Here is a 114390-nt window from a genome sequence, read left to right as displayed (position 1 = left end):
AGTACCAGTGGGAGCTGTTCCAGGGCGAGGACATGAGCCGTAGCGTCGTGATCCCGCATACACCCCGGGTGGTCACCGATGACCTGTTTGCCCTGCGGCATTTCGTGGTGGCTGGGGTCGGCATCGCGCACCTGCCACGGGTGGCGGTGCGCGAGGATCTGGCTGCAGGCCGATTGGTGGAGTTGCTGCCGCAGTGGCAGCCACGCTGTGGCATCGTGCATGCGATTTTCCCGTCGCGGCGCGGGTTGCTGCCGTCGGTGAGAGCGTTGATCGATCACCTGGCGCAGGAGTTCGCTATCAGCGACATGGCTTGAGCCCGTGGGTGCCATGGATAAACACCAAGAGGCTCAGAACGCAAAGCACGAGCAACCCAACGCACCCCACACGCCCCGGCACTGTCGAACTCGGCCGCTGCGTACACCACGTTGCCATCGACAACGGTGAGCACCGACTCGATGGGGGCATGGTCTTCTCCGTCTGGTCTGGGCCGTGTCGGGCACCGGCTACCGGTGCCCGAGGCCGCTCGGCTTACTGACCAGCGTGGAAAGCGTTGTAGCTGGTCATCAGATTACGGTAGTCCGGGATCCGATTGGCGAACAGCGCGCCCAGCCCTTCGATATCGTTGCGCCAGTCGCGGTGCAGCTCGCAGGCCACCCCGAACCAGGTCATCAGCTGCGCGCCGGCCTGGCTCATGCGATTGTGTGCCGCGTCGCGTGTCAGGGCGTTGAACGTACCGGAGGCGTCGGTCACCACGAACACGTCGAACGCTTCTTCCAGCGCGGCCAGGGCCGGGAAGGCTACGCACACTTCAGTGACTACACCGGCGATGATCAGCTGCTTCTTGCCCGTCGCCTTCACGGCCTTGACGAAGTCCTCGTTGTCCCAGGCGTTGATCTGGCCTGGGCGAGCGATGTACGGCGCTTCGGGGAACAGGGCCTTGAGCTCTGGCACCAGGGGACCGTTGGGGCCTTGCTCGAAGCTGGTGGTGAGGATGGTCGGCAGGTTGAAGAACTTGGCCAGGTCGGCCAGGGCAAGCACGTTGTTCTTGAAGGTATCCGGCTCGATATCGCGTACCAGCGACAGCAGACCCGCCTGGTGGTCAACCAGCAGTACGGCAGCGTCATCTTTGTTCAGGCGGTTGTATTTGAAGTGGGCCATGGTGGTAGCTCCTAAGGGCTTTGAGTTTCAGTGGGTGGGGTGTTCGCGTTGATGGGAAAAGATTAAAACCGTCACCTTTGGAGCGGTAGATAGCGGTTTTTGGCTTTAGCGTTCTGTTTTATGAACGATGGATTGGCAGTGGATTTGCTTGGCTTCATTGCCTGCCTCTCCAACCTGCTCTATTACTTCCCACAGCCCTCCCCTCACCCCGAGACCATCATGCTGGCGTTCATCCAGTCGTCCCCGTTGTTGCTCGGTACCGCCCTGATCCTGCTTGACCTGGTGTTCTGGCAACTGATCCCCCTCCAGCGCCGCGCCTGGCGCATCGGCGCACGGGTGTTGATCTTCCTGCTGTTCAGTTGGGTGCTGCTGGCTGCGGGGATGAGCCCATTGCAACCGCCACCCTGGCCCGACGATGTGTCCCGCAACCTGATGGCCACGGTGCTGGCGATCGGCTGGTGGCTGTTCGGCGCGCGCACGGTAACGGTGGTGTTCGGCCTGCTGCTGGGGGCACGGGGCAGCCATGGCGGGCGCTTGCTGCAGGATGTACTGGGAGCGTTGATCTTTCTGGCGGCCGTGGTTGCCGCCGCCGGCTATGTGATGCAGCTGCCGGTCAAGGGCCTGCTGGCCACCTCCGGGGTGATGGCCATCGTCATCGGCCTGGCGCTACAAAGCACCTTGGCCGACGTGTTCAGCGGCATCGTGCTGAACACCACGCGGCCCTACCAGATCGGCGATGCGATCTCCATCGACGGCACCGAAGGCAAGGTACTGGACATCGACTGGCGTGCCACTCGCCTGCTGACCGGCACCGGCAGCCTGGCGGTGATCCCCAATTCGCTGGCGGCCAAGGCCAGGCTGCTCAACCACAGCCGCCCGGCCGATGTGCATGGGGTGTCGATCAGTGTGGTGGTGCCGGCCAGGGTGCGGCCAAAGCGCGTGTTCGATGCGCTGGAAAAGGCCCTGCAGGGCACCCGCGCCATCCTCCCCTCACCCAAGCCAAAGGTCACGGTGAAGGCCTCGACGCTGGAGTCGGTGGAATATGAAGCCAGCGGTTTCATCGCCGACATGGGCGGCAAGACCGACGCACGCAACCAGCTGTTCGACTTGGCGCATCGTCACCTTGAGGCCAGTGGGGTGATGTGGAATGTCGACCTGGCGATGCCACCGCGCAGCCGCCAGCGCGAGGTGTTGGACGAAGTGCGGGTGTTCCGTTCATTGTCTGCGCAGGAGCGCGATGCGCTCAGCCAACGCATGACCACGGTGGAGTATCTGGCCGATCAGGTGATCCTGGGTGTCGGCGAGCAGGCCGATCACCTGCTGGTGATTGGCAGTGGCGTGGTCTCGGCATCCGTGCGCGATGGTGACACGTTGCTGGAGGCTGGCCGCATGGGGCCAGGTGAGGTGCTGGGGGTCGAAGGCATCATCGATGAAGACGGTTCGTTCGCCGAATTCCGCACCCTGACCAGCTGCGTGCTTTATCGCATCGACAAGGAGCAGGTGAGGAGCTGCCTGGCGCAGCGTGGCGAGGTGCAGACCGCGCTGGCCAAGCTGCAACGCTTCCGCCAGCAGAGCCGTGAGTCCTTGCTATTGCAGAAGCCGGCCCTGATCAAGAAAGGCGGCTTCCTGAGCTGGTTGCACAAGTGACAGGGCCACAGCGAGCGGCTACAGCACCACCCGCAGACATTGCCCCGCGTGGTACAGCGAGAACCCGGACTCATAGAACGCCGTGCGCAAAGAAGGCGCACTCACACCGGTCATCGGCGAGAACGGAATGGGCAGGCTGTCGGCCTCCCCCTTGAGCAGGAACTCGGCAAACGCACGACCGATAACGGTACCGGTGGTGTTGCCGCGCCCGTTGTACCCCGTCACCGCCACCAGCCCTGGCGCCGGCTCGAACAGCCGCATCAGGTGGTCAGGGGTGAAGTCGATGCAGCCGGTCCAGTGCATCTCCCACTCGACCTTGCCCAGCTCCGGGTAGTAATGGCTCTGGATACGGTCAGCCCAGCTGCGCACGAACCATGCGGGCTTGTTATCGACCCGCCCGAGGCTGCCGAGCAGCAGGCGACCTTGGTCATCGCGGCGGATGCTGCTGAGCACGGTGCGGGTGTCCCACGACCCCTGGCCATGGGGCAGGACCTTGTCGGCAGCAGTGCCGTGCAGCGGCTTGGAAGCTACCTGGTAGTAATAGCCGCGGAAGAACTGCTTCTGCAGGTTGCTCCAGTCGCCCTCGGTATAGGCGCCTGTGGAAATCACCACTTTGTCGGCGCGCACGGAACCGCGTGCAGTCTTTACCCGCCAGGCGTCACCGTCGCGCTCCAGGCCTTCGACCGAGGATTGCTGGAACACTTTGCCGCCCAGGCGCGCAACGGCAGCGGCCAGGCCCTGGGTATAGCCCATGGGGTTGATGGTGCCGGCGCGGCGGTCGAGCAACGCGGCAGAAATCTTGTCGGTACCGCAGTATTCCTGGCACTGGGTGCCGGTCAGCAGTTCGACGTCAGCACCGCGGCGGCGCCACTGTTCATGGCGTGCTTGGAGGTCGGCAATGCCGGTGGCGTTGTGCGCCATGTGCAGGGTGCCTTTGTGCTGCGCCTGGCAGTCGATACCCAAGCGTTCGATCATGGCGAACACTTCGCCGGGGGCGTCGCCCAGCACCTTGTTCAGGCGGCTGCCCTGCTTCTGGCCCAGGGTCGCCTCGACATCGTCGGGGCGGATCCAGGTGCCGGCATTGACCAGGCCGACGTTGCGCCCTGAGCCACCGTGGCCGATCTTCCAGGCCTCCAGCAGGATCACCGACTTGCCCTGCTCGAGCAGGTGGATGGCAGCCGACAGACCGGTAATGCCGCCACCGATGACGCAGACATCGGCCTGATGCTCACCGGCCAGGGCCTGGGCGGCGACGCTCGGTTGGCTGACGTATTCCCACAAGCATTGTTGACGCAATTCGGACATGGCCGGCTCCAGCAATATTGTTCTTATAGCGTTGGTGCGGCGCTGCCGCCCATTCGCGGGACAAGCCCGCTCCCACAGGGCCCACGCCGACATGGACAGCGGGGAACCTGTGGGAGCGGGCTTGCCCCGCGAACCGGGGGCAACGCCCCCGGCCATACAGCATCAGTCGAACACGATACCCTGCGCCAGCGGCAGCTCGCGCGAGTAGTTCACGGTGTTGGTCTGGCGGCGCATGTAGCCTTTCCAGGCATCCGAACCCGACTCACGACCACCGCCGGTTTCCTTCTCGCCACCAAAGGCACCGCCGATCTCGGCGCCGCTGGTGCCGATGTTGACGTTGGCAATGCCGCAGTCGCTGCCCGAGGCACTCTGGAAGCGCTCGGCCTCACGCAGGTCAGTGGTGAAGATGCACGACGACAGGCCTTGTGGCACTTCGTTGTTCAGGCGCAGGGCCTCTTCGAAATCGTCATAGGCCAACACGTACAGGATCGGCGCGAAGGTTTCGTGACGCACTACATCGCTCTGGGCCGGCATTTCGGCGATGGCCGGAGAAACGTAGTAGGCGTTCGGGTACTGGTCAGCCAGCTGACGCTCGCCACCGAACACCTGGCCACCCTCGTCGCGAGCCTTGGCCAGCGCGCCCTGCATGGCATCGAACGACAGCTTGTCGATCAGCGGGCCAACCAGGTTGTCCTTACGCGGGTCACCGATGCGCACCTTGGCGTAGGCGGCTTTAACACGAGCGACCACTTCGTCCTTGATCGAGCGGTGCACGATCAGGCGACGCAGCGTGGTGCAGCGCTGGCCGGCGGTGCCAACTGCCGAGAACAGGATGCCGCGCACGGCCAGGTCGAGGTCCGCGCTGGGGGCCAGAATCATCGCGTTGTTGCCGCCCAGTTCGAGGATGCTGCGGCCAAAACGGGCAGCAACGCGCGGGCCGACTTCACGCCCCATGCGGGTACTGCCGGTGGCGCTGACCAATGGAACACGTGGGTCGTCGACCAGCGCTTCACCGGCTTCACGGCCGCCGATCACCAACTGCGCCAGGCCAGCCGGGGCATCGCCGAAGGCCTTCAGGGCTTTGTCGAACAGCGCCTGGCAAGCCAGGGCCGTCAGTGGGGTCTTCTCGGAAGGTTTCCACACCACCGAGTTACCGGCCACCAGGGCCAGGGCGGTGTTCCAGGCCCACACGGCCACAGGGAAGTTGAAGGCACTGATCACGCCGACCACGCCCAGCGGGTGCCAGGTTTCACGCATGTGGTGGCCAGGGCGCTCGGAGGCGATGGTCAGGCCGTACAGTTGACGCGACAGGCCGACGGCGAAATCGCAGATGTCGATCATTTCCTGAACTTCGCCCAGGCCTTCCTGGGTAATCTTGCCGGCTTCGATCGAAACCAGCTCGCCAAGGTCGGCCTTGTGCTCACGCAGCACCTCGCCAAACAGGCGCACCAGCTCGCCACGGCGCGGGGCCGGCACGCTGCGCCAAGCTTCGAAGGCGCTGTGGGCCTGATCGATGCGGGCAGTGGTCTCGGCCTTGCCAAGCAGTTTCACCGAGGCGATCTGGCTGCCGTCGATCGGCGTGTGTACAGGGTAGTCGCCCTGGGTGTAAGCCTCAGCGGCAACGCCAAGGCGCTCGAGCAATCCAGCAACCATTTGTGCTTCTCCTACATCGGGTGATGGGGTGGAAAAATGATGTGGATCAGTATTAATCCGATCACACCGGTGCAACAAACGACCTTTATTCCGCATATCATTCCGTCAGGTAATGATTTGAGCCACAGAGACCGCTATGTCCAAACGCCTGGTGCCCTCCATGACCGCCCTGCAGTGCTTTGAAGCTGCAGCCCGTCACCTGAGCTTTACCCGCGCCGCTGAAGAACTGCACCTGACCCAGAGCGCAGTCAGCAAGCAAGTGGCGCAACTCGAAGAGATGCTGCGCCACCACCTGTTCCTGCGCATCCGCCGGCGCCTGCAACTGACACCTGCCGGCAGCCTGTACCTGGCCGAGGTCAACAAGATCCTTACCCAGGTGGACATGTCCAGCCGCTACGTCCTGACCTATGGCGAACAGACCGAGATATTGAAGGTAGCCACTCAACCGAGTTTTGGCGTGCGTTGGTTGATCCCGCACCTCAAGGGCTTCGGCAAGCGCCACAGCAACATCCACCTGGACATCCGCAACGAGATGGAGCCTTTCGCCTTGCTGCAAGGCTCAGCGGACGTGGTGTTCTTTTATGGCCAGGGCACCTGGCCGGGGGCGACCTGCATCGAGCTGTTCCGCGAAGAGGTCGTGCCTGTGTGCGCCCCCGAGCTGCTGGCCGGGCGTGAGCTGGCCGATGCGAGTGAGCTGGCGGACCTGGTGCTACTGCAAAGTACCTCGCGGCCAGAGGCGTGGCACGAATGGTTCCTGGAGCTGGGGCTGCACAGTGTCAGTGCCTACCACGGGCCACGCTTCGATACGTTCTATATGGCCCTGAGCGCGGCGCAGGCGGGTTGCGGGGTGGCGTTGGTGCCACGCTATCTGGTGGCCAGGGAGTTGAATGAAGGGAGCCTCGTTATTGCGTGGAATCATGCAATGACCAGTGCCGGGGCGCATTATCTGGCCTATGCCGAACATGCTGCAGAAGTGCCCAAGGTGCGGGCGTTGGTGGGATGGATTCGCGAGCAGTTGCAGGCGTGAGCGCAGACTGCCTATGGGCGCCGGCTCACCCGCGATTGAGACCTGAAGGTCGATCAAAAAAGGAATGACACACTCACTTTTTTTCGCTTGTGGGCAATGTGCATTCCCAGCTTTCATGTAAGCGTCCGAACCCAACCAGGAAGCTAGCGATGCCCGCCCACGATTTCGTCAGCCCAGACAGCATCCGCGCGCAGTTCTCTGCCGCCATGTCGCTCATGTACAAACAGGAAGTGCCGCTATACGGCACGCTGCTGGAGCTGGTGAGCGAAATCAACCAGCAGGTCATGGCCGAGCAGCCGCAAGTGGCCGAGGCCCTGCGCTGGACCGGCGAAATCGAACGCCTCGACCAGGAGCGCCATGGCGCCATCCGCGTGGGCACGGCCGAAGAACTGGCGACCATCGCCCGGCTATTCGCCGTCATGGGCATGGCGCCGGTCGGCTACTACGACCTGAGCTCTGCCGGCGTGCCGGTGCACTCCACTGCGTTCCGCGCAGTGCACGAGCAATCGCTGCACGTCAGCCCGTTCCGCGTCTTCACTTCGCTGCTGCGCCTGGAACTGATCGACAACCCACAACTGCGTGAAATGGCCCAGGCCATCCTGGCCAAGCGCCAGATCTTCACCGCCCGCGCCCTCGAGCTGATTGCCCAGTGCGAGCGTGACGGCGGCCTGAACGCCGCCGATGCCGAAGCGTTCGTGCAGCAAGCCTTGCACACCTTCCGCTGGCACCAGGACGCTACCGTCACCGCTGAGCAGTACCAGCAGTTGCACGACCAGCATCGCCTGATCGCTGACGTGGTGGCCTTCAAGGGCCCGCACATCAACCACCTGACCCCGCGCACACTGGACATTGATGCGATTCAGCTCGGCATGCCTGCCAAGGACATCCCGCCCAAGGCCGTGGTCGAAGGGCCGCCCACCCGGCGTCACCCGATTCTGCTGCGTCAGACCAGCTTCAAGGCCCTGCAGGAGCGGGTGGCCTTCCGCGACCAGCAAGGCAGCGAAGGCAGCCACACCGCGCGCTTTGGCGAGATCGAGCAACGGGGCGCCGCGCTTACGCCCAAAGGCCGGCAACTGTACGACAAGCTGCTCGATGCCACCCGCGCAGCCTTGGGTGGCGCGCCGGCCGAAGCCAATGCCGAGCGCTACAGGGCACTGCTGAAAGAGAACTTTGCCGCGTTTCCAGATGACCTTGCGCAGATGCGTGAGCAGGGCCTGGCGTACTTCCGCTACTTCGCTACCGAGAAGGGGCTGGCCGCACGGGAGCAGAAAGATCGCCCGACCACCCTGGAAGGTCTGATCGACGCTGGCCACGTGCATTTCGAGGCCTTGGTGTACGAAGACTTCCTGCCCGTGAGCGCGGCGGGGATCTTCCAGTCCAACCTGGGTGACGATGCCCAGACCGAATATGGCAGCAATGCCAATCGGGATGCTTTCGAAGCTGCGCTGGGGTTGCAGGTGCAGGACGAGCTGGCGTTGTACGCACAGAGCGAGCGCCGCTCGTTGCAGGCGTGCGCCCAGGCGTTGAACCTGGGGTCGATGTAAGGCCCAGGCGGGCCGGGGGCGCGTGGCGCTCCCGGCCACACACGGCCCCCGATTGCATGGCGCAGTCAGGCCGGCAGAATCTGCACAGCCGGTAAATCCATGGCCGCCGCCTCTTCCTGCAAGAACACGCTCAAGCGCCGCAAGCGCTCACCACCCGGCCGGGTCCGCGGCCACACCAGGTAGTAATCCATCCCGCTAGGCACCGCCGTGGGCCAAGGCAGGCTCAAACGCCCGTGGGCCACATCCTCGGCAACCATCAGCAGGTCGCCCATGGATATGCCATAACCCCGGGCCGCAGCGATCATGCCCAGCTCAAGGGTATCGAACACCTGGCCGCCTTTGAGCGACACCTTGTCGGCCAGGCCCATGCGTTCAAGCCATTCTCGCCAGTCACGCTTGTCGGGGGTGGGGTGCAGCAGCTCGATGCCGGCCAGCCGACGCTCATCCCAAGGGCCTTGCTTGAGCAGGTCCGGCGCGCCCACCGGGATCAACAGTTCGGCAAACAACCGGCGCACCTCCCAGTCCGGCGGAAACACCCCGTCGCTGAGCAAGACGGCGCAATCGAAAGGCTCCTGGTTGAAGTCCACGTGATCGACGTCCATCCAGGCGCTGGTCAATTGCACTTCATTGCCCGGCTGCAAGTGCCTGAACTGGCTCAAGCGCGCCAACAGCCAGCGCATGGTCAGTGTCGAGGGTGCTTTCATGCGCAAGATGTCATCTTCGCCGCGCAATGTGTCGCACGCGCGCTCCAACGCGGCGAAGCCTTCACGCACGCCCGGCAGCAGAACCCGCGCGGCCTCCGTCAATTGCAGGCTGCGGCCGCTGCGCACGAACAGGCGGCAGGCAAAATGCTCCTCGAGCGTGCGGATGTGCCGGCTGACCGCGCTCTGGGTGATCGACAAGGCTTCACCGGCGCGGGTGAAAGAGCCCAGTCGCGCAGCGGCTTCGAATGCGCGCAACGCATACAATGGGGGTAGCTGGCGGGACATGACGCACCTGTGATTCGGGGGCAGGAGAGTGTGTCCAGAATCATACTGGCATGAGTTCGACTCATGCCAACCATCGCATTTATCCTTTTGTACAAAATTGACCAAAGCCTCAGAATCCTCCCTCGCTCACAGAGTCAGGCACAAGGATCACCTCCATGCACGTCGCGCCCACTACCGAACTCAAGGCTTTGCTGCGCCTGGCCGGGCCGCTGATCGCCTCGCAGTTGGCGCACATGCTGATGGTGCTTACCGACACCTTGATGATGGCCCGCATCAGCCCGCAGGCTTTGGCCGGCGGTGGCCTGGGCGCGGCCAGCTATTCGTTCGTGTCGATCTTCTGCCTGGGCGTGATTGCGGCAGTCGGCACCCTGGTGGCCATCCGCAAGGGCGCCAATGACATCGAAGGCGCCACCCGCCTGGCACAGAACGGCCTGTGGCTGGCCTGGGGCTTGGCCCTGGTCGCAGCCCTGGTGCTGTGGAACCTCAAACCCGTACTGCTGTTGTTCGGCCAGCAGCCAGAGAACGTCGCCTCGGCGGCGGAGTTCCTTACCCTGCTGCCGCTGGCCCTGCCGGGCTACCTGACCTTCATGGCCTTGCGCGGTTTCACCAGCGCGCTGGGCCGTTCGACGCCGGTCATGGTCATCAGCCTGGTGGGCACGGTGCTCAATTACCTGTTCAACGTCGCCCTGCTTGAAGGCATGTTCGGCCTGCCCAAGCTTGGCCTGATGGGTATCGGCCTGGTCACCGCCGTGGTGTCGATGGGCATGGCCGTTGCCCTGGCGCTGTACATCCGCTGGCACCCGGCGTACGACGCCTACCCGCTGCGCAAGGGCCTGTCGCGCCCTTCCCTGCCGGCGTTGCGCGAGCTGTGGCGCCTGGGCTTGCCGATTGGCGGCACCTACATGGTGGAGGTGGGCCTGTTCGCCTTTGCCGCGCTGTGCATGGGCGTGCTGGGCAGCACCGAGCTTGCCGCCCACCAGATTGCCCTGCAGATCGTTTCCACTGCGTTCATGGTGCCGACCGGGTTGTCGTATGCCGTGACCATGCGCGTGGGGCTTTACTACGGCGCCGGCAATTTGCTGGCCGCTCGCAGCGCCGGCCGGGTGGGGATCAGCTTCGGGGCGATGATCATGTTCGCCTTTGCCGCGCTGTTCTGGCTACGCCCGGAAATGCTCGTGGGCCTGTTCATCGATGGCAACGACCCGGCCTTTGCCGCCATTTACCACCTGGCGGTGAGCTTGCTGATGGTTGCGGCCTGGTTCGAACTGTTCGATGGCGTGCAGACCATCGCCATGGGCTCGATCCGGGGGCTGAAGGATGCCAAGACCACCTTCCTGATTGGCCTGTGCTGCTACTGGCTGGTCGGGGCGCCGAGTGCCTGGCTGCTCACCTTCAACCTGGGTGGCGGCGCGGTCGGGGTGTGGTGGGGGCTGGCGCTGGGGCTGGCCTGTGCTTCGGTGGCGCTGACCATCGCCTTTGAGTGGCGGATGAAGCGGATGCTGGGGAAGGCGGGCATGACGGGGAAAGCCGCCGTGTCTGCATGACGGTCGCGACAGGAGGGCTAAGCCCTCCCACGCGGTGTTACACGCTCACCAGGAACGGTTTGGTGCTTTGCTGCAGATACACCATCAACTCCGCCACCGGCAGCGGCTTGCTGACCAGGAACCCCTGCACCTGGTCACAGCCAAAGCCACGTAGCAGCGCCAGTTGCGCAGGGCTCTCCACGCCCTCGGCCACCACCTCCAGGTTGAGGTTGTGCGCCAGGTTGATCATCGCGTGTACCAGCTTGCGATTCTCCTCGCGCATTTCCATCCCGGCGACGAAGCTGCGGTCCACCTTGAGCAGCGTGATGGGCAGGCTGTTCAAGTGCACGAACGACGAGAACCCGGTGCCAAAGTCGTCGAGCGAAAACCGCACACCCAGGCGCCCGAGGGCGTCCATGGTCTGGCGCACCCGTTCGTTACGGCGCATGACCGCGGTCTCGGTCAGCTCGAACTCCAGCCAGCGCGCATCGACACCGTGCTCGATGATCAAGCGGCTCAAGGTCGCCAGCAGCTGGCTGTCCTGGAACTGGCGAAAGCTCAGGTTCACCGCCATGTGCAGCGGCGTCAGGCCGCTCTCGCGCAGCGCCTGCATGTCGCGCAAGGCGCGGGAAATCACCCAATAGCCCAGTGGCACGATCAAGCCACTCTGTTCCGCCAGCGGCACGAATTCGCTCGGCGGCAGCAGGCCGCGCTCGGCATGGCGCCAGCGCACCAGCGCCTCCAGGCCGACGATGCGCCCGTCCGCCAGGTCAAGCCGCGGTTGATAATGCAGCTCCAGTTCGTCGCGGCGCAGGGCCCGGCGCAGTTCGCCTTCCAGGTCGGCAAGGCTGCGCGCGTTGCGGTTGATCCGCTCGTTGAACACATGGAAGGTGCAGCCCTGGACGCTCTTGGCCTGGCGCATGGCAATGTGCGCATGCCACATCAGCGGGTCGGCCCCACCTTGAGCGCGCGCGTGCGCCAGGCCGAGGCTGCAACCGATCAGCAGGCTTTCACCGTCGATCCAGTAAGGCTCGGCCAAGGCTTCGACGATACCTTCGGCTATCGCCTCGGCACGGCCGGGATCGCGGCGGGTATCGATCAGCAGGGCGAACTCATCGCTGCCCAGGCGGGCCAGCTGGTCGCCAGCCTCCAGCTGCTGTTTCAGACGCGACACCACCTGCAGGATCAGGCGGTCACCGCCCTGATGCCCCAGGGCGTCGTTAACATGACGAAAGTTGTCCAGGTCCAGGTGCCCAAGCGCCAGGCCGCGTCCTTCGTTTTCTGCCAGGCGTGCGGTCAGCAGGGCCTGGAAACCCTGACGGTTGGCGATACCGGTCAGCGGGTCCTGTTCGGCCAGGCGCTGCAGGGTGGCAACCAGCACGCCCCGCTCACGCACATGGCGCAGCGAGCGACGCAGTGCATCGGTGTTGAGCTGCCCCCGCACCAACCAGTCGCTGACCCCGGTAGGTGGCGCTTCTGGCTCATGCTCAAGCAGCACAATGGTCGGCAAATCGCAGCGCCCTGGCGCCGGCTGCAGGGCCGGGGTCGCCAGTATCACAGCCTGGCGATCATGGCTGAACAGGCTGTCGACGGCTGACCAGTTTGGCGCGGTCAGCAGGACTGCCGTGCCCTCCAGCGGCAGCAGGCATTCGCGCAGCAAGGCGGCCCATTCCGGCTCATCGGCCAACAACAGCAACCGCAAAGGTTCGGCAGGCGTGGACAAGCGGGCTCCTTAAAGCTTGGACGGTGACGCGTGGGAAGCGAAGTATGCTACTGCATAAGTGAAAATGATTTTCACTTTTAGACATATCCTTGCCCACAGTGCGTCCCGACGCAATTTGACGTGCATCCTGCGCGAAAGTCGGTCAACCGGCAAATACGATTTTTTCCGGTAATAGCATTAGCCGGACTAATAATGGGCACAGACAAAACTCTGACTCAGACGTCAGACGGTCGCGCCACAACCGCCCCATGCCTGTTAGAATGCGCGGCTATTTTCTGGCGACCCCCGGTTTCTAGCATGTCCCGACTCAATCCCAGGCAACAGGAAGCCCGTGACTACGTCGGCGGCCCTCTTTTGGTGCTCGCCGGTGCAGGCTCCGGCAAGACCAGCGTGATCACACGCAAGATTGCCCACCTGATCCAGAACTGCGGCATCCGTGCCCAGTACATCGTCGCGATGACCTTCACCAACAAGGCCGCGCGCGAGATGAAGGAGCGGGTCGCCACCCTGCTGCGCCCGGGGGAAGGCCGTGGCCTGACGGTATGCACCTTTCACAACCTGGGCCTGAACATCATCCGCAAGGAGCATGACCGGCTGGGCTACAAGCCAGGCTTCTCGATCTTCGATGAGTCCGACATCAAGGCATTGCTGTCGGACATCATGCAGAAGGAATACTCCGGCGACGACGGCATCGACGAGATCAAGAACATGATCGGTGCCTGGAAGAACGACCTGATCCTTCCTGCCCAAGCCCTGGAAAAGGCGCGCAACCCGCGCGAGCAGACCGCCGCCATCGTCTACACCCACTACCAGCGCACGCTCAAGGCGTTCAACGCGTTGGACTTCGACGACCTGATCCTGCTGCCGGTCAAGCTGTTCCAGGAGCACCCCGATGTGCTCGAACGCTGGCAGAACCGCGTGCGCTACCTGCTGGTGGACGAATACCAGGACACCAACGCCAGCCAGTACCTGTTGGTGAAGATGCTGATCGGCATGCGCAACCAGTTCACCGTGGTCGGCGATGATGACCAGTCGATCTACGCCTGGCGTGGTGCCCGCCCAGAAAACCTGATGCTGCTCAAGGAGGACTATCCCTCCCTGAAAATCGTCATGCTCGAGCAGAACTACCGCTCCACCAGCCGCATCCTGCGCTGTGCCAACGTACTGATCGCCAACAACCCCCATGCGTTTGAAAAGCAGCTGTGGAGCGAAATGGGCGTGGGCGACGAAATCCGGGTGATTCGCTGCAAGAACGAGGAAGCCGAGGCCGAACGCGTGGCCATGGAAATCCTCACCCTGCACCTGCGCACCAACCGCCCGTACAGCGACTTTGCCATCCTCTACCGCGGCAACTACCAGGCCAAGCTGATCGAGCTGAAGCTGCAGCACCACCAGGTGCCGTATCGCCTGTCCGGCGGCAACAGCTTCTTTGGTCGCCAAGAGGTCAAGGACCTCATGGCCTACCTGCGCCTGCTGGTGAACCCGGACGACGACAACGCCTACCTGCGGGTGATCAACGTGCCGCGCCGCGAGATCGGCTCGACCACCCTGGAAAAGCTCGGCAACTACGCCACCGAGCGCGGTATCTCGATGTACGCCGCCAGCGAGGAGCTGGGCCTGGGCGAGCACCTGGATGCCCGCTATACCGAGCGCCTGCAGCGCTTCAAGCACTGGCTGGACGGGGTACGCCACAAGGTTGCCCTGGAAGACCCGATCGCCGCGCTGCACGAAATGATCCGCGACATCGATTACGAGAACTGGATCCGCCAGCAGACTGCCAGCGACAAGGCTGCGGAGTTTCGCATCAGCAACGTCTGGTTCCTGGTCGAAGCGCTGAAGAACACCCTCGAGAAGGACGAAGAGGGTGACATGACGATCGAGGACGCCATCGGCAAGCTGGTGCTGCGCGACATGCTCGAGCGCCAGCAGGAAGAGGAAGAGAACGCCGAAGGTGTGCAGATGATGACCCTGCACGCCTCCAAGGGCCTGGAGTTTCCCTACGTGTTCATCATGGGCATGGAGGAGGAAATCCTCCCTCACCGCTCGAGCATCGAGGCCGACACCATCGAAGAGGAACGCCGCCTGGCCTACGTGGGCATCACCCGCGCGCGCCAGACCCTGGCGTTCACCTTCGCTGCCAAGCGCAAGCAATACGGCGAAATCATCGACTGCACGCCCAGCCGGTTCCTCGACGAACTGCCGCCGGACGACCTGGCTTGGGAAGGCCTGGACGATGCGCCTGTGGAAGTAAAAGCCGCGCGTGGCAACAACGCATTGGCCGATATCCGGGCAATGCTCAAACGCTGATCAACCATTACTCTTTAACTTTGCCGCTTCTCGCGGCCACCTTTGCTACATCGAGGAAACAACAGTGGAAGCACTGCAGCAGAAGATTCGCGAAGAAGGCATCGTGCTTTCCGATCAGGTTCTCAAAGTCGATGCGTTTCTCAACCACCAGATCGACCCTGCGCTGATGCAGCTGATCGGTGACGAGTTCGCCCGTCTGTTCGCCGACGCCGGCGTGACCAAAATCGTCACCATCGAAGCGTCGGGCATTGCACCGGCGGTGATGACTGGCCTGAAGCTGGGCGTGCCGGTGATCTTCGCGCGCAAGCACCAGTCGCTGACCCTGACCGAGAACCTGCTGACCGCCTCGGTGTACTCCTTCACCAAGCAGACCGAGAACACCGTGGCCATCTCGCCACGCCACCTCAACAGCAGCGACCGCGTGCTGGTGATCGACGACTTCCTGGCCAACGGCAAGGCGTCGCAGGCGCTGATCTCGATCATCAAGCAGGCCGGTGCCACCGTTGCCGGCCTCGGTATCGTCATCGAAAAATCGTTCCAGGGCGGCCGTGCCGAGCTGGACAGCCAGGGCTACCGCGTTGAATCGCTGGCCCGCGTGAAATCGCTGGAAGGCGGTGTGGTCAGCTTCATCGAGTAAGCCTGGCTGGCCTCAAGCCGGCTTTTACAGGTACTGCACAACGCCCAAGCGCTGTGCACGCCTGAGAAGCTGGCTTGCAGGCGATCGGCTGCACCGCAGCCTCAGCCAGTCGCAGCCAAACCCGCCAACAACAGCCGCTGATACACCTCTTCCTTAAGCCCTTGGGGATCATCCAGGCCCATGCGCGCCAACTGCGCCGCATATCCCTCAGGCCCCGGTGCATCCAACGCCGCCTTGCCCAGCTGCAGCACCTCGCTCAGCTTGAACTTGCTCTTCAGCCAGTTCAGCGCCCGCAGCAAGTCCCGCTCCTCGGCCGTGAAGTCAGTCCCCAGTGGATACTCCGGGAACAGCCGTGCATGCCGTGCGCGGATCGCCTCCAGCCGCTCAGGCGTGTTGTCGGTAAAACGCACATCCAGCTGGAAATCCTTGGCCAGCTTGCCCGCACCCTTGGCCTGCTCGATGAGCTCGCCCTGGAACCTTGAATCACTGATCGCCAGCAACCGCGCGATCACGTCAGCGTCAGTCTGGCCTCGCAGGTCGGCGATACCATACTCGGTCACCACGATATCGCGCAGGTGCCGTGGAATGGTGCAGTGGCCATAGGCCCAGAGCAGATTGGAGCTGACTTCACCCCCGGCTTCGCGCCAGCTGCGCAACAGCAGGATCGACCGCCCGCCCTCCAGCGCATGCCCCTGGGCGACGAAGTTGTACTGCCCGCCCACGCCGCTGAGCACACGGCCATCTTCCAACTGGTCGGCCACCCCTGCGCCAAGCAGGGTCATGGTGAACACTGTGTTGATGAAGCGTGCATCACGGCGCTGGCGGCGCTTGAGTTCTTCCTGGCCATACAGCTCGTTGATGAAGCTGATGCGCGTCATGGCGAAAAGCGCCCGCTGTTGCAGCGGCATTTCCCGCAAGCGCTGGTAGAACGCTCGCGGGCCCAGAAAGAACCCCCCATGCACAAGCACACCGTGCTCGTCCGCCGGGCGCCTTACCACCCCCGCTTCGGCCAGCGCCAGCAAGCCGTTGACGAACATTTCGCTGCAGCCGTAAAGGCCTTGGGCGAAGGTATCCAGGCCGCCTTCTCGTGCGATCAATGCCTGCCACGGGCCGACGTCCAGCTCATCCATCAATGCCCGGTAGCCAGCGTTGTCGCCCTGGCGCGCCAGCAGCGCAGCCGCAACGGCATCGCCCATTGCACCGATGCCAATCTGCAAGGTGCCGCCATCGCGCACCAGGGTACTGGCGTGCAAGCCGATGCAGTGGTCCTGGGTAGTGACCGGCATGTTCGGGGTGGAAAACAACCGGCGTTGCTCCGCCTGGTCGATCAGCAGGTCGAAGGCTTCGATGCCCAGCTCGGAATCGCCCGGCATGTAGGGCAACTCGGCATGCACCTGGCCGAGCATGAGGATGGTTTCGCCGGCCGCGCGACGCTTGGCAATCATCGGCAGCAGGTCGAGGGTGATATCGGGGTTGCAGGCCAGGCTCAAGTGCACGGGCCTTTCCGGCGTGGCAGCCACCAGCTGGGCGACCAGGTTCAGTCCCTTGGCGTTGATATCGCGGGCGGCATGGGTGTAGTTGCTGCTGACATAGTCCTGCTGCGCGGCCTCGCTGTGCAGCAGGCTGCCGGGCTGCATGAAGAACTGTTCGACACGAATGTTGGGCGGCAGCGTGTCATTGCGCAGGTCAGCGATGAACGTGAGGTCTTCGTAATCGGCAAATACACGCTCGACGAAGGGCTCCAGAAAACGCCGCTGCAGGCCGTCGCCCAAGGGTGGCCGGCCAAGGCACAGCGCGGTGTAGATCGTCAGGCGCCGCTCAGGCAGGTCGCGTACACGGGCATACAGGGCATTGACGAAAGCATTGGGTTTGCCAAGCCCCAAGGGCAAGCCCATATGAATGTGGGCTGGCAGACGCGCCAGCACCTGATCGACGGCCTGGTCGATGGAACAGAGGTGCATCGTGGCCTCCTGAGTCTTCCGTAGGTTCAGGGGTTGGACATGAACCTGGGTTGGTTTGTTGCCTGCACCGCGACAGGGCCGGTAAAGACGCCGCAAATACAAAGCCCGCCATGGAAGGCGGGCCCTGGGTAATTCAGCGACGGCTCAAAGGCCGGACATCTTCTGGATCGCTGCCTTGAGGTCATCATCCGAGCAATCCGCGCAGGTGCCTTTCGGCGGCATGGCGTTGATGCCGGTAATGGCCTTGGCCAGGATGCCGTCAAGGCCGCCCTGGTGATCGGCGCGTTCTTTCCAGGCCGCCGTGTCGCCGATCTTCGGCGCCCCCAGCAGGCCGGTGCCATGGCAGGCGTTGCAGTGCTTGGCAATCACTTCATCCGGCGTCTTGGCGCCACCACCGCCTGCTGCGGTGGCCACTTCCATGCCCTTGCATTCCTGGCCCTGCACGCACACCTGGCCGACGGGCTCCAGGCGCTTGGCAATATCATCATTGGTCGCAGCAGTTACGTTCATTGCCCAGAGGGCGAATATGGCTGCTGGTACGGCCAGCATCTTCTTGATTTGGTTCACGCGAACACCCTCATGGTGGCTAATCACGCCCGCGGCCACGGTAATGCGAGCGTTGAAAAGTATAGCGGGAACCTACAAGCCGTGAAACGACCCTACTCGGGAAAGGGGTATTGCCGAATCAATGCACTGCGCTGGATCAAAAGTTTGAAGGCGTGGCCGCGCTGATCAGCCGCGCAGGCTGGTCGAACGGGTTGCGAAAGCGGTGCGGGCGGGTGCTCTCGAAGTAGTAGCTGTCACCCTCTTCGAGGATGAAGGTTTCACTGCCCACCACCAGTTCAAGGCGGCCTTCGAGCAGAATGCCGGTCTCTTCCCCGTCGTGGGTGAGCATTTCTTCGCCGGTATCGGCACCCGGCGGGTACACCTCGTTCAGGAAGGCAATCGCCCGGTTGGGGTGCGACTTGCCCACCAGCTTCATGGTCACTGCGCCGTCCGAAATGTCGATCAGCTCGTGGGCCTTATAGACGATCTGCGCGGGGCTTTCGGCTTCAAACTCGACCGAAAAGAACTCGACCATGGACATGGGAATACCGCTCAACACCTTGCGCAGCGAGCTGATCGACGGGCTCACGCTGTTCTTCTCGATCATCGAGATGGTGCTGTTGGTCACACCCGCACGCTTGGCGAGTTCACGCTGGGACAGGCCCTTGAGCTTGCGGATGGCTTGCAGTCGTTCGCCGACGTCCAAAGCTGGAGCCTCCTGAAACGGTGAAGTGGCGGGTGAATGTGAACGATATCATGGCAATGCCGTTCAGTATTTACAACACACCGCCGCTCCAGCTGTCCGCTTCGGCGTCTTATTCGCCGTAATAGTCCAGCGGTACCCGCTTCAGGTTGCAGAAGATCTGGTAGGGAATGGTCCCGGCCTGCAGGGCCACTTCACTGGCCAGCACCTGCTTGCCCCACAACTCGACCGGGCTGCCGACGGTTGCCTCAGGAACGTCGGTAAGGTCGATGCACAGCATGTCCATGGAGACGCGGCCAATCAGCTGGCTGCGCTTGCCGGCGACCACCACCGGCGTGCCGGTAGGTGCCTGGCGTGGGTAGCCGTCGGCATAGCCCATGGCGACCACGCCCACACGGGTCGGCCGTGGGCTGACGAACTTGGCGCCGTAGCCTACCGGCGCCCCCGCGGGCAGCTCCCGCACGCTGATGACCCGCGACTGCAGGGTCATGACCGGTTGCAAGCGTGCAGCCTGAGCCTGCTCCACTTCGAAGGGCGTCGCGCCATACAGCATGATGCCTGGGCGCACCCAGTCGCTCGGCGCCTGCGGCCAGGCGAGCACGCCGGGCGAGTTGCGCAGGCTGCATTCGGCAGCCAGCCCTTGGCGGGCGGCGTCGAACTCGGCGACCTGATGGGCAGTGGCGTCGGCGTCCAGTTCGTCAGCACGGGCGAAGTGGCTCATCAGCACGATACGCACAACCTTGCCGCTGGCCAGCAGGCGCTGGTAGGCGTCGCGGTAATCCTTGGGGTGCAAGCCCACACGGTGCATGCCGCTGTCGAGCTTCAGCCAGACGGTGAGCGGCTTGTGCACCTGCGTTTTCTCGATCGCTTCGAGCTGCCACAGCGAATGCACCACGCACCACAGGTCGTGCTCGGCGATCAGTGCCAGTTCGCTGGCTTCGAAAAAGCCCTCCAGCAGCAGGACCGGTGCCTTGATGCCCGCAGCCCGCAGCTCCAGGGCCTCCTCGATGCAGGCCACGGCAAAGCCGTCGGCTTCCGGCTCCAGGGCCAAGGCGCAACGCACGGCACCATGGCCGTAGGCATCGGCCTTGATCACGGCGAGGGCCTTGGCGCCGGTCAGTTCACGGGCAAGGCGGTAGTTGTGGCGCAAGGCCTGGAGGTCGATCAGGGCGCGGGCGGGACGCATGGCGGCAGCCTTATGGTGGTTCAGGTTGAAAACGGTGTTGCCTGGTTGCCGGCGGCAAGGCCGGTAAAGCGAGCCAATTACTGATGCACGGGCGCCGTCTGGCCTTGCTTGGCAACTTCCTGGGCGTTGCCATAACGGGAAATGTCCAGGCCTTCGGCACTGATCTGCGGCTTCTTGCGCGCAATCAGGTCAGCCAGCAGGCGGCCGGAACCGCAGGCCATGGTCCAACCCAGCGTACCGTGGCCGGTGTTGAGGAACAGGTTGCGGAACGCGGTGGCACCCACGATCGGCGTGCCGTCCGGGGTGGCCGGGCGCAGGCCGGTCCAGAAGCTGGCTTGGCTCAAGTCGCCGCCGCGAGGATAAAGGTCGTTGACGATCATCTCCAGCGTTTCGCGCCGACGCGGGTTCAGCGACAGGTCAAAACCGGCAATTTCGGCCATGCCGCCCACACGGATGCGGTTATCGAAGCGGGTAATGGCGACCTTGTAGGTTTCGTCGAGAATGGTCGAGGTCGGTGCCATGTCGGCGTTGGTGATCGGCACGGTCAGCGAATAACCCTTGAGCGGATACACCGGCGCCTTGATGCCCAGCGGCTTGAGCAACTGCGGCGAATAGCTGCCCAGGGCAAGCACGTACCGGTCAGCGGTTTCCAGCTTGCCGTCGATCCACACACCGTTGACACGGTCACCGGCGAAGTCCAGGCGCTGGATGTCCTGGCCGAAGCGGAATTCGACGCCCAGCTTGACCGCCATTTCAGCGAGCTTGGTGGTGAACAGCTGGCAGTCGCCCGTCTGGTCGTTGGGCAGGCGCAGGGCGCCAGCGAGAATGTCCTTGACCCCAGCCAGGGCCGGCTCGACCCGGGCAATGCCATCGCGATCAAGCAGTTCATAAGGCACGCCGGACTGCTCGAGCACGGCGATATCCTTGGCGGCGGCATCCACCTGGGCCTGGGTACGGAACAACTGGGTAGTGCCCAGGGTGCGGCTTTCGTAGGCGATGCCGGTTTCGGCGCGCAGCTCGTCGAGGCAGTCGCGGCTGTATTCGGACAGGCGCACCATGCGCTCTTTGTTCACTGCATAGCGGCTGGCGGTGCAGTTACGCAGCATCTGTGCCATCCACAGGTACTGATCGACATCGCCGGTGAGCTTGATGGCCAGGGGGGCGTGGCGTTCGAGCAGCCACTTGATAGCCTTCAGCGGCACGCCTGGGGCAGCCCAGGGCGAGGCATAACCGGGCGAGATCTGGCCTGCGTTGGCGAAGCTGGTCTCCATGGCCACCGCCGGCTGGCGATCGACCACAGTCACTTCAAAACCTTGCCGGGCCAGATAATAGGCACTGGCGGTTCCGATTACACCGCTACCAAGTACCAGCACTCGCATTGTTCATCCCTCGCACGCGGCGCACCGCATTTTTGTTGATATGTCATGGATGCGCGCAGTATAAAAATTACAAGCCAGTGCAATTCACTATATAAAAGCCTATATTTGGCGAGAATTCTCGGCAAAATCGCCTTTCACGGAGGGGCATCCCCTATGAGAACCCAGCACCAGAGCAAGCGTGAACTGGACAAGATCGACCGCAACATTCTGCGGATCCTGCAGAATGACGGGCGTATTTCCTTCACCGAACTGGGCGAGAAAGTTGGGCTTTCCACCACGCCTTGCACCGAGCGCGTTCGCCGCCTGGAACGCGAGGGCATCATCATGGGCTACAACGCCCGGCTCAACCCGCAGCACCTGAAAGGCAGCCTGCTGGTGTTCGTGGAAATCAGCCTGGATTACAAGTCGGGCGACACCTTCGAGGAATTCCGCCGCGCGGTATTGAAGCTGCCACACGTACTGGAATGCCACCTGGTTTCAGGCGACTTCGACTACCTGGTAAAGGCACGTATTTCGGAGATGGCCTCCTACCGCAAGCTCCTTGGCGACATCCTGCTGAAGCTGCCGCACGTGCGCGAATCGAAGAGCTACATCGTGATGGAAGAGGTAAAGGAAAGCCTTTGCCTGCCGATCCCGGACTGAGGCTAAACCAGCACCTGGCGCGTGGTGGCAATGAACTGATGCACCAGTTGCTCGGCAGCAGGCTCGATCATCGGCTCAGGGCCACGGCCACGCGGGCAGGCCATGCGTGGGGTGGTGCCGAACAGCCGGCAGATCATCGGGCGCTCGTCGTAGACCGTGCAGCCATCGGGGCCAAGGTGCACGCAATCCAGGCGCTCCAGAGCGGCGTCCTGTTCGGCCTGGGTCTTGCGCGGCAGGCGGGCCATTTCTTCCGCCGAAGTGGTGACCGGGCCGCAGCAGTCGTGGCAGCCGGGCTCGCATTCGAATGAAGGGATGAGTTCGCGCAGAAACTGGATTTTGTGGCGGTTGCAGGACATGGCGGGAAACACGTTGAAGACTGAGGGTGGATTATAGGGCCAATCGCCGGCAAGGCGGCGATGAGGCCAGTTGCCCCACCCTGAAACCGCAGCTTATTCTCCCCCTTCTGTTTGAATAGCCAGGACCTGCCCAATGATCCACAGCGCGCAGCACGCCGCCTCCTACTACGCCGCCAGCAGCGCGCCACACCCCGACCACCCCTTCCTGCAAGGCGAACACAGCGCCGACGTGTGCATCGTCGGCGGCGGCTACTCAGGGCTTAACACCGCCATCGAGCTGGCCGAACGCGGTCTGTCGGTAATCCTGCTGGAGGCACGCAAGCTGGGCTGGGGCGCCAGCGGACGCAATGGTGGCCAACTCATCCGCGGCGTTGGCCATGGCCTGGAGCAGTTCCTCCCGGTGATCGGCGAGCAAGGCGTGCGCAGCATGAAGTTGATGGGCTTGGAAGCCGTGGAAATAGTCCGCGAGCGGGTCGAGCGCCATGCCATTGCCTGCGACCTGACCTGGGGTTACTGCGACCTGGCCAACAAGCCCGGCGAGCTGCAAGGCTTTGCCGAAGAGGCCGAGCAACTGCGTAGCCTGGGCTACCGTCACGACCTGCGACTGGTGCACAAGGACGACCTCCACAGCGTGGTCGGCTCCGACCGCTATGCCGGTGGCTTGATCGACATGGGCTCGGGGCACCTGCACCCGCTCAACCTCGCCCTCGGCGAAGCAGCCGTGGCCAGCCGCCTCGGTGTGCAACTGTATGAGCAGTCCGAAGTCAGCCGCATCGCGTATGGCCCAGAGGTGAAGGTACACACCGCACAAGGCTGCGTGCGGGCCAAGACCTTGGTGCTGTGCTGCAATGCCTATCACAACGACCTCAACCGCGAGCTGGGCGGCAAGGTGCTGCCCGCCGGCAGCTACATCATCGCCACCGAACCGCTCGGTGCAGAGCGCGCACGTCAGTTGTTGCCGCAGAACATGGCGGTGTGCGACCAGCGCGTTGCCCTGGACTACTATCGCCTATCCGCCGACCACCGCCTGCTGTTCGGCGGCGCCTGCCATTATTCGGGCCGCGACCCACAGGACATCGCCGCCTACATGCGGCCAAAGATGCTCAAGGTATTCCCGCACCTGGCCGATGTGCGCATCGATTACCAATGGGGCGGCATGATTGGCATCGGCGCCAACCGCCTGCCACAGATCGGCCGCCTGGCCAGCCAGCCGAACGTCTATTACGCCCAGGCCTACTCAGGCCACGGCCTCAACGCCACCCACCTGGCCGCGCGCCTGCTGGGCGAGGCGATCAGCGGCCAGCAGAGCGGGCGCTTCGACCTGTTCGCCAAGGTGCCGCACATGACATTCCCCGGCGGCAAGCACCTGCGCTCGCCCCTGCTTGCGCTGGGGATGCTCTGGCACCGACTCAAGGAGTTGGTCTAGGTTCCCCGTCACACCCTCCAGAACGGCTTGCGCCCCTCCTCGCGAGCCTGCTCCCAGCTCAACCCAATATCGCGCAACTGGTCATCGTCCAGTTGCAACAGCGCCCGGCGGGTATGCCAGCGATGCAGCATCAGGCCCCAACGGCCTAGGCCTGCCGGCGCATTGAAGACCTTGGCCTGCTGCCCTGCTTCCAGTTCTTTGGCCATCAGTTGCAAGCGCACATCGCTCATACCACCCATCGCTGCGTTCTCCCGTTCAGTTGATACCGTGGAGAAAGGATGCGCGCTGGCGACCCCGACAATACAGAACCACTGCAGCGTTATTATTCCCATACAGAATTGGCGGCCGATCAGCTGAATGCTGTATTTTCGGTACAACTGTACTGGTCGACCACGCATAGCTGCCCAGGAGTATGCCGTGACGCTCTACCTGAACCTCGCCGAATTGCTGGGCGCCCGTATCGAGCAGGGCCTCTACCGCCCAGGCCAGCGGCTGCCGTCGGTACGCGCCCTGAGCGTGGAGCATGGCGTCAGCCTGAGCACCGTGCAGCAGGCCTACCGCATGCTGGAAGACAGCGGCATGGTGTCCCCACGCCCCAAGTCCGGCTACTTCGTAAGCGACCATCGCCACCCCGCCGCCCTGCCCGCCGTCAGCCGCCCAGCCCAGCGCCCGGTGGATATCTCGCAATGGGAGCAGGTGCTGGACCTGGTACGCAGCACCCCGCGCAAGGACGTGATTCAGCTCGGCCGCGGCATGCCCGACATCGACAGCCCTAGCCTCAAGCCCCTGCTGCGCAGCCTCGCCCAGCTCAGCCGGCGGCAGGACATGCCGGGGCTGTACTACGACAACATCCACGGCAACCTCACCCTGCGCGAGCAGATCGCCCGCTTGATGCTGGACTCCGGCTGCCGCCTTGGCCCGGCCGACCTGGTGGTGACCACGGGCTGCCACGAGGCGCTGTCGTGCAGCATCCGCGCAGTATGCGAGCCTGGGGATATCGTTGCGGTCGACTCGCCAAGCTTTCATGGCGCCATGCAAACCCTCAAAGGGCTGGGCATGAAGGCGCTGGAGATCCCCACCGACCCGGTCACCGGTATCAGCCTGGAAGCCCTGGAGCTGGCGCTCGAACAGTGGCCCATCAAGCTCATACAGATCACCCCGAGCTGTAATAACCCGCTCGGCTACATCATGCCCGAAGCACGCAAGAAGGCCCTGCTGAGCCTGGCCCAACGCTACGACGTGGCAATTCTCGAGGACGATGTGTATGGCGACCTGGCCTACACCTACCCGCGCCCGCGCACGCTCAAGTCATTCGATGACGACGGCCGCGTGCTGCTGTGCAGTTCGTTCTCCAAGACCCTTGCCCCCGGCCTGCGCATCGGCTGGGTAGCGCCTGGGCGCTACCTGGAGCGGGTGCTGCACATGAAGTACATCAGCACCGGCAGCACCGCCACCCAGCCCCAGTTGGCCATCGCCGACTTCATCGCCGCCGGGCATTACCAACCGCACCTGCGCCGGATGCGCAGCCAGTACCAGCGTGGCCGCGACCTGATGAGCGACTGGGTGAGCCGTTACTTTCCGCCAGGGACCCGTGTCAGCCGCCCACAGGGCGGTTTCATGTTGTGGGTGGAACTGCCTGAACATTTCGATACGCTGCGGCTCAATCGCGCTTTACTGGAGCAAGGTGTGCAAATTGCCGTAGGCAGCATCTTTTCGGCATCGGGCAAGTTCCGCCACTGCCTGCGCATGAACTTTGCTTCAAAGCCCACGCCGCAGATCGAGGCTGCCGTACGCAAGGTCGGTGAAACCGCCCTTTGTCTACTGGATGAAGATTTGGTCTGCGCGTAACTTTGCGCCGCCCACCAGAGTCCAACCCTCAAGCCTTTGCTGCACAGGATGATGCACCCTTGAAACTCCAGCGAGCTCTGCCTCTGTTGCTGGCGCTGCTGCTCGGCCTCAACGGTTGTGCCAGCGTCGATGCACCGCGCGAGGTTAGCCAGGCGTTGCCGGCCAGCGAGTCGGCCTTCGGCCGTTCGGTGATGCGCCAGGCCGCCCCCTATGAAGGGCGCTCGGGCTTCCGCCTGCTGCCCAACAGCAATGAAGCCTTCCGTGCCCGTGCCGAGCTGATCCGCAACGCCCAGGCAAGCATCGACCTGCAGTACTACATCGTCCACGACGGCTTGAGCACCCGCGCCCTGGTCCATGAGCTGCTACGCGCCGCCGACCGCGGCGTGCGCGTGCGCATCCTGCTCGACGACACCACCAGCGATGGCCTGGACGCCATCATAGGCACCCTCGATGCCCACCCAAACATCCAGATCCGGGTGTTCAACCCGCTGCACCTGGGCCGCAGTACCGGCGTCACACGGGCCATGGGCCGGCTGTTCAATCTGTCGCGCCAGCACCGGCGCATGCACAACAAGTTGTCCCTGGTCGACAACAGCATGGCCATCGTCGGCGGACGCAATCTGGGCGATGAGTATTTCGATGCCGAACCCAACCTCAACTTCACCGACATCGACCTGCTCGGCGTCGGCCCGGTGGCCGAGCAGTTGGGGCACAGCTTCGACCAGTACTGGAACAGCGCCCTGAGCCGGCCCATTGGTGACTTCATGTGGCGCATGCCGGACGCTGCCGACCTGCGCGCTAGCCGCCATCGCCTGGAGGTGTCGCTGGCCGAGGCACGGGTCAAACGCAAGGCACTGTACGACCGCCTGATGGCCTATCAGTCCCAGCCGCACCTGGATGTCTGGCGCAACGAATTGATCTGGGCCCACAGCCAGGCCCTGTGGGATGCGCCAAGCAAAGTACTGGCTGCCGATGTGCCCGACCCGCAACTGCTGATGAGCCAGCAACTGGCACCGGACCTGGCCAGCGTGCACCAGGAGCTGATCCTGGTTTCGGCCTATTTCGTGCCTGGCGAGCCTGGGCTGCTGTACCTGACCGGCCGCGCCGACGCCGGCGCTTCGGTCAAGCTGCTGACCAACTCGCTGGAAGCCACCGACGTACCGGCCGTGCATGGCGGGTATGCACCGTATCGCCGAGCATTGCTTGAACACGGTGTGCAACTGTACGAGCTGCGCCGCCAGCCAGGCGACCCCAGCGCAGGGCGCCTGAGCTTCCATGGCAGCTCTGATTCGAGCCTGCACAGCAAGGCGATCGTGTTCGACCGGCACAAGACCTTCATCGGCTCGTTCAACTTCGACCCGCGGTCGGTGCTGTGGAACACCGAGGTAGGGGTGCTGGTGGACAGCCCGGAACTGGCCGAATACACCCGCGAACTGGCCGTGCAGGGCATGGCACCGCCGTTGAGCTATCAAGTGAAGCTGGTCAATGACAAGCTGGTCTGGGTGACTGAAGACAACGGCCAACAGCATGTGTTGGCATCGGAGCCCGGTGGGCTGTGGCGACGGTTCAATGCCTGGATCAGCAAGGCCGTCGGGCTGGAGAAGATGTTGTAGCTCCGGTTGCCCAGGGCTGCAGCGCAGCCCCAGGCAGTGATCACGCGGCGGCAGGCTCGAACGCACCGCGCCGACGCGTCAACACCACCAGCCCCGCGGCCCCCGCCGCCATCAACAACGGCAGTGCGTGCCCACTGATCCATTGGCTGCCGGCCCCGGCCAGCAACGGCCCGAGCAGGCAGCCAATGCCCCACAGCTGCGCCACGTGGGCATTGGCGCGTACCAGCGCATCATCCCGGTAACGCTCGCCGATCAGCACCAGCGACAAGGTGAACAACCCTCCGGCGCTGGCCCCGAACAGTACCCACAGTGGCCAGATTGCCGGCGTATTCAACAGCAGTGGAATCGCCAGGCTGGAACACATCAACGTCACAGCGCACCCGGTGAACAAGGTGCGCCGCGACATGTGGTCGGCCAGCGCCCCGATCGGCAGTTGTAGCACTGCGTCTCCCACCACCACGGTACTGACCATGAACAACGCGACTTCGGTGGTGAAGCCTTGTTGCAGGCAATACACCGGCAGCAGCGTAAGGATCATCGCCTCGAAAGACGCGAACAAGGCGATCGCCCAAGCAATCACCGGCAGGCGTCGACAGAATGCGAACAGGTCACGGAAGGTGACGCTGCAGGCCTCGGTGCTGGGCGCACCACCCCGCCCCAGTAACAGCAAGGGAGCCAGCAGCAGCAAGCCCGTCGCGGCCCAGAAACCGAAGTCATCGTCGGAGCCCAGCACGCCCAGCACCAAAGGCCCGGCCAACTGGCTCAAGGCATAACTGCTGCCATACAACGCCACCAACCGGCCACGCCATTGTTCGACCACCAGTTGGTTGATCCAGCTTTCGCCCAGGATGAACACGACGGTCAGCGACATGCCAATCAGCAGTCGCAAGGCCAGCCACAGGGAATAGCTGGGCAGCAGTGCCACCAGCCCGATCGACAACGCCCCGCCCCACAGGCACAAGCGCATCGCCGCCGGCACGCCTACCCATCCGGCCAGGCGGCTGGCCAGGCTGGCACCGAGCAGCACGCCAAGCGCTGGCATCGCTGCCATTACGCCGATGGCGAAGCCACCGTAGCCCCAGCCTTCCAGGCGCAGGGATACCAGCGGCATGCTCACGCCGAGCGCGAGCCCGACGCTCAGCACCGACGCCAATACGGCAAAGTAGGTTCCCCAGCGCATTGCAGCCTCCCAGGCAGAATTCTTGAACAGCAGAGACGACACAGCCGGGGCGGCTAGAACCGACCCGGCTGTTGATGGAGCTGCGGTGCAGCCCGCTGGATTAAAGCTTGATCCAGGTGGCCTTCAGCTCGGTGTACTTCTCCAGCGCGTGCAGCGACTTGTCGCGGCCGTTGCCCGACTGCTTGAAGCCACCGAACGGGGCAGTCATGTCGCCGCCGTCATACTGGTTGACCCAGACGCTGCCAGCACGCACGGCGCGGGCGGTCTTGTGGGCCTTGGAGATGTCCGAGGTCCAGATGCCGGCCGCCAGCCCATACGGGGTGTCGTTGGCGATGGCGATGGCTTCTTCGGCGGTGTCGAAGGCGATCACCGACAGCACTGGGCCGAAGATTTCTTCCTGGGCGATCTTCATGGCGTTGGTCACACCGTCGAAGATGGTCGGTTCAACGTACGTGCCACCTGTCTCTTCCAGGGTGCGCTTACCACCCGCCAGCAGCGTGGCGCCGTCCTTGTGGCCGGCGTCGATGTACGACAGCACGGTGTTCATCTGCTGGGTATCGACCAGCGCGCCGACGGTGGTTTGCGGGTCCAGCGGGTTGCCGGGTTTCCAGCCTTTGAGGGCCTCGACCACCATGGGCAGGAACTTGTCCTTGATCGAACGCTCGACCAGCAGGCGCGAACCTGCGGTGCAGACTTCGCCCTGGTTGAAGGCAATGGCGCTGGCCGCCGCTTCGGCAGCAGCCTTCAGGTCCGGTGCGTCGGCGAAGACGATGTTCGGGCTCTTGCCGCCAGCTTCCAGCCAGATGCGCTTCATGTTCGACTCGCCAGCGTAGACCATCAGCTGCTTGGCGATCTTGGTCGAGCCGGTGAACACCAGGGTGTCCACATCCATGTGCAGGGCCAGTGCCTTGCCCACAGTGTGGCCATAGCCTGGCAGCACGTTCAGCACGCCAGCCGGGATGCCGGCCTCGATGGCCAGCTGGGCGATGCGGATGGCGGTCAGTGGCGATTTCTCGGAAGGCTTGAGTACCACCGAGTTACCGGTAGCCAGCGCCGGGCCGAGCTTCCAGCAGGCCATCAGCAGCGGGAAGTTCCACGGTACGATGGCACCCACCACGCCGACCGCTTCCCGGGTAACCAGGCCCAGTTGGTCGTGTGGGGTCGGGGCGACTTCGTCGTAGACTTTGTCGATGGCTTCAGCGGTCCAGTGGATGGCATTGGCCGCGCCTGGGATATCGATGCTGGAGGAGTCGCCGATCGGCTTGCCCATGTCCAGGGTTTCCAGCAGCGCCAGCTCTTCGACGTGCTTGCGCAGCAGGTCGGCGAAGCGGATCAGCTTGGCCTTGCGCTTGGCCGGAGCCAATTGCGACCAAACACCGGCGTTGAAGGTGGCGCGGGCGTTTTCCACAGCGCGGTTGGCATCGGCCAGGTCGCAGCTGGCAACCTTGGCCAGGAAGCGTCCGTCGACCGGGCTCAGGCAGTCGAAGGTCTCACCGGATGCGGCGTCGGTGTATTCGCCGTTGATGAAGGCACGCCCTTCGATCTTCAGTTGCTGGGCACGTTGTTCCCAGTCCGCACGAGTCAGGGTGGTCATACGAAACTCCTCCTCTTGTTTAGGTGCAACGCCGCACTGAGGACTCACAGGCGTTGTCAGAATTCTGGCCGGGCGACGAGCGCACACTGGCAAGCGATACCCTAAACCAGCCAGTGTAAACTATCAATATATTTGACACGAAAGGCCTAAAAGCCTACTCATGTTCATTTTATTAAACAATAACAGGAGCCGTACCATGAGCATCACCCGCATCATCGACTTCGCCCAGGTACTCACCGAGGCTGAACGCTACCGCCCCGCTGCGGAAAAAATCCTCAAGGGCGAGCCGGATCAAGCCGTCTACAACCACTACTCCAGCCCTTGCGGCCAGTTCGCCGCAGGCGTATGGGAAGGCGAGGTGGGGCAGTGGACAGTGAACTACACCGAACATGAGTATTGCGAGATCGTCCAAGGCGTTTCGGTGCTGCGGGACCAGGACGGCGGCGCCAAGACGCTGCGTGCCGGCGATCGCTTCGTCATCCCGGCAGGTTTCCGGGGCACTTGGGAAGTGCTGGAGCCGTGCCGCAAGATCTACGTGATGTTCGAGCAGAAGTAAGCAGCGACGCTTTTCTGCCGGCATAAAAAAACCCGCGTCCTTACGGATGCGGGTTTTTTCAGGTCGCCGATCAATTACTTGATCTTGGCTTCCTTGTACACCACGTGCTTGCGAACAACCGGATCGTACTTCTTGATCTCGATTTTGTCCGGGGTGGTGCGCTTGTTCTTGTCGGTGGTGTAGAAGTGGCCAGTGCCAGCACTCGAAACCAGACGGATCAATTCACGCATGACGTTCTCCTTAGAACTTTTCGCCGCGAGCACGCAGCTCGGCCAGCACTACGTCGATACCACGCTTGTCAATGACGCGCATGCCTTTGGCAGAAACGCGCAGACGCACGAAACGGTTCTCGGACTCAACCCAGAAACGGTGGTGCTGCAGGTTCGGCAGGAAACGACGACGGGTTTTGTTGTTTGCGTGGGAAATGTTGTTCCCGGTTACTGGACCCTTACCAGTAACTTGACAGACTCTCGACATGACTCAGCCCTCTAAAACCACATGCCCAACCCGGCATGGGTTGGCCGCTTAATCTCTCAGTCTTTGGCGCCAGGCGCCGTGATTCTGGAGGTCTTATCGACCGGATCCGCTGATGCGACAGGCCGAGCCCCTAGAAAAGAGCGCTGCTTTATACCAGAAAGACTGCGTTGCAACAACAGATGATGAGCATCCGCTTGCTGTAAATTGTGCGCGAGCAGCATAACGACTAGCCCGGCGAACTGTCGACCGCTCGTCGCCAGTCGGCTGAAAAAGAGAGTGGCCATTTCCTGAAGCGCGCACTAGGGTAGGACGTTTCCAGACTGCACCGGCAGATGGGCCACTGACCGCCAAGGAGCCACGATGCGTGCCGCCGCCCTTTCCTTATTGTTCACCTCCCTGCTTGCCGCCGGCTTCGCCCAGGCAGCCCCGCTGAGCGTTTGCAGCGAAGCCAGCCCCGAGGGCTTCGACGTGGTTCAGTACAATTCGCTGACCACCACCAATGCCTCGGCCGATGTGCTGATGAACCGCCTGGTCGAATTCGACGCGGCCCAGGGCAAGGTCGTGCCGAGCCTGGCGCAAAGCTGGACCGTGTCGGCCGACGGCCTGGTCTACGATTTCAAACTGCGCGACGGCGTCAAGTTCCACACCACCCCGTACTTCAAGCCGGCCCGTGCGCTGAATGCCGACGACGTGCTGTTCAGCTTCCAGCGCATGCTCTACCCCGCCCACCCCTGGCACAAGACGGCCCCGGGCGGGTATCCGCATGCCCAGTCGCTGCAACTGGGCAGCCTGATCAAATCAATCGAGGCCCCTGACCCGAGCACCGTGCGCTTCACCCTGACCCACGCCGATGCCACCTTCCTGGCAACCTTGAGCATGGGCTTCGCTTCGATCTATTCCGCTGAGTACGCCGACCAGTTGCTCAAGGCCGGCACCCCCGAAAAGCTCAACAGCCAGCCGATCGGCACCGGCCCGTTCGTGTTCCAGCGCTTCCAGAAGGACGCCGTGGTCCGCTACCGCGCCAACGCTGACTATTTTGACGGCAAACCTGCGGTCGATCCGCTGATCTTCGCCATCACCACCGATGCCAACGTGCGCCTGCAAAAGCTCAAGCGCAATGAATGCCAGGTGGCGCTGTCGCCCAAACCGCTGGACATTGCCGATGCCGGCAAAGATGGCAACCTCAAGGTCGCTACCACACCAGCCTTCATGACCGCCTTCGTGGCCATCAACAGCGAGCACCCGCCGCTGGACAAACCCGAGGTGCGCCAGGCCATCAACCTGGCGTTCGACAAGCAGGCCTACCTCAAGGCCGTGTTCGAAGACACCGCCACGGCCGCGAATGGCCCCTACCCGCCCAACACCTGGAGCTATGCCAAGGACCTGCCCGGCTACTCGCTGGATGTGAACAAGGCCAAGGCGTTGCTGACCAAGGCCGGCTTGCCGGAGGGTTTCAGTACCACCATCTGGACCCGCCCATCAGGCAGCGTGCTCAACCCCAACCCTAGCCTGGGCGCACAGATGCTTCAGGCCGACCTGGGCAAGATCGGCATCAAGGCCGAGATCCGCGTGATCGAATGGGGCGAGCTGATTCGCCGGGCCAAGGCTGGCGAACACGACCTGCTGTTCATGGGCTGGGCCGGCGACAACGGCGACCCCGACAACTTCCTCAGCCCGCAGTTTTCCTGTGCTGCGGTCAAGTCGGGTACCAACTTTGCGCGGTTCTGCGACAGCCGGCTGGACCAGTTGATCAGTGCCGGACGCACCACCAACGACCAGAGCGTGCGCAGCCGGCTGTACCAGCAGGCGCAGACACTTATCCAGCAGCAGGCGCTGTGGGTGCCGTTGGCGCATCCGACGGCGGCAACGCTGCTGCGCGACGGGGTCGAGGGTTATCAGGTGAGCCCGTTTGGGCGGCTGGACTTGAGCAAGGTGTCGGTGACCCACTGAAAGTGAGGGCACCCATGCCGGCCTCATCGCCGGCATGGGCAATGCGCGCTCAGCAAAACACGCCTAGGCCACAATCCACCCCTGCTCGACCATCGAGAGCGGTTCGCCATCACCAATGATGATGTGGTCGAGCACCCGCACATCGATCAACCCCAACCCCCGCTTCAACGAAAGCGTCATGTGCACATCGTCCTGGCTGGGCTCGCAGTGACCCGAAGGGTGGTTGTGACACAGAATCAGCGCCGCCGCGTTATGCAGCAACGCTCGGCGCACCACCTCGCGCGGGTAGATGCTGGCCCGGTCGATGGTCCCCCTGAACAGGATCTCGAACGCCAGCGGCCGATGCTTGGTATCCAGAAAGAGGCAGCCGAACACTTCACTGGCCTCATGGCGCAGCATGGCTTTGAGATACCGACGCACGGCCTCGGGGCTCTCCATGGCGGGGCCACGCTCAATGGCGGTAGCCAGGTTCCTGCGGCCGATCTCCAGCAACGCCTGCAGTTGGCTGTACCTCACCGGCCCCAAGCCGAGCTCCCCCAGGAATGCCTCCCGGTCGGCCTCAAGCAGCTGACGCAGGCTTCCGAACTTCACCAGCAACCCTCGCGCCAGTTCTACAACGTTACGGCCACGTACACCGGTGCCGAGAAACACGGCCAGCAATTCGGCATCCGAAAGGCTGCCGACCCCGCGCAGCAACAACTTCTCCCTCGGCCGTTCTTCAGCCGGCCACTGCCTGATGTTCATCCCTGCTCCTTGGTCCTGCTGCGGCCCGTTTGGCCCCTGTGTTAATCTATTTCGCCTCGTACATGCGACGTTCTGCCGCAGGCAGTCTTGTTCGTCGCCGCCCGCTCTCACTGGAAAAAGGCAAGCCTATGCAGCGGCTGTATCGCAAGCGCATCGTTCTCGGCGTAGGGGGCGGCATTGCCGCCTACAAGAGCGCCGAGCTGATTCGCCGTCTCCTGGAGCACGGCGCGCAGGTGCGCGTCGTCATGACCCGCGGTGGTGCTGAATTCATTACCCCGCTGACCCTGCAGGCGCTGTCCGGTCACCCGGTACACCTGGATCTGCTCGACCCCGCCGCCGAAGCGGCCATGGGCCACATCGAACTGGCCAAGTGGGCCGACCTCGTGCTGATCGCCCCGGCCACCGCAGACCTCATGGCTCGCATGGCCCAGGGCATGGCCGACGACCTGCTGACCACCCTGGTGCTGGCCACCGACGCCACCGTAGCCGTCGCCCCCGCCATGAACCAGGCGATGTGGCGCGACCCGGCGACCCAGGCCAACCTCGAACTGCTCAAGAGCCGTGGCATCCAGGTATTTGGCCCGGCCTCCGGTAGCCAGGCCTGCGGCGACGTGGGCCTGGGCCGCATGCTCGAAGCCACCGACCTGGCCTGGTGCGCCGCCGAAAGCTTCCAGCGCCAGGCACTCACAGGCAAACACGTACTGATCACCGCTGGCCCGACCCAGGAAAACATCGACCCGGTGCGCTACATCACCAATCATAGTTCCGGGAAGATGGGTTTTGCCCTGGCCGAAGCGGCTGCCGAAGCCGGTGCTCGGGTGACCCTCGTCACCGGCCCGGTGCACTTGCAAACGCCCGACCGGGTCACCCGCATCGACGTGGTCAGCGCGCGGGACATGCTCGCAGCCTGTGAAGCGGCCATGCCGTGCGACCTGTTCATTGCCTCTGCGGCGGTGGCGGACTACCGTCCAGAAGTCGTCGCCCCGCAAAAACTGAAGAAGGATCCTACGACTGGCGACGGCATGCTGCTGCAGATGGTGCGTAATCCCGATATCCTTGCCACCATCGCTGGCCGCAACGACCGCCCGTTCAGCGTCGGCTTCGCCGCCGAGACCGAACACCTGCTCGATTACGCCACGCGCAAGCTCAAGGACAAGAACCTCGACTTGATCGTCGCCAATGATGTGGCTAACCCCAGCATCGGCTTCAACAGCGAGGAAAACGCCCTGACCGTGATCGACCGCCAGCAGCACCAGACCCTCTTCGCGCAGACCAGCAAGGGCAAGATTGCCCGGCAACTGGTCGCCTTCATCGCCGAACGGCTCAATCAGGTTCAATAAGTTACATGCACGCTCTTCAAGCCAAGATTCTCGACCCACGCCTGGGCAGCGAATTCCCGCTGCCGCAATACGCCACCCCCGGCTCCGCTGGCCTGGACCTGCGCGCCCTGCTCAAGGAGGACACCGTCCTCGAGCCGGGCCAGACCCTGCTGATCCCCACCGGCCTGTCGATCTACATCGGTGACCCGGGCCTGGCGGCGATGATCCTGCCGCGCTCGGGGCTGGGCCACAAGCATGGCATCGTGCTGGGTAACCTGGTCGGCCTGATCGACTCGGACTACCAGGGCGAGCTGATGGTGTCGTGCTGGAACCGCGGTAACACGCCATTCACCATCGCCGTCGGCGAGCGTATCGCCCAACTGGTCCTCGTGCCGGTGGTGCAAGCGCATTTCGACATCGTCGAGGCCTTCGACGAAAGCCAGCGCGGCACCGGCGGCTTCGGTCACTCTGGCAGCCACTGAGCCCAGCGGCGACCGTTCAGGCCATGGATGGCGAACTCTCTGGCGAAACCATCGTCCAAGCGTTCAGTTTTTACGCCTGCCCAGAAGCCTTAGACCTATGGAGCTTCCAGAGATGAATGACATGGCAAACCTGCCCCCTGCACTGCCGGCAAGCATCTTCCGCGCGTATGACATACGCGGCGTGGTCGGCAAGACGCTGCACGGCGAGACTGCCTACTGGATCGGCCGCGCTATCGGTGCCCAGACCCTCGCTCAAGGCGAACCGCAGATCGCTGTCGGCCGTGATGGGCGCCTGTCCGGCCCAATGCTGGTAGAGCAATTGATCAAAGGCCTGGTCGACGCCGGTTGCCATGTGACCGACATCGGCCTGGTGCCGACCCCAGCGCTGTACTTTGCCGCCAACGTGCTGGCCGGTACGTCCGGCGTGATGCTCACCGGCAGCCACAACCCGTCGGACTACAACGGTTTCAAGATCGTCATCGCTGGCGATACCTTGGCCAACGAACAGATCCAGGCGCTGCTCACCCGCCTTGAACGCAACGACCTGACCCGCGCCGAAGGCAGCGTGCAGACAGTCGACATGCTGGACCGCTACTGCCAGCAGATCGTCGCCGACGTGAAGCTGGCGAAAAAGCTCAAGGTGGTGGTGGACTGCGGCAACGGTGCCGCCGGCGTTATCGCGCCCCAACTGATCGAGGCCCTGGGCTGCGAGGTCATTCCGCTGTTCTGCGAGGTGGACGGCAACTTCCCCAACCACCACCCGGACCCGGGCAAGCCGGAAAACCTTGTGGACCTGATTGCCAAGGTCAAGGCAACCGGCGCCGATATCGGCCTGGCTTTCGACGGCGACGGTGACCGCGTCGGCGTCGTGACCAATACCGGCACGATCGTCTATCCCGACCGCCTGCTGATGCTGTTCGCCCAGGATGTGCTGTCGCGCAACCCAGGCGCCGAGATCATCTTCGACGTCAAATGCACCCGTGCGCTGACCCCGCTGATCGAACAGCATGGCGGCCGCGCTCTGATGTGGAAGACCGGCCATTCGTTGATCAAGAAGAAAATGAAACAGACCGGCTCGCTGCTGGCGGGCGAAATGAGTGGGCACATTTTCATCAAGGAACGCTGGTACGGCTTCGACGACGGTATTTACAGCGCCGCACGCCTGCTGGAAATCCTCAGCAAGGCCGAGCAGGACGCCGAACACCTGTTTGCCGCGTTCCCAAACGATATTTCCACGCCGGAAATCAACATTGATGTGACCGACGAGGGTAAATTCAGCATCATTGATGCACTGCAACGCGACGCCGACTGGGGCGAAGCCCGCCTGACCACCATCGATGGTGTGCGGGTCGACTATGCCCGCGGCTGGGGCCTGGTCCGCGCCTCCAACACCACACCGGTGCTGGTGCTGCGCTTCGAGGCCGAAAGCGACGCCGAATTGCAACGTATCAAGGATGTTTTCCGCGCCCAGTTGCTGCGGGTTGCCCCTGAGCTGCAACTGCCGTTCTGACCGACTATCTGTTCCTTACAGGAGCCCTGCATGACCCTCGATCGCGATGCCGCTTCCCATGTAGCCGAGGTTTTGTCCGAAGCACTGCCCTACATCCGCCGTTTTGTCGGCAAGACCCTGGTGATCAAGTACGGCGGCAACGCGATGGAGAGCGAGGAGCTCAAGACCGGCTTCGCCCGGGACATCGTGCTGATGAAGGCCGTGGGCATCAACCCGGTGGTCGTGCACGGCGGCGGTCCGCAGATCGGCGACCTGCTCAAGCGCCTGTCGATCGAAAGCCACTTCATCGATGGCATGCGCGTCACCGACGCAGCGACCATGGACGTGGTTGAAATGGTGCTGGGCGGCCAGGTCAACAAGGACATCGTCAACCTGATCAACCGCCACGGCGGCAGCGCCATCGGCCTGACCGGCAAGGACGCAGAGCTGATCCGCGCCAGGAAGCTCACCGTCAGCCGCCAGACCCCAGAGATGACCCAACCGGAAATCATCGACATCGGCCATGTTGGCGAAGTCGTCAGCGTCAACACCGACCTGCTGAACATGCTGGTCAAGGGCGACTTCATCCCGGTGATCGCGCCGATCGGTGTGGGCGCCGATGGTGAGTCGTACAACATCAACGCCGACCTGGTGGCCGGCAAAGTGGCCGAAGCGCTGAAAGCCGAAAAACTGATGCTGCTGACCAATATCGCCGGCCTGATGGACAAGCAGGGCCAGGTCTTGACCGGCCTGACCACCGAGCAGGTCAACGAACTGATCGCCGACGGCACCATCTACGGCGGCATGCTGCCAAAGATCAAGTGTGCATTGGAGGCGGTACAAGGTGGCGTCAACAGCTCGCATATCATCGATGGCCGCGTGCCGAATGCGGTGCTGCTGGAGATCTTCACCGACAGCGGTGTGGGTACCCTGATCACCAACCGCAAGCCGCGCTGAGTCAGCGTTACCTGCACAAACAAAAAGGCGACCCGCAAAGGTCGCCTTTTTGTTACCGCGCAGGCATCAGATCCCGTATTGCGCTCGGTACGCCTCTACCGCCGGCAGATGCTGTTTGAGCTGCGGGTCATCCGCCAGGAACTCCAGCACCTGGGTCAGCGAAACGATGCTGACCACCGGAATACCGAAGTCACGCTCCACTTCCTGGATCGCCGACAGCTCACCATTTCCGCGCTCTTCGCGGTTCAGCGCGATCAGCACGCCTGCGGCCTTGGCCTGCTGGGCATTGATGATCTGCATGACCTCGCGGATAGCAGTGCCGGCGGTAATCACGTCGTCGATGATCAGCACCTCACCGGCCAGCGGCGCGCCGACCAGGCTGCCGCCTTCGCCATGATCCTTGGCTTCTTTGCGGTTGAAACACCACGGCACGTCGAGTTGATGCTGCTCGGCCAGGGCCACTGCGGTGGCCGCTGCCAGGGGGATACCCTTGTAGGCGGGGCCGAACAGGACGTCGAACGGGATCTTGCTGTCGACGATGGCCGCCGCGTAGCAACGCCCCAGCTGAGCCAGGGCAGAACCTGTGTTGAACAGGCCCGCATTGAAGAAGTACGGGCTGGTACGCCCCGATTTCAGGGTGAACTCACCGAAGCGCAGAACCCCGCGATCGATGGCAAAACGAATGAAGTCGCGCTGATACGGCTGCATGGAAAGTCCCGGACACCACGGATTTAGCTAAATGAGTTGAGCTCGGGTATCATACACGCACGAGATTTTTGGGGCCATTTATGCGGATCATCAGTGTGAACGTGAATGGCATTCAGGCTGCGGCCGAGCGTGGATTGCTCAGCTGGCTGCAAGCCCAGAATGCCGACGTCATCTGCCTTCAGGATACCCGCGCCTCGGCCTTTGAACTCGACGACCCAGCTTTCCAGCTCGATGGCTATTTCCTTTATGCCTGCGATGCGGAGGTACCCGCCCAAGGTGGCGTGGCACTTTACTCGCGCATGCAGCCCAAGGCAGTCATCACCGGCCTGGGCTTCGAGACAGCCGACCGCTACGGGCGTTATCTGCAAGCAGATTTCGACAAAGTCAGTATTGCCAGCCTGCTGCTGCCTTCGGGCATGAACGGCGACGAAGACTTGAACCAGAAGTTCAAGTTGATGGACGACTTCGCCAAGTACCTGGACAAGCAGCGCCGCAAGCGCCGCGAGTACATCTATTGCGGCTCGTTCTACGTGGCGCAGCAGAAGCTCGACATCAAAAACTGGCGTGACAGCCAGCAGTCGCCTGGCTTCCTGCCGCCGGAGCGTGCGTGGATGGATGCGATCACCGGCGATATGGGTTACGTGGACGCCTTGCGCGAGGTCAGCCGTGAGGGCGACCAGTACAGCTGGTGGCCGGACAACGAGCAGGCCGAAATGCTCAACCTGGGCTACCGGTTCGACTACCAGATCCTCACCCCGGGTTTGCGCCGCTTTGTGCGTAACGCTCGCCTGCCGCGTCAGCCGCGCTTCTCGCAGCATGCGCCGCTGATCGTCGACTACGACTGGACGTTGACCATCTAAAAAACAATCGGGGCCGCAAAGCGGCCCCGATTGTTATTGCTCAGTCAGCCAGTGCGGCCTGCTGCAGCTCGAAGATCTCGTTCATGCCTTTTTGCGCCAGCGCCAGCATGGCGTTGAAGTCTTCAGGCTGGAACGGCGCACCCTCGGCGGTGCCCTGCACTTCGATGAACCCACCCGCGCTGGTCATGACCACGTTCAGGTCGGTCTCGGCGGCGGAGTCTTCCAGGTAATCCAGGTCTAGGACCGCTTCACCCTGGTACATACCAACCGATACCGCGGCGATCATGTGCTTGAGCGGGTTGCCTGCCTTGAGGCCGCCACGCTTCTTGATCACTGCCAGGGCGTCGCATAGGGCAACCATGGCACCGGTGATCGATGCGGTGCGGGTGCCGCCATCGGCCTGGATCACGTCGCAGTCGACGTACAGGGTGATGTCACCGAGCTTGCTCATGTCCAGTGCGGCACGCAGCGAGCGGCCGATCAGGCGCTGGATTTCCAGGGTGCGGCCACCCTGCTTGCCACGGCTGGCTTCGCGCTGGTTACGCTCGCCCGTGGAGCGCGGCAGCATGCCGTATTCGGCCGTCAGCCAGCCTTGGCCCTGGCCTTTGAGGAAGCGCGGCACGCCGTTCTCGACGCTGACCGTGCAGATGACCTTGGTGTCACCGAACTCGACCAGTACCGACCCTTCGGCGTGCTTGGTGTAGTTGCGGGTAATGCGGATCGAGCGGAGCTGATCGGCGGCGCGACCACTTGGACGTTTCATCTGGGATACCTGTACTGGGACTTTGAATCTGCCCAGCATTATAGAGCCCGCCGCCCGGCGAGGACATGCTTATTGTCGCGTCGCGGACAGCCTGTCGCCTTTTCCCGCCGCCATTAACCGCGCTCGGTAACATGGACGGATTGGGCTGCAAGGTCGCACTGCGCTACAATCCTGCGCCTTGCAGCCGAAAGGTTGCCCTGTTCAACTTATCAACGCGAGGTACTCTCCATGGTGCACAGCATGACCGCTTTTGCTCGTGTCGAGCGCGCAGGCAGCCAAGGCACCCTGGTCTGGGAACTGCGCTCGGTCAACCACCGTTATCTCGAGCCCCACCTGCGCCTGCCCGACGCCCTGCGCGACCTGGAAGGCGCGGTGCGCGAGGGCCTGCGCCAGGGCCTGTCACGCGGCAAGGTCGAATGCACCTTGCGCCTGCACGAAGACAACAGCGGCAAGCCACTGAACGTCGACCGCGAGCGCGCCGCGCAACTGGTCGCCGCCGCCGAAGAGGTGGCAGGCCTGATCAAGCAGCCAGCGCCGCTCAACCCGCTCGAGGTGCTGTCCTGGCCGGGCGTGCTGGTGGCCGACGCCAGCGACCCGCAGGCACTGAATGCCGAAGCCGTGGCGCTGTTCGACGACGCCCTGGCCGAACTCAAGGCCGGCCGCCTGCGCGAAGGCCAGGAACTGGCGCGCTTGATCAACGAGCGGCTCGACAGCATGGGCGCCGAGGTCACTACCCTGCGCGCCCTGGTACCACAGATGCTGGCCGCCCAACGGCAGAAGATCATCGACCGCTTCGGCGACCTCAAGGCCGAACTCGACCCACAGCGCCTGGAGCAGGAGATGGTGCTGCTGGCGCAAAAGAGCGACGTTGCCGAGGAACTGGACCGCCTCAGCACCCATGTCAATGAAGTACGCCGGGTGCTCAAGTCCGGCGGTGCCGCCGGCCGGCGTCTGGACTTCCTGATGCAGGAGCTCAACCGCGAAGCCAATACCCTGGGCTCCAAGGCCTTCGACCCGCGTAGCACGCAAGCGGCGGTCAACCTGAAGGTACTGATCGAACAGATGCGTGAACAAGTACAGAACATCGAGTAAGGCCACCCCGACCATGAACCACAGCAGCGGCACCCTTTATATCGTTTCGGCCCCGTCCGGTGCCGGCAAGACCAGCCTGGTCAACGCCCTGATCAAAGACGACAAACGCGTCAGCGTGTCTGTCTCGCACACTACCCGCGGCAAACGCCCGGGCGAGGAGCACGGCGTCAACTATCACTTCGTCAGCCATGAAGCGTTCAAGGCACTGATCGACAAGAACGATTTCCTTGAACACGCTGAAGTGTTCGGCAACTTCTACGGCACCTCGCGCAGCACGTTGCAGCAAGTGCTGGACCGGGGCGATGACCTGATTCTGGAAATCGACTGGCAAGGCGCCCGCCAGGTGCGCGAGCTGATGCCCGAAGCGCGTTCGATCTTCATCCTGCCGCCGAGCCTGGAGGCCCTGCGCCATCGTCTGGACGGCCGGGGCCAGGACAGCGATGAGATCATTGCCGGGCGCATGAAAGAAGCGGTCAGCGAGATGGTGCACTACGACGAGTATGAGTACGTCATCATCAATGACAACTTCGACGCGGCACTGGAAGAGTTGAAGGCGGTGTTCCGCTCGAACCGTTTACTGTTGCAGAAGCAGCAGGCACGGCACGAGACGCTGCTAAAGCAACTGATCGGCTGAAGATTCACGGGTAACCCCGCCCCCAGAGGCCCTGTGCCGTTGTCATGAACGACGTTGTACCCCTGGGGTGGGGTTACCCGCGAAGGGCTGCGAGGCAGCCCATTGTTTTACTCTTGCAGCTGCAGGGTCGCCTGCTGGCGCAGGGTAGCCCCCAGGAAATACGCCGGCGCTCGCATCCGCGACAGCATCATCAGCACAATCCCGAGTGCCGAGATGATCGCCGCAATCACGAACACCAACCCCAGCCCACCCACGTGCGAGCCACTGCCAAAGTCTGGCGAGGCGCTGTCGATCGCGGTACGTACGAAAATCACCGACAGAATCACACCCCCTACCAGCGGGCAAAGGCCACGCATGAAGAAGTGACGCAGGCTGTCGAACAGGCTGTGGCGGAAGTACCAGACGCAGGCAAATGCGGTCAGCGAATAGTAGAAGCAGATCATCATGCCCAGGGCGGTGATGGTGTCTGCCAGCACGTTCTCGCTCAAGGTACGCATGGTCACGTAGAACAGGCCCGCGGCAATACCCGCGCAGATGGTCGCATAACGCGGCGTTTGCGAGCGCGGGCAGACACTGGCAAAGCGCTGCGGTACGGCACCGTAATACCCCATGGCGAGCAACGTGCGCGCTGGCGAAACAAAAGTGGACTGCAACGACGCCGCCGTGCTGGCCAGTACGGCGATGGACATCAGGATCGCCAGCGGCCCCATGACCGGGCCGGCCAGGTGGGCGAAGACGTTCTCCTGAATACGTGGGTTGTTCAGGCCGAGGCCGACATCGCTGATACCGGCAAACTGCAGGGTGGCAATGGCGGTCAGCAGGTACAGACCAAGGATCAGCAGCACCGTCCAGGTGGCCGCCTTGCCAGGCACCTCGTCACTGCCAACCGACTCCTCGCTGACAGTCAGGCACACGTCCCAGCCCCAGAAGATGAAGATCGACAGCGACAGCCCCGCAGCAAACGCCGAGAACGACTCGACGCCAAACGGGTTGAACCAGGCGAAGTCGAATTCCAGAGGTGGCGGCGCCGTGGTACCGCCGAATGCTGCAAAGGCAAAGCCGATCAGCACCATCAGTTGCAGGGCCACCAGGCCATACTGCACCGTCATGGTGGTGGCCATGCCACGGCAACAGATCCACACCGCCAAGGCGATGAACACGCAACAGGTGGTGATGTTGATCAAAAGGTTATCTGCCAACGCAGCCAAGGCATGGTGGCCGGTGATCTGCCCAAGGAACAGGTAGAAGAAGTCCACTGCAACGCCTGCCAGGTTCGACAGCACGATGGTCGTGGCAACCACCAGCCCCCAGCCACCAATCCAGCCAATCATCGGGCCGAAGGCACGCGCAGACCAGGTAAACGAGGTGCCGCTGTCCGGCTCCGCCGAGTTCAGCTCGCGATAGCCGAGGGCGACCAGCAGCATGGGGAGGAAACCAACGATGAACACGGCGGGAAGGTGAGCGCCGACCTCACGTACGGTCGGGCCGAGGGCACCGGTCAGGGTGTAGACCGGGGCAATGGTAGAAATGCCCAGCACCACGCTGGCCAACAGGCCAAGACGGCCCTTGGCCAGGCCTTTGCTGCGCTGAGTGCTGCCCGAGTCGGCCGCATCGGGTGGGCGGCCGGCTTCTGTGTAATTGCTCATGAGTATTTGCCGTCGATATTGGTATTGTTTTCACAGGCCATGCGAACACGGCCTGCTTTCACTCATTGAAAGCGTGCAGCGAAAGGTGCGTCATCCAAGACTTTCGGCTGACATCAGCCGGCCTTGCGGCCAGATACCTCCCGTGCAGCATGGGCAATGCAGGCTTCGCGGAACGCCTGGAAAAGGCGCCGGGAAACCGGGTTGTCGGCGAAACGCCATTCCGGGTGCCACTGCACGCCGAGCACGAAGCCCGGCGCGTCAGGCATGGACACCGCTTCGATCAGGCCATCCGGGGCCCGTGCTTCGACACGCAGCCCAGGGGCCAGGCGGTCGACGCCCTGGCTGTGCAGCGAGTTGACCTCGAACTGCGCAGCCAGGCCCAGGCGCTCGAACATCCCACCCGGCTCGATGCCGACGGGGTGACGAGGGCCGTATTGCACCTCAAGGGGTGCGTCCTCAGGTTCACGGTGGTCCAGGTAACCAGGCAGTTCCTGCACCCGCTGGTGCAAGCTTCCGCCCAGGGCCACATTCAGCTCCTGGAAACCACGACAGATGCAGAACACCGGTACACCGGCGGCAATGGCCGCCTGCAGCAGCGGCAAGGTCAGGCGGTCACGTGCAAAATCGTGCCGGGTTCCTTCCGCGCTGGGGGCGCCATTGTAATGATGCGGCTCGACATTTGAAGGCGAACCGGTAAAAAGAATGCCATCGAGTTGGGCCAGCAGCGCCTGCGTGTCGCTGCCCCCGTCGCGCGCTGGCAGAATCAGCGGAAGTCCGGCAAAGCCGGCCGCCTCGACATACTTGTCGCCCACCGTGTGCGACGAGTTCTTCCCCACCTGCTGGCGGCAGGCGCTGACACCGATCAAGGGGACCGCATTTGCGCTCATGGGCTTACACCGTGTGCAGGTACCAGTTGTACTCGAGGTCGGAGATCGACACTTCGAATTCGGCCAGCTCGCTTTCCTTGCAGGCCACGAAGATATCGATGTAGTCCGGGCTGATGTATTGGTTCAGGACCTCGCTGTCATCCAGTGCACGCAGGGCGTCGCGCAGGTTGTTCGGTAGGCTCTGCTCCAACTGCTCGTACGAATTGCCTTCGATCGGTGCGCCCGGTTCGACCTTGCTGGTCAGCCCGTGGTGGATACCGGCGAGGATCGCGGCGAGCATCAGGTACGGGTTGGCGTCGGCGCCGGCCACACGGTGCTCGATGCGCACGTTGTCGCTGCTGTCGGTTGGCACGCGAACCGCTACGGTGCGGTTATCCAAGCCCCAGCTCGGTGCGTTGGGCACATAGAACTGTGCGCCAAAACGACGGTACGAGTTGATGTTCGGGCAGAGGAAGGCCATCGATGCAGGCATGGTTTCCAGCACGCCACCGATGGCGTGGCGCAGCGTGTCGCTTTGCAGCGGGTCATCGCTGGCGAAAATGTTCTTGCCGGTCTTCTTGTCCAGCAGCGAGATGTGCACATGCAGGCCGTTGCCCGCCTGGCCCGGATAGGGCTTGGCCATGAAGGTGGTGTCCATTTCATGGTCGTAGGCGACGTTCTTGATCAGGCGCTTGAGCAGGATCGCGTAGTCGCAGGCCTTGAGCGGGTCGGCAACGTGGTGCAGGTTGACCTCGAACTGCGCAGGGGCGCTTTCCTTGACGATGGCGTCGGCCGGAAGGCCCTGCTCCTTGGCGGCTTCGAGCATGTCCTGCAGACAGTCGGCGTACTCGTCGAGGTCGTCGATCAGGTAGACCTGGGTCGACTGCGGGCGCTTGCCAGAGATGGGCGAGCGTGGCGGCTGCGGGCGACCGTTGAGGTTGTCCTGGTCGATCAGGTAGAACTCCAGCTCGAACGCGGCGCAGATAGCCAGGCCCATGGCGTCGAACTTGCTCACCACCTGGCGCAGCACTTCACGCGGGTCGGCAAAGAACGGCTCGCCTTCGAGCTCGTGCATGGTCATCAACAACTGGGCGGTGGGGCGCTTCTGCCAGGGCTCGTTGCAGAGCGTGCCAGGGATGGGGAAGCAAATACGGTCGGCATCGCCAATGTCCAGCCCAAGGCCCGTGCTTTCAACGGTCGAGCCGTTGATATCGAGGGCGAACAGCGACGCTGGCAGGTTGATCCCCTTCTCGTACACCTTGTGCAGGCTGGCCCGCTCGATGCGCTTGCCACGTACCACGCCATTCATGTCGGAGATCAGCAGATCGACGTACTGCGTGTCCGGATGGGCCTGGAGGAAGTCTTTCATCTCGCTGGAAGAACTGGCGCACGGGGTGACCGACGTCATGGTGTACATCCTTTGATGTGCTGCGGCGATGTGGGGGTACGGCTGGCGCCTCACGGGCGACGATGGTTGCAGCTGTTGTTTTTTTCACTTTCCCATCGTGGGGATTGGTTGCCCGACCGGGCGCATTGATTCCCAGGGGCGGTTCCACTATAAAATGGCCTCAATGCAACAGACATTGGCAATTCGGCAAGCAGAGCGTGCACCAATGCAATATCAGATTACCCATGCCGACCTTTCCCTGGTCCTGGCGCTGGAACGCGGTCGCTCGCTGGCCAAGGCCGCCGAACTGCTCAAGGTCGACGTTTCCACCGTATTCCGCTCGATCCGCCGGCTGGAATCGGCGCTCGGTACCGCGCTGTTCGTCAAGAGCCGCAAAGGCTACCTGCCAACCGACACTGCCCAGGCCCTGGCTGAACAGGCCGAACGGGCTGAGCAGGCACTGGAGGCGGCGCGCATCGCCATGACCAGTGGCGAACAGGTGGTCAGTGGCACCGTTCGCCTGACCTGCACCGAAGCGGTGATGCACAGCTTGCTGCTGCCCGCGCTGGCAGCCTTCATGCCCAACTACCCGGCGCTGTCATTGGAAATGGGCACCTCCAACACCTTCGCCAACCTCAGCCGCCGCGATGCCGACATCGCCTTGCGGCTGACCAATACGCCGCCGGAACACCTGGTGGGGCGCTGCCTGGGCTCCACGTCCTACGTGATCTGTGGCCAGCCACAGTGGCGCGAGCGCCTGGCCGAGTCGCACAACAGCGTGCCCTGGATAGCCCCCGACGATTCGATGCAGGATCACCCTACCGTGGTCTGGCGCAATCAGCACAACCCAGGGCTGAGCCCGCGCTACCAGTGCAGCAGCATGTCGACCATCGCGCAGCTGGTAAGCACCGGCCTTGGCGTCGCAGCGCTGCCCGACTACATGGTGGATGCCCTGCCCGGTGTCGATGCCCTGAGCGGGCCGCTGCCGGGCTGTGATACCCAGCTATGGCTGCTGACCCGACCGGATTGCCGGGCGCTGCGATCGGTGCAGACCTTGTTCGAGGAGCTGACCCCGCGGTTGCGTGACGCGATGCTCTGAGGTTATCGTCAGGCTCACGTGTGAGGGTGTCTGTTGCGGCACTTTCGCGGGCAAGCCCGCGCCTGGTAAGTGAGCGGTGCGGGTGAGAAAGGTACAGATCCGGTGGGAACGGGCTTGCCCGCGAAGAAGTCTGCACAGTGCCGTCCGGCAAAACAGCGCTTCCCTATTGGCTGGTGAATTTTTATACTATCGAGTCCGCCTGCCCACTATTGGGCTGCACGCCCATCGCATTTGCTACTGAGGAAGACCATGGCCCGCGTAACTGTTGAAGACTGCCTGGAACACGTGGATAACCGTTTTGAGCTGGTCATGCTCTCGACCAAGCGCGCCCGTCAGCTGGCTACCGGCGGCAAAGAGCCGCGCGTAGCATGGGAAAACGACAAACCGACCGTGGTCGCCCTGCGCGAAATCGCCGAAGGTATCGTCACCCCTGAGTTCATCGCCGCCGAAGAGATCGTCACCGAGGATCCGGTCTTCGCCGCGTTCGAGGACGAGTCCAACGAGGCTGTCTGATCCATGCCTGGTCGACGTCGCGCGGCACAAGGCCCTCTTCCTCGGCAAGAGGTGAAACCATGCCGGGCATAGAAGCCTTAGCCGAACGGCTGTCGACCTACCTGGGCCCCGAACAGGTCAACCTGGTTCGCCGGGCCTACTTCTACGCCGAACAGGCGCACGATGGGCAACGCCGCCGCAGCGGCGAACCCTACGTGACCCATCCGCTGGCCGTGGCCAGCATCCTCGCCGACATGCACATGGACCATCAGAGCCTGATGGCGGCCATGCTGCACGACGTGATCGAAGATACCGGCATCGCCAAGGAAGCCCTCAGCCAGCAATTTGGCGAGACGGTTGCCGAGCTGGTCGACGGGGTCAGCAAACTGACCCAGATGAACTTCGAGACCAAGGCCGAGGCGCAGGCCGAGAACTTCCAGAAGATGGCCATGGCCATGGCGCGCGACATCCGCGTGATCCTGGTCAAACTGGCCGACCGCCTGCACAACATGCGTACCCTGGAAGTGCTATCCGGTGAGAAACGCCGGCGTATCGCCAAGGAAACCCTGGAAATCTACGCCCCTATCGCCAACCGGCTGGGCATGCACACCGTGCGCGTGGAATTCGAGGACCTCGGCTTCAAGGCCATGCACCCGATGCGTTCGTCGCTGATCCACCGGGCAGTCAAGAGCGCACGCGGCAACCGCAAGGAGATCGTCGCCAAGATCGAGCAATCGCTGGCCAACTGCCTTGCTGCCGACGGTATCCAGGGCGAGGTCAGCGGCCGGCAGAAACACCTCTATGGCATCTACAAGAAGATGCGCGGCAAACGCCGCGCCTTCAACGAGATCATGGACGTGTATGCCTTCCGCATCATCGTCGACAAGGTCGACACCTGCTACCGCGTGCTCGGCGCCGTGCACAACCTGTACAAGCCGCTACCCGGGCGCTTCAAGGATTACATCGCGATTCCCAAGGCCAACGGCTATCAGTCGTTGCACACCACGCTGTTCGGCATGCACGGCGTGCCCATCGAAATCCAGATCCGCACCCGCGAGATGGAAGAGATGGCCAACAACGGCATCGCCGCGCACTGGCTGTACAAGTCCAACGACGACGAGCAGCCCAAGGGCAGCCACGCCCGCGCACGCCAATGGGTCAAGGGCATCCTCGAGCTGCAGCAGCGCGCAGGCAACTCGCTTGAATTCATCGAGAGCGTGAAGATCGACCTGTTCCCGGACGAGGTCTACGTCTTTACCCCCAAAGGCCGGATCATGGAGCTGCCAAAAGGCTCCACCGCCGTCGACTTCGCCTATGCGGTGCACACCGACGTGGGCAACAGTTGCATCGCCTGCCGCATCAACCGACGCCTGGCGCCGCTGTCCGAACCACTGCAAAGCGGCTCGACGGTAGAAATCGTCAGCGCCCCAGGTGCCCGGCCCAACCCGGCCTGGCTCAACTTCGTGGTCACCGGCAAGGCCCGCACGCACATCCGCCACGCCCTCAAGCAGCAACGCCGCTCCGAGTCGATCAACCTGGGCGAGCGCCTGTTGAACAAGGTGCTGACCGGCTTCGACAGCAGCCTGGACAAGATCCCCCAGGAGCGCATCAATGCGATTCTGGCCGAATACCGCCTGGAGCTGATCGAAGACCTGCTCGAAGACATCGGCCTGGGCAACCGCATGGCCTATGTGGTCGCCCGTCGCCTGTTGTCGGCCGAGGGCGAGCCGTTGCCCGCACCAGAAGGCCCGCTGGCGATCCGCGGCACCGAAGGCCTGGTGCTGAGCTACGCCAAATGCTGTACGCCGATCCCGGGTGACCCGATCGTCGGCCACCTCTCGGCGGGCAAGGGCATGGTCGTGCACCTGGAAAACTGCCGCAACATCAGTGAAATCCGGCATAACCCAGAGAAGTGCGTGCAGCTTTCCTGGGCCAAGGACATCACCGGCGAATTCAACGTCGAATTGCGTGTCGAGCTCGAACACCAGCGCGGCCTGATCGCCCTGCTGGCCAGCAGCGTCAACGCCGCCGACGGCAACATCGAGAAGATCAGCATGGACGAACGCGACGGCCGTATCAGCGTTGTCCAACTGGTGGTCAGCGTGCACGACCGCGTGCACCTGGCTCGTGTGATCAAGAAGCTGCGTACGCTGACAGGTGTGGTTCGCATCACCCGCATGCGTACGTAGTCCGCCAACCGCAAGGAGTCATCATGAGCAAGACCGTCATCAACAGCGACAAGGCACCTGCCGCTATCGGCACCTACTCGCAAGCGATCAAGGCCGGCAATACCGTGTACATGTCGGGCCAGATCCCGCTGGACCCGAAGACCATGGAACTGGTTGAAGGCTTCGAAGCCCAGACCGTGCAGGTCTTCGAGAACCTCAAGTCGGTGGCCGAAGCCGCTGGCGGCTCGTTCAAGGACATCGTCAAGCTGAACATCTTCCTCACTGACCTGAGCCATTTCGCCAAGGTCAACGAGGTGATGGGTCGCTACTTCGAGCAGCCTTACCCAGCCCGCGCCGCCATTGGCGTTGCCGCGCTGCCTAAAGGCGCCCAGGTCGAAATGGACGCTATCCTGGTCATCGAGTGATGCCGCCGGTGACGGGCGCCCTGCCCGTCACCATCCAGCTCAAGGTTATTCCATCATGCGTCAAGCACTGCCTCTCGCGCTGGCAGCCCTGCTTCTGAGCGGCTGCGCCAGCCACAAACCTGAAGATTTCAACGGCACCTGGGTCAACCAGGACGCCATCAAAGCCGCCGTAAAAGGTGGCAGCCTGCGCCAAGCCCTGAACGAACACGGCCCGGTCTTCGAGTGGAAGCTCGACGTGGCCAATCAACAGGCCAGCTACAGCAATGGTTTCGAAGCCGCTGACGGCCAGCTGACCGCCAACGAGAAGCAATGGCAGGCCAGTTTCGAAGGTGGCCAGGTCGAGCAATTGGCGCTGGACGGCGACGAGCTCAAGAGCACCGATCAGTCCGGTGCCCAGCAGACCTTCGTGCGCGCCAAGCAGCCTGGCAATGCACCGTTGGGTGGTAGCTTCGAGAAAGCGCTGTACCAGGCCTACCTGGGCGGTGACTGGAAGATCGTCGAAGGCCAGGGCCAAGGCGGCGTGGTGCGTTTCGCCGACAATGGCAGCGTCACTGGCCTGCCCGGCCCGGACCGTTACGCCCTGTGCCTGGCAGGCGATTGCGCCAGCATGGGCGGGAGCAACGACAGCCTGTGGCTGGAGCGCAACCAGCGCGGTGCGCCGTTCATCTTCAAGCGCGATGGCGACAAGCTGGAGATTTTCCAGGCGGTAAACCGTGCGCAGCCGGATGAAATGCCTGAGTTGGCGGCGGGGAATCGCCAGTGGGTGCTGGAGAAGGATTGAGCCCTCCTACACCGGACCTTTCGCGGGTGCCCCACTGACTGCTCATTCAGCGGAGTACCCGGGAAAGGACCAGACACCTCACCCCTTCTCCTTCAGAATGGCCGCATACCCTTCTTTATAGCTCGGATACGCCGGCACCCAACCCAAGGCCCGCGCCCGCGCATTGCTGCAGCGCTTGCTGCCAGTGCGCCGTACCCGCTGCTCATCGGACCACTCGGTAACGCCCATGTACGCGCGCAACCAGGCCACCACATCGGCCAGCGGTGCCGGGTCGTCGTCCACACCTATATAGCATGCGTCCAGTGCCACACCCTCGGCATCGGCTTGCAGCAGGAACGCCAGCAGGCTGGCCGCATCCTCCGCATGAATACGGTTGCCATACAGCGGTGGTGCCTCGGCTACACGATAGCCCTGACGCACTTGGCTTAGCAGCCACTCACGGCCCGGCCCATAGATCCCAGTCAGTCGCACGATGCTTGCCGGGATACCACTGGCCAACGCCAACTGTTCGGCTTCCAGCATCACACGCCCCGAATAACCTTCCGGCTCGGTGGCGGCCGTCTCATCGATCCACTCACCCTCCTTTTGCGCAAACACACTGCTGCTGGACACGAACAGCAGGCGCCGCGGGCGCTGGCCTTTCTCGGCCAACCACGCCAGCACATGGCGCAGACCCTCGACGTAAGCCGCCTGGTATCCCGCCTCGTCGTGCTGGCTGGCCGCCACGCAATACACCAGGTAGTCCGGCGAACGCTGTGGCCAAGCCTGGGGCAGGCTCGGCTCGCACAGGTCGGCGGCAACCGGGGCGACCCCTTGCGGAAGGCGCTCGACCGAGCGCCGCAAGCCGCTCACCTGCCAACCACGGGCCAGCAGTTGACGGGCCAGACGGCTGCCTACATCACCACAACCTACGATCAATGCTGATAGGTCTGACATCACTAAACTCCCTAGACCAAAGGATCAGGCTAGCCGGATTACACGATAGGCGGCTAGACCATGGGCGAAAAAAGCAACAAGATTACTTTTGTTAACAAGAATTACTTGCAATAATGGCACCCCTATCTGTTCTCGGCCTATCTCGAGGCCTTGGAGAACGCTCACTTTTTTCTTCATCAGGTCCGGCCAGCATGACACGTACTCAACCTTCCGCTTCGCCAACCCCGTCGCGCGCATGGCGTGCCATCGCCGCGCTGATGTTCAGCCTGGTGCTGGCCCCGGTGGCAATGGCCGATGAGCCAGCCGCCAATGCCAGTACGCCAGCCGCCGCCACCGCGCCGGCTACCCCGGCGACCGAAGGCCAGGTGCCTGCGGGTGCTGCCCAGGCAGCCACCCCGGTCGACGCCCCGGCGGCAGCCGACCCAAGCGTCGAAGCGCTGGTCGAGGACACCTCCCTGGGCATGGCCCACGACCTGTCCCCGTGGGGCATGTACAAGAACGCCGACATCGTGGTGAAGGCAGTCATGATTGGCCTGGCGATCGCCTCGATCATCACCTGGACCATCTGGATCGCCAAAGGCTTCGAGCTGATGGGCGCCAAGCGTCGCCTGCGCGGTGAGATCGCCCAGCTGAAGAAGTCCGCCAGCCTCAAGGAAGCCAGCGAAGTCTCCAACAAGGAAGGCACCCTGGCCCACACCCTGGTCCACGACGCCCTCGAAGAAATGCGCCTGTCGGCCAATGCCCGCGAGAAAGAAGGCATCAAGGAACGCGTCAGCTTCCGCCTGGAGCGCCTGGTGGCCGCAAGCGGCCGTACCATGAGCAGCGGCACCGGCGTGCTCGCCACCATCGGTTCCACCGCGCCATTCGTCGGCTTGTTCGGTACGGTATGGGGCATCATGAACAGCTTCATCGGCATCGCCAAGACCCAGACCACCAACCTCGCGGTCGTGGCGCCAGGTATTGCCGAAGCCCTGCTGGCCACTGCCTTGGGCCTGGTCGCAGCAATCCCGGCGGTGGTCATCTACAACGTCTTCGCCCGCTCCATTGCCGGCTACAAGGCTCAGGTGTCCGACGCTTCGGCGCAGGTCCTGCTGCTGGTCAGCCGTGACCTCGACCACCAGGGTGGCGAGCGCGCCGCCCCGCACATGGTGAAAGTGGGGTAAGCCATGGGCCTGCATCTCAACGAAGGTGGCGACGACCTCGCCGAAAACCACGAAATCAACGTCACGCCGTTCATCGACGTGATGCTGGTACTGCTGATCATCTTCATGGTGGCCGCGCCCCTGGCCACGGTCGACATCAAGGTCGATCTGCCTGCCTCGACCGCCAAGCCGGCGCCGAGGCCCGAGAAGCCCGTGTTCGTCAGCGTCAAGGCCGACCAGAAGCTGTACGTCGGCGACGATCAGGTACCTGCCCCTGACCAGCTTGGCCGGATGCTCGACGCCAAGACCAAGGGTGACAAGGAAACCACCATCTTCTTCCAGGCCGACAAAGGCGTGGATTACGGTGACCTGATGGAAGTGATGAACAACATGCGCGCGGCCGGCTACCTCAAAGTCGGTCTGGTAGGTCTCGAGACGGCAGCCAAGAAATGACAAAGACGCGGCACAATCTGGCGCGTTACAGCGGCAGCCTGGCCCTTGTGCTGGGTGTCCATGCCGTCGCTGTGCTGCTCACGCTCAACTGGTCGGTGCCCCAGGCCATCGAGCTGCCCCCGGCAGCCATGATGGTCGAGCTGGCACCGCTGCCCGAGCCCGCACCGCCACCACCACCCAAGGCCGCTCCACAACCGCCGGCACCGGTAGAAGAACCACCGCTGCCCAAGGTAGCCGAGGCGCCGAAACCGAAGATCGCCATCGCCAAGCCGCCCAAGCCCAAACCCAAGCCTCAACCTCCGAAGCCTGAGAAGAAGCCTGAGCCGCCGCGGGATGAACCACCCACCAAGGAACACGTAGCGGACACGCCGCCCAGCAACACGCCACCGCAGAAGTCGGCGGCACCGGCGCCGAGCATTGCCTCCAACAGCCAAGCGTTGCCAACCTGGCAGAGCGACCTGCTGCGCCACCTGGCGAAGTACAAGCGCTACCCGGAAGACGCACGCCGCCGTGGCCTGCAAGGCATCAACCGCCTGCGTTTCGTGGTCGACGCCGAAGGCAAGGTGGTGTCGTACTCGATGGCCGGTGGTTCGGGCAGCGCGGCACTGGACCGGGCAACCCTGGAGATGATCCGCCGGGCCGGCACTGTACCCAAACCGCCACCGGAGTTGCTGAACAATGGCACGATCGAAGTCGTGGCGCCGTTCGTCTACTCGCTGGACCGTCGCTGATACTTTTGTTTCTGTCACACATCGGCAAGTCTGATAACGTGCGTCTATCGATTGCAGCCGCTATGCTGGGCTCGCAACTTCATGGACGCACGTTATGACCCTCACAGAACTTCGCTACATCGTCACCCTCGCCCAGGAGCAGCACTTCGGCCACGCCGCCGAGCGTTGCCATGTCAGCCAGCCCACCTTGTCGGTCGGTGTGAAAAAGCTTGAGGACGAGCTTGGCGTGCTGATCTTCGAACGCAGCAAGAGCGCGGTGCGCCTGACCCCGGTCGGCGAAAGCATTGTCGCCCAGGCGCAGAAGGTGCTGGAGCAGGCCCAGGGTATCCGCGAACTGGCCCAGGCGGGCAAGAACCAGCTGACCGCCCCGCTGAAGGTCGGTGCCATCTACACCGTCGGCCCCTATCTGTTCCCCCACCTGATCCCGCAGCTGCACCGTGTGGCACCCCAGATGCCGCTGTACATCGAAGAGAACTTCACCCACGTGCTGCGCGAAAAACTGCGCAATGGCGAACTGGACGCGGTGATCATTGCCCTGCCGTTCAATGAAGCCGACGTGCTGACGCTGCCGCTGTACGATGAACCATTCTGCGCGCTGATGCCGGCCGACCATCCCTGGACGGCAAAAAAGACCATCGACACCGCCATGCTCAACGACAAGAGCCTGCTGCTGCTCGGTGAGGGCCACTGCTTCCGCGATCAGGTTCTGGAAGCGTGCCCGACGCTGAACAAAGGTGGCGAAGGCGCCAAGCACACCACCGTTGAGTCCAGCTCGCTGGAAACCATCCGCCACATGGTCGCTTCCGGCCTGGGCGTGTCGATCCTGCCGCTGTCGGCGGTGCATAGCCACCACTACGCGCCTGGGGTCATCGAAGTGCGCCCGCTCACCGCGCCTGCGCCGTTCCGCACCGTGGCCATCGCCTGGCGCGCCAGCTTCCCGCGGCCGAAGGCGATCGAGATCCTTGCCGACTCGATCCGTCTCTGTTCGGTGGCCAAACCGCCTGTGGAACAGCCGGCCTGAGTCATGACTGAGCTGTCGAAGGTCTCGGTCACAGCGCTCAAGGGCGTAGGCGAAGCCATGGCGGAAAAGCTCGCCAAGGTAGGCCTGGAAAACCTGCAGGACATGCTGTTCCACCTGCCGCTGCGCTATCAGGATCGCACCCGTGTCGTGCCCATCGGCGCACTGCGCCCTGGCCAGGATGCCGTGATCGAGGGCGTGGTCAGCGGCGCCGACGTGACCATGGGCAAGCGCCGCAGCCTGGTGGTGCGCCTGGGCGATGGCACCGGTGTGCTGAGCCTGCGCTTCTACCACTTCAGCAATGCGCAAAAGGAAGGCCTCAAGCGTGGCACCCACCTGCGTTGCTATGGCGAAGCGCGCCCCGGCGCCTCGGGCCTGGAGATCTACCACCCGGAGTACCGCGCACTCAACGGCGACGAGCCACCGCCTCCGGTCGAGCAGACCCTGACGCCGATCTACCCGACCACCGAAGGCCTCACCCAGCAGCGGCTGCGCCTGCTCTGCCAGCAGAGCCTGGGCATGCTCGGCCCGCGCAGCCTGCCAGACTGGCTGCCCGACGAGCTGGCCCGCGACTACCACCTGGCACCGCTGGACGATGCCATTCGCTACTTGCACAACCCCCCAGCCGAGGCCGACCTCGACGAGCTCGCCGAGGGCCAGCATTGGGCCCAGCACCGCCTGGCCTTCGAGGAACTGCTGACCCATCAGCTGTCGCAGCAACGTCTGCGCGAAAGCCTGCGCAGCCTGCGTGCGCCACTGCTGCCCAAGGCCAACCGCCTGCAGGCGCAGTACCTGGCCAACCTGGGTTTCAAGCCGACTGGCGCCCAGCAGCGCGTAGCCAACGAAATCGCCTACGACCTGAGCCAGACTGAACCGATGATGCGACTGGTTCAGGGCGATGTGGGTGCCGGCAAGACCGTGGTCGCTGCACTCGCCGCGCTGCAGGCCCTTGAAGCGGGCTATCAGGTGGCGCTGATGGCGCCCACCGAGATTCTCGCCGAACAGCACTACATCACCTTCAAGCGCTGGCTCGAACCGCTGGGGATCGAAGTCGCCTGGCTGGCCGGCAAGCTCAAGGGCAAGGCCCGCGCCAGCGCCCTGGAGCAGATCGCCAACGGCGCGCCGATGGTTGTCGGCACCCATGCATTGTTCCAGGAAGAGGTACAGTTCAAGCACCTGGCCCTGGCGATCATCGACGAGCAGCACCGTTTTGGCGTGCAGCAGCGCCTGGCGCTGCGCAAGAAGGGTGTGGCCGGCGAGCTGTGCCCCCATCAGCTGATCATGACCGCCACACCGATCCCGCGGACCCTGGCCATGAGCGCCTACGCCGACCTCGACACCTCGGTGCTCGACGAGCTGCCGCCGGGGCGCACGCCGGTCAATACCGTGCTGGTCGCCGACAGCCGCCGCTTCGAGGTGGTCGAGCGGGTACGCGCCGCTTGCGCCGAGGGACGCCAGGCGTACTGGGTATGCACCCTGATCGAGGAATCCGAAGAGCTCACCTGCCAAGCCGCGCAGAGCACCTACGAGGAACTTGGCAGCGCCTTGGGCGAGCTGCGTGTGGGCCTGATTCACGGGCGCATGAAACCTGCGGAAAAGGCCGCGGTGATGGCCGATTTCAAGCAAGGCAACCTGCAACTGCTGGTGGCCACCACAGTCATCGAGGTTGGTGTGGACGTGCCCAACGCCAGTCTGATGATCATCGAGAACCCTGAACGCCTCGGCCTGGCCCAGTTGCACCAACTGCGCGGCCGGGTAGGCCGAGGCAGTGCGGTGAGTCACTGCGTGCTGCTCTATCACCCGCCGCTGTCGCAGATTGGCCGCGAACGCCTGGGGATCATGCGCGAAACCAACGATGGCTTCGTCATTGCTGAAAAAGACCTTGAGCTGCGCGGCCCTGGCGAAATGCTCGGTACCCGCCAGACAGGCTTGCTGCAGTTCAAGGTCGCCGACCTGATGCGCGATGCCGACCTGTTGCCAGCGGTGCGTGATGCCGCCCAGGCATTGATCGCACGCTGGCCTGAACATGTCAGCCCATTACTCGACCGCTGGCTGCGCCACGGCCAGCAATATGGCCAGGTGTGACGCTAGTCCCAGAATGGATCCAGCTTTGCGACCAGACTGGTTATACTTCGCCTTCAAAAGAATCAGTGGAAACGGACCATGACCGAAGTTGCCCTGGACACCGCAACCCCACATGCACCGTCTGTCATTCGGCTGTTGCTCGAAAAACTGGGCGTGGCCTATCGCGAGGTGCCAGAGCACCCGCACCTGTCAGCCGCCTCACGCGTGCAGGCGATCCTGCTCGACGACGAGATCGGCGCATTGATGGTGCTGTTCCCGCAGAGCAAGCTACTCGACCTCAGCCGCCTGGAAGAGTTGACGGGTCGCAAGCTCAAGGCCGTACCGGTGAACCGCCTCAAGCAGATGCTCGACAAGCACCAGCTCAAGGCCTTGCCGGCGATCCCGGCCCTGACCAGCTCACCGTGCCTGTACGAGAGCGATTTGCTCAACGCCGAGCACCTGCTGATCCAGTCGGGCGAGGCTGGCCTGTTGCTGGACATCAAGCGTGACGACTTCAAGGGCATGCTCAGCAAGGCCAGCGCTGGCAACTTCGGCCAACCGGTGGGGGACATCCGCCCTAACCTAGACCGGCCGCTTGACGATTCCAGGGAGATCAGCCAAGCCGTTCAGGCCTTTACCGCCCGACGCATCCAGAAGCGCCTGGAAGAAACCATCGAGATACCGCCGCTGGCCGATACCGCGCAGAAGATCATCAAGCTGCGGGTCGACCCCAACGCCAGCATCGACGATATCACTGGCGTGGTCGAAACCGACCCGGCACTGGCCGCCCAGGTGGTCAGCTGGGCCGCATCGCCCTACTACGCCTCGCCTGGCAAGATCCGTTCGGTAGAAGATGCCATCGTGCGCGTGCTGGGTTTTGATCTGGTAATCAACCTGGCGTTGGGCTTGGCCCTGGGCAAAACCCTGAGCCTGCCCAAGGATCAACCGCAACAGGCAACGCCCTACTGGCAGCAGTCGATCTACACCGCTGCCATCATCGAAGGCCTGACCCGGGCCATGCCGCGCGCAGAGCGCCCGGAAGCCGGCCTGACCTACCTGGCCGGGTTGCTGCATAATTTTGGGTACCTGTTGCTGGCGCACGTGTTCCCGCCACACTTCTCGCTGATCTGCCGTCATCTGGAGGTCAACCCGCACCTGTCCCACACCTATGTGGAGCAGCATCTGCTGGGGATCAGCCGCGAACAGATCGGTGCCTGGCTGATGAAGTTGTGGGACATGCCAGACGAACTCTCGACCGCGCTGCGCTTCCAGCACGACCCTTCGTACGATGGCGAATACTCGGCGTACCCCAACCTGGTGTGCCTGGCGACCCGCTTGCTGCGCTCGCGCGGGATCGGGTCGGGACCTGAGGAAGCGATACCTGACGAGTTGCTGGAGCGTTTGGGGGTTACGCGGGACAAGGCCGAGGACGTGGTGAACAAAGTGCTTGAGGCTGAGAGCCTGTTGCGCGAGCTGGCTTCGCAGTTCCACGCACCGCATTGATACCCGTGGGGCCGCCTTGCGGCCCTGTCGCCCGCAAGCCCCACAGCCACAGCGGCGCTTCTTTGAAGACACGCAATGGGCTGCACAGCAGCCCCCGCATTTTCAGCCTTTCTTCTTTTTCGGTTTCAGGTATTTCATCAAGCCCTGGAACCACATCACCAGCGCCGGGTTGCCCTTGATCTGGATGCTCTTGTCCTGAATGCCCTGCATGAACGCCAACTGCTTGTTGCTGGCTTGCATCGTGGCGAAGCCATAGGCAGCATCCTTGAAGGCAATGGCAAAGGCCGGTTGCGGGTGGCTGCCACCCTTGCTGCTGATGCGTTCGCCGCTGACGATGAAGTGCCTTGCAACCTTGCCGTCCAGCGTCTGCATCTGGAACACCAGGTCCTTGTCCTTGAGTTGCTGCTGGAACGCCGGATTGGTGCGGCTGGCCCTGGCCATCAGCAGACCCATGGCCCAGAGAAGAAAGCGAAACTTCATCGACGCGCCTCGAATGAAATATGACTAAGGCGCGCAGTTTATCCTTTTCCTGAACTACTTATGCAAGTTCGTTGCGCAACGCCTTCAGAAAGCACAACGGGCGCCCGTAGGCGCCCGCTTGGACAGAGGCTGAGTGTGTCAGGCGCCGGTCACTTGCCTTTCTTGGTCGGCTTGGCTGGAACGTTGACGCTCTCTTTCAGGTTCTTGCCAGGTTTGAAGGCTACCGTATTGCTGGCCTTGATCTTCACCGGTTCACCGGTCTGGGGGTTTTTGCCAGTGCGGGCACCACGATGGCGTTTTTCAAAGGTGCCAAAACCAACCAAGGTGACGGTGTCCTTGTCCAGGGCACCCGTGATGCTGTCGAGAATCGCGTTCAGCACCTGATTGGCCTTTTCCTTGGTCAGATCAGCCTTTTCGGCGATGACGGCGGCGAGTTCTGGTTTACGCATAGTGAAGCCTCTTTGACGGGATTTCTTGTTGTTATTGCCGTGCTGCCATGAAAGCAGCGTTCAAGGCACCGCAGGCTCTAATCTGCGGCAGACGGAAGTGAGAATGGCACGCCCACCGAGGCCGCGCCAGTATCTGGGCGGCCATTGTGCGGGCAATAACAGGATAAATCCGACAGAACGCCTGCTATTTACGCCATCAAGGCAGGTAGCTGCCGATTCAGCGCGAGCTTTTCCATGACCGCGCTGCCCGTCAGGGCATAGCCCAGCAGCTGGCCGTCAGCGCCGTGGCAGAGCACCTTGAGGTCACTGCCCTGCCCTTCAACCTGCCAATTGCCGTCTTGCCCGAGCGGAGGTGGCGAAACCACCAACGGGCACGCCGGCGTTTTCACGGTGATCGGCATCGGCCCGTAGCTGACCTGGGTCGGGTTGCCTGCCAGGGTCTGGGCCAAAGCGCGCGCGCAGGCCATCAAGGGCATTACATACAACAGGTTGATGCCTTCGACCTCGGCACAATCGCCCAACGCGAAGATATTGCCATGGGAGGTACGCAGGTGCCGGTCCACCACCACGCCACGGTTGGTCTGCAGCCCAGCTGCAGCGGCCAGGTCGGTGCGGGGGCGCAGGCCAATGGCCGAGACAACCAGGTCACAGGCAATCACGCTGCCGTCGGACAAGTGTGCTTCAAGGCCTTCGTCGGCCTGCGCCAGCCGGGTCAGAACCGGCCCCAGATGGAAGCGCACGCCCAGGCCCTGCAGGCCGGCCTGCACGGCAGCAGCGGCGGCCGGGTGCAGCAGGGTTGGCATGACCTGTTCGCACGGCGCCACCACGTCGACCTGGAAACCGCCCAGGCTCATGTCGTTGGCGAACTCACAACCGATCAGGCCAGCCCCCAGGATCAATACACGTTGCTTGCCAGCAGCTGCGGCACGAAAACGCGCGTAATCTTCCAGATCGTTGATCGGGAACACACGGTCGGCGCCATCCCCTTCCAGCGGCACCTGCACTGTCTGCGCGCCCCAGGCCAGCACCAGGTCGCGATAGCACACAGCCTCTTCACCGATCCACAGGCGCTTGTGACCTGGGTCGATGCCGCTGATACGCGTGTGGGTACGGATCTCGGCCTTGAGTTGCTCGGCCATCGCGCCCGGCTCGGCCATACACAGGCCATCGGCGTCCTTATGCTTGGCAAAGCCGGTGGACAGCATCGGCTTGGAATAGGAACGTCCGTCATCGGCGGTAATCAGCAACAGCGGCGTATCAGCGTCGAGCTTGCGAAATTCGCGGGCCAGGTTGTAGCCGGCAAGGCCGGTACCGATGATTACCACTGGGGACATGTGCTGCGTTCCTCTCATTCGAACAGTGTTGAAATCAGCCGATGGCGATCATTTCGAAGTCACTCTTGCCCACACCGCAGTCGGGGCACAGCCAGTCCTCGGGCACATCCTCCCAGCGTGTGCCAGGCAGGATACCGTCGTCCGGCCAGCCTTCGGCTTCGTCATAGATCAGGCCACAGACAATACATTGCCACTTCTTCATCGGTTCTGGTTCCTCGGTACAGACTCAGGCTTTATTGTGCGGGCTGAATGCCCTTTCGCGGGCATTATGCAAGCAGTCGGGGCAATCATGCTAAGCTCGCCGCCTCTTTGGCTGTAACAAAGCATACCGACGTGTCGTACGAATCCCCGCAAGCAGCCGCTCTCGCGTGGCTGCCGTATTCACTGCTGGCGAACGATATCGGCCAGCCTACTCTCGACTGGCTGTTCGACGAAGGCTCCCTGACTCGTCGCCTTACTCGTCTTTCCAACGATCATTTCAGTGTGACACCCCTGTTCGAGGGCTGGCAGCCGCTGCGCGATGACGAATGCCGGGCGCTGGGCATCGCGCCGGGCGCCGAGGGCTGGGTGCGTGAGGTGTACCTGCGCGGCCATGGCCAGCCGTGGGTATTTGCCCGCAGCGTTGCCAGCCGCAGCGCCCTGGAGCGGGGCGGCCTGGACCTGGAAACCCTGGGCAGCCGGTCGCTGGGCGAATTGCTGTTCTGCGACCAGGCGTTCATCCGCCATCCGATCGAGGTGTGTGCTTATCCACAGGCCTGGTTGCCTCGCGAAGCCGCGGACGCGGATTTATGGGGGCGGCGTTCACGCTTTGAGCGCGACGGCCTCGACCTGCTGGTGGCCGAAGTGTTCCTGCCGGCACTATGGCAAGCGGCCAAGGAGGACAACCGCTGATGTACCTGCAACTGCTCAAGTCGCTCAACCGTGTGCACCCGCGCGCCTGGGACTTTGTTCAGCTAAGCCGCATGGACAGGCCAATCGGTATCTACCTGCTGCTGTGGCCGACCCTGTCGGCGGTATGGATCGCCGGACAAGGCTCGCCCACCCTGGCCAATGTGCTGATCTTCGGCCTCGGCGTGGTGCTGATGCGAGCTGCCGGGTGCTGTATCAACGACTTCGCTGATCGCAAGGTCGATGGCCACGTCAAACGCACCGCCGACCGCCCGCTGGCCAGCGGCCGTGTCAAACCGCGTGAGGCCCTGGCGCTGTTCGCCATCCTGGTGGGGGTGAGTTTCCTGCTGGTGCTGTGCACCAACAGCCGTACGGTCTGGCTGTCGTTTGGCGCAGTGGCTTTGGCGTTCTGCTACCCGTTCATGAAGCGGTACACCTACTACCCACAGGTGGTGCTAGGCGCGGCGTATTCCTGGGGCATCCCCATGGCCTTCACCGCTGCGGGCGGCGAGTTGCCGGCCAGTGCCTGGCTGCTGTACATCGCCAACCTGCTGTGGACGGTGGGCTATGACACCTACTACGCCATGGTCGATCGTGACGACGACCTGAAGATCGGCGTGAAATCGACCGCAATCCTGTTCGGCGAGGCCGACCGGGCGATCATCCTGACCCTGCAGATGCTGTCGCTGGGCTGCTTGCTGCTGGCGGGCAGCCGCTTTGATCTCGGCGGCTGGTTCCACCTGGGCCTGCTGGGTGCGGCGCTGTGCTTTGCCTGGGAATTCTGGTCCACACGCAAACTGGACCGGGATGCGTGCTTCAAGGCATTTCTGCACAACCACTGGGCGGGGTTGTTGATCTTCATGGGTGTGGTGCTGGATTACGCACTGCGTTGAACCCTTTGGGGCTGCTTCGTAACTTCCTCCCGACAGGCCGCGCCTGCAGGCAACTGCGGTGCCGTTGCAGGAGCGGCCTGGAGCTCAAGGCTTGGCGACGTGCCAGACATCCTTCATGCCGTCACCGGTCATATCACCGGCCTTCTTGTCCTTGACGAAGGTGTACAGCGGCTTGCCGTCATATGCCCACTGCATGGAGCCGTCATCGCGCTTGATCTGAGTCCACTTGCCTTCGGCCTTTTCGCCTTTCTCGGCTTTGAGCGGCGGCCAGTTCTTCGCACAATCGCCATTGCACATCGACTTGCCGCCGGCGTCCTTGTCGAAGGTGTACAGCGTCATGCCGGCGTGGTCGACCCACATGCCGTCCTTCTCCATGGCGTGGTTGGCGGACGCCACCCCCGGGAGCGCAAGTGCAGCGAATAGGGCCATCCAGCTCAGCGTATGTCGTGTCATTGGAATCACCATTGATCGGGGTGGATTGCGGTCTGTTTACCGCAGGGAGCGGCTCTTTGAAGCCTAGTTCAGTCATGCAATGTCGCCAGAACGGCCAACACCCTGTCACACAGCTGCAATAATTCCGTTATCTAATGCGGGCCAGACACGATTTTCCGGGAGAGGTTTTGAGCATGGTTGGCAGGAACATTCTGATCGTCGACGACGAAGCGCCTATTCGCGAGATGATCGCCGTTGCATTGGAAATGGCCGGCTATGACTGCCTGGAGGCAGAAAATTCCCAGCAGGCCCACGCCATCATCGTCGACCGCAAGCCTGACCTGATTCTGCTCGACTGGATGCTGCCCGGCACCTCCGGGATCGAACTTGCCCGCCGCCTCAAGCGCGACGAGCTGACCGGGGACATCCCGATCATCATGCTCACCGCCAAAGGTGAAGAGGACAACAAGATCCAGGGCCTGGAGGTCGGCGCCGACGACTACATCACCAAGCCGTTCTCGCCACGCGAGCTGGTTGCCCGCCTGAAAGCCGTGCTGCGTCGCACCGGCCCAAGCGACAGCGAAGCGCCGATCGAAGTTGGCGGCCTGCTGCTCGACCCGATCAGCCACCGTGTGACCATCGACGGCAAACCGGCCGAAATGGGCCCTACCGAGTACCGTTTGCTGCAGTTCTTCATGACCCACCAGGAGCGCGCCTACACCCGTGGCCAGTTGCTCGACCAGGTCTGGGGCGGCAACGTCTACGTCGAAGAGCGCACCGTCGACGTGCACATCCGTCGCCTGCGCAAGGCACTGGGTGAAGCGTACGAAAATCTGGTACAAACCGTCCGGGGCACGGGTTACCGCTTCTCGACCAAAAGCTAGTTGCGAGCTTCCAGCCTAAAGCTGCACGTCAACGCGTGCAGCGCCCGGGCTCGAAAATGGACTATCAGCATCACCGATCCGCTTCTTCATGCAGCGTGTGGCTTGCAGCATGCGGCTGGATCCGAAGGATCTGTCAATTGAACCAGAACTGGCACGCGACCCTGATTCGCCACCTGCTGCTGCTGATCACCGTCTGCCTGATCGGCGGCCTGGTCAGCGGTTATTACGGCTGGAGCCTTGCCATCGGCCTGGCGCTGTACCTGGGGTGGACACTCAAGCAACTGCTGCGCCTGCATGACTGGCTGCGCAACCACCAGCCCGACGAAGCACCACCCGACGGCTACGGTCTGTGGGGTGAGGTGTTCGACAGCATCTATCACCTGCAGCGCCGTGACCAGCGCGTGCGCGGTCGCCTGCAGGCGGTGATCGACCGGGTGCAGGAGTCCACTGCCGCCCTGCGCGATGCGGTCATCATGCTCGACAGCGATGGCAACCTGGAATGGTGGAACCGCGCCGCGGAAACCCTGCTCGGTTTCAAGACCCCTCAGGATGGGGGGCAGCCGGTGACCAACCTGGTGCGTCACCCCCGCTTCAAGGAGTACTTCGAGTCGGAGAACTACGCCGAACCGTTGGAAATCCCGTCCCCGATCAACGACCGTCTGCGCGTCCAGCTGCACCTCACCCGCTACGGCAACAATGAGCACCTGATGCTGGTGCGCGACGTCACCCGTATCCATCAGCTGGAACAGATGCGCAAAGACTTCGTGGCCAACGTCTCGCACGAGCTGCGCACGCCGCTGACAGTGATCACCGGTTACCTGGAAACCTTGCTCGATAACGTCGAAGACGTGAACCCGCGCTGGGCCCGGGCGTTGCAGCAGATGAGCCAGCAAGGTTCGCGCATGCAGACCCTGCTCAACGACCTGCTGCTGCTGGCCAAGCTGGAAGCCACCGACTACCCATCGGACAACCAGCCAGTGGCGGTCGACACGTTGCTGGGCGCCATCAAGAACGATGCCCAGGCGCTGTCCGGGCCACGTAACCAGCGCATTACCCTGGAGGCCGCGCCAGGCCTGCGCCTGAAGGGCAGCGAATCGGAGCTGCGCAGCGCCTTTTCCAACCTGGTGTTCAACGCGGTCAAGTACACCCAGGACGAAGGCAACATCCGTATCCGCTGGTGGGCCGACGAACAGGGCGCGCACCTGTCGGTGCAGGATTCGGGGGTCGGCATCGATGCCAAGCACCTGCCGCGCCTGACTGAACGCTTCTACCGCGTCGATTCCAGCCGTGCCTCCAACACCGGCGGCACCGGGCTCGGCCTGGCGATCGTCAAGCACGTACTGATGCGCCACCGCGGGCGCCTGGAGATCAGCAGCGTGCCGGGGCATGGCAGTACCTTCACCTGCCACTTCAGCCCGGCACAGTTGGCCAGCGACAAAGGCTGAAAGGGCGCTGCCATGCAGCGCAATTAAGACCGCTACCCTTTGCTTTTACGGCTTCAACCGCTACATTGGAGCCCCTGTGCCAGCAAAAGCTGGCACTTTGTTTTCTACCTTTTCTAAGACGGACCCCGTAAAAACTCCATCATGGACCCTTCCCCTGGTATCAGCCTCACCTCGCTTTTCGCCGATTTCGGCATGATCCTCTTTGCCTTGTTCCTGGTGCTGCTCAACGGCTTCTTCGTTGCCGCCGAGTTCGCCATGGTCAAGCTGCGCTCCACGCGCGTCGAGTCCATCGCCGAGCTGCACGGCTGGCGCGGCAGCATTCTGCGCAAGGTACACAACCAGCTGGACGCCTACCTGTCTGCCTGCCAGCTGGGCATCACCCTCGCCTCCCTGGGCCTGGGCTGGGTCGGTGAACCTGCGTTCGCCCACCTGCTCGAACCGCTGCTGGCGTACCTGGGTGTGGACACCCCTGAGCTGATCAAGGCGGTTTCGTTCTTCGTCGCCTTCTTCGTGATCTCCTACCTGCACATCGTGGTCGGCGAGCTGGCGCCCAAATCCTGGGCAATCCGCAAGCCTGAGCTGCTGTCGCTGTGGACCGCCGTGCCGCTGTACCTGTTCTACTGGCTGATGTACCCGGCCATCTACCTGCTCAATGCCAGCGCCAACACCATCCTGCGCATTGCCGGCCAGGGCGAACCCGGCCCGCACCACGAACACCACTACAGCCGTGAAGAGCTCAAGCTGATCCTGCACTCCAGCCGTGGCCAGGACCCAAGCGACCAAGGCATGCGCGTGCTGGCTTCGGCCGTGGAGATGGGCGAACTGGAAGTGGTCGACTGGGCCAACTCCCGTGAAGACATGGTCAGCATCGATGCCCATGCGCCGCTCAAGGAGATCCTGGCACTGGTACGCCGGCACAAGTTCAGCCGCTATCCGCTGTACGATGCCGAGCGCGAAGCGTTCACCGGCCTGTTGCACATCAAGGACCTGCTGCTGGAACTGGCCGAACTGGAACACCTGCCCGAAACCGTCGACCTCGAAGACCTCGCTCGCCCGCTGGAGCGCGTGTCGCGGCATATGCCCCTGGCGCAGCTGCTGGAGCAGTTCCGCAAGGGCGGTGCGCACTTTGTGCTAGTGGAGGAAGCCGACGGCAAGGTCATTGGCTACCTGACCATGGAAGACGTGCTGGAAGTGCTGGTTGGCGACATTCAGGACGAACACCGCAAGACCGAGCGCGGCATCCTCGCCTACCAGCCGGGCAAGCTGCTGGTGCGTGGCGACACGCCGCTGTTCAAGGTCGAGCGCCTGCTGGGTATCGACCTTGATCACATCGAAGCCGAAACCCTCGCCGGGTTGATCTACGAAACGCTCAAGCGCGTGCCTGAAGAAGAGGAAGTGCTGGAAGTAGAAGGCTTGCGCATCATCATCAAAAAGATGAAAGGGCCGAAGATCGTGCTGGCCAAGGTGCTCAAGCTCGATTGATCCGTCGGGGCCGCTAGGCGGCCCCTCGGGTGCCTCTGTTCAGCGCACAGGTTTGCCAGTAGAGGTGCTGCCGGGAAACACCTGCCTCATTCGCGATGGCAGGCCTTGTGTCACGGATTACCCGCCGTGAAGTCCGGCAGCCCACCGATAGGCCGGTCGAACTGGAAGGGTATTGATTCCAGGGCCAGCCCAACGTTGCGCTGCACCACGAAATGCAGGTGCGGGCCCGTGCTGTTGCCGGTATTACCCGATTTGGCCAGCGCCTGCCCCAACGCCACCTGCTGCCCCTCGGCCACCACCACCGAACCGCGCATCAGGTGCAGGTAGACACCCATGGTGCCGTCCGGGTGCAGAATGCGCACGAAGTTGCCTGAGGGATTGGTACCTCGCCCGCTCTGGCTGTTCTCGACTTGCACCACCATTCCACCACGCGCCGCGATGATCGGTGTGCCTTCTGGCATGGCGATGTCCATGGCGTAGCGGCCTTTGGGGCCGAAATGGCTGAAACGGCCGTTTGGCCCCTGGGTCAGCCGGAACGGCCCGCCTTTCCACGGAAAGGGGTAACGGTAGGCCTGCGAACGCTGGCCGGGGTCGCCCATGGCGTACTGGAAGTTGCTGGCGTACTTGAGTGGCCCTCCGGGGGCCGCCAGTACCGCGCTGAGCACTTTGGTCGAACGCGGGCCGACCACCGCCCGTACAAGCCGGGGGCCATTGCCACCGAAGGCATTGGCCAGCTGGTCGATACGCAGTTCCACCTGCATCGGCACGTACAGTTCGTTACGCACCAGGAAGCGCACCCCACCAGGGAACGTCTCCGTCTGCAGGCGCACCTGCCCCTCCAGCCGCTCGAACATCGGCTCGCGCAGCTCGAAGGCCCTGGCGCCAGGGCTGGGGTGCTCGGAGTAGGACGCCACGCCGAAATTGTCGGTGGTCTTGTAGAGGGTCATGCCCAAGCTCGACGCCGAGGCCGAAAGCAAGGCAAAGAACAACAGCAAGCGGGCGGCGGCGGGCATGATAGTGGCTTTTTGACAGTTGCGATCTGTCGAAGCCTAGCAGCGGGATCCAAGCGCGGTATGACAGTTGGTCGGAAGAGCACCGAGCATACCGTCCGGGAGCGGGCTCGAACCCGCTCCACAGCTGGCGGACTAGGCGCCGGGGGTGAAGTGTTTCTGCGCCGTGCCGTGGGCAATCAGCCGTGACAGGTAGTCAAGCTTCTGTGCATCCTGATCGACGAACTTGAAGGTCAATTGCAACCAATCGCTTTCTGGCTTCGGCTCCAGGGCTGCAACGGCATGCAGGTAACCGTTCAGGCGGGCCACCTCGGCGCTCTCGCCTTGCTCCAGGTCCAGCACCGCGCCTTCCAGTACCTGCGGCAGTGCGGCACTGCGGCGCACCACCAGCAGCGCCTCCTTGAGGCTCAGGGCCTTGATCACACACGGCTGGATACCGCTGGACAGGCGCAACTGGCCCTGGCCACGGCCGGACTGCGCCGCCGCGGCTGCGGTCTGCGGTTTCGGGGCATTGATCAAAGGCTTGGCCGGGGCAGCCGTAGCGGTCGTTGCCGCCTTGGCCGTTTCGGCCTTGTTGCCGGTAAGCGCGCTCAGCGAGTCATTGGCAAACGCCGAATTCAACCGCGCCGGCCCATTGCTCACCAGGCTGTCCAGCTTGCCGATCTTGGTCAGGGCCTTCTTCACCTTGGTCAGCAGCTGTTCATTGGTGAACGGCTTCCCAACGAAGTCGGAGACCCCGGCCTGGATGGCCTGGATCACGTTCTCCTTGTCCCCACGGCTGGTCACCATGATGAACTGCAGATGCTTCATCTGCGGTTGCTGGCGGCACCAGGTCAGCAGTTCCAGGCCAGACATCTCGGGCATTTCCCAGTCGCACAGGACCAGGTCGAACGATTCCTTGGCCAGCATGGCCATGGCCTTGCGGCCGTTGACTGCGTCATCGATGACCATGCCTGGGAAGGCATTACGCAGGCACTTCCTTACCAGGTCACGGATGAACGGGGCATCATCTACAACCAGCACATTCACTTTACTCATCGATACTCCTCTTGAATCCCGACTAGCCTACCGCGCAATGGTGGCCACTTGCCAATCTCTGAGCCACGCCGGGACTTCTTTGCATCGTTCGCGGGTGCCTGCTGGCTGCTCTTGCACAAACGAAAACGCCCGGCCAAGGCCGGGCGTTGATGCTCGGGAGCAGTCTTATTTATCGTCCGGTTCAGCCGGAACATTAGCGATTTCACCCTCATCGCCAGCAGTGCCCTGGACTTCCGCCTTCATGCGCTTGAGGCCCAGGTGGCGCACATCGGTGCCGCGAACCAGGTAGATCACCAGTTCCGAGATGTTGCGCGCGTGGTCACCAATACGCTCCAGCGAACGCAGGGCCCAGATGACGCTCAGCACCCGCGAGATCGAACGCGGGTCTTCCATCATGTAGGTCACCAGCTCACGCAGGGCAGTCTTGTACTCACGGTCGATGGTCTTGTCGTACTGGGCCACCGACAGCGCCAGGTCCGCGTCGAAACGGGCGAACGCGTCGAGCGCGTCACGCACCATGTTGCGCACCTGGTCGCCAATGTGGCGAACCTCGACGTAACCACGCGGCGACTCGCCTTCTTCGCACAGTTGAATGGCGCGGCGGGCAATCTTGGTCGACTCGTCGCCAATGCGTTCCAGGTCGATCACCGACTTGGAGATGCTGATGATCAGGCGCAGGTCGGAGGCCGCCGGCTGACGACGGGCGAGGATGCGCACGCATTCCTCGTCGATGTTGCGCTCCATCTGGTTGATCTGCTCATCGACCTCGCGCACCTGCTGGGCCAGACCCGAGTCGGCCTCGATCAGCGCGGTGACCGCGTCGTTGACCTGCTTCTCGACCAGGCCGCCCATGGCCAGGAGGTGGCTGCGCACCTCTTCGAGCTCGGCGTTGAACTGCTGGGAAATGTGGTGCGTAAGGCTTTCTTTGTTGATCATCGTTTCGCTCCGCGAAGAAGCTGCAAGCTTCAAGTAGTTCGTGTCGTTCCCTGTGGGAGCGGGCAAACCCGCTTCTCACTAGCCGTAGCGACCGGTGATGTAGTCTTCGGTCTGCTTCTTCGCCGGGTTGGTGAACAGGGTGTCGGTGTCACCGAATTCGACCAGTTTGCCCATGTACATGAACGCGGTGTAGTCCGAAACCCGGGCGGCCTGCTGCATGTTGTGGGTCACGATGACGATGGTGTACTTGGATTTCAGCTCGTAGATCAGCTCTTCGACTTTCAACGTCGAGATCGGGTCCAGTGCCGAGCACGGTTCGTCGAGCAGCAGTACCTCAGGCTCGACGGCGATGGTACGGGCGATCACCAGACGCTGCTGCTGGCCGCCGGACAGGCCGAGTGCCGAGTCGTGCAGGCGATCCTTGACCTCGTCCCACAGGGCGGCGCCCTTGAGTGCCCACTCCACGGCCTCGTCGAGCACGCGCTTCTTGTTGATGCCTTGGATGCGCAGGCCGTAGACCACGTTTTCGTAGATGGTCTTGGGGAACGGGTTAGGCTTCTGGAACACCATGCCTACGCGGCGGCGCAGCTCGGCAACGTCTTCGCCTTTGCGGTAGATGTTGTTGCCGTACAGGTTGATGGCGCCTTCTACGCGGCAACCGTCCACCAGGTCGTTCATGCGGTTGAAGGTGCGCAGCAGGGTCGACTTGCCGCAGCCCGACGGGCCGATGAAGGCAGTGACGCGCTGCTTGGGGATATTCATGCTGACGTCGAACAGCGCTTGTTTGTCGCCGTAGAACAGGCTCAGGCCCGGCACTTCGATGGCCACGGTTTCTTCGGCCAGGCGCAGGCTCTGCTTGTCGCGGCCCAGGGCAGCCATGTCGATGCCGTGGGTGTGGGATTCTTGCTGCATGGTCTCACTCCGTTTGTAGCTGCAAGCTTGAAGCTGCTAGCTGCAAGTTAGGGCAAAGCGGCAATGCTCTTGGGGCTTGCCGCTTGTGGCTTAAAAGCTTCAATCAGCTGTCGAGGGCCTTGTACTTCTCGCGCAGGTGGTTACGGATCCACACCGCCGAGAGGTTGAGGGTGGCGATCACCAGCACCAGCAACAACGCAGTGGCGTATACCAGCGGCCGCGCGGCCTCGACGTTGGGGCTCTGGAAGCCGACATCGTAGATGTGGAAGCCCAGGTGCATGATCTTCTGGTCCAGGTGCAGGTACGGGTAGTTGCCGTCCAGCGGCAGCGACGGCGCCAGCTTCACGACACCCACCAGCATCAGCGGCGCCACTTCACCGGCGGCGCGTGCCACGGCGAGGATCATGCCGGTCATCATGGCCGGGCTGGCCATCGGCAGCACGATCTTCCACAAGGTTTCGGCCTTGGTCGCGCCCAGCGCCAGCGAGCCTTCACGCACGGTACGCGGAATGCGCGCCAGGCCTTCCTCGGTGGCCACGATCACCACCGGCACGGCCAGCAGCGCAAGGGTCAGCGACGCCCACAACAGGCCTGGCGTACCCAGGGTCGGTGCAGGCAGCGCTTCGGGGAAGAACAGGCGGTCGATCGAGCCACCCAGCACGTAAACGAAGAAGCCCAGGCCAAATACGCCATAGACGATTGCCGGCACGCCCGCCAGATTGTTCACCGCAATGCGGATCAACCGGGTCACCGGGCCTTGCTTGGCGTATTCACGCAGGTAGACAGCCGCCAGTACACCGAACGGGGTAACGATCACTGCCATGATCAGCGTCATCATTACCGTACCGAAGATCGCCGGGAAAATACCGCCCTCGGTGTTCGCCTCACGCGGGTCGTCGCTGAGGAACTCCCAGACCTTGGCGAAGTAGGTGCCCATCTTGGTGAAGCCGGACATGCCGTTGGGCTGGATGGCGTGCACCACCTTGCTCAGGTTGATCTCGACCTCACGGCCATTGCCGTCGCGAGCGACAAGGCTGTCACGGGCAAAGGCCTGGTGCAGGCCGCTGAGGCGGTCTTCGATGGCCTTGTAACGGCTATTCAGCTCGGCGCGCTCGGCGTCCATGTCGGCCTGGGCCGCGGCGTCCAGCTTGCCGGCCAGCTCCAGCTTGCGGCTATGCAGGCGCAGGCGCTCCAGGCCATGGTTGATGGCGCCGATGTCTTTCTTCTCCAGCTGCTGCAACTCGCTGTTGAGCTGGTTGGCGCGCTTGAGACGTGCCTGCAGTTCATTCCAGGCGGCAGGGCCTTGGGCAACCACGCGGCCTTCTTCCTTGACGCTGACCAGGTAGCCGTAGAAGTTGCCCCATTCGCGGCGTTCCAGGGCCATCAGGTCGGCCGGGCGCTGCTCGTCGACCAACCAGTCGCCGACCACCCAGGTGAAGTCGCTGCCGTTAAGGTCGCGGTTACCCACCTTGATCAGCTCGCGGGTCATGAACTCCGGGCCTTCGTCCGGTACCGGCAGGCCGGCACCCTTGAGGCGGGCACGGGGCACTTCTTCTTTCTGCACCACCTCACCGATGATGATGTGGTCCGCCTGGCCCGGCACCTTGTAGGTGGCCTGGACCAGGTCGGCCGGCCAGAAGTGGCCGAGGCCACGCACGGCGATCACAGCCAGCAGGCCGACGGTCATGATCACCGCCATGGCGACCGCGCCACCGCTGATCCAGACGCCGGGGGCGCCGCTCTTGAACCAGCCTTTGAGGGAATCCTTTTTCACGGATCTCTACCTTTCTATCAAAGCGACGAGTATTTCTTGCGCAGACGCTGGCGAATCAGCTCGGCCAAGGTGTTCATGATGAAGGTGAACATCAGCAGCACGAGGGCAGCCAGGAACAGCACACGGTAGTGGCTGCCGCCGACTTCCGACTCGGGCATCTCCACCGCCACGTTGGCGGCCAGGGTGCGCATGCCTTCGAACAGGTTCATCTCCATCACCGGGGTGTTGCCGGTGGCCATGAGCACGATCATGGTCTCGCCCACCGCACGGCCCATGCCGATCATCAGCGCCGAGAAGATACCCGGGCTGGCGGTGAGGATGACCACACGGGTCAGGGTCTGCCAAGGCGTGGCACCCAGCGCCAGGGAGCCCAGGGTCAGGCTGCGCGGTACGCTGAACACGGCGTCTTCGGCAATCGAGTAGATGTTCGGGATGACCGCGAAGCCCATGGCGATACCCACCACCAGGGCGTTGCGCTGGTCATAGGTGATACCCAGGTCGTTGGTGATCCACAGGCGCATGTCGCCGCCGAAGAACCAGGTCTCAAGGTAGGGGCTCATGGTCAGGGCGAACCAGCCGGTGAACAGGATGACCGGGATCAGGATCGCAGCTTCCCAACCGTCCGGCACACGCAGGCGGACCGACTCCGGCAACCGGCTCCAGATGAAGCCCGCCAGCAGAATGCCGAACGGCATCAGCACGAACAGGCTGAACACACCCGGCAGGTGCCCTTCCAGGTATGGCGCCAGGAACAGGCCGGCGAAGAAGCCCAGGATCACCGTCGGCATCGCTTCCATCAGCTCGATCACCGGCTTGACCTTGCGGCGCATGCCAGGGGCCATGAAGTAGGCGGTGTAGATGGCGGCGGCAATGGCCAGCGGTGCTGCCAGGATCATCGCGTAGAACGCGGCCTTGAGGGTACCGAAGGTCAGTGGCGAAAGGCTCAGCTTAGGCTCGAAGTCGGTGTTCGAAGCCGTCGACTGCCAGACGTACTTGGGCTCGTCGTAGTTCTCGTACCAGACCTTGCCCCACAGCGCACTGAACGATACTTCCGGGTGCGGGTTTTTCAGGCTCAGCGGCAGCAGCTTGCCGCCCTCTTCGATGAAGATGCGGTTGGCGCGTGGCGACAGGGCCAGGATGCCAGGGCCCTGGGCAGCAGGCTCGACCAGCAGGGTACGGTGCGCGGTGCTGTGGAACACGCCCAGCTTGCCGTCGCTGTCCAGGGCGATGAAGCCCTTGCGGCGTTCTTCGGCATCGATCTGCACGATCGGCGCTTTGCCCATCTGGAAGGTACGGATCTGCTTGAAGCGCGATTCGCCATCCGGATCGCGGGCCATGAACCACTGGGCCAGGCCGCCCTTGGAGTCACCGATGATCAGCGAGATGCCACCGACCAGCTGTGCGGTGGCGGTGACTTCGGTATCACCACTGTCGGACAGCTTGTAGCGGCCATTGAGGGTCTTGTCGCGCAGGCTGAAGACGTCGGCGGTGGCGCGGCCGTTGATCACGTACAACCACTGCTGACGCGGGTCGATGAAAATGTTCTTCACCGCTTCGGTCATTTGCGGCAGGGCGATACGGTTCTGCTCGGTGGTGACCTCGTCGGTCATCATGTTTTCGGTGCGGGTCAACTCGACGACCTGCAGGTGCGCGCCGGTGGAGCCGGCCAGCAACAGGGTGTCGCCATTGACGTTGACGCTCACATGCTCCAGCGCACGGCCCTGGTCATCGAGCACGAAGGGCTCCTGGCCATACGGGTAGTCGATGCCGGGGGTGATGGTCTTCTTGTTGTCCGGGTAGGTGATCTTGTAGGTGTGGTGGAACACCAGCGCCTTGCCATTGGACAAGCCCAGCACAATCAGCGGGCTGCCCGGCTGGTCGGTGCTGATCGAACTTACCTGGGTGCCGGCCGGCAACGGCAAGTCGACGCGATTGAGTTCGTTACCGGTCTTGGTATCGAAGAACAGTGCCTGACCCTTGTCCGAAACGCGCATGCCCACCAGGTTCTGCTCTTCAAGGGCAATCAGCAGTGGCTTGCCGGCATCCTGCTGCAGCCAGGTCGGCTCCAGGGCCTTCCTGCTGGTCAGTTCGGCGCCCTGGAACAACGGCAGCACCACATAGGCCAGGTAGAAGAAGATCAGGGTGATGGCTGCCAATACGGCAAGCCCGCCCACCAGTACATACCAGCGGGTCAGGCGGTCCTTGAGGGCGCGCATGCGGCGCTTGCGTTGCAACTCGGGCGTATTGAAATCAATCCGCACGGGAGGGGAATTTTGGGTCATTGTGGAGTTGGCCAGATCATTCATGCGCACACCCTAGCGGTCCCGTATGACAAAAACATGACAGTGCGTTGACGCAAAAAAGCCCGCCGCTCAGGAGCCCTGGCTTCGGACTGGGAAGTCGGGGAAGAGGCCGGGCATCGGCACCGGCCTCTTCCTCAGTTACTTACTTCTTTGCAACGTTACCGGCGTGGGACAGGCCCAGGTCAGCCAGGGTCTTGTCGACCACTTTGGCCGGCAGTGGGATGTAACCATCCTTCACCACGACCTGCTGGCCAGCCTGCGACAGGACCAGCTTGACGAACTCGGCTTCCAGCGGGGCCAGAGGCTTGTTCGGTGCCTTGTTGACGTAGACGTAGAGGAAGCGCGACAGCGGGTACGAACCGTTCAGAGCGTTGGTTTCGTTGTCCTCGATGAACTCGCCGCCTTCTTTCTTGGCCAGGGCTACGGTCTTGACGCTTGCGGTCTTGTAACCGATGCCCGAGTAGCCGATGCCGTTCAGCGAGGAGCTGATCGACTGCACGACCGAAGCCGAGCCAGGTTGTTCGTTGACGTTGGCCTTGAAGTCGCCTTTGCACAGGGCTTCTTCCTTGAAGTAGCCGTAGGTGCCCGATACCGAGTTACGGCCGAACAGCTGCACCGGCTTGTTGGCCAGGTCGCCGGTCACGCCCAGGTCGCCCCAGGTTTTGACGTCGGCTTTGCCACCGCACAGGCGGGTGGACGAGAAGATTGCATCGACCTGGGCCATGGTCAGGCCTTTGATCGGGTTGTCCTTGTGCACGAACACGGCCAGGGCGTCGACGGCGACCGGGATGGCAGTCGGCTTGTAGCCGTACTTCTGCTCGAACGCCTGCAGCTCGACGTCCTTCATCTTGCGGCTCATTGGGCCGAGGTTGGCGGTGCCTTCGGTCAGCGCGGGTGGCGCAGTGGAGGAACCGGCAGCCTGGATCTGGATGTTTACGTTCGGATATTCCTTCTTGTAGGCCTCGGCCCACAGGGTCATGAGGTTCGCGAGGGTGTCGGAACCGACGCTGGAGAGGTTGCCCGAAACACCGGTGGTCTTGGTGTAGGTCGGGATCGCAGGGTCGACGGCGGCTACCGCGTTGGCGGTTGCAACGCCAGCGGCGGCAAAGGTGAGGGCCGCCATCAAACGCTTCAGTTTCATGCCTTGCTCCTAGCAGGAATATTGGGGGTGTTGGATGGATCGGGCCCAAGTATCTGCAGGCCGCATGAACACGATATGACTCCAATGTGACAATTGGATGAAAGGCCATCACTGGGTGCCCAGGATGGCCTTTCAAAATGTTGCTGGCGCGGTAGGAGGCGTGCGCGAAAGGGCCGGCGCAGCCGGTTGATCAGCGTTTGTTGGCCAGCAGATAAACGCCCACGATCAGACCAACGGCGCACAACCCTGCGACGTAGTAGGCCGGCGCCATCGGGCTGACCTTCAGCAGCGCCGTGACCACCATCGGCGTCAATCCACCAAAGATGGCGTAAGCGACGTTGTAGGAGAACGACAGGCCACTGAACCGCACCACGGCCGGGAAGGCCTTGACCATCACATAGGGCACGGCACCGATCACGCCCACGCACAGCCCAGTGATGGCATACAGCGGGAACAGCAGCTGCGGGTGGGTCGGCAGGCTGTGGTAGAAGGTCCAGGACGACACCAGCAACAGCAGGCTACCGATCAGGAACACGCGCCCGGCACCAAAGCGGTCAGCCAGGCTGCCAGCACCGATGCAGCCGAAGCTCAGCAGCACGATCGCCAGGCTGTTGGCCTTCAGCGAGTCGGTGGGGCTGATGTGGTAAATGCTTTGCAGCAGCGCAGGGGTCATGAGGATGACCACGACGATGCCCGCCGAGAGCATCCAGGTGAGCAGCATCGACAGAATGATCGGGCCGCGGTGATCGCGCAGCACCGCGCGCAGCGGCAATTCTTCAGCCAGCGCCTTGCGCTCCTGCATTTCGGCGAAGACCGGGGTTTCGTGCAGCCAGCGGCGCAGGTACACCGAGAACAGGCCGAACACCCCCCCGAGCAGGAACGGGATACGCCAGGCGTAGTCGGCAACCTCTTCTACGCTGTAGACGCTGTTGATCAGGGTCGCCACCAGCGAGCCGAGCAGAATGCCCGCCGTCAGGCCGGCGGTCAGCGTGCCACAGGCGTAGCCGGTGTTGCGCGCTGGCACATGTTCAGAGACGAACACCCAGGCCCCCGGCACTTCACCTCCGATTGCCGCCCCCTGGATCACCCGCATCAGCAGTAACAGGATAGGAGCCCACAGGCCGATCTGTGCATAGGTCGGCAGCAGGCCCATGATCAGCGTGGGCAGGGCCATCATGAAGATGCTCAGGGTGAACATCTTCTTGCGCCCCAGCAGGTCACCGAAATGCGCCATGACGATGCCGCCCAGCGGCCGAGCCAGGTAGCCAGCGGCGAAGATACCGAAGGTTTGCATCAGGCGTAGCCACTCGGGCATATCCGGCGGGAAGAACAGTTTGCCGACCACCGTGGCGAAAAACACGAAGATGATGAAGTCGTAGAACTCCAGGGCTCCGCCAAGGGCGGACAGTGAAAGGGTCTTGTAGTCACTGCGGGTCAGCGGCCGCGAGGGCTGCTCGATACTGCTCGGCACGGAGGTCATCGCTCATTCTTCTCTTGTAGGGCATGCAGGCCGCTTGGCACGCGGCTTCTGGATTGGGGACAGGCGAAGATAGCAAATTGCCGAGCCGTGCTGAAAGCGATACAAAATCCATACAGATATTCATGAATGCGCGGTCGTCGCTGGGCGTTTGGCTATATATACTGGCCGTTCGTAGGAAAAGGTTGCTCCCGACGTGGGATGTTGTGCGAAAACGCCGGTCTTTAAGTCAGACGGTTTCGCAGAGTTTCCCTATGGCCGTCCAGCGAAACGAAATTGGCGTAGTATGTTTCCAGCTGAATCGTTTACCCGGCCTTTGCGCCACACCAACGAAAGCGTCACGGGTCAGAGGCCCCACCGCATGATTGAGCTCGAACAAGAAGATCCTATCCCGCAAGGCGACCTGGCCTTGCAGATCACTGCATTGCCCCGCGAAACCAACGGTTTCGGCGACATCTTCGGCGGCTGGCTGGTGGCCCAGATGGACCTGGCCGGTACGGCCATGGCCAGCCGCGTCGCCGGTGGTCGCGTGGCCACGGTAGCCATCGACCGCATGGCCTTTCTGGTGCCGGTGGCCGTAGGCGCGCAACTGTCGTTCTACACCCAGACGCTGGAAATCGGCCGCAGCTCGATCCAGATGATGGTCGAGGTGTGGAGCGACGACCCGCTGTCCAGCGAATGGCGCAAGGTCACCGAAGCGGCGTTCGTCTTCGTCGCCATCGATGGCAGCGGCCGTACCCGCTCGGTGCCTCGTCGCTGAGCCACACGCACGGTAAACTCATTGCAGGCCGCCGGGTCGAAGGCCCACAGGCAAACAATGAGACGAGCGCAATGGCTACTTTCAAGGTCGAGACCGAGCTTCACGGCGAACTCAACTGCTGGCGCATCACCAGCGACCGCGCCGAACTACTGATTGCCCAGCAGGGTGCGCAGATCCTCAGCTACCAGCGTGTCGGCGAACCGCCACTGCTGTGGCTGAGCGACCAGGCCATCTTCACCAAGGGCAAGTCGGTGCGCGCGGGTGTGCCAGTGTGCTGGCCATGGTTTGGCAATCTGCAGCGTAACCCCGCAGCCGTCCAGGGCATGTACCGAGGCAAGCAGGCCCCCGCCCATGGGTTGGCCCGCACACGTGACTGGCAATTGCTGGGCATCGAGGAGGCCGGCAACACGCTGCGCATCGAGTTCGAGCTGCCAGAGGCTCAGGGCGAACTGCCAGACTGGCCGCATGACGTCGAACTGAAATTGTCGGCAGTGATGGGTGACGCGCTTGAGCTGAGCCTGATAAGCCGCAACAGGGGCAACAGCCCAGTGACGATAAGCCAGGCCTTGCACAATTACTTCGCCGTCAGCGATGTGCGCCAGGTGCGGGTCGAAGGCGTCGAAGGGCTGAATTACATCGAGACCTTGGCTGACTGGGAGCAGCGCCAACAGCAGGGCGCACTGACGTTCACCGCAGAGACGGATCGCATCTACCTGAACACGCCCGAACGGTTGAGCATCGTTGACCCGCACTGGAACCGGCGCATTACCCTGAGCAGCGGCGGTTCACGTTCGGCGGTGATCTGGAACCCATGGACCGACCGGGCCCGGGAGCTGCCCGACATGGCCGATGATGGCTGGCAGCGGATGCTGTGCATTGAAACGGCGAATGTCTGGAACGATGTGGTGGAGTTGCAGCCTGGGGCATGCAGCGTGCTCACGGTCAGCATTGGCAGTGGCGTGATCTGAAACCTTCCACGCCTTTGCCGGCGACAGAGCCGGCACAGGCCTTACAGGTCAGCATCCTCCACCACCCTCACCTTCCCGGCATCCAGCGCGTAGGCTGCATCGGCCAGATCGTTGCTGACCTTCTCCACCTTCAACGTCCCACTGACCCACAGCGGCGTGTAGATGTCGTCGATTTTCAGCCCCTTCGGATAGCGCACCAGCACCAGTTGGTTCGGTGGCGGTGGCGGCACGTGGATGCAGGCGCCTGGGTAGGGCACCAGGAAGAACAAGGTGCTGTTGCCTTTGGCGTCGCTCTCCAGCGGCACCGGGTAACCGCCCAGGCGGATCTGCTTGCCGTTCATGGCCGCCACGGTCTTGGTCGAATACATCACCGCTGGCAGGCCCTTGCTTTGTTTCAGCCCGCCCTTGGCGGTAAAGGTGCCCAACGCCTCCGGCGAGTTGTGATCGATTTCGGGCATCTGCTCGAGGGCCTTCTGGTCCGACTTGGGCATCAGTTCGAGCCAGTCGGTCTCAGGCAGTTCGGCATGGGCCAGGGTGCTGGCCAGCAGCAGGGGAAGAAGGAAAAAAGCACGCATGAAATGCTCGGCAACTCGGATGAATTGCCGGCATTCTAACCAGTATTCAGCGTTTCTTGATGAATCCGTAGATCACCAGCAGCACCACTGCACCCACCAGCGCGCCGAAGAAGCCCGCCGCTTGGCCAGCCTGGTAGATCCCCAGTGCCTGGCCGCCGTAAGTGGCGAGCAGGGAGCCGGCAATGCCCAGCAGGATGGTCATGATCCAGCCCATGCTGTCGTCGCCCGGTTTGATGAAGCGGGCCAGCAGGCCGACGATGAGGCCGATGAAGATGGTTCCGATGATACCCATGGCAATCCCTCTGCAGTGAAGATAGAGCAAGCCAAAGCCTAGACAGCGCTTTGGCTTGTTGCCATGTTCAGAGGGCCAGCCGCTGGCAGAAGTTCGATCAGTTGCTGATCAGCGCCTCTACTTCGGCAATTTTGCCACGCAGGGTAGCCATGTCCTGGCACCGCAGGGTGGCATGGCCGACCTTGCGCCCGGCCTTGAAAGCCTTGCCATAGTGGTGCAGGTGGCAGTCGTCGATAGCCACGACCTTGTCCACCGCAGGCACTTGGCCGATGAAGTTGAGCATGGCGCTCTCACCGACCTTGGCCGTCGAGCCCAGCGGCAGGCCGGCGATGGCCCGCAGGTGGTTCTCGAACTGGCTGCACTCGGCACCTTCGATGGTCCAGTGCCCGGAGTTGTGCACACGCGGAGCGATTTCGTTGGCCTTCAGGCCACCGTCGACTTCGAAGAACTCGAAGGCCATCACACCGACATAGTCGAGTTGCTTGAGCACACGGCCAACATAGTCCTCGGCCAGTGCTTGCAGCGGGTGCGCATCGCTGGCGACCGACAGGCGCAGGATGCCGCTCTCGTGGGTGTTGTGCACCAGCGGGTAGAAGCGCGTCTCGCCGTTGCGAGCACGCACGGCTACCAACGACACCTCGCCGGTGAACGGCACAAAGCCTTCCAGCAGGCACGGCACGCTGCCGAGTTCGGCAAAGGTGCCTGCCACGTCTTCGGCCGTGCGCAGAACCTTCTGGCCCTTGCCGTCGTAACCCAGGGTGCGGGTCTTGAGCACGGCCGGCAGGCCGATGCTGGCCACCGCGGCATCGAGACCTTCCTGGGAAAGGATATCGGCGAAGGCTGGGGTCGGGATGCCCAGGTCGCGGAACATGCTCTTCTCGAACAGACGATCGCGCGCGATACGCAGCGCCTCGGCGCTCGGGTAGACCGGGACGAACTGCGAGAGGAAGGCCACGGTCTCGGCCGGGACGCTTTCGAATTCGAAGGTCACCAGGTCGACCTGGTCGGCCAGTTGGCGCAGGTGCTCCTGGTCACCGTAGTCGGCACGCAGGTGTTCGCCCAAGGGGGATGCGCAGGCGTCCGGGGCCGGGTCGAGGAAAGCGAAGTTCATGCCCAGCGGGGTGCCCGCCAGAGCCAGCATGCGGCCCAGCTGGCCGCCACCGATTACACCGATCTTCATGGGGTCAGCCTCAAGCCTGGCGTGGGTCAGGGTTATCCAGCACGGTGTCGGTCTGTTCCGTGCGGAACTGCTTGAGCGCGGCATGGTACTGCGGGTACTTGGCGCCCAGGATGCTTGCCGACAGCAGTGCGGCATTGACCGCGCCAGCGCGGCCGATGGCCAGCGTGGCAACCGGTACGCCGGCTGGCATCTGCACGATCGACAGCAGCGAGTCGACACCCGACAGCATCGACGACTGCACTGGCACGCCCAGCACCGGCAGGTGGGTCTTGGCGGCACACATGCCTGGCAGGTGGGCAGCGCCACCGGCGCCGGCGATGATCACCTCGATACCACGCCCTTCGGCCTCTTCAGCGTACTGGAACAGCAGATCCGGGGTGCGGTGGGCGGACACCACCTTCACTTCATAGGGAATGCCGAGTTTTTCCAGCATATCGGCGGTGTGGCTAAGGGTGGACCAATCGGACTTGGAGCCCATGATCACGCCAACCAGTGCACTCATCGTCGAGCCTCTCCTGCAAGCGCCTTCTGGCGCGCTAAAAGCAACAAGCCACGCAGGTGGACCGGCGTGGCTTGTCATACGGATTCTGAATCGACCGGGTCGGCCGAAGGCGCGGGATTGTAGCGTATTTCAAGGCAGCCCGCCCACCCCCATAAGCACATGTCGGATCAAAGGGCAAGCTGTCTCGCGGGACAACTTTTTCCAACTGCCGAAGCAGCGTCACAACCGTGACGATCGCGCCTTCATCTTCCGCTGCTTCTGGACCTTCGCCATGCTCAGACCTGTGCGCCTTGCACTACTTTTCAGCCTCTTGTTCAGCCTGCAACTGCCCAATGCGCTGGCGGCCAGATCACTTGTGGTGACGATTTATCTTCACGACGACCTGGCCGATATGCGCGAGGAGCAACTGAACACGGATTACGTCCAGCACTGGCTCGATGAAATGCGCAACTTTACCCATCATCCGATCGAGGTGGTCATGCGGCGCAACGTGCAGGGAATCACCGATATCGATTACCAAAGCATGCCCTCCGGCCAGATACTCGACACCTTCACCCAGGAGATCGCCTACCTGGCCTCCAACCAGATGTTCTCTTTCCTGAACAAACACCTGCTGATGACGCGAAACCCCTACGACAAAAGCGGCCTGAACTACCTCGCAGGCCTGGCCCACTTCAAGCACAACACCGCCATTGCGTCGCTGAGCAGCTACAGCAGCGTCGCCCATGAAATAGGCCACATGCTTTCCGCCACACACGAAGACGCCGAACTCAAGTTCAATGGCTGGGTATGCGAAACCTACACCCATCCGCGTGTTCCGGCGCGCTCCCATTGCTACCGCTACAGCGACAGGAACCGAGCGAACATCAGTGATTACCTGAAATACAACTCAAACTGACACATCGCCCTGTGTCGCGGCCGTTTCCAGCTTGCGCCACAACAAACGGACATTGGCCTTGCGCACCAGCGCACAGCGATACAGGCGGATCTCAAGTGGCACATGCCACTGGCTCGGGCCACAAATCACCAGCTCGCCGCGCTCCAGCTCACCCCGCATCGACAAGCGCGGCACCCACGCCACCCCCATCCCTTCGAGCGCCATGCTCTTGAGGCTGTCGGCCATGGCCGTCTCGTAGACCGTGGTGTAGCGCAGGTTGCGCTGGCGCAGCAGCAGGCTTACCGAGCGGCCGAGGAAGGCCCCTGCGCTATAGGCCAGCAACGGCACGCTGGCATCGCCCTCTAGGTCGAACATGGGCTTGCCATCGGCGCCCACGGCACATACCGGCAGCATTTCGGTGGTGCCCATGTGCAGTGACGGGAAGATCTCGGCGTCCATCTGCAAAGCGGCATCCGGGTCATAGAAGGCCAGCATCAGATCGCAACCGCCCTCGCGCAGGGCATGCACCGCATCGCCTACGTTGGTAGCGACCAGGCGCGTGGCGATGTTCAGGCCATCGTTGCGCAATTGGGCAACCCAGCGCGGGAAGAAGCCCGATGCCAACGAGTGTGCTGCGGCGACCTGAATCACTTCCCCCTGCCCACCCTCAAGATGGTGCAAATGGCGCAGAACTTCGCTCAACTGGTCGACAACCGTGCGCGCAGTGACGAGAAACAGCTGCCCCGCCGCCGTCAGTTCGACTGGCGTGCGGGAACGATTCACCAACGTCAGGCCCAAGGCGGCTTCCAGGCTGCGGATGCGTCGACTGAAGGCGGGCTGCGTCACGAAACGCCGCTCCGCCGCCTGGGAAAAACTGCGCGTGGCGGCCAGCGCGCTGAAGTCTTCAAGCCATTTGCTTTCAAGGTTCATGCACTACTCCAAAAGCGCGCACCAAAATGGAACACGCTCGAATGTCAATTGGCGTCACATCAAACACTATGCCGTTTGTGCATAGGTTAGCGTGCAACAGCATTGGCCGCAAAATCCTCTTCGGGCCTAGGATTAGCGCCATTCCGGCATGTGCCGGGTCAAAATCGAGATGATATCCATCATGTCCTCCGCTGCATCGTTCCGCGTCGAAAAAGATCTGCTTGGTACCCTTGAAGTCCCTGCCGATGCCTACTACGGCATCCAGACCCTGCGCGCTGCCAACAACTTCCACCTCTCCGGTGTTCCGCTGTCGCACTACCCGAAACTGGTAGTAGGCCTGGCGATGGTCAAGCAGGCAGCTGCTGACGCCAACCGCGAGCTGGGGCACCTGAGCGATGCCAAGCATGCCGCCATCAGCGCAGCGTGCGGACGACTGATCAAAGGCGACTTCCACGAGCAGTTCGTGGTGGACATGATCCAGGGCGGTGCTGGTACTTCTACCAACATGAACGCCAACGAAGTCATCGCCAACATCGCGCTGGAGGCCATGGGCCACCAGAAGGGTGAGTACCAGTACCTGCACCCGAACAACGACGTGAACATGGCGCAGTCGACCAACGACGCCTACCCGACTGCCATCCGCCTGGGCCTGCTGCTGGGCCACGACGCCCTGCTGGCCAGCCTCGACAGCCTGATTCAGGCCTTCGCAGCCAAGGGCAAGGAATTCGACCACGTACTGAAGATGGGCCGTACCCAGCTGCAGGACGCCGTGCCGATGACCCTGGGTCAGGAATTCCGCGCCTTCGCCACCACCATGACCGAAGACCTGCAGCGCCTGCGCTCGCTGGCACCGGAACTGCTGACCGAAATCAACCTGGGCGGCACCGCCATCGGTACCGGCATCAACGCCGACCCGGGCTACCAGGCCCTGGCCGTACAGCGTCTGGCCACCATCAGCGGCCAGCCGCTGGTCGCCGCTGCCGACCTGATCGAAGCCACCTCCGACATGGGCGCCTTCGTGCTGTTCTCTGGCATGCTCAAGCGTACCGCCGTCAAGCTGTCGAAGATCTGCAACGACCTGCGCCTGTTGTCCAGCGGCCCACGCACCGGCATCAACGAAATCAACCTGCCAGCGCGCCAGCCCGGCAGCTCGATCATGCCAGGCAAGGTCAACCCGGTTATCCCGGAAGCCGTCAACCAAGTGGCCTTCGCCATCATGGGCAACGACCTGGCACTGACCGTCGCCGCCGAAGGTGGCCAGCTGCAGCTGAACGTGATGGAGCCGCTGATCGCCTACAAGATCTTCGACTCGATCCGCCTGCTCCAGCGCGCCATGGACATGCTGCGCGAGCACTGCATCGTCGGTATCACTGCCAACGAACAGCGCTGCCGTGAACTGGTCGAGCACTCGATCGGCCTGGTCACCGCCCTGAACCCGTACATCGGCTACGAAAACGCCACCCGTATCGCCCGCGTCGCTCTGGAAACCGGCCGCGGCGTGCTGGAACTGGTGCGCGAGGAACAGCTGCTGGACGAAGCGATGCTCAATGACATCCTGCGTCCGGAAAACATGATCGCTCCACGCCTGGTTCCGCTGAAGGCGTAACCCGGCCGCTGCAAACAGTCTCACCAGGTCGAGGGACTAGACACCTCTCAACCTTTCAAGGGCCCGAGCGCACGCTCCGGGCCCTTTTTTTACGCGCGTTTTTTGCCGCAGGCCCTTGCCTGCACGCTCCCGGCACACAACTTGCTCCATAATGCCTCCCAGCCCCACGGGATGACCGAGCATGCTGCATAGCCACCTGACCACCCTCAACGCGGTTTCGCTGATCCTCAACCTCTTCCAGGAAGACGGTTGCGAGGCCACCTCGTTGCTGGCCGGCAGCGGTATAGGCCCGGCAGACCTGGGGCATGCCGATGCGCGCATCACCACCCAGCAAGAGCTGCAGGTGTGCGCCAACGCCGTGGCGCGGCGCGAGGACATCGGCCTGGAACTGGGCCAGCGCATGCATGTGTCGTGCTACGGCATGCTTGGTTACGCCCTGCTCTCCAGTGCCACTTTGGGTGACGCCCTGCGTTTGGCACTGCAGTATCCGGCACTGCTGGGAACAGTCTTCCAGCTGCGCCTGGTCGACGATGGCGAGCGTGTCTGGTTCAGCGCCAGCGAATACCACGACAGCCCCGCACTGGCAGCTTTCAATGCCGAGTTCTGCCTGGTTTCGCTGAAAGTCATCTGCGACGATTTGCTGGGCAGGCCCTTGCCGCTGCTGGGCGCCCGTTTCGAACATGCCCGGCCCGATTATCACGCGCGCTATAGCGGTGCATTTCAGTGCCCACTTGGCTTCGGGGCTGCCGACAACGCATTCGCCTTCGAGCGGCGCTGGCTGAGCACCCCGCTGCCGCTGGCCGACCCGATTACCCACAAGGCCATGAGCGAACGCTGCCGGCGCCTGAACCTGGAATTTACCGGCCGCCAGGCCTGGCTTGGGCGCATCCGCCAACTTCTGTTGCAGCAACTGGATGCCGCCCCGGGGCTCGAAGGCCTGGCCCGGCAGATGAACTGCTCCTCGCGTACGCTACGCCGGCACTTGCAGGCATTGGGTAGCAGCTATCAGCAACTGCTCGATGAACTGCGTTTCGAGCGGGCCAAGCAGTTGTTGGCCGATGAGCAGATGCCGATCTACCGCATCGCCGAGACACTGGGGTTCAGTGAGACGGCGAGCTTTCGCCATGCGTTCCAGCGTTGGAGCGGGGTGGCGCCCAGCCATTTCCGCGGCTGAGCTGTACTGGCCACATCGATCCCCTTTTGGCCGTTTGCGTCGTTCTCCACCTACGCGTAGCCCGTGAAAATGAGGCCACGCCAGTACCACCGGAGAACAACAAATGCTGACGATCTATTCCGATGATCACCGCCTGCACCACGGCCGCTGCGAGCTGATCGACGGCAAGCTGATGCCGTGCTTCGAAATGCCCTCGCGCGCCGACCATGTGCTCGAGCAAGTGAAAAAACGCAACCTCGGCGAGGTCCGGGCCCCGACCGACTTCGGCCGAGCGCCGCTGCAGCGCATCCACAGCGCCGACTACCTCGACTTCTTCCAGGGCGCCTGGGAGCGCTGGGCCGCCCTGGGCCATGAGGGCGACCTGCTGCCCTTCACCTGGCCCGCCCGTACCCTGCGCCAGGTCAAGCCGACCGGCCTGCACGGCGAGCTGGGCTATTACAGCTTCGATGCCGGCGCCCCGATCACGGCAGGCACCTGGCAGGCTGCCTACAGTGCCGCGCAGGTCGCCCTTACGGCCCAGGCTGCAATCCAGCAAGGCGCCCATTCGGCCTTCGCCCTGTGCCGCCCACCAGGGCACCATGCTGCCGCCGAAGTCATGGGTGGCTATTGCTACCTGAACAATGCCGCCATCGCCGCCCAGGCCTTCCTCGACCAGGGCCATGGCAAGGTCGCCATCCTCGATGTCGACTACCACCACGGCAACGGCACCCAGGACATCTTCTACCAGCGCAACGACGTGTTCTTCGCTTCGATCCACGGCGACCCACAGGCCGAATTCCCGTTCTTCCTCGGGTACGCCGACGAGACCGGTGAAGGGGCAGGCGAAGGCTGCAACATCAACTATCCGCTGCCAGCCGGCAGTGACTGGGCAGCCTGGAGCGCAGCTCTGGAAGACGCCTGCCAGCGCATCGCCGGCTACGATGCCGACGTGCTGGTGATCTCCCTGGGCGTGGACACCTTCAAGGACGACCCGATCTCGCAGTTCAAGCTGGACAGCCCGGACTACCTGGAAATGGGCAAGCGCATCGCCCAGCTGGGCAAGCCGACCTTGTTCGTGATGGAAGGCGGCTACGCTGTGGAAGAAATCGGTATCAACGCGGTCAACGTGCTGGAAGGCTTCCAGCGCGCCCAGCCAGGAGCCTGATCATGGTCCGACTCAAGCGTCTGCTCGCCCCGCTCATCGCTGCCACGCTGTTCACCGGTGCCCTCCACGCCCAGGCTGAACAGCGCACCCTGCGGGTGTACAACTGGTTCGACTACATCACCCCGCAGACCTTGACGGACTTTCAGAAGGACAGCGGCGTCAAGCTGATCTACGACATCTTCGACACCAACGAAGCGTTGGAGGCCAAGCTGCTCACCGGCAACTCCGGCTATGACGTGGTGGTGCCGTCCAACGTGTTCCTGGCCAAGCAGATCGAGGCCGGGGTGTTCCAACCGCTGGACCGCAGCAAGCTGCCGAACTGGCAGCACCTGGACCCGGCGCTGATGAAGCTGATCGAAGCCAACGACCCGGGCAACAAGTTCGCCGTGCCTTACATGTACGGCACCGTGCTGATCGGCTTCAACCCGGACAAGGTCAAGGCGGTGCTCGGCGACAGCGCGCCTGTGGACAGCTGGGACCTGATCTTCAAGGAAGAGAACATCGCCAAGCTCAAGCAGTGCGGCGTGGCGCTACTCGACTCGCCGTCGGAGATCCTACCGCTGGCTCTGAAGTACCTGGGCCTGGACCCTAACAGCGACAAGCCGGAGGACTACAAGAAAGCCGAAGCCCTGCTGCTGAAAATTCGCCCTTACATCACCTACTTCCATTCCTCCAAGTACATGGCAGACATCGCCAATGGCGACATCTGCGTGGCGGTGGGTTACAGCGGCAGCTTCTCGCAGGCCGCCAACCGCGCACGCGACGCCAACAATGGGGTGGTGGTGGACATGCGCCTGCCCAAGGAGGGTGCGCCGATCTGGTTCGACATGCTGGCGATTCCAAAAAACGCGGCCAATCCCCAGGATGCCCATGCCTTCATCAACTACCTGCTGCGCCCTGAGGTGATTGCGCCCATCAGCGACTTCGTCGGCTATCCGAACCCGAACAAGGATGCGACCGAGAAGGTGAACCCGGCGATTCGCAACAACCCGAATCTGTACCCGACGGCCGAAGCGATGGCCACGCTGTACACCCTCAAGCCGCTGCCACGGGACGCCGAACGGGCGCGGACACGGGCGTGGACCCGAATCAAATCCGGGACCTGAACTGAACCCTGGGGCTGCTCTGCAGCCCCTACTTTCTCCAGGCCTTGCGCAAGCGCATCAACGCTTCGGCAATCGCGCCCTCCGGCACCGCCGCAAACCCCAACACCAGCCCTGCCCGCTTATCCACAGGCACTTCGCTGTCCTCCAGCCAGTAACTGCTCAACGGGTTGACCTCGACCCCGACCGCCTCCGCCGCCGCCACCAGCGCCTGCTCCCGTGCAAAGTTATCCACATCCACTTTCACATGCAGCCCGGCTGCCACCTCCGGCATCGCCCCTAGTCCTGGAACCTCCGTCGGCCACCCCGCCTTGAGCACATTGCGCCGGCTCAGCGCCGCCTTGCGCATGCGGCGGATATGCCGCTGGAAGTGCCCCTGCGCCATGAATTGCGCCATCACGCACTGCGTGGCGACTTCCGAATGCCTCACCGCCAGTGCACGCCCCTGACTGAAGGCTTGCACCAACCGCGGTGGCAGCACCAGATAGCCCAGGCGCAGGGCTGGGAAGGCGACCTTGCCGAAGGTGCCCACATACAACACCCGTCCCTGCTGGTCGAGCGCCGCCAACGGTGCCAAGGGCGCACCGCTGTAGCGGTACTCGCCATCGTAATCGTCCTCGATGATCCAGCCCTCGTTGCGCTCGGCCCACGCCAGCAACGCAAGGCGCCGGGCCAGGCTCATGGTGACCCCGGTAGGGTATTGGTGGGCAGGCGTGACATAGGCCAGTCGACAATCCGCCACCTGCTCTAGGCGCTGGCAATCCATGCCCTCCTCGTCCACCGCTACCCCCGTGACCTTGCCGCCTGCCACGGCAAAGGTGTGCCCGGCAGCGCGGTAACCTGGGTTTTCCACAGCCACAGCGTCACCAGGCTGCAGCAGCAGCTGTGCACAAAGGCTAATGGCCTGCTGTGCACCACTGGTGATCACAATTTGTTCAGCGGTACACGAAAGGCCACGTGAGCGGCGCAGGTAGGCGGCGATCAGCTCGCGTAACCCCTGCTCCCCTGCAGGGTCGCCGTAGCCGAGTTGCGCAGGGTCTGGTTTGCGCCAGAAACCCGCCTGCAGCTTGGCCCAGACATCAAACGGGAACAGATCGAAGGCCGGAATTCCGACTCGAAAAGCCCGCGGTGCGCCACTTTTTGGCGGCGGCAGGTGGTTACTTTTCAGGCGTTCGAGCGGCTCGCTGGAACGCGCCGGGGTGGATAAATTCTCAGTATATTTTGATGAAAATGTGGATAACCCTGTTGATAAGCCTAGGGATAACCCTGTGGATAGTTGTGTGGACAGTTTTGGCAGGCGACTCACATAGGTGCCATCGCCCACCCGGCTTTCGATGTAGCCCTCGGCGTACAGCTGATCGTACGCACGCACCACGCTGTTGCGGGACAACGCCAGTACCTTGGCCAAATCGCGGGTGGCCGGCAGGCGCGTGCCACTGCTCAGGCGCCCGTCCAACACCCGCGCACGCAAGGCTTGGTAGAGCTGCTGGCTGAGCCCCCTGCGACGGTCGAGCACAAGCCCGGCAGGATCGAATGGCAGTACAAGGGGACGTTCGCTCATGAAATTGGACCTGTAAAAACAGCCGATAATGGCTCTTACCCAGAACCAATAGCCTGCCTAGGATGGAGCCATTGGACAAGGAACCCCTGTATGTACAACAGCAAACCCCACCAGGAACACGACCTCGGGCGCTTGCACCAGCACATGCTTGAAACCCGCCTGGCCATGCTGGTCAGCCAAGGCGAGAACGGCCTGCTGGCTACGCACCTGCCGGTGCTGGTCGACCCAGAGGAAGGCGAATTCGGTACCGTCTATGCCCATCTGGCACGCGCCAATCGCCAATGGCAAGACCTGGAGCGTGGCGGCGAAGCGCTGCTGGTCTTTCCAGGCGCCGATGCTTATGTCAGCCCCAGCTACTACCCCAGCAAGGCCGACAACCCCAAGGTGGTGCCCACCTGGAATTACCTGGCTGTGCACGCCTACGGCCCCGTCGAAGTGATCCATGAAGCCGCCCCGCTGCTGGACATTGTCAGCCGCCTGACCGACCGGCATGAACAGGGCCGCAGCACGCCCTGGAAAGTCGCCGATGCCCCCCGCGACTACCTCGACGGCATGCTGCGCGCCATCGTCGGTATCCGCATGCCCATCGCCCGTCTGCAAGGCGCGCGCAAGCTCAGCCAGAACCGCTCGGCACAAGACATCGCCGGGGTGCGCGAGGGCCTGAGCAATAGCTCCGATTACCTGGACAACCAACTCGCGGCGCAGATGCGCCAACTGTGAAGGACAAGCCCATGCCCAGCGTTACCCTGCGCCCCGTTGGCGCCAACGACCATGCTGCCTGGCTCGCCCTGTGGCAAGCCTATCTGCGGTTCTACCAAACCGAGTTGCCCGATGCCGTCAGCGCCAGCACCTGGCAGCGCCTGCTCGACCCGAGCGAACCCACCTTTTCCGCCCTGGCCTGGGTCGAGGGCCAGGCAGTGGGCATGGTCAACTGGATCTATCATCGCTCCAACTGGAGCATCGAGAACTCCTGCTACCTGCAGGACCTGTATGTGGATAGCGCCCAGCGTGGCCTGGGCATCGGCCGCCAGCTGATCGAGCACGTGTATGCGACCGCCAAGGCTGCCGGGTGCATCAAGGTGCACTGGCTCACCCACGAGACCAACGCCACCGCCATCAGCCTGTATGAACAGGTTGCCGAGCGGCCAGGCTTCATTCAATTCCGCAAAGGGTTGTAGGCCGATCATGACTGACGCATTGCACTGGGAACCTGCCAGAACGCCCGAGGCCACCCCCCTCGATGGCCGCTTCATTCGCCTGGAAAAGCTCGACCCTGCGCGCCATGGCAACGACCTCTGGGAGGTGTTGCAAGGCCCGGACTCCGATCCGGTGCTGTGGGACTACCTGCCCTACGGCCCGTTCACTGAGCGCGCGGCCTTCGACCGCTGGCTGGAGGGGAATGCCGCCGGCCACGACCCGCTGTACTACACGGTAATCGACCGCGCCAGCAACCAGGCGCAAGGCATCCTCACGTTGATGTCGATCGTCCCCGACCACGGCCGCATCGAGATCGGCCACATCGCCTTTGGCGCAGCCATGCAGCGCACCCCCAAAAGCACCGAGGCGGTCTACCTGCTGGGCAAGCTCGGCTTCGAGCTGGGCAACCGCCGCCTGGAATGGAAGTGCAACAACGCCAATGCCCGGTCCAAGCGCGCGGCCGAGCGGTTCGGCTTTCAGTTCGAGGGTGTGTTTCGCAAGCACCTGGTGGTCAAGGACCACAACCGGGATACGGCGTGGTATTCGATTACCGATGATGAATGGCCACAGGTGGCAGCGGGCTTCGAGCGCTGGTTGAGCGAAGAGAATCAGCAGCCAGGGGGGCAGGTGCAGACGCTCGAGGCGTGCCGTAACGCCTGAGCACAGACTTGCCCCGCGAAAGCGGCATCGCGGTGGTAGGTAACGGCTTGGCCGGTGTTCGTGGGGCAAGCCCACTCCCACCAGCACTGCCTCAACGCCAGGAAGTTCACGAGGGCGACCGTGTCGTCAATCCGCATAAAAAAAGGGGAGCATCCGCTCCCCAGAGGTTAACCGCTTGGAGACGAGGGCTCTGTCAGCCCTCGATCTCGATCAGGATCTCACCCGGCGTCACACGATCGCCCTTGGCGACGTGGATGGCCACGACCTTGCCGGCGATGGCCGCCTGCACCTCGGTTTCCATCTTCATCGCTTCAGTGATCAGCACGGCCTGGCCGGCTTTGACCATGTCGCCTTCCTTGACCAGCACATCCACGATGTTGCCTGGCATGGTGGTGCTGACGTGGCCTGGGGCGCTGGCCTGCTTGCGCTTGCTGCTGCCACCCCCGACAAACTCGTTGAGCGGCTCGAACACGACCTCTTCCGGCATGCCGTCGATCGACAGATAGAAGTGACGCTTGCCTTCGGCCTTGACGCCCACGCCGGTGATGTCGACACGGTAGGTTTCACCGTGTACGTCGATGACGAACTCGGTCGGCACGCCTTCACCGCCCGGGGCAGCCACGGCGCCAGCTTCCGGGATCGGCAGCAGGGCCTCGGGGGCCAGGGTGCCGGCTTCACGCTCCTCGAGGAACTTGCGGCCGATGTCCGGGAACATGGCGAAGGTCAGCACATCCTCCTCAGAATGCGCCAGGGCACCGATGTCGGCACGCAGCTTGGCCATCTCCGGCTTGAGCAAGTCGGCGGGGCGCACGTCGATCACGTCTTCACTGCCGATCGCCTGACGGCGTAGTTGCTCATTGACCACGCCAGGGGCCTTGCCGTAACCGCCCTGCAGGTACAGCTTCACCTCGTTGGTGATGGTCTTGTAGCGCTCGCCGGCCAGCACGTTGAAGAATGCCTGGGTGCCGACGATCTGCGAGGTCGGCGTAACCAGCGGCGGGAAGCCGAGGTCTTCACGCACACGGGGGATCTCCGCCAGCACTTCGTTCATACGGTTGAGGGCGCCCTGCTCCTTGAGCTGGTTGGCCAGGTTGGAAATCATGCCGCCTGGCACCTGGTTGACCTGCACGCGGGTGTCCACCGCGGTGAACTCGCTTTCGAACTGGTGATATTTCTTGCGCACGGCATAGAAGTACAGGCCGATTTCCTGCAAAAGCTCCAGGTCCAGGCCGGTATCGAACTCGCTGCCCTTGAGCGCAGCGACCATCGATTCGGTGCCCGGGTGGCTGGTGCCCCAGGCGAAGCTGGAAATCGCGGTGTCGATATGGTCAGCGCCATTTTCCACGGCCTTGAGCTGGCACATGGCAGCCAGGCCGGCGGTGTCATGGGAGTGGATGAACACTGGCAGCGACTGCTCGGCTTTCAGCGCCTTGACCAGCTCGCCCGTGGCGTAAGGGGTCAGCAGGCCGGCCATGTCCTTGATCGCCACCGAGTCGCAACCCATGGCTTCCATCTGCTTGGCCTGCTTCACGAAGGCTTCGATGGTATGCACCGGGCTGGTGGTGTAGGCGATGGTGCCCTGGGCATGCTTGCCTGCAGCCTTCACGGCCTCGATGGCAACACGCAGGTTACGCACGTCGTTCATGGCATCGAAGATGCGGAACACGTCGATGCCGTTGACTGCGGCCTTGGCAACGAAGGCCTTGACCACGTCGTCGCTGTAGTGGCGGTAGCCCAGCAGGTTCTGCCCACGCAGGAGCATCTGCAGGCGGGTGTTGGGCAATGCGTTGCGCAGTTTGCGCAGGCGTTCCCACGGGTCTTCCTTGAGGAAGCGCACGCAGGCATCGAAGGTGGCGCCACCCCAGACTTCCAGCGACCAGTAGCCGACCTTGTCGAGCTTGTCACAGATCGGCAGCATGTCTTCGGTACGCATGCGAGTGGCCAGCAGGGACTGGTGGGCGTCGCGCAGGATCGTGTCGGTTACGTGAATTTTCTTGGACATTATAGGGTTCCTCACAGGCCTGCGTGGGCGGCGATGGCAGCGGCGATGGCCAGGGCCAGCTCTTCGGGTTTGCGCTTGATCGAGTAGTTGGTCAGTTCAGGATGGCTTTCGACGAAGCTGGTATTGAACTGGCCGCTACGGAATTCGGGATTGCGCAAGATTTCCTGGTAATACGCGGCGGTGGTCTTGACCCCTTGCACACGCATGTCGTCCAGGGCTCGCAGGCCGCGGTCCATGGCTTCTTCCCAGGTCAACGCCCACACCACCAGCTTCAGGCACATCGAATCGTAGAACGGCGGAATGGTGTAGCCGGTGTAGATCGCCGTGTCGGTGCGCACACCTGGGCCGCCGGGGGCGTAGTAACGGGTGATCTTGCCGAAGCTTGGCAGGAAGTTGTTCTTCGGGTCTTCGGCGTTGATGCGAAACTGCAACGCGTAACCACGGTGCTGGATGTCTTCCTGCTTGACCGACAGCGGCAGACCCGAGGCAATGCGAATCTGCTCACGAACGATGTCGATACCGGTGATTTCTTCGGTGATGGTGTGTTCCACCTGCACGCGGGTGTTCATCTCCATGAAGTACACCTCGCCATCGGCGAGCAGAAACTCCACGGTACCGGCGTTCTCGTAGTCCACGGCCTTGGCGGCACGCACGGCCAGGTCGCCGATGTAGGCACGCTGTTCGGGGGTGAGCTGCGGGCTTGGGGCAATTTCGATCAATTTCTGGTTGCGACGCTGGATCGAGCAATCGCGCTCGAACAGGTGCACCACGTTGCCGAAGCTGTCACCCAGAATCTGCGCTTCGATGTGCTTGGGATTGACGATGCACTTTTCCAGAAACACTTCCGCCGAACCGAAGGCCTTGGTGGCCTCGGAGATCACCCGGGGGAAGTTCTGCTCCAGCTCTTCGCGACTATTGCAACGGCGAATCCCGCGCCCACCGCCGCCAGAGGTGGCCTTGAGCATTACCGGGTAACCGATGCGGTCACCTTCGCTGAGGGCTTCGTGGATATCAGCAACGTTGCCTTCGGTGCCGGGGGTGACAGGTACCCCTGCCTTGATCATGGTGCGGCGCGCTTCAGTCTTGTCGCCCATGCGGCGAATCACATCGGCGGCCGGGCCGATGAACTTGATCCCGCGCTCGGCGCAGATCTCTGCCAGTTCAGCGTTTTCCGACAGGAAACCGTAGCCCGGGTGCAGGGCATCACAGCCGGTCTCCACAGCAAGGTTGACCAGCTTGCGCGGGTTCAGGTAACCGGCCAGCGGTTCGGCACCAATGCTGTAGGCCTCGTCGGCGCGCTTGACGTGCAAGGCGTGACGGTCGGCGTCGGAATAGATCGCGACAGAGCGAATGCCCATCTCGGCGCAGGCACGCACGATCCGAACTGCGATTTCACCCCGGTTGGCGATCAGGATTTTTTTTATCACTGGAGTCTTCCCAAAGCCGTAGGAACATACGAGCCGGTTCTACCGGTCGGCGCGTGACCAGACGTCGCTGGCCAGTCGCATATTCACCCTAGCGCTGAAGGTTGATAAACAAAAATCAATATTTGTTAGGGGCTCTATTAGCAAAAGCTTATAGTTCAGTAACAAGGTTTTGCCGGAGCCTGGGGAAAAATGCGTAAGTCCTTGATGCGTATGACGTTGCGTCAACTGCAAATCTTCAATGAGGTGTGTGATTTACGCTCCTACAGCCGTGCTGCGGAGGAAATGGCGCTCACGCAACCCGCCGTTAGTCTACAGATTCGTCAACTGGAGGAATTGGTTGGCCAACCGTTGTTCGAGTATGTGGGCAAAAAGCTATACCTGACCGAAGCAGCCGAGGCGCTGCAACGCGCCAGCCGGGATATCTTCGGCCGCCTGGAAAGCCTCGACATGCAACTGTCCGACATGCAGGGCTCACTGCAGGGGCAGTTGAAACTGGCGATCGAGTCCAGCGCCAAGTACTTCGTGCCACACCTGTTCGCTGCCTTCAAGCAACGTCACCCGGAGGTCAACCTGACGCTCACGGTAGTCAACCGGGCCCAGGCGATCAGGCGCCTTTCCGACAATCGCGACGACTTGATCATCATGTCCATGGTCCCGCAGGACATGGGCCTGGAGTTTCTGCCGTTTCTCAACAACCCGATCGTCGCCGTGGCGCCGCCGGATCACCCCCTGTGCAAGCTCGAGCAACTGCGCTTGCAAGACCTGGAACCTCATACCCTGCTAGTCCGGGAACAGGGCTCGGGCACGCGCAAGGCCTGCGAAGAGTACTTCAAGGACAAGCGCGTGCATTTCACCCAGACCCTGGAAGTCGCCTCAGCCGATGCACAGCGCGAATGCGTGATCGCGGGCCTGGGTATCGCCCTGCTGACCCGCCATGCATTGAACATGGAACTGGCCACTGGCGTGCTCAAGGAGTTGCCGGTCGAGGAACTGCCCCTGTACCGCAGTTGGTGCGTGGTGCAGTCCAAGGCCAAGCGACAATCGCCAGTGGCGTTGGCGTTCCTGACGTTCATTCGCAGCGAACGCGCGCTGATCAGCGCGATTGTTGAGCGCTTTTCGGGGAAGTTGCCGCCGAAGCCTGCCACACCGTAAGCGCTTGCAGCTCCGGGTAGTCCGCCAGGTCGCGCAGCAGTTGCCGCTGGTCGCAATAGCTTTCGATCGCACGGCGGTATTCCATGCGGCGCTGATCCTTTTCTTGCTGTTTGCGAGCCTTGGCGGTGGGTTGGTAAGAGCCATCGAAGTCACGAGCCATTGCCTGTCTCCCTGATCGAGTGCGGGAGCTTCAGACTGGCTTCAGTGGTTTACCGTTTTGCTGAGGTAAGGTGACAAATCGGTGAAATTTGCAGGCGAAGGCGAGCCGCTATCAGTCATCCATCGCTTTGATCGACTTGGGCGACAGGCGCAGGCTGCGCAAACTGCGCTTCACGCTCTTGAGGTGATTGACCAGGCTCGGCCCACGCGCCATGGCCACACCCATGGCCAGCACGTCGATGACGACCAGGTGGGCAATACGCGAGGTCAACGGCGTGTAGATTTCAGTGTCTTCGTGCACATCGATTGCCAGGTTGACGGTTGAAAGCTCTGCCAATGGCGTCTGGCTCGGGCACAAGGTAATCAGATTGGCACCGCTTTCACGCACCAGGTTGGCGGTGATCAGCAAGTCCTTGGAACGCCCCGACTGCGAAATGCACACCGCCACATCGCCCGGCTTCAACGTCACCGCCGACATCGCCTGCATGTGCGGGTCGGAATACGCCGCTGCGCTGAGCAGCAAACGGAAGAATTTATGCTGGGCATCGGCGGCCACCGCGCCCGAGGCCCCGAACCCATAGAACTCAACACGCTGGGCCTGGGCCATGGCGCTCACCGCCTGCTGCAGCGCCTGCGGGTCGAGGTGCTCACGCACCTCCATCAAGGTGTGCAAGGTGGTGTCGAAGATTTTCAGGCTGTAGTCGGCAACCGAATCGTCCTCGTGGATGGCGAACTGCCCGAAGCTGGCGCCTGCGGCCAGGCTCTGCGCCAGCTTCAGCTTGAGGTCCTGGAAGCCCGAGCAACCGATCGCCCGGCAGAAGCGCACAATGGTCGGCTCGCTGATGCCTACGCTGTGCGCCAGGTCGGCCATCGAACTGTGCATGACCGCAGCCGGGTCGAGCAGCACATGGTCGGCCACTTTGAGTTCCGATTTGCGCAGCAGGTGGCGCGATTGGGCGATATGTTGCAACAGATTCACGGGCTGGACTCGGTTATGATCGGCTGGCCGGGATGTAGCTTTCTTGTAGTTATACTACATGGACGCCAACCCGCCCAGTTAAACGAACGTGGAGAGTGGTGGTTTGACTATTCCTTGCGACATCATGGTATTCGGCGGCACTGGCGACCTGGCGCTGCACAAGCTCCTGCCGGCGCTCTATCACCTGTATCGCGAGGGGCGTCTGAACATTGCCGTGCGCATCATTGCTTTGGCGCGGCGCAACATATCTCGTAACGACTACGTCAAGCTCGCCGAACGCCATTGCCGGGCGCAAATCGCCCGCAACGACTTCGATGAAGAAGTGTGGCGACGGTTTTCCGCGCGCCTGGACTACTTCCCCATGGATGCCTCGCAAAGCGCCGACTTTGGCCGCCTGGCACGCTACCTGGGCGAATCTGGAGGGCTGACCCGCATCTACTACCTTGCCACCGCCCCCAACCTGTTCGTGCCCATTGCCAACCACTTGCGCGTGGCGGGGCTGGCCGATCACGAAGCGCGTATCGTGCTGGAAAAACCAATCGGCCATTCGCTGGAGTCGGCCACCGCCATCAATGAAGCGATCGGTACGGTGTTCGACGAATCCCAAGTGTTTCGCATCGATCACTACCTGGGCAAGGAAACCGTGCAAAACCTCATGGCCCTGCGCTTTGCCAACGCGCTGCTCGAGCCCGTGTGGCGCAATGGGCAGGTTGACCACGTGCAGATCAGTGTCTGCGAAACCCTCGGTGTCGAGAACCGCGGGGGTTACTACGAGCGCGCCGGCGCAACCCGTGACATGCTGCAGAACCACTTGCTGCAGCTGTTGTGTCTGGTGGCCATGGAGCCGCCTGCACAATTCGAGGCCGAGGCGGTGCGTGACGAAAAGGTGAAGATCTTGCGCGCCCTGAAGCCGATCACTGGCCAGGACGTGCAGGACAAGACCGTGCGCGGCCAGTATGGCGCTGGCCACATTGGCGGCCAGGAAGTGCCTGCCTATTACTTCGAGAAGGACGTGGACAACGACAGCGATACCGAAACCTTCGTCGCCGTCCAGGCCCACATCGACAACTGGCGCTGGGCCGGGGTGCCTTTCTACCTGCGCACCGGCAAACGCATGGCACGGCGCTCGTCGCAGATCGTCATCCAGTTCAAACCCGTACCCCATGAGCTGTTCAGCGGTGGCCAGACCAACCAGCTGTTGATCCAGTTGCAGCCCGACGAGCGCATCAGCCTGCGCATGATGACCAAAAGCCCTGGCAAGGGCATGCGCCTGGAGCCGGTGGACCTCGACCTCAACCTGGCGCAGGTGTTTGGCCAGACCCGCCGCTGGGAGGCCTACGAACGCCTGCTGCTGGACGTGCTGGAGGGTGATTCGACCCTGTTCATGCGACGCGACGAAGTGGAAGCCGCCTGGGCATGGATCGACCCGATCATCAACGGGTGGGAAGAGCATTTCCAGGCCCCGCGCCACTACGCAGCCGGCAGCAATGGCCCGGAGCAGGCCAATAGCCTGCTGGCAAGGCATGGCAGGCATTGGCATAGCTGAAAGCCTGCCCGGTCCCATTGCCCGCTTGCAGCGATGAAAGTAGCACTGCGTCCTTTGGCGCAACGCTCAACTGCAAAGGAATTGGACATGAACACCATCAAGAACGTTTATGCGTATAACGACGAAGTACCCGGCGAGCCGACCTGCTTCGAAGTTCAGGGCACTGTGACCGTTGCCCACCCCGGCATCGAACCTGTTCTGGTAGAACCCAAGGTCCGCCACCGCGCAGGCTGGGAAGTGCTCGAGCTGAAACTGCAAGACAACGGTGCCATAGCGCCGCAGGTGGTCACCGAGAAGCCGGTGCTGTTCCGCCGCGAGGGCGCCTGTACGTGGAAACAGCTGGAAATCATTCAGCCTGGGGGTTCGCAGATGGTTGATATCGGGCACCGCGTAGCAGAGGACTGACGCTGCCCCTGCCAGATCGCCACACGGCGATCTGGCTGTGCCCGACGCGTTAAACCCGATCGGTAACAGCACTTGAAGGTGAATATTCATACAGTATGCGTTTGCCCCTTAACCGGCCTGCCCCTAGAATGGCCGGATGCACACAGATGACCTCTCCCTCCTGCTGAATTCCCTCAACGATGCCCAACGCCAGGCCGTCGCGGCCACGCTCGGGCGTCAGCTGGTGCTTGCTGGCGCCGGCTCCGGTAAAACCCGCGTACTGGTACACCGCATCGCCTGGCTGATCCAGGTCGAGCAGGCCTCGCCGCACTCAATCCTGTCGGTGACCTTCACCAACAAGGCAGCGGCCGAGATGCGCCAGCGCATCGAGCAGTTGCTGGGCATCAACCCGGCGGGCATGTGGGTCGGGACCTTCCACGGTCTGGCGCACCGCCTGCTGCGGGCGCACTGGCAGGAAGCGCGTCTGGTACAGAACTTCCAGATTCTCGACAGTGACGACCAGCAGCGGCTGGTCAAGCGGGTGATCCGCGAGCTTGGCCTGGACGAGCAACGCTGGCCAGCGCGCCAAGCCCAGTGGTTCATCAACGGGCAAAAGGACGAAGGCCTGCGGCCGCAGCATATCCAGGCCAGTGGCGACCTGTTCCTGGGCACCATGCGCAGCATCTACGAAGCCTACGAACAGGCCTGCGAACGCGCCGGGGTCATCGACTTCTCTGAACTGCTGCTGCGCGCCCTCGACCTGTGGCGCGACCACCCAGGCCTGCTCGAACACTACCAGCGGCGTTTCCGCCACCTGCTGGTGGACGAGTTCCAGGACACCAACGCCGTGCAGTACGCCTGGTTGCGCCTGTTGGCCGGCAAAGGCGGTGGCAGCCTGATGGCAGTGGGCGACGACGACCAGTCGATCTACGGCTGGCGCGGTGCCAAGATCGAAAACATTCACCAGTACACCGCCGACTTCCCCGATGCCGAGATGATCCGCCTGGAGCAGAACTACCGCTCCACCGGCGGCATCCTCAAGGCTGCCAACGCCTTGATCGCCAACAACAGCGGGCGCCTGGGCAAAGAGCTGTGGACCGACCTGGGTGAAGGCGAACCGCTCACGCTGTACGCCGCCTACAACGAGCACGACGAAGCGCGCTATGTGGTCGAAACCATCGAGAGCCTGATCAAGCAAGGCAACTCGCGCAGCGACATCGCCATCCTGTATCGCTCCAACGCCCAGTCCCGGGTACTGGAAGAGGCTTTGCTGCGCGAGCGCATTCCCTACCGTATCTACGGCGGCCAGCGCTTCTTCGAACGTGCCGAAATCAAGAACGCCATGGCTTACCTGCGCCTGCTAGAAGGGCGCGGTAACGACGCGGCCCTCGAGCGGGTGATCAACGTGCCGCCGCGCGGCATCGGTGAAAAGACCGTCGAGGCCATCCGCGAGCATGCCCGTCACAGCCAGCTGTCGATGTGGGGCGCGATGTGCCAGCTGCTGGCCGCCAAGGCCCTCAAAGGCCGTGCTGCCAGCGCCCTGGGTGCCTTCATCGAGCTGATCGAGAACCTGTCGGGCAAAGTCGCCGACATGCCGCTGCACCTGATGACGCAAACCGTTATCGAGCAGTCCGGCCTGATCATCTATCACCAGGAAGAAAAAGGTGAGAAGGGCCAGGCACGGGTAGAAAACCTTGAAGAACTGGTCAGCGCAGCGCGCAACTTCGAGACCAGTGACGATGACGGCGATCTCTCGCCGTTGTCGGCCTTCCTCGGCCACGCCTCGCTGGAAGCCGGCGAAGCGCAGGCCGACGAGCACGAAGACAGCATCCAGCTGATGACGCTGCACAGCGCCAAGGGCCTGGAGTTCCCCTACGTGTTCCTGGTTGGCATGGAAGAAGGCCTGTTCCCGCATAAGATGAGCCTGGAAGAGCCCGGGCGCCTGGAAGAAGAGCGCCGCCTGGCCTACGTGGGCATTACCCGTGCCATGCGCCAGCTGTTCATGACCTATGCTGAAACGCGCCGCCTGTATGGCAGCGAAACCTACAACAAGGTATCCCGTTTCGTACGGGAGATTCCGGCAGGCCTGGTCCAGGAAGTGCGTCTTTCCAACAGCGTCAGCCGCCCGTTCGGCGGTGCGCAGACCACCAGCGCCAGCAGCCTGTTCGCCAATGCCAACATTCCGCAGACCGCCTTCAACCTGGGCCAGCGGGTTCAGCATTCGGTGTTTGGCGAAGGCGTGATCCTCAATTTCGAGGGGTCCGGAGCCCAGGCGCGGGTGCAGGTGAACTTTGCCGAAGGTAGCAAGTGGCTGATGCTGGGGTATGCCAAGCTCGAAGCACTCTGAAACCTGTTACATCAGGCAAAAGCTAGAAACATTATGTCGCTGGTCATGTGCACAGGAACCTGTGCACCATGACGCGCGTGCAATCCACAACAGGGGAAATCCCATTTATGCAACGTTTTCTTAGCATCGCACTGGCGCTCTGCGTCGGCCTGACGCTGAGCCTGGACGCCAACGCCAAGCGTTTCGGCGGCGGCAAGAGCTCGGGCTCCGCGCCTATCCACCAGACCCGCCAGGCCACGCCAACCACGCCTGCCGCCGCGCCGACCGCTCCAGGCAAGGCTCCGGCCGCCGCCAGCGGTGCTTCGCGCTGGCTGGGCCCACTGGCCGGTCTGGCCGCCGGTGGCCTGCTGGCCTCCATGTTCATGGGTGATGGCTTCCAGGGCCTGCAAATCATGGACTTCCTGATCGTCGGCCTGATCGCCTTCCTGGTGTTCCGCTTCATTGCCGCGCGCCGCCGTCAGCAGCAGCCGCAGGTGGCAGCCCCAGGCCATGCGCCGTTCCAGCGTGAAGCGCACGCCCAGCCTGCCCAGCCGTCGATCTTCGGTGGTTCGGCTGCGCCTGGTGCAACCGCCGCACCGGTGATCAACGCCCCGGCCTGGTTCAACGAGCAGAGCTTCCTGGCCGCCGCCCGTAGCCATTTCCAGTCACTGCAACAGCACTGGGATGCCAACGAGATGGACAAGATCGCCGAGTTCGTCACCCCGCAGATGCTCGAGTTCCTCAAGCGCGAGCGTGCCGACCTGGGTGATGGCTTCCAGTCGACCTACATCGATGACCTGGACGTGCAACTGGACGGTGTCGATGATCGTGCCGACCGTACCGACGCCACCCTGACCTTCCGTGGCGTGTCGAAGACCTCGCGCTTCGACCAGGGCGAAGCGTTCAGCGAAAGCTGGCACATGGTTCGCGCCCAGGGCGAGAACCAGCCTTGGCTGGTCGCCGGTATCCGTCAAAACGGTTAACCGCCGCACGTTGCACAAAAAACCCCGGGCCTGTCCCGGGGTTTTTGCTTTTGCCAGAGCAGGCTACTAGGGTATAACGCGCAACGTTGTCATCAAGGTCAGAGGAAGTGAACCGTGGAAGAAGTGATCGAACAACTCCGTGAAGCCAATGAGCCGGTACCGGTGCCCCTGGAGCTCCCTGACGAAGACCAACTGGTCGAGATCGAGGAACAACTGTTCATCAACATTCCGTTTGTGTTCAAAGAGTTCCTGCTGACCGTCAGCGATGTGGTGTACGGGTCGCTGGAGCCGGTCACTGCTACCGACCCACAGTCCCATACCTACCTGCCCGATGTTGCGGCCAATGCCTGGGACGCGGGCGTACCACGTGATCTGATTCCGCTGTGCCAGGATGGCGATAACTACTATTGCGTCGAGGAAGACGGCACCGTAGTGCTGTGGGATGGCAGCGAAGAAGTCGTGGGCGAAGACAGCTGGGAATCGGTCTGGCACTGGGCCCGGGACGTCTGGCTGGAAAGCTGAGCGAGCATTGCCCACAGAAAGTAATGGCTCATAGCTACTACCTCCCCTTAAAATCGCCAGGCTTTCTGCGCCTGGCGACATCGTTACCGTTCTATCCCCTCGGCCTACGGTGAAGCCTGGCGCAGGGAGCAGTCTTCAGTGCGTATGATCGCGGCTGTTTTCCAGCGTCTCCAGCAAGGCAATCTGCATGCGCGAATGCACGCGGATGAACCAGCGCCACAACACGGCCACTACCACCGCCGCCACCACCGCGATGATCAGCAGCAGTTCGTTGGTCGGCAGAATGCTCGCCGACAACGCCGACAGCAGCAGGAAGATCACCAACAGCGACAGCAGCGGGATCACCTCGGCCACCACCCGACGCACCCGCTGGGTATGTCGCCCGGCCATTTCCGGCTTGACGCTCATTTCGGCCAACAGCATCGATAGCGCCTTGAGCTTGCGGTAAGCAGCGATCAGGAACGGAAGCGACAGCAACAGCGCCGCTCCCCAGATCATCGCCTTCTGCTGACTCAGATCGGAGACCCATTCGCTGAGCCAATGGCCGATGCGCGCGGCGAAATAGCCCCCGCTGAAAAAGATCGCGATGACCAACGCAAGGTTTACCCCGACCTGCAGCAGGATGCGCCGGATCATCGCCGCCACCATGGCGCTTTCTCCCTGCGGCTGGATGCTGCGCAACCACTCGCCATACAACGAAAGTACCCGCGCCAAGCGGCTAGGCATTACCTTGCCGAGTTTGAGCGACAGCGGGTCGGCAGCACGGATCAGGTACGGCGTCAGCAGGGTGGTGATGGCTGAAACCGCCACAGCGACGGGGTAAAGGAAGTCACTGGTGACCTGCAGGGTCATGCCCAGGGCGGCAATGATGAACGAGAACTCGCCAATCTGGGAAAGCCCCATCCCCACGCGCAGTGACGTGCGACCATCGTTACCGGCAATGAACGCGCCCATGCCGCAGGAAAGCATCTTGCCCAGCACCACGGCGAGGGTGATCACCACGATTGGCCAGGCATAGTCGATAAGCACCTGCGGGTCGATCATCAGGCCGATGGCAACGAAGAAAATGGCGCTGAACAGGTCACGCACGGGCTCGATCAGCTGTTCGATCTTCAGCAATTGCCGCGATTCCGCCATGATCGCACCGATCAGGAAGGCACCCAGTACCATGCTGTATTCGAGCTTGACCACCAGCAGGCAGAAGCCGAAGCACAGGCCAAGCACGGTGATCAGCAGCATCTCGTTGCTTTCGAACTTTGCCACGTAGGCCAGCAGCCGCGGCACCAGCAAGATGCCGATGACCAGCGCCACGATCATGAACAACGACAGCTTGCCCACCGTGGAAAACACCTCGCCGGAGCTGACCGCCCCGCTGACTGCAATCCCTGAAAGCAGGGCAATGATACCGATCCCCAGGATGTCCTCGACGATCAGCACACCGAATATCAGCTGGGCAAAACGCTCGTTCTTCATCTTCAGGTCGTTGAGCGCCTTGACGATGATGGTGGTCGAGGAAATCGCCAGGATGGCACCGAGGAACAGCGAGTCCATGGTGTTCCAGCCGAACCAGCGGCCAATCTCGAACCCGATCCAGATCATCAGGACAATTTCCAGGAACGCTGCGATGAAGGCTGTAGCTCCCACCTTGAACAATTTGCGCAGGCTGAACTCCAGCCCCAGGCAGAACATCAGGAAAATGACCCCGAGCTCTGCCAGGGTCTTGATCGTGTCTTCGTCGTGAATCAGGCCGAACGGCGGTGTGTGTGGGCCGATGATGAAGCCGGCGACGATGTAGCCCAGCACAACGGGCTGCTTGAGGCGATGAAAGAGAATCGTCACCACCCCTGCGACCAGCATGATGACTGCCAGATCCTGGATGAAGCTTATGGCATGCATGGCGCGATACTCCTTTCTCGATGCCCGGGCAGACCGCTCCTCTGCCAAGGCAAACCCGAGCGAGCAGCAAGTACATACTGTATTGAATGCAGGAAAGCCCATGTTGCATGGGCGTACTCAGGTTAACATCGCACCCCGCCGCAAAAAGCCGGTGCAATATGTAGAAACAGATCGGCTGATTAACAGCCTCTGATGGCAAGATCAGCGTGACGATGGCGTCTCGGCCAACGTCCCGTATCAGGAAGGCAACCTTAAAGAGGGGAACAGAAGTGTCAGCAGATAACCGCCCCGAACGCCCTGATTCAGCGCAACCTCACCGTGAGCACACTATGGAACCTGGAAACGCCCAGCTGAGCATGACCGTCCTGATGACCCCGGACATGGCCAACTTTTCTGGCAACGTACATGGCGGCACCCTGCTCAAGTACCTCGACGAAGTGGCGTACGCTTGCGCCAGCCGCTATGCCGGCAGCTATGTGGTAACCCTGTCAGTCGACCAGGTGATCTTCCGCGAGCCGGTGCACGTCGGCGAGCTGGTGACTTTCCTCGCCTCGGTCAACTACACCGGCAATACCTCCATGGAGGTTGGCATCAAGGTTGTCACCGAGAACATCCGCGAGCGCTCGGTGCGCCATTCCAACAGTTGCTTCTTCACCATGGTGGCGGTCGATGACAACCGCCGCCCGGTCCCAGTACCGCCGCGCCAGCCGCAGTCCAGCGAGGAAAAACGCCGTTTCCTGCAGGGCCAGCAGCGTCGCCAGATCCGCCAGGAACTGGAAACGCGCTATCAGAACCTGAAGACCGACGCCATTTAAACCGCCAGGCGCTGCGCCTCGAAGCGTACACGCGGGTGAGCGATGCGATCCTGGGCACGCACCAGTTGCAGTTCGTAGCTGGCGCAAGCCTGGGTTTCCAGCAACACCTCATGCACCGCTGCTGCGGTGTACTCGAACGCCTGCAACCAGCTATCGCCCAGCAGCACGCGGGCCAGGAACAGCCCTGACGTCAAATCACCCACCCCAACGGGCTGGCGTGGAAAGGCCAGTAGCGGGCGGCGCAGGTGCCAGCTTGCGTCACGGGTCACCAGCAGCATTTCGAACATTTCTTCGGCACGCCCCGGGTAGGCCAGGTGCTTGACCAGCACCACTTCTGGCCCACGCTCCAACAGCCCACGGGCCATGCTGACGCAATCTGCCAGCGACTGCGCCCGGCGGCCACAGAAGCTGTCCAGCTCAAGCTGGTTCGGACAGAGGATGTCAGCCTTGGCCGCTGCCTCCTCGAGCAGAAATTCGCTCACCTCCTGCGGGACGATACAACCCTTCTCTGCATGCCCCATGACCGGGTCACACAGGTACAGCGCCTTGGGATTCACGGCCTTGATCCGCTCGACCCCGGCCAGGATCGCACGGCCCTGCTCGGCACTGCCCAGGTAGCCTGAAAGCACGGCATCGCAATGGCCCAGTTCGCCAATATTGGAAATGCCTTCCACCAGCGCAGGAATTTGCGCCGGAGCAAGCACTTCTCCCGCCCACTGGCCATACTGAGTGTGATTGGAGAACTGCACGGTATTGAGCGGCCAGACATTGACCCCTATACGTTGCATCGGGAACACCGCAGCGCTGTTTCCGGCGTGGCCGAACACCACGTGGGACTGGATGGCGAGCAAGTGCGGGGTACGTTTCATGCGGGCGTTTTCCAAAGCTGTTTCAAGGATTGTGCGTCGCGCAGTATGAACTCGATTGCCACCTGTACGACAGACCAGGGACGCAGTTAAGCTGGATCGACCTGTTTGGAGCATAAGCAAATGTTGACCCTGGAGAATCTCTTCGTCCTGATGCTGCTGGCCACGGCAGGCGCTTGGGTATGGCACAACCATGGTCTGCGCGAAAAGGCCCTGGAGCGGGTCAAGCAGCACTGCGCCAAGCTGGACCTGGAACTGCTCGACGATGCGGTGGCGCTCAAGCGCATAGCGTTCATTCGTGATGCCAACGGCAGGAAGCGCCTGGCCCGGGTGTATGCGTTCGAATTCACCGTCACCGGCGAACAGCGCCATCCAGGTACCGTGACCCAATTTGGCGCCCACAGCGTGCAAATTGAACTGGCACCGTACCCGTTCGAGATCAAGACACCGCCACGGGCCGACAATGTGATCGAGATGCAGCAGTGGCGCCAGGAGCACAATCGCTGGCGTAACTGATCAAGGGGTTTCCCTAAACGGAACCGGGGGCTCTGAGGCAGGTTCAGTGCCCGATGACACATTCTGCCAATGCGGCCTGGAGCACCTGCTGCGGCTGGGCCTTGTCGAAAATAAGTTCAAGCCGCGAATCCTTGCGCCAAGCGCTCGGCTGCCAAGCAGGCATGTCCCGCTCCAATGCATTGAAAGACTGCCACCCCTGGGCGCTGTGGATAACTGCCTTGGCTCGCCGCCATGGCCACTGCGCAAGGAAACGCCGCAGGCGCTGCGGATCGAATTGCTGGCTTGGGTGCCAACGCCAGCCGATGCTCCAACCGCCCTCACCTTCCTGAGCCTGGCAGATCGGCTCACGAGGATTTGTCCACAGGCTGCCAGATGCCACCGGCTGAGCCTGCAGAACTGGCTTATCCACAGAAAAATGGCCTTCTACCGCTGTGGATGAAACGGGAAGCTCGCCAAGGGCAAGTCGGCCCTGCGTGGTCCAGAGCCTGTGGATTAATGAAAAGTCTTTATTTATCAACAACCTATGATTTTCATCAACAGCCTCGCTCTTGTTTAGGACCACCAGCGCAGCGGCTTGCATGGCTTCTTGTTGGGCAGCGGGCAAAACCTCGCCGCGCGCCAGCGCTAACGCGTCCACAACCATCACCAATGGCTGTACCGACAGCACTCCACGCCAGGGCGCCTGGCCCAACTGATTCAACAATTGCAACGGGTGGCCGAGGCCTGACGGCTCGATCAACAGGCGATCAGGGCGTGCCTTGCGAAGCAGGCGGCCCAACCCGACCTGAAACGGCGTGCCATTGACGCAGCACAGACAACCCCCTGCCACCTCGGCAATGGCAATACCGTCTTCGTCCCGGCTCAGCAAGGCTGCATCGATACCCACCTGGCCAAATTCGTTGACCAATACCGCCCATCGCTCGTCAGCGGGGCGCTGAGCCATCAGCTGACGAATCAGGCTGGTCTTGCCGGCGCCCAAGGGGCCGGCGATGACGTGGGTGGGGATGTTTTGCAGCATGGGATCACTTGAACGGTGTGTTGCCTCCCACTATGCCCCGTCACGCCAACCAGTCAAGGCTAAGCAACAGCCGCCGCTGCTCACTGCCTGGCGAGCGGTGGATCAAGCCCGCGCCTTCGTTGCCCAACCATTTCTCCCCTTTGAGCACGGCCACCTCCCCAGCCTGCAGGCTACGGATGTTATCCACAGGGGCTTGCGCCCGTTGCAAGCCGTCACGTTCGATCGCGCCCTCTTCCAGCCACTCGCTGCCGGGCCCGATGTAGGTCGTGAGTAGCCGCAAGGGCACGTTATCCACATGGAACCGTGGGCACATCGCGCCCTGCAGCACGCGCAGACGCAGCCCAACCCGGCGTGCGCCCAACAGACAGGTAAACGCCGACACCAACCAGGCTACATCGGCAATGAACCCCTCGTAACCGTGCAAGTCGGCTGCCTCGCGCAGCAACCCGGGCAACACCACGGGTTCATGCTCATTCACATCGACGACCCGCTGATCCGTCAGGGCCTGACCCAGGCTGACCACCAAGGCCGCGAAGTCTTCCAGCTGCGCCGGCAAACGGCGTTGCCAGACAGCCAGATTGACACCCTCCTGAAAGACTTCAGTCAGTACCTTGGGAGATTCGCCGAATACCTGGCGGATATCCACAGGTGGACACGCCAGCTTCATGCGGCCTCCTCGCTGTACCACGGGCCGAATGGGTCCTCCATGCGCAGCCACCCCATAGGGCCTAGTGCCATCTCGTCGTCATTCAACAAGCAGGCCTCCAGCTCTGTGGATAACCTGGCAAAGTCGATGTTCTGCCCAATGAACACCAACTCCTGACGGCAGTCGCCGCTCTCGACCGTCCAATGCTTTAGGATGTCCGCCATGCTTTGCTCATCCTGCGGCCACTGCTCGCGCGGTACAAAACGCCACCAGCGCCCGGCCAGGCCGTGGCGCATCATGCCGCCGGCCTGCGACCAACTGCCGGCCTCCTGGTATTTGCTGGCCAGCCAGAAGAACCCCTTCGAGCGCAGCAAGCGGCCATTGCTCCATTGCTTGTGGATAAAGTCGAAAAAGCGCTGGGGATGCAACGGCCTGCGGGCTTCCCAACTGGTTGCGGCAATGCCGTATTCCTGCGTTTCCGGCACATGCTCACCGCGCATTTCCTGCAACCAGCCAGGTGCCTGTGCCGCCAGATCGAAGTCGAACAGGCCGGTATCGAGGATCCGCTCCAGCGGCACTTGGCCCATCACCATGGGCACGATCTGCGCCCGCGGGTTGAGGCTGCGCAAAATAGCCATGAGCTCTTCGCGCTCGTGCTGGCTGATCAGGTCGATCTTGCTCAGCAGCAGTACGTCAGCGAATTCGACTTGTTCGATCAGCAGGTCCGTGATCGACCGCTCGTCGTCTTCCCCCAAGGTCTCGCCCCGACTCGCCAGGCTATCGGCCGCCTGATAGTCACGCAGGAAGTTCAGGCCATCGACCACCGTGACCATGGTGTCCAACCGCGCCATGTCTGACAGGCTACGGCCTTGCTCGTCGCGGAACGTGAAGGTTTCTGCCACCGGCAGCGGCTCGGAGATCCCCGTGGACTCGATGAGTAAATAATCGAAGCGGCCCTCTTCGGCCAATCGGGCGACTTCTTCCAGCAAGTCCTCACGCAGGGTGCAGCAGATGCAACCGTTGCTCATCTCCACCAGTTTTTCCTCGGCGCGGTTCAAGCTGACGTTGCGCTGTACCTCACTGGCATCGATGTTGATTTCACTCATGTCGTTGACGATCACGGCAACCCGCAGGTTGTCGCGATTACGCAGCACATGGTTGAGCAAGGTGCTTTTGCCGGCCCCCAGGAAGCCGGAAAGCACGGTGACGGGAAGGCGATGGGGCATGGCGAATCCTCTACAGGCGGACGCATTCGAAACGATGCATTGCACAATGTTATAAAGTAACAATACAATTTCGCCAAGTCGTACTCGTCGCAAGAGTACCCGGAGATGGAAATGAACCTGTCACGCGTCATCGTGCTGTTATTGCTCGTCGCACCAGCACCGTTGGTTGCCATGCCGCATGGCGAGAAGTTGCCACTGTGTACGCGCAGCGCAACGCTGGTGGCGTGTGAGGATGGCAACGGCAGCTACTACAGCGTGCGCACAGAAGGTACTCATTTTTACCTGCGTGGTTACGACAGTGCGACACGTCGCCTTTGGGCGCAAACCAATAGCCGTTATGGTTCGCTGACCTTTTTCACCGGCCTGGCCAGTGATGGTGAGGCGTGGGTTGGCTACAGCCGCCGCGTGGGGTGGACAACCTTGAACCGTGTGTCCAGTTCCAGCGGCCAACGTTTCAACCTGCATTGCAGCCTGGTCGGCGGTTGCCGCTGATTTCCCTGCCTGGTATCCAGAATGACAAACCTGACGCTCCCTGACATCGCTGCGCAAACACACCTGGACACGACCCCGCTCGACTGGGTAGGCATGTGCGGTATTGCCGTTCCCATACAGGTCGATGGCCAAAGGGTGGCTGCCAAGGCCGACGCCGGGGTGAGCCTGGTGGATGGCACATCCCGCGGTATTCATATGTCGCGTCTGTATTTGGCGCTTGAGATGCTGGAACAGCAAACGCTGACGCCCTTGGCGATTCGCCGTTTGCTGGCAAGCTTTCTTGCTAGCCATGAGGGCCTCTCCGACGCCGCCTACTTGCGTTTGCGCTTCGAGCACATGTTGAAACGGCCGGCACTTATCAGCCGCTTGTCGGGCTGGAAAAGCTACGCAATAACCATTGATTCGAAAATCGAGAATGAAATGTTCCACGTGGAACTATCGGTGCAGGTGCCTTATTCCTCCACTTGCCCCTGTTCGGCCGCCCTGGCCAGGCAACTGATTCAGGAGCAGTTCCAGAGAGAATTTGCCGAGCGGCCGCTGGATCATTCGGCCGTCTTGGCTTGGCTGGGCAGCAGCGAAGGCATCGTCGCCACCCCACACAGCCAACGCAGCCTAGCCACTGTTCACATACGGTTGAGCAGCAATCTGGACTCACTACCTGTCACCGAACTGATCGATACGGTGGAGGCCAGCCTGGGCACTGCCGTGCAAACCGCCGTTAAACGTGCCGACGAACAAGCATTCGCTTTGGCAAATGGACAGAACCTGATGTTCTGTGAAGACGCCGCACGGCGGTTGCATCAATCGCTGCGTCAGGCTGAGGGGGTGTCGGCCTTCAAGCTTCGCGTGGAACATGCAGAAAGCCTGCATGCCCACGACGCAGTAGCCAGCAGCCAGTGGCGGTGGTGATCATCAAGTACGGGGTTTGACGGTTCCACAGTCACTGCCCAACCAGACAGCGCGGGTGTTCATGCTGCCTTGTTGCTGCACACCTGAAGCATTGAAGGTACCGTTCACCTGGGTTGTGAACTCCTTGTCACTCAGGAAGGTTGCCTGGCCAGTGCCCTGGGCTTTGGGGCAACTGAATTGAAACTTCCAAACATTCCCGGTGCGGTCGGTAATCTTCTGGGTGCACCCTGATTTGGGGTCTTGAAGGGGAATGTCGTTGGTCTGTACCTGCTCCGGCGTCAGGCAGGACCGCACACCATTACCACCCACGGTGATGCCCTGTTTCGCCAGCGCGCCTTCCATCATTGCGCGTTGCTCCGGCGGCAGGTTCTTCAACTGGCCAAGCATGAACTGCATATCGGGCAACGGCTTGCCATCGACCTGCATGTTACTGGTGGTCAGTTCCCACAGGCCGGGTTGCAACATCTGCGCATGTACCAGTGGGCTGCTTAAACCAAAAGCCAGAGCCAACAGTGGCAGACGAATCTTCATGGACCAACGCTCCTCGAGAAAGCCGGCCAACGGGCCGGTCTGAGCCTTAGACGCCAAATCCGCTTTCAGGTTGCAAGGCGAGCCTTGAACGTGTTCTGTTATCCGCTGTGTATTCGCCAAGCAGGATGCGTATGGATTACCACAGCCCCTACTTCTTCGGTTATGTGCTCGGCCTCGTTCACTTGCTAGGCATCATTGCTGCGCTGCACGCGGTGTTCACCGTGCGTACCGCCCAAGGCGCAATCGCCTGGGCAATGTCACTGTTCTTCATTCCCTATTTCACCCTGATCCCGTACCTGATCTTCGGCGCCCGCTCCTTCTATGCCTACATCCAGGCAAGGCGCCAGGCCAACCAGGAAATGCACGTGGCCATGGCCAACCTGAACTGGCGGCCTTGGGTCGAAGAGGCATTGACCGCCCGCGAGTCGGAGAGCTACGCCGCCCTGCGCGCCATGCCGAAACTGGGGCGGATGCCCTGCCTGGCCAACAACCAGGTGAAATTGCTGATCGATGGCACAGCCACATTCGACGCCATCTTCGCTGCCATCGACCAGGCTCGCGAGGTGGTGTTGGTACAGTTCTTCATCATTCACAACGACACCATTGGCAAGGCGCTGCAGCAACTCCTGCTGCGCAAAGCGGCCGAGGGTGTGAAGGTGTTCGTGCTGTATGACCGGGTAGGCAGCCATGCTCTGTCCGCCAGCTATAGCCGGGTACTGCGCGAAGGCGGGGTAGAAATCCATGCCTTTGCCACTCGCCGGGGATGGTTCAATCGCTTCCAGGTGAACTTTCGCAACCATCGCAAGATTGTCGTGGTCGATGGCCTGACCGGGTTCATTGGCGGGCATAACGTGGGTGACGAGTACTTGGGCGGCAACCCTCGCCTTTCGCCTTGGCGCGATACCCATGTGCAGATCAGCGGGCCTGTACTGGCTTGCCTGCAAGAGTCGTTCGCCGAGGACTGGTACTGGGCCACGCGCCAGCTCCCGCCGCTGATCCTGCCCGACACCTACCCGGACAACGGTGTGCTGTGCCAAGCGTTGGCCAGCGGCCCTGCAGACCCGCAGGAAACCTGCTCACTGTTCTTCCTCGAAGCGATCCACTCTGCGACCCGGCGAGTATGGATCACCAGCCCGTATTTCATCCCCGACGAAGCCGTGTTCGCCGCGTTACGCCTGGCCGTGCTGCGGGGCGTGGATGTGCGGATCCTGATCCCTTCCCGCCCCGATCACCGTATCGTCTACGCAGCCTCCAGCCTATTCGCGTTCGAAGCGGTACGGGCAGGCGTGCGCATGTTCCGCTACCAGCCAGGTTTTCTGCATCAGAAGGTGGTGTTGGTGGACGATGACGTCAGCGCGATCGGCAGTGCCAACCTGGACAACCGGTCTTTCCGACTCAACTTCGAAATCACCTTGCTGACCGTCGACCGCGCCTTTGCCGATCAGGTCGAGGCGATGTTGATCGAAGACTTCGAGCAGGCGGTGGAAATTACTGCAGAAGACAGCCGCGATACCCACCGCATTCAGCAACTGGGCATGCGCATCGCACGTTTGATTTCACCGATTCTGTAAAGAAACCGGGGCCGCTTGCGGCCCCGTTTCAGGGTGTCAGCGATACAGGTCTTCGCGGGTCCAGGGCAGGTCATGATGCCCATCGGCGTAGGGTTTCACCGCAAGGATCTGGTGCAGGTTGATCCAGCCCTTCTGGAAGGCATAGGCACAGCCGGCCAGGTACAGACGCCAGATGCGCAAGGTTTTCTCCGGCACCAACGCAGCGGCCTTGTGCAGCTGGTTTTCCAGGTTCTCGCTCCAATGATGCAGCGTCTTGGCGTAATGCAGGCGCAAGCTCTCGACATCCACTACCTCAAGCCCTGCTTCACAAATGTTCGCGCTGATCATC

109 protein-coding genes and 2 pseudogenes (2 of these 111 running past the window's edge) are annotated in these 114390 nt (G+C 62.5%); 57 read left to right on the top strand and 54 right to left on the bottom strand.

Going from position 1 to position 114390, the window contains the following annotated elements:
- On the top strand, positions 1-314 hold the final stretch of the coding sequence (locus tag APH34_RS12395; protein WP_054901340.1) for a LysR substrate-binding domain-containing protein. 598 nt of this gene lie to the left of the window's left edge; 314 of the gene's 912 nt are visible here — the last part of the coding sequence; the start codon falls outside the window, past its left edge; it ends in the stop codon at positions 312-314.
- 74 nt (positions 315-388) lie between these two features.
- Here APH34_RS12395 and APH34_RS30335 read toward each other — a convergent pair.
- Together APH34_RS30335 and ycaC are read right to left on the bottom strand one after the other, a co-directional pair.
- A pseudogene (locus tag APH34_RS30335) lies at positions 389-457 on the bottom strand (hypothetical protein); the annotation flags it as partial.
- 71 nt (positions 458-528) lie between these two features.
- Positions 529-1158, bottom strand: a complete 630-nt coding sequence (gene ycaC / locus APH34_RS12390; protein ID WP_054901339.1) for an isochorismate family cysteine hydrolase YcaC — start codon at positions 1156-1158, stop codon at positions 529-531.
- Between the two features lie 219 nt (positions 1159-1377).
- On the opposite strand from ycaC, the gene APH34_RS12385 reads away from it, so the two are divergent.
- Positions 1378-2805, top strand: coding sequence for a mechanosensitive ion channel family protein (locus APH34_RS12385; protein WP_054901351.1), 1428 nt, complete (start codon positions 1378-1380; stop codon positions 2803-2805).
- An 18-nt stretch (positions 2806-2823) separates the two neighbouring features.
- Here the strand turns inward: APH34_RS12385 and APH34_RS12380 are convergent, their stop codons facing one another.
- Positions 2824-4110, bottom strand: coding sequence for an FAD-binding oxidoreductase (locus APH34_RS12380; protein WP_054901338.1), 1287 nt, complete (start codon positions 4108-4110; stop codon positions 2824-2826).
- Positions 4111-4272: 162 nt separating this feature from the next.
- Positions 4273-5763, bottom strand: a complete 1491-nt coding sequence (locus APH34_RS12375) for an aldehyde dehydrogenase family protein (protein ID WP_054901337.1) — start codon at positions 5761-5763, stop codon at positions 4273-4275.
- Positions 5764-5899: 136 nt separating this feature from the next.
- Here APH34_RS12375 and APH34_RS12370 point away from each other — a divergent pair, with 136 nt between their 5' ends.
- Together APH34_RS12370 and APH34_RS12365 are read left to right on the top strand one after the other, a co-directional pair.
- Positions 5900-6790: a LysR family transcriptional regulator gene (locus APH34_RS12370; protein WP_054901336.1), complete on the top strand. Its 891-nt coding sequence runs from the start codon at positions 5900-5902 to the stop codon at positions 6788-6790.
- A 149-nt stretch (positions 6791-6939) separates the two neighbouring features.
- Positions 6940-8334: a VOC family protein gene (locus APH34_RS12365; protein WP_054901335.1), complete on the top strand. Its 1395-nt coding sequence runs from the start codon at positions 6940-6942 to the stop codon at positions 8332-8334.
- Positions 8335-8399: 65 nt separating this feature from the next.
- Here the strand turns inward: APH34_RS12365 and APH34_RS12360 are convergent, their stop codons facing one another.
- On the bottom strand, positions 8400-9323 hold the full coding sequence (locus APH34_RS12360) for a LysR substrate-binding domain-containing protein (RefSeq protein WP_054901334.1): 924 nt from the start codon (positions 9321-9323) through the stop codon (positions 8400-8402).
- A 155-nt stretch (positions 9324-9478) separates the two neighbouring features.
- Here APH34_RS12360 and APH34_RS12355 point away from each other — a divergent pair, with 155 nt between their 5' ends.
- Positions 9479-10867, top strand: a complete 1389-nt coding sequence (locus APH34_RS12355; RefSeq protein WP_054901333.1) for a NorM family multidrug efflux MATE transporter — start codon at positions 9479-9481, stop codon at positions 10865-10867.
- Positions 10868-10904: 37 nt separating this feature from the next.
- Here the strand turns inward: APH34_RS12355 and APH34_RS12350 are convergent, their stop codons facing one another.
- The gene (locus tag APH34_RS12350; RefSeq protein ID WP_054901332.1) at positions 10905-12569 is read right to left on the bottom strand and encodes a bifunctional diguanylate cyclase/phosphodiesterase; all 1665 of its coding nucleotides are present in this window, start codon (positions 12567-12569) and stop codon (positions 10905-10907) included.
- Positions 12570-12866: 297 nt separating this feature from the next.
- On the opposite strand from APH34_RS12350, the gene rep reads away from it, so the two are divergent.
- Together rep and APH34_RS12340 are read left to right on the top strand one after the other, a co-directional pair.
- Entirely contained in the window at positions 12867-14876 is a 2010-nt protein-coding gene (gene rep / locus APH34_RS12345) for a DNA helicase Rep (RefSeq protein WP_054901331.1), read from the top strand.
- A gap of 64 nt (positions 14877-14940) precedes the next feature.
- Positions 14941-15513 (top strand): xanthine phosphoribosyltransferase, encoded by a 573-nt coding sequence (locus APH34_RS12340; protein ID WP_019472726.1) that lies wholly within the window; start codon positions 14941-14943, stop codon positions 15511-15513.
- A 101-nt stretch (positions 15514-15614) separates the two neighbouring features.
- Here APH34_RS12340 and APH34_RS12335 read toward each other — a convergent pair whose 3' ends face one another.
- The 5 genes from APH34_RS12335 to dadA all read right to left on the bottom strand — a co-directional run bounded on the left by APH34_RS12335 (position 15615) and on the right by dadA (position 21288).
- Positions 15615-17474, bottom strand: a complete 1860-nt coding sequence (locus APH34_RS12335; RefSeq protein ID WP_054901330.1) for an acetyl-CoA hydrolase/transferase C-terminal domain-containing protein — start codon at positions 17472-17474, stop codon at positions 15615-15617.
- Positions 17475-17618: 144 nt separating this feature from the next.
- Complete coding sequence (locus APH34_RS12330; protein ID WP_177337026.1) at positions 17619-18041, bottom strand: cytochrome c5 family protein; 423 nt, start codon at positions 18039-18041, stop codon at positions 17619-17621.
- Positions 18042-18177: 136 nt separating this feature from the next.
- Entirely contained in the window at positions 18178-18726 is a 549-nt protein-coding gene (locus APH34_RS12325) for a cupin domain-containing protein (RefSeq protein ID WP_054901329.1), read from the bottom strand.
- Between the two features lie 109 nt (positions 18727-18835).
- Positions 18836-19909, bottom strand: a complete 1074-nt coding sequence (alr, locus tag APH34_RS12320; protein ID WP_054901328.1) for an alanine racemase — start codon at positions 19907-19909, stop codon at positions 18836-18838.
- Between the two features lie 77 nt (positions 19910-19986).
- A complete protein-coding gene (gene dadA / locus APH34_RS12315) occupies positions 19987-21288 on the bottom strand; it encodes a D-amino acid dehydrogenase (RefSeq protein ID WP_054901327.1) in 1302 nt (433 codons plus the stop codon).
- 153 nt (positions 21289-21441) lie between these two features.
- Here dadA and dadR point away from each other — a divergent pair, with 153 nt between their 5' ends.
- Entirely contained in the window at positions 21442-21930 is a 489-nt protein-coding gene (dadR, locus tag APH34_RS12310) for a transcriptional regulator DadR (protein ID WP_003258963.1), read from the top strand.
- A 2-nt stretch (positions 21931-21932) separates the two neighbouring features.
- Here the strand turns inward: dadR and APH34_RS12305 are convergent, their stop codons facing one another.
- A complete protein-coding gene (locus APH34_RS12305) occupies positions 21933-22286 on the bottom strand; it encodes a YkgJ family cysteine cluster protein (RefSeq protein WP_054901326.1) in 354 nt (117 codons plus the stop codon).
- A 133-nt stretch (positions 22287-22419) separates the two neighbouring features.
- Here APH34_RS12305 and APH34_RS12300 point away from each other — a divergent pair, with 133 nt between their 5' ends.
- The gene (locus APH34_RS12300) at positions 22420-23712 is read left to right on the top strand and encodes an FAD-binding oxidoreductase (protein WP_054901325.1); all 1293 of its coding nucleotides are present in this window, start codon (positions 22420-22422) and stop codon (positions 23710-23712) included.
- An 8-nt stretch (positions 23713-23720) separates the two neighbouring features.
- On the opposite strand, the gene APH34_RS12295 is transcribed toward APH34_RS12300, so the two are convergent.
- Positions 23721-23951: a DUF1127 domain-containing protein gene (locus APH34_RS12295; protein ID WP_054901324.1), complete on the bottom strand. Its 231-nt coding sequence runs from the start codon at positions 23949-23951 to the stop codon at positions 23721-23723.
- Positions 23952-24129: 178 nt separating this feature from the next.
- On the opposite strand from APH34_RS12295, the gene APH34_RS12290 reads away from it, so the two are divergent.
- Positions 24130-25560, top strand: a complete 1431-nt coding sequence (locus tag APH34_RS12290) for a PLP-dependent aminotransferase family protein (RefSeq protein WP_177337025.1) — start codon at positions 24130-24132, stop codon at positions 25558-25560.
- A gap of 59 nt (positions 25561-25619) precedes the next feature.
- Positions 25620-27173 carry a phospholipase D family protein gene (locus tag APH34_RS12285; protein ID WP_054901322.1) on the top strand — a complete coding sequence of 518 codons (1554 nt, stop codon included), beginning with the start codon at positions 25620-25622 and terminating at the stop codon, positions 27171-27173.
- Between the two features lie 40 nt (positions 27174-27213).
- Here the strand turns inward: APH34_RS12285 and APH34_RS12280 are convergent, their stop codons facing one another.
- Together APH34_RS12280 and APH34_RS12275 are read right to left on the bottom strand one after the other, a co-directional pair.
- A complete protein-coding gene (locus tag APH34_RS12280) occupies positions 27214-28353 on the bottom strand; it encodes an MFS transporter (protein WP_054901321.1) in 1140 nt (379 codons plus the stop codon).
- A gap of 100 nt (positions 28354-28453) precedes the next feature.
- Positions 28454-29947, bottom strand: coding sequence for an aldehyde dehydrogenase (locus APH34_RS12275; protein WP_054901320.1), 1494 nt, complete (start codon positions 29945-29947; stop codon positions 28454-28456).
- Positions 29948-30143: 196 nt separating this feature from the next.
- Between APH34_RS12275 and APH34_RS12270 the strand changes: the two genes are divergently transcribed.
- Positions 30144-30503: a cupin domain-containing protein gene (locus APH34_RS12270; protein ID WP_054901319.1), complete on the top strand. Its 360-nt coding sequence runs from the start codon at positions 30144-30146 to the stop codon at positions 30501-30503.
- A gap of 74 nt (positions 30504-30577) precedes the next feature.
- On the opposite strand, the gene rpmG is transcribed toward APH34_RS12270, so the two are convergent.
- Together rpmG and rpmB are read right to left on the bottom strand one after the other, a co-directional pair.
- The gene (gene rpmG, locus APH34_RS12265; protein ID WP_003253507.1) at positions 30578-30733 is read right to left on the bottom strand and encodes a 50S ribosomal protein L33; all 156 of its coding nucleotides are present in this window, start codon (positions 30731-30733) and stop codon (positions 30578-30580) included.
- A gap of 10 nt (positions 30734-30743) precedes the next feature.
- Positions 30744-30980 (bottom strand): 50S ribosomal protein L28, encoded by a 237-nt coding sequence (gene rpmB / locus APH34_RS12260; RefSeq protein ID WP_012312138.1) that lies wholly within the window; start codon positions 30978-30980, stop codon positions 30744-30746.
- Between the two features lie 360 nt (positions 30981-31340).
- Here rpmB and APH34_RS12250 point away from each other — a divergent pair, with 360 nt between their 5' ends.
- Entirely contained in the window at positions 31341-32930 is a 1590-nt protein-coding gene (locus APH34_RS12250; protein WP_054901317.1) for an ABC transporter substrate-binding protein, read from the top strand.
- Positions 32931-32993: 63 nt separating this feature from the next.
- On the opposite strand, the gene radC is transcribed toward APH34_RS12250, so the two are convergent.
- Positions 32994-33674, bottom strand: a complete 681-nt coding sequence (gene radC, locus APH34_RS12245; protein ID WP_054901316.1) for a DNA repair protein RadC — start codon at positions 33672-33674, stop codon at positions 32994-32996.
- A 128-nt stretch (positions 33675-33802) separates the two neighbouring features.
- Between radC and coaBC the strand changes: the two genes are divergently transcribed.
- The 4 genes and pseudogenes from coaBC to argB all read left to right on the top strand — a co-directional run bounded on the left by coaBC (position 33803) and on the right by argB (position 37921).
- Complete coding sequence (gene coaBC / locus APH34_RS12240; RefSeq protein WP_054901315.1) at positions 33803-35014, top strand: bifunctional phosphopantothenoylcysteine decarboxylase/phosphopantothenate--cysteine ligase CoaBC; 1212 nt, start codon at positions 33803-33805, stop codon at positions 35012-35014.
- A gap of 5 nt (positions 35015-35019) precedes the next feature.
- Positions 35020-35475, top strand: coding sequence for a dUTP diphosphatase (gene dut, locus APH34_RS12235; protein WP_054901314.1), 456 nt, complete (start codon positions 35020-35022; stop codon positions 35473-35475).
- Between the two features lie 136 nt (positions 35476-35611).
- Positions 35612-36985 (top strand): annotated as a pseudogene (locus APH34_RS12230) (phosphomannomutase/phosphoglucomutase); the annotation flags it as partial.
- A gap of 30 nt (positions 36986-37015) precedes the next feature.
- A complete protein-coding gene (gene argB / locus APH34_RS12225; protein WP_054901312.1) occupies positions 37016-37921 on the top strand; it encodes an acetylglutamate kinase in 906 nt (301 codons plus the stop codon).
- A gap of 66 nt (positions 37922-37987) precedes the next feature.
- On the opposite strand, the gene pyrE is transcribed toward argB, so the two are convergent.
- Entirely contained in the window at positions 37988-38629 is a 642-nt protein-coding gene (gene pyrE / locus APH34_RS12220) for an orotate phosphoribosyltransferase (protein WP_054901311.1), read from the bottom strand.
- 80 nt (positions 38630-38709) lie between these two features.
- Here pyrE and APH34_RS12215 point away from each other — a divergent pair, with 80 nt between their 5' ends.
- Positions 38710-39489, top strand: a complete 780-nt coding sequence (locus APH34_RS12215) for an exodeoxyribonuclease III (RefSeq protein WP_008091582.1) — start codon at positions 38710-38712, stop codon at positions 39487-39489.
- 40 nt (positions 39490-39529) lie between these two features.
- On the opposite strand, the gene rph is transcribed toward APH34_RS12215, so the two are convergent.
- Positions 39530-40252, bottom strand: coding sequence for a ribonuclease PH (gene rph / locus APH34_RS12210; RefSeq protein ID WP_046613695.1), 723 nt, complete (start codon positions 40250-40252; stop codon positions 39530-39532).
- A gap of 228 nt (positions 40253-40480) precedes the next feature.
- Here rph and APH34_RS12205 point away from each other — a divergent pair, with 228 nt between their 5' ends.
- Both APH34_RS12205 and gmk read left to right on the top strand, forming a co-directional pair.
- Positions 40481-41344, top strand: a complete 864-nt coding sequence (locus tag APH34_RS12205) for a YicC/YloC family endoribonuclease (RefSeq protein ID WP_054901310.1) — start codon at positions 40481-40483, stop codon at positions 41342-41344.
- A gap of 13 nt (positions 41345-41357) precedes the next feature.
- Positions 41358-41978, top strand: coding sequence for a guanylate kinase (gene gmk / locus APH34_RS12200; RefSeq protein ID WP_054901309.1), 621 nt, complete (start codon positions 41358-41360; stop codon positions 41976-41978).
- Positions 41979-42085: 107 nt separating this feature from the next.
- Here the strand turns inward: gmk and APH34_RS12195 are convergent, their stop codons facing one another.
- The 3 genes from APH34_RS12195 to APH34_RS12185 form a co-directional block, all read right to left on the bottom strand.
- Entirely contained in the window at positions 42086-43624 is a 1539-nt protein-coding gene (locus tag APH34_RS12195; RefSeq protein ID WP_054901308.1) for an APC family permease, read from the bottom strand.
- A gap of 113 nt (positions 43625-43737) precedes the next feature.
- Positions 43738-44511 carry a gamma-glutamyl-gamma-aminobutyrate hydrolase family protein gene (locus APH34_RS12190; protein WP_054901307.1) on the bottom strand — a complete coding sequence of 258 codons (774 nt, stop codon included), beginning with the start codon at positions 44509-44511 and terminating at the stop codon, positions 43738-43740.
- Positions 44512-44515: 4 nt separating this feature from the next.
- Positions 44516-45859 (bottom strand): glutamine synthetase family protein, encoded by a 1344-nt coding sequence (locus APH34_RS12185; RefSeq protein WP_371263304.1) that lies wholly within the window; start codon positions 45857-45859, stop codon positions 44516-44518.
- Positions 45860-46103: 244 nt separating this feature from the next.
- Here APH34_RS12185 and APH34_RS12180 point away from each other — a divergent pair, with 244 nt between their 5' ends.
- The 5 genes from APH34_RS12180 (at position 46104) to APH34_RS12160 (ending at position 50842) form a co-directional block, all read left to right on the top strand.
- The gene (locus APH34_RS12180; RefSeq protein WP_054901305.1) at positions 46104-46976 is read left to right on the top strand and encodes a LysR family transcriptional regulator; all 873 of its coding nucleotides are present in this window, start codon (positions 46104-46106) and stop codon (positions 46974-46976) included.
- A 249-nt stretch (positions 46977-47225) separates the two neighbouring features.
- Positions 47226-47489: a DNA-directed RNA polymerase subunit omega gene (gene rpoZ / locus APH34_RS12175; protein ID WP_016394025.1), complete on the top strand. Its 264-nt coding sequence runs from the start codon at positions 47226-47228 to the stop codon at positions 47487-47489.
- Between the two features lie 59 nt (positions 47490-47548).
- A complete protein-coding gene (spoT, locus tag APH34_RS12170; protein WP_054901304.1) occupies positions 47549-49657 on the top strand; it encodes a bifunctional GTP diphosphokinase/guanosine-3',5'-bis pyrophosphate 3'-pyrophosphohydrolase in 2109 nt (702 codons plus the stop codon).
- A gap of 23 nt (positions 49658-49680) precedes the next feature.
- Positions 49681-50061: a RidA family protein gene (locus APH34_RS12165; RefSeq protein ID WP_043199829.1), complete on the top strand. Its 381-nt coding sequence runs from the start codon at positions 49681-49683 to the stop codon at positions 50059-50061.
- A gap of 55 nt (positions 50062-50116) precedes the next feature.
- On the top strand, positions 50117-50842 hold the full coding sequence (locus tag APH34_RS12160; RefSeq protein WP_054901303.1) for a hypothetical protein: 726 nt from the start codon (positions 50117-50119) through the stop codon (positions 50840-50842).
- 78 nt (positions 50843-50920) lie between these two features.
- Here the strand turns inward: APH34_RS12160 and APH34_RS12155 are convergent, their stop codons facing one another.
- Positions 50921-51778, bottom strand: a complete 858-nt coding sequence (locus APH34_RS12155) for an SDR family oxidoreductase (RefSeq protein ID WP_054901302.1) — start codon at positions 51776-51778, stop codon at positions 50921-50923.
- 191 nt (positions 51779-51969) lie between these two features.
- On the opposite strand from APH34_RS12155, the gene exbB reads away from it, so the two are divergent.
- The 6 genes from exbB (at position 51970) to APH34_RS12125 (ending at position 58689) form a co-directional block, all read left to right on the top strand.
- Positions 51970-52941, top strand: coding sequence for a tonB-system energizer ExbB (exbB, locus tag APH34_RS12150; RefSeq protein WP_054901301.1), 972 nt, complete (start codon positions 51970-51972; stop codon positions 52939-52941).
- A gap of 3 nt (positions 52942-52944) precedes the next feature.
- Entirely contained in the window at positions 52945-53373 is a 429-nt protein-coding gene (gene exbD / locus APH34_RS12145; RefSeq protein ID WP_054901300.1) for a TonB system transport protein ExbD, read from the top strand.
- Entirely contained in the window at positions 53370-54104 is a 735-nt protein-coding gene (locus tag APH34_RS12140) for an energy transducer TonB (protein WP_054901299.1), read from the top strand. The genes exbD and APH34_RS12140 overlap by 4 nt, the downstream gene beginning before the upstream one ends.
- 94 nt (positions 54105-54198) lie before the next feature.
- A complete protein-coding gene (locus APH34_RS12135; RefSeq protein ID WP_054901298.1) occupies positions 54199-55125 on the top strand; it encodes a hydrogen peroxide-inducible genes activator in 927 nt (308 codons plus the stop codon).
- Between the two features lie 3 nt (positions 55126-55128).
- Positions 55129-57207, top strand: a complete 2079-nt coding sequence (recG, locus tag APH34_RS12130; protein ID WP_054901297.1) for an ATP-dependent DNA helicase RecG — start codon at positions 55129-55131, stop codon at positions 57205-57207.
- Positions 57208-57285: 78 nt separating this feature from the next.
- Positions 57286-58689 carry an aminoacyl-tRNA deacylase and HDOD domain-containing protein gene (locus APH34_RS12125; RefSeq protein WP_054901296.1) on the top strand — a complete coding sequence of 468 codons (1404 nt, stop codon included), beginning with the start codon at positions 57286-57288 and terminating at the stop codon, positions 58687-58689.
- Positions 58690-58791: 102 nt separating this feature from the next.
- Here the strand turns inward: APH34_RS12125 and APH34_RS12120 are convergent, their stop codons facing one another.
- The 4 genes from APH34_RS12120 to APH34_RS12105 all read right to left on the bottom strand — a co-directional run bounded on the left by APH34_RS12120 (position 58792) and on the right by APH34_RS12105 (position 61154).
- Positions 58792-59169 (bottom strand): hypothetical protein, encoded by a 378-nt coding sequence (locus APH34_RS12120; RefSeq protein ID WP_054901295.1) that lies wholly within the window; start codon positions 59167-59169, stop codon positions 58792-58794.
- Positions 59170-59318: 149 nt separating this feature from the next.
- Positions 59319-59618, bottom strand: a complete 300-nt coding sequence (locus APH34_RS12115) for an HU family DNA-binding protein (RefSeq protein ID WP_054901294.1) — start codon at positions 59616-59618, stop codon at positions 59319-59321.
- A 188-nt stretch (positions 59619-59806) separates the two neighbouring features.
- Positions 59807-60952, bottom strand: coding sequence for an NAD(P)/FAD-dependent oxidoreductase (locus APH34_RS12110; protein WP_054901293.1), 1146 nt, complete (start codon positions 60950-60952; stop codon positions 59807-59809).
- A gap of 34 nt (positions 60953-60986) precedes the next feature.
- A complete protein-coding gene (locus tag APH34_RS12105) occupies positions 60987-61154 on the bottom strand; it encodes a rubredoxin (protein WP_054901292.1) in 168 nt (55 codons plus the stop codon).
- A gap of 131 nt (positions 61155-61285) precedes the next feature.
- Between APH34_RS12105 and APH34_RS12100 the strand changes: the two genes are divergently transcribed.
- Positions 61286-61843 carry a chorismate lyase gene (locus tag APH34_RS12100; RefSeq protein WP_054901291.1) on the top strand — a complete coding sequence of 186 codons (558 nt, stop codon included), beginning with the start codon at positions 61286-61288 and terminating at the stop codon, positions 61841-61843.
- Entirely contained in the window at positions 61843-62733 is an 891-nt protein-coding gene (gene ubiA / locus APH34_RS12095) for a 4-hydroxybenzoate octaprenyltransferase (protein WP_054901290.1), read from the top strand. The genes APH34_RS12100 and ubiA overlap by 1 nt, the downstream gene beginning before the upstream one ends.
- An 84-nt stretch (positions 62734-62817) precedes the next feature.
- Here the strand turns inward: ubiA and APH34_RS12090 are convergent, their stop codons facing one another.
- Positions 62818-63186, bottom strand: a complete 369-nt coding sequence (locus tag APH34_RS12090; RefSeq protein ID WP_054901289.1) for a hypothetical protein — start codon at positions 63184-63186, stop codon at positions 62818-62820.
- Positions 63187-63359: 173 nt separating this feature from the next.
- Here APH34_RS12090 and phoB point away from each other — a divergent pair, with 173 nt between their 5' ends.
- The 3 genes from phoB (at position 63360) to APH34_RS12075 (ending at position 66976) form a co-directional block, all read left to right on the top strand.
- Positions 63360-64049, top strand: a complete 690-nt coding sequence (phoB, locus tag APH34_RS12085) for a phosphate regulon transcriptional regulator PhoB (protein ID WP_003253341.1) — start codon at positions 63360-63362, stop codon at positions 64047-64049.
- Positions 64050-64186: 137 nt separating this feature from the next.
- Positions 64187-65494, top strand: a complete 1308-nt coding sequence (phoR, locus tag APH34_RS12080; protein WP_054901288.1) for a phosphate regulon sensor histidine kinase PhoR — start codon at positions 64187-64189, stop codon at positions 65492-65494.
- 141 nt (positions 65495-65635) lie between these two features.
- Positions 65636-66976, top strand: coding sequence for a hemolysin family protein (locus tag APH34_RS12075; protein WP_054901287.1), 1341 nt, complete (start codon positions 65636-65638; stop codon positions 66974-66976).
- A 110-nt stretch (positions 66977-67086) separates the two neighbouring features.
- Here APH34_RS12075 and APH34_RS12070 read toward each other — a convergent pair whose 3' ends face one another.
- The 8 genes from APH34_RS12070 to APH34_RS12035 form a co-directional block, all read right to left on the bottom strand.
- Positions 67087-67989: a M23 family metallopeptidase gene (locus APH34_RS12070; RefSeq protein ID WP_054901286.1), complete on the bottom strand. Its 903-nt coding sequence runs from the start codon at positions 67987-67989 to the stop codon at positions 67087-67089.
- A gap of 132 nt (positions 67990-68121) precedes the next feature.
- The gene (locus APH34_RS12065) at positions 68122-69024 is read right to left on the bottom strand and encodes a response regulator (protein WP_054901285.1); all 903 of its coding nucleotides are present in this window, start codon (positions 69022-69024) and stop codon (positions 68122-68124) included.
- Positions 69025-69189: 165 nt separating this feature from the next.
- Positions 69190-69960: a phosphate signaling complex protein PhoU gene (phoU, locus tag APH34_RS12060; RefSeq protein WP_054901284.1), complete on the bottom strand. Its 771-nt coding sequence runs from the start codon at positions 69958-69960 to the stop codon at positions 69190-69192.
- Positions 69961-70038: 78 nt separating this feature from the next.
- Positions 70039-70872 carry a phosphate ABC transporter ATP-binding protein PstB gene (gene pstB, locus APH34_RS12055; protein ID WP_054901283.1) on the bottom strand — a complete coding sequence of 278 codons (834 nt, stop codon included), beginning with the start codon at positions 70870-70872 and terminating at the stop codon, positions 70039-70041.
- A 103-nt stretch (positions 70873-70975) separates the two neighbouring features.
- Positions 70976-72646, bottom strand: coding sequence for a phosphate ABC transporter permease PstA (pstA, locus tag APH34_RS12050; RefSeq protein ID WP_054901282.1), 1671 nt, complete (start codon positions 72644-72646; stop codon positions 70976-70978).
- Between the two features lie 17 nt (positions 72647-72663).
- Positions 72664-74952 carry an ABC transporter permease subunit gene (locus APH34_RS12045; RefSeq protein ID WP_054901281.1) on the bottom strand — a complete coding sequence of 763 codons (2289 nt, stop codon included), beginning with the start codon at positions 74950-74952 and terminating at the stop codon, positions 72664-72666.
- A 139-nt stretch (positions 74953-75091) separates the two neighbouring features.
- On the bottom strand, positions 75092-76090 hold the full coding sequence (locus tag APH34_RS12040; protein ID WP_054901280.1) for a phosphate ABC transporter substrate-binding protein PstS: 999 nt from the start codon (positions 76088-76090) through the stop codon (positions 75092-75094).
- Positions 76091-76280: 190 nt separating this feature from the next.
- Positions 76281-77570 (bottom strand): MFS transporter, encoded by a 1290-nt coding sequence (locus tag APH34_RS12035; protein WP_054901279.1) that lies wholly within the window; start codon positions 77568-77570, stop codon positions 76281-76283.
- A 358-nt stretch (positions 77571-77928) separates the two neighbouring features.
- Here APH34_RS12035 and APH34_RS12030 point away from each other — a divergent pair, with 358 nt between their 5' ends.
- Positions 77929-78327, top strand: coding sequence for an acyl-CoA thioesterase (locus APH34_RS12030; RefSeq protein ID WP_012274860.1), 399 nt, complete (start codon positions 77929-77931; stop codon positions 78325-78327).
- 71 nt (positions 78328-78398) lie between these two features.
- A complete protein-coding gene (locus APH34_RS12025) occupies positions 78399-79295 on the top strand; it encodes a D-hexose-6-phosphate mutarotase (protein ID WP_054901278.1) in 897 nt (298 codons plus the stop codon).
- Positions 79296-79336: 41 nt separating this feature from the next.
- Here APH34_RS12025 and APH34_RS12020 read toward each other — a convergent pair whose 3' ends face one another.
- The 4 genes from APH34_RS12020 to purE all read right to left on the bottom strand — a co-directional run bounded on the left by APH34_RS12020 (position 79337) and on the right by purE (position 81844).
- Positions 79337-79870, bottom strand: coding sequence for a DUF3299 domain-containing protein (locus APH34_RS12020; RefSeq protein ID WP_054901277.1), 534 nt, complete (start codon positions 79868-79870; stop codon positions 79337-79339).
- A 46-nt stretch (positions 79871-79916) separates the two neighbouring features.
- Positions 79917-80162 carry a GlsB/YeaQ/YmgE family stress response membrane protein gene (locus tag APH34_RS12015; RefSeq protein ID WP_010955824.1) on the bottom strand — a complete coding sequence of 82 codons (246 nt, stop codon included), beginning with the start codon at positions 80160-80162 and terminating at the stop codon, positions 79917-79919.
- 97 nt (positions 80163-80259) lie between these two features.
- Positions 80260-81342, bottom strand: coding sequence for a 5-(carboxyamino)imidazole ribonucleotide synthase (locus APH34_RS12010; RefSeq protein WP_054901276.1), 1083 nt, complete (start codon positions 81340-81342; stop codon positions 80260-80262).
- A 10-nt stretch (positions 81343-81352) separates the two neighbouring features.
- Positions 81353-81844 carry a 5-(carboxyamino)imidazole ribonucleotide mutase gene (gene purE, locus APH34_RS12005; RefSeq protein ID WP_003253304.1) on the bottom strand — a complete coding sequence of 164 codons (492 nt, stop codon included), beginning with the start codon at positions 81842-81844 and terminating at the stop codon, positions 81353-81355.
- Here purE and APH34_RS12000 point away from each other — a divergent pair.
- Positions 81819-82742, top strand: coding sequence for a hypothetical protein (locus tag APH34_RS12000; protein ID WP_256215612.1), 924 nt, complete (start codon positions 81819-81821; stop codon positions 82740-82742). The genes purE and APH34_RS12000 overlap by 26 nt on opposite strands.
- Here APH34_RS12000 and APH34_RS11995 read toward each other — a convergent pair.
- Positions 82734-83651, bottom strand: a complete 918-nt coding sequence (locus APH34_RS11995; protein WP_054901274.1) for a LysR substrate-binding domain-containing protein — start codon at positions 83649-83651, stop codon at positions 82734-82736. The two genes, APH34_RS12000 and APH34_RS11995, sit on opposite strands and share 9 nt — an antisense overlap.
- Before the next feature lie 181 nt (positions 83652-83832).
- Here APH34_RS11995 and aspA point away from each other — a divergent pair, with 181 nt between their 5' ends.
- The 4 genes from aspA to APH34_RS11975 all read left to right on the top strand — a co-directional run bounded on the left by aspA (position 83833) and on the right by APH34_RS11975 (position 88681).
- A complete protein-coding gene (gene aspA, locus APH34_RS11990; protein WP_054901349.1) occupies positions 83833-85257 on the top strand; it encodes an aspartate ammonia-lyase in 1425 nt (474 codons plus the stop codon).
- Positions 85258-85438: 181 nt separating this feature from the next.
- A complete protein-coding gene (locus tag APH34_RS11985; RefSeq protein ID WP_054901273.1) occupies positions 85439-86431 on the top strand; it encodes an AraC family transcriptional regulator in 993 nt (330 codons plus the stop codon).
- Positions 86432-86534: 103 nt separating this feature from the next.
- Positions 86535-87575 carry a histone deacetylase family protein gene (locus APH34_RS11980; RefSeq protein WP_054901272.1) on the top strand — a complete coding sequence of 347 codons (1041 nt, stop codon included), beginning with the start codon at positions 86535-86537 and terminating at the stop codon, positions 87573-87575.
- Between the two features lie 2 nt (positions 87576-87577).
- Positions 87578-88681: a polyamine ABC transporter substrate-binding protein gene (locus APH34_RS11975; protein WP_054901271.1), complete on the top strand. Its 1104-nt coding sequence runs from the start codon at positions 87578-87580 to the stop codon at positions 88679-88681.
- 28 nt (positions 88682-88709) lie between these two features.
- On the opposite strand, the gene APH34_RS11970 is transcribed toward APH34_RS11975, so the two are convergent.
- Positions 88710-90239, bottom strand: coding sequence for a PLP-dependent aminotransferase family protein (locus APH34_RS11970; RefSeq protein ID WP_054901270.1), 1530 nt, complete (start codon positions 90237-90239; stop codon positions 88710-88712).
- A gap of 90 nt (positions 90240-90329) precedes the next feature.
- Here APH34_RS11970 and APH34_RS11965 point away from each other — a divergent pair, with 90 nt between their 5' ends.
- From APH34_RS11965 to APH34_RS11955, 3 genes are read left to right on the top strand one after another with little or no spacing between them, the layout of a single operon-like run.
- Complete coding sequence (locus APH34_RS11965; protein ID WP_054901269.1) at positions 90330-90959, top strand: FMN-binding negative transcriptional regulator; 630 nt, start codon at positions 90330-90332, stop codon at positions 90957-90959.
- A gap of 11 nt (positions 90960-90970) precedes the next feature.
- The gene (locus APH34_RS11960) at positions 90971-91417 is read left to right on the top strand and encodes a GNAT family N-acetyltransferase (RefSeq protein ID WP_054901268.1); all 447 of its coding nucleotides are present in this window, start codon (positions 90971-90973) and stop codon (positions 91415-91417) included.
- Between the two features lie 7 nt (positions 91418-91424).
- Positions 91425-92096, top strand: coding sequence for a GNAT family N-acetyltransferase (locus tag APH34_RS11955; protein WP_054901267.1), 672 nt, complete (start codon positions 91425-91427; stop codon positions 92094-92096).
- A gap of 193 nt (positions 92097-92289) precedes the next feature.
- Here APH34_RS11955 and oadA read toward each other — a convergent pair whose 3' ends face one another.
- Positions 92290-94098: a sodium-extruding oxaloacetate decarboxylase subunit alpha gene (gene oadA / locus APH34_RS11950; RefSeq protein ID WP_054901266.1), complete on the bottom strand. Its 1809-nt coding sequence runs from the start codon at positions 94096-94098 to the stop codon at positions 92290-92292.
- A gap of 11 nt (positions 94099-94109) precedes the next feature.
- A complete protein-coding gene (locus APH34_RS11945; RefSeq protein WP_054901265.1) occupies positions 94110-95525 on the bottom strand; it encodes an acetyl-CoA carboxylase biotin carboxylase subunit in 1416 nt (471 codons plus the stop codon).
- 189 nt (positions 95526-95714) lie between these two features.
- Between APH34_RS11945 and APH34_RS11940 the strand changes: the two genes are divergently transcribed.
- Complete coding sequence (locus APH34_RS11940) at positions 95715-96677, top strand: LysR family transcriptional regulator (protein WP_054901264.1); 963 nt, start codon at positions 95715-95717, stop codon at positions 96675-96677.
- Here the strand turns inward: APH34_RS11940 and APH34_RS11935 are convergent.
- Both APH34_RS11935 and hexR read right to left on the bottom strand, forming a co-directional pair.
- Complete coding sequence (locus APH34_RS11935) at positions 96619-96837, bottom strand: PA3496 family putative envelope integrity protein (protein ID WP_054901263.1); 219 nt, start codon at positions 96835-96837, stop codon at positions 96619-96621. The genes APH34_RS11940 and APH34_RS11935 overlap by 59 nt on opposite strands.
- A gap of 111 nt (positions 96838-96948) precedes the next feature.
- Positions 96949-97815, bottom strand: a complete 867-nt coding sequence (hexR, locus tag APH34_RS11930) for a transcriptional regulator HexR (RefSeq protein WP_023383081.1) — start codon at positions 97813-97815, stop codon at positions 96949-96951.
- Between the two features lie 103 nt (positions 97816-97918).
- Here hexR and zwf point away from each other — a divergent pair, with 103 nt between their 5' ends.
- From zwf to APH34_RS11905, 5 genes are all read left to right on the top strand, one after another.
- Positions 97919-99361 (top strand): glucose-6-phosphate dehydrogenase, encoded by a 1443-nt coding sequence (zwf, locus tag APH34_RS11925; RefSeq protein ID WP_054901262.1) that lies wholly within the window; start codon positions 97919-97921, stop codon positions 99359-99361.
- A gap of 87 nt (positions 99362-99448) precedes the next feature.
- On the top strand, positions 99449-99766 hold the full coding sequence (locus APH34_RS11920) for a hypothetical protein (RefSeq protein WP_054901261.1): 318 nt from the start codon (positions 99449-99451) through the stop codon (positions 99764-99766).
- 136 nt (positions 99767-99902) lie between these two features.
- Positions 99903-102092 carry a DNA helicase II gene (gene uvrD / locus APH34_RS11915; protein WP_054901260.1) on the top strand — a complete coding sequence of 730 codons (2190 nt, stop codon included), beginning with the start codon at positions 99903-99905 and terminating at the stop codon, positions 102090-102092.
- 107 nt (positions 102093-102199) lie between these two features.
- A complete protein-coding gene (locus tag APH34_RS11910; protein ID WP_054901259.1) occupies positions 102200-103054 on the top strand; it encodes a Tim44 domain-containing protein in 855 nt (284 codons plus the stop codon).
- Positions 103055-103168: 114 nt separating this feature from the next.
- Positions 103169-103576 (top strand): SMI1/KNR4 family protein, encoded by a 408-nt coding sequence (locus APH34_RS11905; protein ID WP_054901258.1) that lies wholly within the window; start codon positions 103169-103171, stop codon positions 103574-103576.
- Between the two features lie 135 nt (positions 103577-103711).
- Here APH34_RS11905 and APH34_RS11900 read toward each other — a convergent pair whose 3' ends face one another.
- Complete coding sequence (locus APH34_RS11900) at positions 103712-105472, bottom strand: cation:proton antiporter (protein WP_054901257.1); 1761 nt, start codon at positions 105470-105472, stop codon at positions 103712-103714.
- A gap of 329 nt (positions 105473-105801) precedes the next feature.
- On the opposite strand from APH34_RS11900, the gene APH34_RS11895 reads away from it, so the two are divergent.
- Positions 105802-106287, top strand: coding sequence for an acyl-CoA thioesterase (locus APH34_RS11895; protein WP_054901256.1), 486 nt, complete (start codon positions 105802-105804; stop codon positions 106285-106287).
- Here APH34_RS11895 and pdxY read toward each other — a convergent pair.
- Positions 106284-107156 carry a pyridoxal kinase PdxY gene (gene pdxY / locus APH34_RS11890; protein WP_054901255.1) on the bottom strand — a complete coding sequence of 291 codons (873 nt, stop codon included), beginning with the start codon at positions 107154-107156 and terminating at the stop codon, positions 106284-106286. The genes APH34_RS11895 and pdxY overlap by 4 nt on opposite strands.
- A gap of 120 nt (positions 107157-107276) precedes the next feature.
- On the opposite strand from pdxY, the gene APH34_RS11885 reads away from it, so the two are divergent.
- Complete coding sequence (locus APH34_RS11885; RefSeq protein WP_054901254.1) at positions 107277-107669, top strand: DUF3301 domain-containing protein; 393 nt, start codon at positions 107277-107279, stop codon at positions 107667-107669.
- Between the two features lie 43 nt (positions 107670-107712).
- On the opposite strand, the gene APH34_RS11880 is transcribed toward APH34_RS11885, so the two are convergent.
- The 3 genes from APH34_RS11880 to zigA are packed head-to-tail and all read right to left on the bottom strand — an operon-like array spanning position 107713 to position 110559.
- Positions 107713-108687 (bottom strand): GTP-binding protein, encoded by a 975-nt coding sequence (locus APH34_RS11880; RefSeq protein WP_054901253.1) that lies wholly within the window; start codon positions 108685-108687, stop codon positions 107713-107715.
- Between the two features lie 40 nt (positions 108688-108727).
- The gene (locus tag APH34_RS11875; protein WP_054901252.1) at positions 108728-109354 is read right to left on the bottom strand and encodes a DUF1826 domain-containing protein; all 627 of its coding nucleotides are present in this window, start codon (positions 109352-109354) and stop codon (positions 108728-108730) included.
- The gene (gene zigA / locus APH34_RS11870) at positions 109351-110559 is read right to left on the bottom strand and encodes a zinc metallochaperone GTPase ZigA (protein ID WP_054901251.1); all 1209 of its coding nucleotides are present in this window, start codon (positions 110557-110559) and stop codon (positions 109351-109353) included. Before zigA ends, APH34_RS11875 begins: the two co-directional genes overlap by 4 nt.
- A 111-nt stretch (positions 110560-110670) precedes the next feature.
- Between zigA and APH34_RS11865 the strand changes: the two genes are divergently transcribed.
- A complete protein-coding gene (locus tag APH34_RS11865; protein WP_054901348.1) occupies positions 110671-111051 on the top strand; it encodes a hypothetical protein in 381 nt (126 codons plus the stop codon).
- A 21-nt stretch (positions 111052-111072) separates the two neighbouring features.
- The gene (gene folE2 / locus APH34_RS11860; RefSeq protein ID WP_054901250.1) at positions 111073-111960 is read left to right on the top strand and encodes a GTP cyclohydrolase FolE2; all 888 of its coding nucleotides are present in this window, start codon (positions 111073-111075) and stop codon (positions 111958-111960) included.
- Between the two features lie 3 nt (positions 111961-111963).
- Here folE2 and APH34_RS11855 read toward each other — a convergent pair whose 3' ends face one another.
- Positions 111964-112491 carry a DUF3617 domain-containing protein gene (locus APH34_RS11855; protein WP_054901249.1) on the bottom strand — a complete coding sequence of 176 codons (528 nt, stop codon included), beginning with the start codon at positions 112489-112491 and terminating at the stop codon, positions 111964-111966.
- Between the two features lie 131 nt (positions 112492-112622).
- Here APH34_RS11855 and cls point away from each other — a divergent pair, with 131 nt between their 5' ends.
- On the top strand, positions 112623-114062 hold the full coding sequence (gene cls, locus APH34_RS11850; RefSeq protein WP_054901248.1) for a cardiolipin synthase: 1440 nt from the start codon (positions 112623-112625) through the stop codon (positions 114060-114062).
- Between the two features lie 36 nt (positions 114063-114098).
- Here the strand turns inward: cls and cfaB are convergent, their stop codons facing one another.
- Positions 114099-114390, bottom strand: partial view of a C17 cyclopropane fatty acid synthase CfaB gene (gene cfaB / locus APH34_RS11845; protein ID WP_054901247.1) — the 3' portion only. It continues 893 nt past the right edge of the window; the window shows 292 of its 1185 coding nt (coding positions 894-1185); its start codon lies off the right edge, out of view; the stop codon is at positions 114099-114101.

This window comes from Pseudomonas sp. NBRC 111131 (genome assembly GCF_001320525.1).
GTDB lineage: Bacteria > Pseudomonadota > Gammaproteobacteria > Pseudomonadales > Pseudomonadaceae > Aquipseudomonas > Aquipseudomonas ceruminis.
Note: the sequence above shows the minus strand (reverse complement) of the source record. Positions and strands in the feature narration are given on the sequence as shown.

Coding starts and splice junctions, on each gene's coding strand:
- APH34_RS11855 (WP_054901249.1), bottom strand. CDS start 112,491: ATGAAGATTCGTCTGCCACTGTTGGCTCTGGCTTTTGGTTTAAGCAGC.
- APH34_RS12020 (WP_054901277.1), bottom strand. CDS start 79,870: ATGCGTGCTTTTTTCCTTCTTCCCCTGCTGCTGGCCAGCACCCTGGCC.
- exbB (WP_054901301.1), top strand. CDS start 51,970: ATGACACGTACTCAACCTTCCGCTTCGCCAACCCCGTCGCGCGCATGG.
- gmk (WP_054901309.1), top strand. CDS start 41,358: ATGAACCACAGCAGCGGCACCCTTTATATCGTTTCGGCCCCGTCCGGT.
- uvrD (WP_054901260.1), top strand. CDS start 99,903: ATGCACACAGATGACCTCTCCCTCCTGCTGAATTCCCTCAACGATGCC.
- rpmB (WP_012312138.1), bottom strand. CDS start 30,980: ATGTCGAGAGTCTGTCAAGTTACTGGTAAGGGTCCAGTAACCGGGAAC.
- phoB (WP_003253341.1), top strand. CDS start 63,360: ATGGTTGGCAGGAACATTCTGATCGTCGACGACGAAGCGCCTATTCGC.
- APH34_RS12030 (WP_012274860.1), top strand. CDS start 77,929: ATGATTGAGCTCGAACAAGAAGATCCTATCCCGCAAGGCGACCTGGCC.
- zigA (WP_054901251.1), bottom strand. CDS start 110,559: ATGCCCCATCGCCTTCCCGTCACCGTGCTTTCCGGCTTCCTGGGGGCC.
- phoU (WP_054901284.1), bottom strand. CDS start 69,960: ATGATCAACAAAGAAAGCCTTACGCACCACATTTCCCAGCAGTTCAAC.
- APH34_RS12275 (WP_054901320.1), bottom strand. CDS start 29,947: ATGACCACCCTGACTCGTGCGGACTGGGAACAACGTGCCCAGCAACTG.
- pyrE (WP_054901311.1), bottom strand. CDS start 38,629: ATGCAGCCGTATCAGCGCGACTTCATTCGTTTTGCCATCGATCGCGGG.
- ubiA (WP_054901290.1), top strand. CDS start 61,843: ATGTACCTGCAACTGCTCAAGTCGCTCAACCGTGTGCACCCGCGCGCC.
- APH34_RS12205 (WP_054901310.1), top strand. CDS start 40,481: ATGGTGCACAGCATGACCGCTTTTGCTCGTGTCGAGCGCGCAGGCAGC.
- exbD (WP_054901300.1), top strand. CDS start 52,945: ATGGGCCTGCATCTCAACGAAGGTGGCGACGACCTCGCCGAAAACCAC.
- APH34_RS12045 (WP_054901281.1), bottom strand. CDS start 74,952: ATGAATGATCTGGCCAACTCCACAATGACCCAAAATTCCCCTCCCGTG.
- pdxY (WP_054901255.1), bottom strand. CDS start 107,156: ATGAAACGTACCCCGCACTTGCTCGCCATCCAGTCCCACGTGGTGTTC.
- APH34_RS12375 (WP_054901337.1), bottom strand. CDS start 5,763: ATGGTTGCTGGATTGCTCGAGCGCCTTGGCGTTGCCGCTGAGGCTTAC.
- APH34_RS12270 (WP_054901319.1), top strand. CDS start 30,144: ATGAGCATCACCCGCATCATCGACTTCGCCCAGGTACTCACCGAGGCT.
- APH34_RS11865 (WP_054901348.1), top strand. CDS start 110,671: ATGAACCTGTCACGCGTCATCGTGCTGTTATTGCTCGTCGCACCAGCA.
- dadR (WP_003258963.1), top strand. CDS start 21,442: ATGAGAACCCAGCACCAGAGCAAGCGTGAACTGGACAAGATCGACCGC.
- pstB (WP_054901283.1), bottom strand. CDS start 70,872: ATGCAGCAAGAATCCCACACCCACGGCATCGACATGGCTGCCCTGGGC.
- APH34_RS12035 (WP_054901279.1), bottom strand. CDS start 77,570: ATGACCTCCGTGCCGAGCAGTATCGAGCAGCCCTCGCGGCCGCTGACC.
- argB (WP_054901312.1), top strand. CDS start 37,016: ATGACCCTCGATCGCGATGCCGCTTCCCATGTAGCCGAGGTTTTGTCC.
- APH34_RS12065 (WP_054901285.1), bottom strand. CDS start 69,024: ATGAGTAAAGTGAATGTGCTGGTTGTAGATGATGCCCCGTTCATCCGT.
- APH34_RS11900 (WP_054901257.1), bottom strand. CDS start 105,472: ATGCATGCCATAAGCTTCATCCAGGATCTGGCAGTCATCATGCTGGTC.
- cls (WP_054901248.1), top strand. CDS start 112,623: ATGGATTACCACAGCCCCTACTTCTTCGGTTATGTGCTCGGCCTCGTT.
- APH34_RS11920 (WP_054901261.1), top strand. CDS start 99,449: ATGAACACCATCAAGAACGTTTATGCGTATAACGACGAAGTACCCGGC.
- APH34_RS12165 (WP_043199829.1), top strand. CDS start 49,681: ATGAGCAAGACCGTCATCAACAGCGACAAGGCACCTGCCGCTATCGGC.
- APH34_RS12025 (WP_054901278.1), top strand. CDS start 78,399: ATGGCTACTTTCAAGGTCGAGACCGAGCTTCACGGCGAACTCAACTGC.
- APH34_RS12185 (WP_371263304.1), bottom strand. CDS start 45,859: ATGAAAGACTTCCTCCAGGCCCATCCGGACACGCAGTACGTCGATCTG.
- rph (WP_046613695.1), bottom strand. CDS start 40,252: ATGAAACGTCCAAGTGGTCGCGCCGCCGATCAGCTCCGCTCGATCCGC.
- APH34_RS12365 (WP_054901335.1), top strand. CDS start 6,940: ATGCCCGCCCACGATTTCGTCAGCCCAGACAGCATCCGCGCGCAGTTC.
- dadA (WP_054901327.1), bottom strand. CDS start 21,288: ATGCGAGTGCTGGTACTTGGTAGCGGTGTAATCGGAACCGCCAGTGCC.
- APH34_RS12335 (WP_054901330.1), bottom strand. CDS start 17,474: ATGCACCTCTGTTCCATCGACCAGGCCGTCGATCAGGTGCTGGCGCGT.
- oadA (WP_054901266.1), bottom strand. CDS start 94,098: ATGTCCAAGAAAATTCACGTAACCGACACGATCCTGCGCGACGCCCAC.
- APH34_RS12215 (WP_008091582.1), top strand. CDS start 38,710: ATGCGGATCATCAGTGTGAACGTGAATGGCATTCAGGCTGCGGCCGAG.
- APH34_RS12370 (WP_054901336.1), top strand. CDS start 5,900: ATGTCCAAACGCCTGGTGCCCTCCATGACCGCCCTGCAGTGCTTTGAA.
- APH34_RS12195 (WP_054901308.1), bottom strand. CDS start 43,624: ATGAGCAATTACACAGAAGCCGGCCGCCCACCCGATGCGGCCGACTCG.
- APH34_RS12010 (WP_054901276.1), bottom strand. CDS start 81,342: ATGAAGATCGGTGTAATCGGTGGCGGCCAGCTGGGCCGCATGCTGGCT.
- purE (WP_003253304.1), bottom strand. CDS start 81,844: ATGAGTGCACTGGTTGGCGTGATCATGGGCTCCAAGTCCGATTGGTCC.
- recG (WP_054901297.1), top strand. CDS start 55,129: ATGACTGAGCTGTCGAAGGTCTCGGTCACAGCGCTCAAGGGCGTAGGC.
- APH34_RS12360 (WP_054901334.1), bottom strand. CDS start 9,323: ATGTCCCGCCAGCTACCCCCATTGTATGCGTTGCGCGCATTCGAAGCC.
- folE2 (WP_054901250.1), top strand. CDS start 111,073: ATGACAAACCTGACGCTCCCTGACATCGCTGCGCAAACACACCTGGAC.
- APH34_RS11955 (WP_054901267.1), top strand. CDS start 91,425: ATGACTGACGCATTGCACTGGGAACCTGCCAGAACGCCCGAGGCCACC.
- APH34_RS12075 (WP_054901287.1), top strand. CDS start 65,636: ATGGACCCTTCCCCTGGTATCAGCCTCACCTCGCTTTTCGCCGATTTC.
- APH34_RS12380 (WP_054901338.1), bottom strand. CDS start 4,110: ATGTCCGAATTGCGTCAACAATGCTTGTGGGAATACGTCAGCCAACCG.
- APH34_RS11965 (WP_054901269.1), top strand. CDS start 90,330: ATGTACAACAGCAAACCCCACCAGGAACACGACCTCGGGCGCTTGCAC.
- APH34_RS12280 (WP_054901321.1), bottom strand. CDS start 28,353: ATGCGCTGGGGAACCTACTTTGCCGTATTGGCGTCGGTGCTGAGCGTC.
- APH34_RS12250 (WP_054901317.1), top strand. CDS start 31,341: ATGCGTGCCGCCGCCCTTTCCTTATTGTTCACCTCCCTGCTTGCCGCC.
- APH34_RS12120 (WP_054901295.1), bottom strand. CDS start 59,169: ATGAAGTTTCGCTTTCTTCTCTGGGCCATGGGTCTGCTGATGGCCAGG.
- spoT (WP_054901304.1), top strand. CDS start 47,549: ATGCCGGGCATAGAAGCCTTAGCCGAACGGCTGTCGACCTACCTGGGC.
- ycaC (WP_054901339.1), bottom strand. CDS start 1,158: ATGGCCCACTTCAAATACAACCGCCTGAACAAAGATGACGCTGCCGTA.
- APH34_RS12070 (WP_054901286.1), bottom strand. CDS start 67,989: ATGCCCGCCGCCGCCCGCTTGCTGTTGTTCTTTGCCTTGCTTTCGGCC.
- rpoZ (WP_016394025.1), top strand. CDS start 47,226: ATGGCCCGCGTAACTGTTGAAGACTGCCTGGAACACGTGGATAACCGT.
- radC (WP_054901316.1), bottom strand. CDS start 33,674: ATGAACATCAGGCAGTGGCCGGCTGAAGAACGGCCGAGGGAGAAGTTG.
- APH34_RS12190 (WP_054901307.1), bottom strand. CDS start 44,511: ATGAGCGCAAATGCGGTCCCCTTGATCGGTGTCAGCGCCTGCCGCCAG.
- APH34_RS12000 (WP_256215612.1), top strand. CDS start 81,819: ATGATCACGCCAACCAGTGCACTCATCGTCGAGCCTCTCCTGCAAGCG.
- APH34_RS12105 (WP_054901292.1), bottom strand. CDS start 61,154: ATGAAGAAGTGGCAATGTATTGTCTGTGGCCTGATCTATGACGAAGCC.
- APH34_RS11880 (WP_054901253.1), bottom strand. CDS start 108,687: ATGCTGCAAAACATCCCCACCCACGTCATCGCCGGCCCCTTGGGCGCC.
- coaBC (WP_054901315.1), top strand. CDS start 33,803: ATGCAGCGGCTGTATCGCAAGCGCATCGTTCTCGGCGTAGGGGGCGGC.
- rep (WP_054901331.1), top strand. CDS start 12,867: ATGTCCCGACTCAATCCCAGGCAACAGGAAGCCCGTGACTACGTCGGC.
- APH34_RS12135 (WP_054901298.1), top strand. CDS start 54,199: ATGACCCTCACAGAACTTCGCTACATCGTCACCCTCGCCCAGGAGCAG.
- APH34_RS12115 (WP_054901294.1), bottom strand. CDS start 59,618: ATGCGTAAACCAGAACTCGCCGCCGTCATCGCCGAAAAGGCTGATCTG.
- APH34_RS12160 (WP_054901303.1), top strand. CDS start 50,117: ATGCGTCAAGCACTGCCTCTCGCGCTGGCAGCCCTGCTTCTGAGCGGC.
- APH34_RS12355 (WP_054901333.1), top strand. CDS start 9,479: ATGCACGTCGCGCCCACTACCGAACTCAAGGCTTTGCTGCGCCTGGCC.
- APH34_RS11980 (WP_054901272.1), top strand. CDS start 86,535: ATGCTGACGATCTATTCCGATGATCACCGCCTGCACCACGGCCGCTGC.
- APH34_RS12015 (WP_010955824.1), bottom strand. CDS start 80,162: ATGGGTATCATCGGAACCATCTTCATCGGCCTCATCGTCGGCCTGCTG.
- APH34_RS11895 (WP_054901256.1), top strand. CDS start 105,802: ATGGAACCTGGAAACGCCCAGCTGAGCATGACCGTCCTGATGACCCCG.
- APH34_RS12295 (WP_054901324.1), bottom strand. CDS start 23,951: ATGGGTGGTATGAGCGATGTGCGCTTGCAACTGATGGCCAAAGAACTG.
- APH34_RS11960 (WP_054901268.1), top strand. CDS start 90,971: ATGCCCAGCGTTACCCTGCGCCCCGTTGGCGCCAACGACCATGCTGCC.
- APH34_RS11970 (WP_054901270.1), bottom strand. CDS start 90,239: ATGAGCGAACGTCCCCTTGTACTGCCATTCGATCCTGCCGGGCTTGTG.
- dut (WP_054901314.1), top strand. CDS start 35,020: ATGCACGCTCTTCAAGCCAAGATTCTCGACCCACGCCTGGGCAGCGAA.
- aspA (WP_054901349.1), top strand. CDS start 83,833: ATGTCCTCCGCTGCATCGTTCCGCGTCGAAAAAGATCTGCTTGGTACC.
- APH34_RS11875 (WP_054901252.1), bottom strand. CDS start 109,354: ATGAAGCTGGCGTGTCCACCTGTGGATATCCGCCAGGTATTCGGCGAA.
- APH34_RS12305 (WP_054901326.1), bottom strand. CDS start 22,286: ATGTCCTGCAACCGCCACAAAATCCAGTTTCTGCGCGAACTCATCCCT.
- APH34_RS12040 (WP_054901280.1), bottom strand. CDS start 76,090: ATGAAACTGAAGCGTTTGATGGCGGCCCTCACCTTTGCCGCCGCTGGC.
- APH34_RS11935 (WP_054901263.1), bottom strand. CDS start 96,837: ATGGCTCGTGACTTCGATGGCTCTTACCAACCCACCGCCAAGGCTCGC.
- APH34_RS11885 (WP_054901254.1), top strand. CDS start 107,277: ATGTTGACCCTGGAGAATCTCTTCGTCCTGATGCTGCTGGCCACGGCA.
- APH34_RS11940 (WP_054901264.1), top strand. CDS start 95,715: ATGCGTAAGTCCTTGATGCGTATGACGTTGCGTCAACTGCAAATCTTC.
- APH34_RS12300 (WP_054901325.1), top strand. CDS start 22,420: ATGATCCACAGCGCGCAGCACGCCGCCTCCTACTACGCCGCCAGCAGC.
- APH34_RS12180 (WP_054901305.1), top strand. CDS start 46,104: ATGCAATATCAGATTACCCATGCCGACCTTTCCCTGGTCCTGGCGCTG.
- APH34_RS12155 (WP_054901302.1), bottom strand. CDS start 51,778: ATGTCAGACCTATCAGCATTGATCGTAGGTTGTGGTGATGTAGGCAGC.
- APH34_RS12090 (WP_054901289.1), bottom strand. CDS start 63,186: ATGACACGACATACGCTGAGCTGGATGGCCCTATTCGCTGCACTTGCG.
- APH34_RS11995 (WP_054901274.1), bottom strand. CDS start 83,651: ATGAACCTTGAAAGCAAATGGCTTGAAGACTTCAGCGCGCTGGCCGCC.
- APH34_RS11985 (WP_054901273.1), top strand. CDS start 85,439: ATGCTGCATAGCCACCTGACCACCCTCAACGCGGTTTCGCTGATCCTC.
- alr (WP_054901328.1), bottom strand. CDS start 19,909: ATGCGTCCCGCCCGCGCCCTGATCGACCTCCAGGCCTTGCGCCACAAC.
- APH34_RS11910 (WP_054901259.1), top strand. CDS start 102,200: ATGCAACGTTTTCTTAGCATCGCACTGGCGCTCTGCGTCGGCCTGACG.
- rpmG (WP_003253507.1), bottom strand. CDS start 30,733: ATGCGTGAATTGATCCGTCTGGTTTCGAGTGCTGGCACTGGCCACTTC.
- APH34_RS11975 (WP_054901271.1), top strand. CDS start 87,578: ATGGTCCGACTCAAGCGTCTGCTCGCCCCGCTCATCGCTGCCACGCTG.
- APH34_RS12140 (WP_054901299.1), top strand. CDS start 53,370: ATGACAAAGACGCGGCACAATCTGGCGCGTTACAGCGGCAGCCTGGCC.
- APH34_RS12110 (WP_054901293.1), bottom strand. CDS start 60,952: ATGTCCCCAGTGGTAATCATCGGTACCGGCCTTGCCGGCTACAACCTG.
- APH34_RS12385 (WP_054901351.1), top strand. CDS start 1,378: ATGCTGGCGTTCATCCAGTCGTCCCCGTTGTTGCTCGGTACCGCCCTG.
- APH34_RS12125 (WP_054901296.1), top strand. CDS start 57,286: ATGACCGAAGTTGCCCTGGACACCGCAACCCCACATGCACCGTCTGTC.